Below are 114,324 nucleotides of genomic sequence, written 5' to 3'. Positions count from 1 at the left end.
AAAGAAAGAGCCTCTGGAAGACGAACTGACAGACATCATGACCCGTAAGATTGAAAAGGAAGTCCCTGCCAACGAACCGCAGATTGAAACTTTGCAAAAAACAATCTCGGAAATCGATGCGCAGATCAGTCAGCTGATCAAAAAGCAACAGGCCATGTACAACGGCAACTGGGGCCAGTTGATGAGAGCCGGAAACGAAGAAAGTTACTTCGCCTACCAACTGGATCGCTATGCCTGCGTTTACATGCAGAAACTAAGCGACCTGCTGGATCTTTCCCCGCGCACTTACTTCAGGGCTCCGCGCCGTCCACTGGCGCACGAGATCTTCTAAACAAGCCTTCCAAGGCCATCCCGAAAGGATGGCCTTTTTTATTTCCTTTTTTCCAGAGTGCTCTTACCATCTGGTTATGAATACAAAATGGATTCTTGCCGTCATCACGCTGGCCATCGTGGCCCTGGGGTCTTATAAGGCCGGTCAAAGCTCTGTCGCACACTCTTCAAACAGCGAAGAAATCAAAAATCAAATTCGCGACGATCTGGTGACACTGACTCAAAAGGACTTTGAGGAATATCAAAATCTGAAGTCTCTGGAAGAACGCTACCAAAAGGCTGATGAAATTCTGGGAAAAATCGTCACGGTTTTTCTGGCTGATCTTGGCGTCAAGCTGGCTTTCAAATCCACCAGCCCCGCGCTGTTGGATGCCTCTTGCGCCATCCCGGCCGCTGCGACCTCTGTCGCGACAACGCCGCCAGCTCCCGCCACTCCACCTCTGTCACAGGGGACTCCCACCCCCACAGCGGCTCCGGCCACTGTCCCTGCCGGGAATGAATGGAAGGGTATGGAAAAAGCTCTTCTTGAAGTGCGCGATGAACATCAGGCATTCGAGGACCTGAAGAAAATGGAAATCAAGGATCTGTTTTCTTCTTTGCGCGAAAGCACTGCCGTTTCCACCAAAAATTCAGAATTTATTCTGGGTCTTTATGCTGGCGAGATCACATTCTTTGATCGCAAGAAGCATAAGTCCGACTGGCTTATTTCCTGGGACGTGCGACTGCGAAATCCCAATAAAGAAGACGCCTTCGCTCTGGTTATTCTGACCAGAAAAGACACTGGCAAAGTTATCAGTCGTTCACAGACGTCCAGCGGTCCGCTGCGCGACTATGTCACAGTTCCCGGCAGCAAGGCCCTGATCGTCAATATCCGCGCGGATGCGGCCTACATTCAGATCTATCCCTTGAATGGAAACAATCAGATCTGGGTGGGCAACGTCTATGAACAAGTCAAACTCGGCGAATACGCCATGGTCGGTCAGGTTCGCCTGACGAAGCAATAGCAATGAAAGCACTATCCTGCTTCCTTGCTTTAAGTTTTATTTCTTCTGCGGCTTTTGCACAAAGTCTGCCTGTCGGGCTTTACGAAGGCATGATGGCCAACACGGGCGTCGCCACCACCCGGTCCAAAGCGGCCTCTTATTATAATCCCAGCCTGCTAAGGCAGCGACAGGACAACGCCTTCAGCCTGAATGGAAACTCCATTGGTTCGATCAATTCCAAAAGTGACGGTTCAACGTTTTCATCTTCAATGGGTCTTGCGCCTTCTTACCTGAGCAACCTGGTGGTGGGAGACAGCCTTATTCATGAATTCTTTGTCGCTAACACTCTGCAAGGGCTGTTTGCGTGGCAATCAAACCAAGGCGAGAATTCCTTTGATGCCGAAGCTAACATCAACCGCATGGTCTCCGGCTATTCCATGGCGTTTAAATCCATCCCCTTTGCCATTCAGTTTTTGGCGCGCTATTCAGAGGTCAAAACCTTCGGCGTCAACGAAAGTGCTTACCCCTCTCAGGATATTTATGTCGTTTCCAGAACAAAATCAGAATATAAAAACCTAAATGTGGCTTTGGGGCTTTCGACTCATTTTCAGTTTGATCACTACACGTTGGGTGTGAACTTCAATTCGCGGGGCTGGTCTTTATATAACCACAATAAGGGATCTGCCAAAGTGTTCACCCATGGCTCCCCGAATCCCGGGGATTTCACCGTCACTGAAGATGATTCAGCACGATCCACAGTGACGAATGAAGAGGGAAAACTGCTGGTTGGACACGGGTTTAAAGTGGGACATCATGAGTTTCTAACCGACTCTGTTTTTGTCGAGGAATCCGGGAGCCTGAACAGTTACACCTTCTCGCAAAGTTTCGGTTATCGCTATGGCGCTTCAGACGGCCATCAGCTTCTTTGTGGCTTGTCTCACCGCTTCGGTGCTGACGTGGATTACTTTGGTCAGAATTTCAACACGTCCGTGGGATATTCCTGGAAAACGCGCGCCCTGCGCTCAGCCATTGGCTTTTATTATGGCCGGGAAAACACGACAATAGAAAGCTCCACCGTCGGCGTGGTCTTCGGCAGCGAATACGAATATTGATCACCAGCCAAGGGGTTCGCCATCACGGAAGAACCCTCCATTCGGGCCTCCTTTCGGCAAAGTTGCCGCCCACAGAATCCCCTTGATTCCCTGCTCAACAGAACGATCGGCGTTCGGTCCGCCCATATCCGTGCGCACCCAGCCCGGTGATACGGAATTGACACAAATGTCTTCACCCTGCACTTCAGAGGCAAACAAAGTCGTCACCATATTCAAGGCGGTTTTGGAAATACGATAAGCAGCCGAAGCATTCTGTTTTTCTGAAAGCTGTGCCATACTGCTGGAAACATTCACAATGCGTCCATAGCCTTCCTGCTTCATCAGCGGAAAGATCTTCTGCGTCAGCAGGAACGGTCCCATTGTGTTCGTCGCAAAAGACTTCTGCAAAGTGGCGGCTTTGGTTTTGAAAACAGAGGCATTGCCACCATCTTCGCTGTCGATCAGGATTCCGGCGTTATTCACCAGTACATCGACAAAGCCGTACTCGCGCTTGATCGTTTCAACAAAGTCGTTGATGCTTTTTTCCTGAGAAACATCCAGCTTCATAGGAACCACATCAAATCCCTTCATCATCAGACCATTCAAGGTCTTTTGAGCCTTATCAGGATTTCTCATCGCCATCAGAACTTTATAACCTCGTTGAGCCAGAGCTTCCGTTAAAGCCAGACCCAAGCCTCGATTTGCACCGGTAATGACAGCGATCTTTTTCACGCATGCTCCTATTGTGGACGTGGCACCGGCATTTCGGCCGCCGGGAACAATTCGTTCGTCACCCAGTTTCTTTGAACAATCACACACTCAGATGAAATCACACGCCATTTTTCCACCGGGAAACGGTACACGCTTTCCACCCAGCCCCAGCCATTCCAGTCAATAGTGCGACGATAGTGATAACCTCCGCTGCCATCACGCACAGAACGGGTTTCACGATGGAAAGTCAAAAGTGGATAATGAAGTTTCAACGTGCCTTCCGTAGTCAGCTTGGCCTGCGCCGGTTCGTCGAACACGCAGCCATAGTATCCATCAATGCTGCGCAAACGCCCCTGCAAGGTTTCTCCCGGCTGAACATCCCCGCGCACAGGCATGTAAAATTCAAAGAAATAATCTGACGGAGCGCCGTTCGGATAGTAACTGCGTGTATTCAGGGTCAACTTACCATTGAACTCAACAAAGCGAACGATCTGGCTGCCATCGGCAGTTTGCCAAGGCTGCTCCATCACGCTGCGAGCCTCAGCCGAGATGCCAGCGAAGAATCCCAATATAACCAACAAAGCTTTCATATCATTTCCCTTCGCTAACGCACGTTAGCCAGATAAAACAACCAGGCACCTTTAGCGGGGGCTGGCGTTGCGGTTTAGCAGGATGATGTAGTCTTTGCCGCCGGATTGCTCCATCATTCCTGAGTATTTATTTTCTTCAAACTTTTTGCGATAGGTCTTGCGCGCGATCTCGCGAACCATACAGCCCAAGTGCCCAGTGCCTGCCAAATCACGACCGGCATCCAGCTCACACAGCGGCAGGAAGCCTTCTTCCTGTTCGCGCGTCACCGGGAATTTCATCACTGAAAAACTGGTAACGTCGATGCCATGCTCTTCTTTCAAACGAAGAGCCGGACCCTTCTTCACAAGTTGCGAAGAATAAATATAAGGAACGATAGCGGCAACTCTCAAACCCTGAGCTTGCGCATTTTTAATGCCTTCAACAAAACGATCCATTTCATTTTGGACATCCAGACGCATATTAGAGGCAAAAAGCTCCACAAACGGAAGCTGGGGGTCCACAACAATCACGTCATACTTGGAACCCTGCTCCTGATTGGCTTCCATAAAACCTCTCCACAGTTCAAGATCCTCAATCTGATTTGGTGTCACACCCAGCATGACCACTGGAGCATTTTTGATCTCCATGCGCAGACGCTCATAAACGCCCTTACCCAGCTTTTCAGGAATATCGACCTGAGAAAATTTGATTTTCGGAATAGATTTTTCCTGAATCTGAAAGTTCATGGAAAAGAACACACCCAATGCAATAACAGCGACAGCGCCGACCCAGTATAAGTACTTCATGCCAGCGACCATCCTGCATTTCATAGGCCGAGTCCAGCGCCGCGCAACGCAGCAACCCCGGAGTTTTCCGGGAGAGCTTTTAAGAGCGAACGAACTCCAAAAGTTCCTTATAGTTCCGACTGTCTGCCAGACGCAGACTGCGAATATAGCGGGCTCGGGCCTCGCCATGTTCCCCCAAAGTTCCCATGTTCAGATTGCTGCCCCAAGTGAAACGTTCATGGCCCAAAGAAAACAGCAACACATCCGCCATCACCCGCGCCCAACGACCATTGCCGTTTGGAAACGGATGAATCCAAACCAGGCGATGATGAAAGCGGGCGGCGATTTCATCCATAGGATAAGTTTCATGCGTGATCTGATACTGAATATCACTGAGAAGCTTATTGATCTCTGCAGGAATCTGAAACCATTCAATACCGATGGACTTGTTGGAGGTACGATACGTGCCCGCCCATTTCCACACCAGACCAAACATCTCGCGATGCAATTCGCGCAGGAATTTTTCTGTCAGAACATTCTTTCTTTTACGACTGAAGGCCCATTGCTCTCCCCGTAAGATATTATCCTGCTCGACCGCGTTGAGTTCCTTCTGCGTCGAAATATAGGTCGGCACCAATCCCGCCAGTTCATTCGGATTCAGCGGCGTCGCCCCTGGTGGGTATTCAAGTTGAAAACTCATGGTTTCTTCCTCCACAGGCGGTTGTCGAGTTTGTTTTTCAGCTCTGTCGCAAGCTCGATAAAGTGCAGATCGGTTTCCGCCTTGCCCGCGCGCTGCTGTTCAAGTTCCATCGTATGCAGTGTCTTACCCAGAATTTTTTCCGCCGCCACTTTGGATTGCTCATCCACTAATTTTTCAAGGCTGTCTTTGGGAACCAGCGCATACACCAGTTCACACCCCATCGCATGAGCCGCTCGTTGCAAAGTCTCAAGCGTGACTTTTTTTTCAACTTCACGCTGTTCCAGCAAACTGACCCCGGACTGTTGAATGCCCATACGCTCTGCAAGCTGTTGCGAGGTCATTCCCAAAGATTCACGAATAGCCTTCACCCACCCTGATTTGGGGTTGATGACTGTGCGTGCAGATCGAAAAGACTTCAGCTTTTCATCCAAACTTCGTCGCTGTGTTTTGATCAGAGCTTTGTTTGTTCTCATGGTTTTTATTATATCTTATAATAGATTAAAAAGACATATATAGATCTACTATAGAATATCAAAAACATATTTAATCATCTATTATAAGATATATTAAATACTCAAAATCACCAAAAAGCCTTTTAATTTAAAGTATTTACTCGAAGAATATCTTATGTATGAACCAATAACCTTCAAAAATCATAGACTTACGTCAGTGCCCGGTTCGGGCTCCGAGGCTTTGTTTGGTTGATATCTGTTAGAATTATGCTAGGTTGCGACTATTACATAGGACTTGATCCCTTAAAAGACAGGTACCCAACTATATGAATGCGACTACGACGTTATCTTATTCTTATCTTATTATTGGTGCAGGCCGTGTCGCCCGACATTTCGCACACTATTTCCAACTTCTTAATTTAAACTTCACCACCTGGGACCGCAACCAGAGTGCTTCTGAATTTCAAGCCAAGGCCGCTGGCGCCACCCACATTCTGGTGGCCATCAGTGATTCCGCTTTAGAGGTTTTTTACAGCGAACACCTTAAAAACTTCGACGACAAGGTGCTGGTGCATTTTTCAGGGGCCCTTTACTTCAACGGGATGATTGCTGCTCATCCACTGATGACTTTCGGAACGGATCTTTATGATCTGAAAGTCTATCAACATATTCATTTCGCACTGACCGGATGTGATGAGCTGAGAGAAGCCCTGCCCGGACTGCCAAATTCTTTTTCCTCTGTCTTTGCTTTTGAAAAAGCCCGCTACCACGCCCTCTGTGTTCTTGGTGGAAACTTCACCACGCTGTTGATTGCCAAGATGCTCGAAGGCTTTGCCGAAATGAAAATACCTGTGAGTGCCGCCAGACCTTATGTCGAAAAAGTCATCGAAAATACTTTGGCAAATCCTGACGAGGCCTTCACCGGCCCGCTGGCAAGAAAAGATGCTGTGACAGTTGAAAAGAATCTGAATGCTTTGAACAACGATCCCTATCAGGCAATTTACAAAGCCTTTCTAGAAACACTCTGGCCCGAGTATCCGCGAAAGTGAGGCCAATATGAAAACCATCCTTGATTTCCACGATAAGAAAACTAAAAAACAAAAGATCTCCATGATCACCTGTTACGACTACTCTTTCGCGCGCATTCTGGCGGAAAGCGATGTGGACTGTCTGCTGGTCGGCGACTCTTTGGCGATGGTCATGCACGGGCACAAAACAACTCTGAATGCCTCGGTGGATATGATGGCACTGCATACAGAAGCCGTGGTTCGTGGCGCCGGAGAAAAGTTCGTTGTTGGCGATCTGCCCTTCCTAAGCTATCGCAAGGGACTGACTGCGAATATGAACTACGTTGAAAAAATCATGAAAGCCGGGGCGCACGCGGTCAAACTTGAAGGTGGCGCTGGCAATATCGAACTGGTTCGTCACCTTGTCGATTCCGGCGTGCCAGTGATGGCTCATCTGGGACTGACTCCGCAATCCGTAAATCAACTGGGCGGATTTAAAGTTCAGGGTCGCGATGAAAAGGCTCAAAAAGTCATCAAAGAACATGCTTTGCAATTGCAGGATGCCGGGGCTTTCTCTGTCGTGCTGGAATGCGTGCCTTCCAAGCTGGCGAAAGACATCACGGCTTCCCTTGAAATTCCCACCATTGGTATTGGCGCAGGACCTGACTGTGACGGACAAGTCCTTGTACTACAAGACATGCTGGGCATGAATCAGGGATTCAAACCGAAATTTGTAAAGACCTTCTTTAACGGATTCGATGCAATGAAGAATGCCTTTAACCAGTACCACAGGGAAGTCACTGATGGCTCCTTCCCAACTGAGAAAGAGAGCTACTCATGACCGTAGTTCTTAGATCTCCGCAGGAGTTTCACGCCTGGCGAAAGCAGCAAAAAGGCTCTGTGGGCTTTGTGCCCACGATGGGCGCTTTACATTCCGGGCATGAGGAACTGCTAAAGCAAGCCCGCAAGAACAATGATGTGGTGGTACTGTCCATCTTTGTGAACCCCACTCAGTTCAACGATACAAATGATCTGGATAAATATCCAAAAACATGGGAACAGGATCTGGCCATGGCAGAGGCCAACAACGTCGATGCCATTTTCTGCCCCCGCTACGATGACATGTACCCGGACAACTATCGCTATAAAGTTTCCGAAAACAGTTATTCCAATCTGCTCGATGGGGCGCACCGTCCGGGACATTTCGACGGGGTTTTGTCTGTCGTCATGAAACTATTTAATATCGTGGCCCCGACGCATGCCTATTTTGGAGAAAAGGACTTCCAGCAAATGACTCTGATTCAGGGTATGGTGGAAAGTTTCTTTATGGATCTGCAAATCGTGCCGGTTGCCACCGTTCGTGAAGAGGACGGCCTGGCAAAAAGTTCCCGCAATGTGCGCCTGACTTCGGCGGAACGTCTGAAGGCCCCGGCAATTTACAAGGCCATCAGTGAAAGCAAGACCGCTGAAGAGGCGGCTGAAAAACTCAATGCTCAAGGTTTTATCGTCGATTACGTAACGGATGTGGGAACCCGCCGCTTCGTTGCCGCCAGACTCGGGGATGTGAGGTTGATCGACAATGTCCAAATCTAAAGTTCTTTTTATGATGACGGGCTCTATCGCCTGTTACAAAGCCTGCCATGTGATTTCACGTCTTGTGCAAAACAACTGTGAAGTGCAGGTGGTGGCGTCGCCGTCAGCCTTGAAATTTGTTGGCAATGCCACTTTGGAAGGCCTGACCGGACGCCCTGTCGTTAGCGACATGTATGCCGCAGGCAACGTCATGGATCATATTCATCTGATGAGATGGGCAGATCTGATTCTGGTCGCACCGGCCACAGCCAATTTTCTGAATAAGGCTGCTCAGGGTGTGGGCGATGATCTGATTCAAACGCTGTTTCTGGCTCACGACTTTAAAAAGCCTTTCCTGATTGCTCCGGCCATGAACACCAGCATGTACCTGCACCCTGTGACACAGAAGTCCCTGACGGCTTTAAAAGAGATGGGGTTGCAAATTCTGGACACCGCTTCGGGTATTCTTGCTTGCGGGGAAGAAGGCTGGGGAAAACTGCTGGAGCCGGATTTGATTCTGAAGCTCACACTGGAAGCTCTTCATCAAAAGCCTGCAGCCGATGAACCCAAAGCTTCTGCGGCACCGAAGTCCTCTGCTCTTTCCAAGGTCAAAGTTCTGGTCACAGCCGGAGGCACTCAGGAACCTATCGACACCGTGCGCGTGATCAGCAATCTCAGCTCTGGCCGTACTGGCATTGCTTTGGCTGAATACATGACAGAGATGGGTTTTGACGTGACGCTGTTGCAGGCGCACGGCTCGCCGAAATCTGAACACGTTGGCCGCCGAGACCTTTTTGTCAGCTTCGCCACTTTGGATGAAAAGATAAAGCACTATCTTTCCACTGAAAGTTTCACACATGTGATTCATGCCGCCGCTGTCAGTGATTATTCCGTGGACACGATCGAGGTCAACGGACAGCAGTACAAGCCGTTTGAGGTGAAAAAAGTCAGCTCTGACGCGGACTCAATGCAGATCCATCTGAAGCGCAATCACAAGATCGTGGATCGCCTGAAGGATTATTCATTGAATAAGGACCTGAAGGTGATCGCCTTCAAACTGACCAGTCATGCCAGTCCCGAACAAAGAACGGCTGCTGTGGAAAAGCTTTTTGCCAATTCCAAGGCGGACTTTGTGGTTCACAATGACCTTAGTGAAATTGATATTGTTAAACGCACTCACAAGTTCACCCTGTACAATCATCAGGGATATGTCGCCTGCGACAATCTGGATCAACTGACCAGCGAACTGATTCGTGTTCTTATGCCAAAGGATAGTTTATGATTTTGTGTCTTGATGTGGGTAACACCCAAATCTATGCCGGACTTTTTGAACAGGACAAAATGGTCCTTTCGTTCCGCAAGAACTCCAAAAGCGGAGCTTCTTCAGATGAAACCGGCATCTTCCTGCGCACAGCCATTCGTGAAAACGGCTTTGATCCGGCTAAAATCAAGCAGATCGCGATCTGTAGTGTGGTTCCCGAAGTGATCTATTCTCTTCGCGGTGCCTGCATGAAGTATTTCAATATCAATCCGTTCATCCTGCAAGCCGGGGTTAAAACCGGTTTAAAGATTAAGTACCGTAACCCTCTGGAGGTCGGTGCAGACCGCATTGCCAACTCCATCGCAGCCACTCATCTGTACCCTGGAAAAAATCTGATTCTGGTGGATCTGGGCACCGCCACCACCTTCTGTGCCGTCACCAAGGAAAAGGACTATCTGGGTGGTTCCATTGTCGCCGGTCTGCGCCTTTGTATGGAGGCCCTGGAAAGCAAAACCGCCAAGCTGCCTTCTGTGGAAATTGTTTCCATGCACGAGGCACTGGGCCGATCCACGATCGAAAGCATTCAATCCGGTCTGTACTATGGCCACTTAGGGACCATCAAGGAACTGACGGAAAGAATCACCAAAGAATGTTTCCAGGGTGAAAAACCGATGGTCGTCGGTACTGGCGGCTTCTCGTATTTATTTGAAAAAGAAAAAGTTTTTGATGAAATTGTCCCTGACCTTGTGCTCAAGGGCATGCTGATCGCGCTTCAACATAACGCTTAAGGAATACTTATGAACATCTCAATGCTTAGAACCAAAATCCACCGTGCTACTGTGACTGGCGCTGATCTGAACTACGAAGGCTCTGTGAGTATCTGTCCGGATCTGATCAAAGCTTCAGGTTTACTGATTAACGAACGCGTGGATATCTACAATTGCAACAACGGTGCGCGCTTTTCAACCTACGTGATCAAAGGCAAAAAAGGCGAAATCTGCCTGAACGGAGCCGCCGCCCGCCATGTGCAAAAAGGCGATCTGGTGATCATCTGCTCTTACTGTGGAATGAGCCTTGAAGAAGGCAAGAAACACGAGCCCACTGTGGTTTTCGTCAACGGCAAAAACAAAGCTGTCGAAAAACGCAAAGAAGACCGCAAGAACAACAAATAGTATGGGTATCACGCTTTTACAATTGCAATCCGGCCACAAGGCCTTTGGTTCCAAAGTTCTTTTTGACGACGCCACGTTTGCCATCAACGAGGGTGAACATGTCGGCGTGATTGGTCCAAACGGCGCCGGCAAGTCCACACTTTTTAAAATTCTGGTCGATCAGGAACATCTTGATGAAGGACTGGTCACCAAGTCCCAACAACTGCGTCTGGGCTATCTGGAGCAGGAATCCGACTGGAACGTGGATCAAAAGGTGGAAGAATATCTGGAAAAGAACTGCCTTAAGCCCCTGTGGGAACTGAAGCAGTTCGGCCTGAAACTGGGACTGACCGAGGCGCACTTTCAATCCCACCTGAAACAGCTTAGTGGCGGCTATCGCATGCGCGTGAAGCTTTTATTCCTGATCGGACAGGAACCCAATCTGTTGTTGCTGGATGAACCGACGAACTTTTTGGATCTGGAAACCCTGCTGGTTCTGGAAAATTTTCTTCAGGAATTTAAGGGCGCATTTTTGTTAATCTCGCACGACCGCGAATTCCTTCGCCGTGTGACGGACCATATTTTGGAAGTGGAATCCGGCGATATTGTGAAATTCCCGGGCAGTCTGGATGACTACTTTGAACAAAAACAAATGCTGAATGAGATTTTGCAGAAACAAATCCTCAGCCAGCAGGCCAAACGTAAATCCATCATGGACTTTGTCACCCGCTTTGGCGCCAAGGCCACCAAAGCCCGTCAGGCACAAAGCCGACTAAAAGCTCTGGAAAAAATGGAAGTCATCGAAATGAAGGCGGCCCCAACCCACTCCCACATCCATATTCCTCCGGCCGTGCCGACAGGAAAGATGATTCTGGAAGTGGAACACGTCGATTGCGGTTACGGTGAAAAAGTAATCTTGAAGGATGTCTCTGTCCGCCTAGAGCGTGGAAATCACTTAGGTATTGTTGGACTCAATGGCGCCGGCAAGTCCACCTTGTTGAAGTCACTGGGGGAACAAATCCCCTTGGTCAATGGCTCTATCAAATGGGGGCATCAGGTCAGCTTTTCGTACTTTGCCCAGCACACGCCTGAGGCTTTGAATCCGGAACATTCTGTGTTGGAGGCCATGGCCTCTGCCGCACATAAGGAAGTCACGCAGCAGGATGTTCTGAACATCGCCGGAAGTTTATTGTTCTCTGGTGATAATGTTCACAAGAAAGTCAAAGTTCTTTCCGGTGGAGAAAAATCCCGCGTGGCCTTAGGACAGATTCTTTTGCAAAAATCCCCGCTGCTGTTGCTGGATGAACCAACGAATCATCTGGATTTTGACACTGTGGAGGCTTTGACCACGGCACTTGAAAGATATGAAGGCACCATCATCACAGTCAGTCACGACCGCGGCTTTATTGGACGTGTGGCCAACAAGATTCTGGAAGTAAATAACGGTAAACTGACTTTATATCCCGGCACTTACGACGAATATGTTTGGAGCTTGCAGAAAGGCTTCCTGGCCGAGCGTCAGGAAGAGGCTTTTAACCCGTCTCAAAGGGTTATTTCCGCAAAAGAGACAGAAAGTCCGAAATTCAACTACAAAGAAGAGCGTAAACGCATCGAAACGCAGATCAAGAGGGCCCAGAAGCTGATTGAGGACTGCGACAAGAAGATTGCCGATCTGACCAAAAAAAGAGATTCTTTAAATGAAACTTTGATGACGGCAGCCGGAGATAAAGCTGCAGGTCTGTCGAAAGAACTGCACGAGATCAGCGGCGCCATTGACGATCTGGAATCAACAATGTTGCAGGCCATGGAAGATCAGCAGAATTTTGAAGTCGAGCTGAAGGGCTTGATCGGTTAATTAAGGAGTTTGTTTTGAAACCAGTTTCCAAAATCATTTTTGTTGTTTTGATGCTGCAACTAGCAGGCTGTGCCAGCTACTTTAAGAAAAAAAGCTGCGAAGAGATCAACTGGTTTGAACACGGACAAAAAGTGGCCATGCGCGGTCAATGGCTGAATGCGGACACCACTTTAAACGAATGCCGCAAGGTCGAAGCAGACATTCAGGAATCCCAATTGGACCGTGGCTTTAAAAGCGGTGTGGAAAAATACTGCGTCGGTACCAACACTTATATACTGGGAAAAGGTGGTGATCTGTTTTCCCGTGATCTTTGTGAGGGGCCACAAATCAACGTGTTGATTTCCGAGCATCAAAAAGGCATCCGTGACTATTGCGCCAAATCCAACGGTTTTACGGCCGGGACTTCCGGAAAGCGCTATCAGAATGTCTGCCCGAAAGATCTTGAATCCGGTTTCCTGCCAGAATATCGCAAAGGCCGCCGCAAGTATGTGCAGTCTTTGATCGACAGCAAAGACAAACAGGTTCGCAGCATTGATATGGACATTGCAGCCAAAAGAAATTCTTTATCTTTTGCCAAGGGATCTTTGCACATGCTGGAATCCCAGAAAAACAATCTGGAATCTCAAAAGAATGCCGCTGTAAGTGCGAAACAACCTTATCTGGTGACACATTTCAGTGCCCAAATTCAGTCCGTGGACACAGATCTGTCCATGAAACGTTCGGAAGTGTCCAATCTGGAGGGCGATCTTAGAAATCTGGAATCCAGTCGCGATAAATTAAATCAGGAAATTAACAGTTATCGTGAAGAACTTCCCAGTCTGGAACATCCCTAGTTTGGAACACGGAACCATTCAATCGCGTCAACGTAGGCCTTCGGTTGATAGGCGTTGGCCTGCTCGCTCCAATGAACCTCACGCCAGCCAAGGCTTTTAAAGGATGTGCTTTCCACATCGCGTTTTTGAATGAATTCAAAAACGTTGGAAACCTGTTCCAGCTCGGTCTTTTTCATTAGCAATGATGGCAGATGGAACTGAACAAAAGCTGTTCCTTTGTTTTCCGCACCAAAACCTTCTGCGCCTTCTTTCAGATAGCGGCTGTAATGAATTTCTTTATCCAGATCGCAGTGATCCACAACCAGCAGCTTTTCAGTTTCGTCGGCATAATCCATCACATAGCTGAAGTTATAACCACCGCACTTTTCAACAATAGTGCGCGTGGATCTGATTTCACCAAAGGATTTTACCGGAATCGGATATTTGGACGGAAGCATCCAAAGATTTTCATCATCGCGCAGGGCAATTTGAACTTTTGGCTGAGCTTTGGCGATCTTCATAAAATGTTTTAAGACCGCCGATTTTTCCGTCAGATCACCATGTGCGATAAAAAGAATATCAAATGAGGCCTCGGCAAAAGCATCCTGAAAACCATTGCTGTGCAATTCATTGGTGAAGTTGGCAACAAAGACACGATGACTTTCCGAATCCTTGATCGCTTTCGTCTTGGAAACAAACATGTTCACATTTTTAATGGCTTCGGCCGCCTTCAGCAAGGTCGTGGTTCTTTCACCCACGAAAGCACCACCCACAATCGGCAGGGGCTCAGAATGCTCCGAACGCAACAAGGTTGGAATCATGCGATAGAAGTCAAAGCGTTCTTTCATGGAAAGACCACGGTAAGCATTCACCCAACTGGTCACCAATAACGGGCGCAGACTCATCTCCACCACTTGATCAGCCAAAATCTCGGTGGCTTCCTCTTTATCCTGACACAAACCAAAGTGTTCGGACTGCTTCCATGAAGAATCGCAATAGGCAGGAACGGACTTCAACACATAGGGCCACTTTACTTTGCGCAAAGCTGTCTTCAGATGAGTGTTTGGATCTCCAATATCCAGATCCCCCAAATCCAAATAGACCAGGAAGTCGGTAAAGACCTCTTCCATCAAAGCCTGCTGGGCAAAGAAGCCGTCGTTGCGCTCTCGATACCAGACTTTTGCCAGTGCTTTTTCCAAATGCCCCGGAGCAGCCAAAAGCTTTTCACCAATAAAGATATGATGACCGCGAACCTTAAACAGATAAGGACGGTCCTCCATAATGGTCAGCTGCACTTTTCTTTCAAAGGACTCGATGCTTTCCAACAGACGTTCAGTTTTCTGAATTCGATAGGTCAGATCCCGGCTTTGTTCGCTAAAGTATGTACTAAACGGAGTTTCCTTGTTCACGGCACAGCGATAGACTGTGTCCGTGCCCTTCACTCCCAGTCTGTCGATTCTTTCGACAACCTTGGATTCAATACAGAGCGGCCTTCTTGTCATCTGCACGACAAAAAGGCTAAGTAGGCCAAAACACAGGAAACTAAGGGTGGTCAACCAACGAGCAAGCATAGCAATCCGTACAGATTGCAAAGGCTGGGCCTCCGCTTTAGATCAACGACTGACATTCCTACCGTTCAATTCTATACGTGAACTGACCTCCACCGCCTGTAGAAATCTTTCATCATGCGAGACCACCAAAAGGGCTCCCCGATAATCCAACAAAGCGGTTTCCAAAACCTGCAAACTGTCCAGATCCAGATTGTTTGTGGGCTCGTCCAGAATCAGAAACTGTGCTGCCGGGTCTGACAGAAAGATCTTCGCCAAGGCCGCTTTCAATTTTTCGCCACCGCTAAGATCACGTACCTGCCGGTGCACCATCTCGCGCATAAACTGAAAACGCGCCAGTTGGTTGCGCACCTGAACCGGATCACGCTGTCCTTGTTCCAGAATATTTTCCAGCACAGACAATTCAGGATTTAACAGTGAATACTGCTGATCTAATAAACGCACCTGCACTTCGCCCAACCGACAAGTCCCTTCGCTGAAGCACACGGGCATCTGTCCCAACAAAGCTTTTATCAGGGAGCTCTTACCAGCACCATTTCGCCCAGACAAAGCCCAGCGCTGAGGCCCACGCATCGTCACAGTCAAAGGTTCCGACCAAAGGAAATTTTGATTTTCATAGCGCAGATTGAAATCCTGTAACTCGAAAATCAGTTTTCCCTCTGGAACGGCCGATGCCGTCAAGTCCAGCCCCAGACGGGTTTCAGATTTTTGACTCTGAATCAGACCCCCCAGTTCCTCTTTGGATTTTTCCACACGCTTTTCCTCACGCGCCTGAATCTTTCCGTGAGTTTCCTGAGCCCGTCGCTTCAGGCCTCCGACGATAATGCGCGGCAATCCACCTTTATCCGCCAGCGCCTGTCCAACGCGCATGCGCTTTTCCTGCGTGCGAAGCTTTTCCTGATGTTCTCTTTCCACCTTCTTTTTTTCGCGGCGGACGCGGTCTATTCTGTCCGCCAGCAGCTCACGCTCTGCGGATTTTTGTTCTTCATATTCCGAATAGGGTCCACCATAACTTTGCAACCCCTGGCTGGAAAGCTCCCAAATTCCGTCCACTTCCTCCAACAGCTCGCGGTCATGGCTGATCACCAACAAGGCGCCGGAATACCGACGGACAAAATCGCGAATCAACACCCGTGCTTCACGATCCAGATTGTTTGTTGGTTCATCCAAAATCAGAAGCCCCGCACCTTGAGATAACGTTTCAGCAATCCGCACACGTGTCCATTCGCCGCCACTGAGCTCTGTCACAGGTCGCTCCAACGGCACATCCTGCAGCAATGGCCCCCACAAAGCGGAATCCGCCAGCGGACTTTCCCACAAAGCCATCAGATACTCTGCCACCGTGCCTGATGGGCGGTCCTGTAATTGCGCCAGATACAGAACCTTGTGGTCCACCAGCAGATCCCCACTGGCAGGCCTTAAAATACCGGCGATAATTTTTGCCAGCGTGCTTTTACCCACCCCATTGGGGCCGACCAAAGCACAGCGACGGAAATTCCACGTAAATGAAATATCTGAAAAAAGCATTTCCCCACGAGGAAGCTCGTAGCTCAGGGACTTTGCAGTCACCTGAAATAATTGATTTTGCATATTAAAATATCCGTCCGTAGCCCTGAATGGGCCTAAGAATGTTCTTAGAAAAGGAGTAAAACGACGGATTAATTTCTCATAGACGTCGGGTTTAGCGCCCGACTTTCATAGACTACTACAAGTTTGTTGAAGTCACAAGCCCCCGAACCAAAGCCCCGAATATTGACTTAAGAAAGATTTATGAGAAGTTCATAGTGCTTGAAGATATTGATTTTCTGCCTCTTTTTATCATTTGTTTTGCACTTGCTGGCCCTGGGGACCTTAAGTCTTTCTACACCTTCTTCTCAGACTGAGATTGGCGAAGTGGTGGATCTGACCGTTGTCAGTCCAGCAGCGGCTCTTGCACCTGCAAGCAAAAGTCCGCCAACAAAAATCATTTCTGCGCAAGCCCCCGCGGCACCTTCAGCATCGGCCCCATCTGCCGACAGCCAGACAGAACAAACTTCCACAGCAGATTCTGCCGCTGCTGGATCAGAAAACTTCGGTGATGATTCCACCCCGGTTGTGGGCTGGAGCGAAATCACCCACCTTCCCAAAGTAAAACACGAAGTAAAAGCGCAGTATCCCGCCGAGGCAAAAAAAGCCGGGATCGATGGCCCGGTTCTGCTTGAAATCCTGATAGACCGCGAAGGCCAAGTGCGACAAGTCACGGTGATCAGCGGTCCCGGCCATGGTTTGAATGAATCCGCCGTGGCAGCACTAAAGAGCTTTGAATTTCAACCAGCTTTCAAAGGCAAGGAATCAGTTGCCGTTAAGATCCGTTACACCTATAGATTTAAGTTGGAAGTCAATTAAGTCTGTACGTCTAAAGGATACAACGTGAAATACTCTGTTCTTCTTGCCAGCCTGCTTATGACGGCTGTGGCCTCTGCCCAGGAATCCATTCCCAGTTTTGAAACCGTGGTTGAGGATGTTGTTTTTAACACCTCCGACAAAGTCATTATCGACGAAAAGACCATTAAAGAATCCCGTGCGCCAAATATCACCAGCTTGCTGTCCAGTCAGGCCAACGTCACTGTTGTCAGTACGGCTTTCCAACCCAACTCCATTTTTATCCGCGGCGGGGATTCCAGCCATGTGATGATCATCGTTGATGGTGTGCCTTTTTATGACGCCTCCACCATCCAGAGGACCTTCAATCTGAACTCTCTGGATATTAAATCCGTTCGTCGTATTGAAATCATCAAAGGCGGCCAAACAGTTCTTTACGGAGGACAGGCTCTAAGTGGCGTGATCAAGATCGACACCATTCCCCAGGAATTTAAAACCAAAACCGGCCTGCAGGTTCAGGCCGGAACTCAAAACTTCCGTGATGTGACTGCCGTCCACACAGAAGCGCTGGATGAAACCCATGCCTTCCTGATGCGCGGGCATGGTTCATGGAAAGACTCCAGATCACCCGTCGAGGATTCTGACAAAAGCTATGCGCAAAATAACTGGAACGGGGATGCCGCTTACGCATGGAAAGGATCTGTTGAAGGCCACGTGAAAGGCAGCTTCCTTCAGGATCTGAATAATTCCCCGGGCTCAGACCGCGCCTCCAACAGAATTTATGATACGGAAGGTTTTGAAACCTACACCCGTCAGTCTGCCGCATCCACTCATCTGAAGTTTAATGACATTGCGTGGGAACCACGCCTGGCCTTGAGCATGCAGAACAGCTTGCGCAAATACGACTGGCCTGCAACGACTCCGCCGGACGTGAATAATCCCACCGGCACAGAACAACGCTATGGCGCCAACCTGAAAACAGCGCGCGTGGACTTCACTCCACACAAAAGTGAACAGCTGTCCGTCAACGGGGGCTTAAGCTATATCTATGAAGACTTCGTTTACAGAAACAAAGGGACCGAAACCGTCAACAAGTTCAGCGAACAAAGAGGTCTGTTCCTAAAAACTGACTATACTTGGACACCGGGCTTTTCTTTGGCCGTCGGAGGCCGTCTGGAAAACTGGGACGACCAGGATCCGGTTTCCACTTATCAACTGGGTTTGACTCTGTTTGAAAAAACCAAATTGGAAGTCGCTTCCGGATATAAGATTCCATCTTTGTTCCAGCTCTTCTCATCTTATGGAAATCCGGATTTGAAAACAGAAAAGGCCATCCAGTACAGCCTGATGCAGGAATGGGCTATCTCCGAACAACAGAATCTGTCTGTGACCTTGTTCTATGCAGAGTTCACCGACTTGTTGCAGATCACAGGCACCTTCCCGACAATGAAATACAATAACGTTTCCAAATCCAAAACTCGTGGTGTGGACGTGACTTACACTCTACGCCCGGTTGAAAATGGAACCTTGATTGCCACCTATGGCTATCAGGAACCTCGCGACGTGGACAACGATCGTTGGCTGTTGCGTCGTCCATTGGTGAACGGAAGTTTGAAGTACCTTCACGCTCTGGACAAACACACAGGCTCCATCGAATTTATCGGTGCTGGCACTCGCACGGACACGGGCTTCCAATCTGCACCTACTGTAAATCCGGGTTATGTGATCACCAACGCGGCTTACTCCTACGCGTGGACTCCGGATCGCACGGTGTTCACACGCCTGAATAATTTGACCAACAATCGTTATCAAGAGACCTACAGTTACCTTGCAGACGGCTTCAACGCCTCTGTCGGTGCAGAGTTCTGGTTCTAGACCTAAGAACAGCGCAAGGGGTTCCCACATCCCTTGCGAACTTCCCGGAACAGGACCAAAACGTCAATTGACACAAACTGGTCTTACTTATCAGAGTGTTTTTCATTTACATTGAATCAATGAGATCCATTTTACTTGGGGCATTGGTATTCTCTCTCCACTCGGTTTGTGGTGCCGCTTCTGATACAGAAGCCGTTATGCCTATTGGCGCTCTTCCAAAAAATTCTTCCGTCACATTGAAGCCCGTGAATGAAAATACCCGCTACGTCAGCCCTCAATACGAAGGTGGCAGTGGTTTTTTGAAGAAAGTGGAAAACAACAGCCTTTATCAGGTCACTGAAATCAAAGGCACCGATGATTCCTCGGACAGCGCCGATCTTCAGGCTCTGGCGAAAAATTCAAGTTTAGTGGTTCAACAGGCAGACCTTACCACCGAATCCGCAACCTGTTCCGGTTCAGGCTCAACCACCAATTGCACCCTGAACACGGACGTTCCCGCTTACAAGACCGGCAGCTTCAATCTGATTGAATGGTTCCTGGGGCTGTTCGGTCTTGGCTCGCAAAAGTCCACGCCTCCTGTCAGCAAAGGAGTCGAGGTCAACGAGTCCGTCGCCATGGCCGATGCCATGACTGAAAAGATTGAGAAAACAAATAAAATGCTCAATCCAAAAAATGCAGAAAACTGTGATGAGAAAAACTTCCCCACAGCTCTGCAAAACGACAAGACTTTAAACTGCGGTCTGAAGCAAGCGTTGGAGGCTTTAAAGAAGAACAAAGACAAAGTTAAAAACGACGTCTTTATCTTCAACGACTTCTCCAACGGTGGCGTCATGGGAAAGATGTGGATTCTGAATGCCGACGGCTCTGTGGCTTCAGTACTGGATAAAAATCCTCTATGGGTTTCCCGTGGTGAAGGCGGCTTCGGTAACGGCAAAGGATCCTTGAAAACTCCCAATGGAGCCATCATGACAAAGGCCTACAATCCTCCGCGGGGTGGCAACATCCGCGATGGCATCGAGCTTGTGGGGCTGGAACCTGAAAATCAGGACATTCACAGTCGCGGCGTTTTGCTGCATGGCTGGGACCCTTATACACCGACACAAGGCTGTCTGGGAGTTGCTGGAACTCTGGACACCAGATCTCGTGGCAGAACCACACTGGGTGCTGCGCCCCCGTATCTGGATCAGCTGAAAAAAGGCGTCCTGAAGGATGGCGGCACCATGATCTATAATTTCACACCATCCAAAGTGAAGTCCTGTCAGGGCTCGTAAGCTGAGTCTCATACTGAGACATTTCCTCCACACTTAAACAAACGTTCATTTTCTTTTGCTTAGGCCTCAAAGGGTACGCTTAGTGCAATTACCCCTTGGCAAGAGATATGAAAAAAAACCGGTTCTCAACTTTATTAGTGATTTCAAGCTTCCTTGCCCTGATCGGGGCGGTGGCGGGCTGCTATTTCGATGCCGGTTTTGGTCACATGCTACAAAATGTACAGGCCAGCCCTTCCCCGGTTTCTCTGGAGCATAAAGAGGCCGCCGAGTTGTTTATTCAACTCAGTGAAAAGCATAATTTCTTTGCTGCCCGCTATAAAGGCTGCCATATCGAACGCAATGAAGTGCTGTGCAAGAGCTTCTATAAAGACAAAAGTGCTTCTGCGAAGAATAAAGACCTGCGCCTGAAGGCCGCGGATATTTCAAAGCTGGTTCGCCAGAAAAAATGGAATAAAATCACCAACACCAGCGCCACAGAAGGCATCAGAGCCATCGCGCGCCTTAGCCCGAAAGAACGCCAGCAGCTTTCCGAACAAATCACCAAAAAATCTGTCTGCGTGTCACCCCATGTGATTGCCGCTCTGGCCTTCAAGCTGGAGGAAAAGCTTCCAAACCAGAAAGTCCTGAATGAAACCCGCGCACTTTATTCCCGAGCGATGGACTGCGGTTCCGATCAGGAAATCAGCGAGCTTGGCCTGTATCGTGGAGGATTGCTGGAAGTCTGGCAAAATCAACCGGAAGCCGCGACCCGTTTCCTAAGAAAACTTTCTGATGTTTCCAAGGATGTCTCGCTGACTTCGCGCGCTCAGTTCTGGATCAATCACAGTGAGCGCGAACAGGGGAATGATGTTTCTGAAGGCGCAATGGAAGACCACTTTACCAATTTCCCGCTGAGCTATCATATTCTGACCGACTATGCGACGATGGAGGACGGACCTTATCAGAAGGTTTCCGAGCTTCGCGATCAACGCATACAAACACGAAGTTCTTTTGAAGATTTAAATGGCGCCATTCAACTGGTTGAACACTTCCTTGAACAACAAAAGGATGTGCTGGCGAAAAGAACACTGGAATTTATCGACTATGCAGAGCTGGCAGATGCTGAACCAGGGTTTCAGCTTTATGTGGCAACCCTTCTGGCGAAGTTTGAAGACATGAATCATCAGCGCTTCATGGTGCTAAGTCGTCTGTTCCAAAGACATCCAGAATATAAAACCCTGAAGAATCTTTCTTATTATTACCCGCTGGCATTTTCAGATCTGGTGATGAAACATCACCGCGATCAGGACCCATTCCTGCTGATTTCCCTGATGAGACAGGAAAGTTCTTTCAATCCCAATACCAAGAGCCCCGTGGGGGCTGCAGGACTGATGCAGTTAATGCCAGGCACAGCAAGCGATCTGCGCCGTCGTCCGGTTTCAGATAAAGAGCTTTTGGACCCGGCCACAAACATCCAACTGGGGGCACGTTATTTTGCTGCCTTGGTGAAAGAGTATAAGAATGATCACATGAAGGCACTGGCGTCCTACAATGCCGGTTCTGGAAATGTCAGAAAGTGGATGAAACGCTATCCGGTGGATAATCCCCTTTTATTTGTGGATCTGATTCCGTTTGATGAAACCCGTGAATATGTCGCCGGGATTTTAAGAAATCAGTACTGGTACTCGAAGCTTTATCCAGAGCTGGTTCTGCCAACTGAAATCGCCGGTCAGGTCTCTGCCCGAAGAGACAAATAAAAAAGGCACCCGATGGGTGCCTTTTCATTCAAGAAAAAATTCAGAACTTAACGGGCTTCAACAGAAGTGACTGTCAAACCATCCTGTCCCATTTCCAGATGCAGATACAAACGGAATGCACCTGTTGTACGATAACCCATGCTGGTGGATTCTCCACCCTCAGTGGAATACATAACATGACTTCTTAAAGACACATCCAGTTGCAGAACCAAACGGCCATCGCGCTTCAGTTGCTCCTGTTGTTGTGAGGTCATGAAATCCACAGAACGTACGTCAATAGCCACGTTCTTATCCAGTGGCATCAAACGATATGTTTGCCAGTTGGTATCCACCAGCAGAACTTCCGGAGCAGTCCCTTGAACAGAATAAACTTTGTCATCCAAACCAACCACCGTGTAGTTCAGGAATTGTTCGGAAGAAATGCTCTGCCAACCTTGATTCGTGCATTTCACAAAGTTAGGGCTCATGAAAATACGAGTCATGCCGTCGCCAAGATCCTGAGCCTGAACACCATCAAGGAAGAAACCTTTATTGTTCAAATCTTGATTGGCTTGGCAGTGTACAGACATGCCATCGAAAACTTTGCGTGTTTCAACTGCGTCAGCAAAAGCCCAACCTGCAGACAAAACAAGAGACAGGAATAAACTCGCAGAAACTTTAAACATAAACCCTCCGAAATTTTGATTGGCTTCTTCTACACCAAATCAGGGCAGATCGGGCAAGAAAAATCCAAAATTTTTACTCCCCCGTTTCGAGGGAAACACCGCGCCCTGTCCAGTTTTCCTGTGGCTCGCCACTAAAGACTTCAAAGATCCCTTTTCCCACCTTAAAGTTGTTGCTATATGGAACTTTTGGAAGCCAACCAGTACGTCCTATCTCTGATTAAAAGCCATCTGGCCGATATTCAAACCCGCAATCCGCAATTTTCGTTAAGATCCTTCGCCAAGAAGGTCGGCGTCAGCGCGTCCACCCTGTCCCAGGCGCTGCACGGCAAAAGGGTTATGAATAAATCCACCGTAAAAAAAGTTCTTACAGAGATTGCCCCTCAGGATGCCAAAGCCTGGGATTGTCTTGAGGCGTTCAAGGACTTCTACCCGGCCACAAAGACCCTACCGCAGGAAATCCTTTCTCAGCGTATTCCTGAAGATGAACTAATGTTCTTTAAAAAGTGGTACCATCTGGCCATGGTCACCTTCTTTGATTCAGCTCACTATGATGGAAGCGTGCAAAGCATTGCAGATTACTTTGGAATCTCTTTCACCGAAGCTCAGGAAGCTGTGGATCGCCTGAAAAGGTTAGGCATCGTTCAGGAACATCAGGAACGCCTGCGCAACACCGCTCAGTTCTATTTCACAGATCGCTCCCGTCTGGCAGAAAGTATTCACACCAGTAAAACGGAAGCATTAAAAAACGCTGTGCAAGTTCTGGAAAGCAACAAAGCCAAGGACACTTCTGATTTCAGCATGATGTTCACCGTGTTTGATCCAAGCCTGGTGCCGGAAGCCATTGAGTATATCGACAAAATGAAAAAAGGCTTCGCAAAAAGGTTCAAAGGCAAAGGCGATAAAAGCGCCGTTTATCAGCTCTCCATTCAACTGATGCCGTGCGGGGGCACACCCGCAAAGCTCAATACCTTGGAATAGATAAATAGTTTATAGTTTACAAAAATCCCCCGACGTCCTTATTCTTTCCCAAGGAGGACGATGGTGAGATTTATTGCTTTTATTCTGCTGGCGATGGCATGCGCTTCACCTGTGATGGCTGACTGGCGCGTGGGACTGCAAATTGGGTACAGCCCAAACTATCTGGTTAAGCTTTCCGGAACAGGTGTCAGCGGCGGAATGCCTTATTCTGCAAATTATGATCTGGAATACCAAAGCGCTGTCGAACTCGGTATTAATCTCTGGGATACCAGCCCACACGCCTGGGGTGTGATCTCCGGATTCCACTATGGCGCCGAACGTTCTGTCAGCAAAGCCACTATCAACGGAACCTCTGTTCCGGTTTCTTCAGATGCCTCCAAATATCAAACGCATTTCCTGTACGTGGGGGCTCACTATCGCTGGGAATCCTTCTATATTCCTATTGCAATAACCTATGGAATAACCAAGTTCACCACCGCCATGGGGGCCCAGTCTTTAGAGGTCAAAAATGGCATCGGCGCACTTCTGGGGCTGGGTTGGTTCTTTACAGATAATTTTGCCATTGAATACATCGGCAGATCCGCTGGCACGGAACTCAATGTCAGTACGGCTTCCTCCAAAGAAACCAGCAAGGGGATGATCAGCTCGGCACTGCTAAATCTGAAACTGTTCTTCTAGACCTTGGGCTGTCAACTCCGGGAATACGTTGTCCGATAAGGATACAATAGGAGTTTCTATGCGCAGCTCAATCTTTATCTCTCTGACAATTCTGTTGGCATCCAGCATAGCCACAGCCCGTTCTTTCACGCTGGCAAAGGGGTCAGGATATTCCGTAGAGCCTCTATACGGCTATGAGACAGTTTATCGCTCTTATCCTAAAGGCCATCTTGCCACCCGCACCATGTACGGTCTGCGCCTGACAGCGGGACAGGATATTCTTTCTGCCGAAGCAGAATACACACGCGCCTCGGACACTGAAACCTATTCCACTGCGCCGGAAAAAATCTATCATCAGGACGACAAATACAAACTGGGCATTCGTTCCACTTATCGCTTTAACAATTACTTCTTTTCAACCGGTCGCTTAGGCGCCCAGGCCACCCAGGGAAAAGAGGAAACAACTTCCGGTGGCGTGGTCACCACCAAGGATAAAGATCTGAAGTATGATCCCTATGCAGGTATCAATCTGGGTATTCGTTTGGGGGTGTTTTCTTTGAATGCCGGAACGACCATGGTGTTTAAGGACTACTCTGACATGTCCAAGAATGAATTCCAGCACACTCTGTCTTTCGGAGTGGGCTACTAAGAAAAAAGCCAGGGTTTTAAACCTTGGCTTGAACTTTTCCCAGCGGCTTTAACTTGCCAACTTTCCCCACCTTCGAAGGAAGCGGATGCTGAATTTTTTCGGCCATCCACGGATTGATCTCTATCAGCTTATCCAGATTCAAACCCGTCTTCACGCCCATACCATGGAACATGTACACGACATCTTCTGTCGCCACATTACCCGTGGCGCCCGGAGCATAGGGGCATCCGCCCAAACCGCCCAGACTGGTGTCAAAAACTGTGATGCCCACCTTGAACGCGGCAAGAATATTCGCCAAAGCCTGCCCGCGAGTGTCATGGAAATGACCTGCCAGTTTTTTCGCCGGGACGACTTTTTTCAACTTGCGGAAAAGTGATTCCACCTGCCCCACATCAGCCACACCAATGGTGTCGCCAATGGAAAGCTCATAAACGCCCAGCTTGTGCATACGTTGCGCAAGCTTTACCACTTTGGCCTCAGAAACCTTGCCCTCAAACGGACAGCCAAAGCATGTGGACAGATAACCGCGAACTTTGATTTTGTGCTTTTTCGCCAAAGCCATCACCGGCTCAAAACGTTTGAAGCTTTCATCAATCGAACAGTTGATATTTTTTAAAGAGAAAGATTCTGAACAAGCCGCGAAGATGGCGACTTCTTTCACTCCACTGGCGATGGCATCCATCATGCCACGCTCGTTGGGAACCAAAACAGAGAATTCTGTTTTCTTGGGAACTGCCCCGGACTTCACCAGCGCAAAGGCCTTTTGCACAACTTCCGCTGTCCCCGCCATCTGCGGAACCCAGGTCGGGGAAACAAACGCGCCGATTTCAACACGCTTTGTTCCCGCCACAATCAATCGTCTTGCGAATTCCGCCCGAGTATCGGCATCCAGAACAGTTTTTTCGTTCTGCAAACCATCTCTTAATCCCATTTCCACAATAACAACTGACTTTTTCATAGAGCTTACTTATCGGATACTGGTTTAATTTTCACAAGAGCTTTACCCAAAGCCACCTGTTCACCCACAGCACAGTTGATGCTGTCGATGGTGCCGGCAATCTCTGCCTTTAAAGTGTACTCCATTTTCATGGCTTCCATCACCAGAACCGGCTGCCCTGGCTCAATGGCCGCGCCCACGGCCACAAGAAGCTTGGTCACTTTCCCCGGCATAGGTGCCATCACCTGATCCGAGGATCCTCCCGCACCACCTTTTTTACGGGACTTTCGTCCGGTGGAGGTCTCTTGAGTGAAAACCCGGCCATTATAGTGAACCCACAAAGTGCCCTGAATCAGTTGGGCTTGCGCCTTGTGATCAACGCCGTCGATACGCACTTTCACTTCCATTAGATACCTCTCCAGTAAGATGCCCAAGGGGATGAGGATGTTGTGGCAACAGCATTCACCCCGCCACGCAACTGCAAAAGGGCCCCGGCAGCCACTGTTTTTTCGATGTCTGTCAATGCCGGCTCTTTCAAGGATTCACTGAAATAAGTTTCAATAAATCGGGTCGTCATTGTGCCCATGACAAATTCTTTGTGTGAAAGAATTTCGATCAAATACGGAATGTTCGTATGAACACCAAACACCACAGAATCCTTCAACACGCGGATCATTTTTTGAATTGCACGCGAACGGTTTTCGTCCCAGACAATCACTTTTGCGATCATCGGATCATAGAAAGGTGTGATCGTGTCGTTCGCATCAAAACCGTATTCATAACGACGGCCCGGGCCCTCCGGCCACTGCACATGGCCCAGAAGACCTGTGGACGGGACGCCCCCCAGGTATGGGTTTTCAGCATAGATACGACATTCGATAGAATGACCACGAGGAACTCGAATCTGTTTTGCATCGTGAACGTAATCCCCTTGCGCTGTCAGGATCTGCATTTTAACCAGATCCACACCCAGAACTTCTTCTGTCACCGGGTGTTCAACCTGCAAACGGGTGTTCACTTCCAGAAGATAAAATTCCCCGTCCTGCAAAAGGAACTCAACAGTTCCCGCCCCTTTGTATTTACCCAAGGTGGCAATCGCACATGCAGCTTCGCCCATGCGACGGCGCAATTCATCCGTCAAAGATGGGGACGTGGCTTCTTCGATGATCTTTTGGTGACGGCGCTGAACCGAACATTCACGGTCAAAGAAATGCTGAACATTTCCCGTGCTATCGCCAAAGACCTGGAATTCGATGTGTTTGGCACGATCCAGATATTTTTCCAAAAACACTTTCGGCGAACCAAAAGCCGACTGCGCCTCGCGCTGTGCGGATTCAATCAGTTCGTGTGCCTCGGCAGAGGACTTCAAAAGCTTCATCCCACGGCCACCACCACCAGCGGCGGCTTTTACGATCACCGGATAGCCGATCTTTTCAGCTTGGACGATCAAATGAGCCACGTCCTGGTTTTCGCCCTGATATCCCGGCACCAGCGGAAGACCCGCCTGCTTTGCCAGTTCCTTGCAATGAACCTTGTCACCCAAAGAACGAATCGCTTCTGGCGACGGACCGATAAAGGTCAAACCAGCCTTACCAACGGCCTCTGCAAAATCCGCGTTTTCAGACAGGAAACCAAAACCCGGATGAATCGCCTGTGCGCCGCCAGCCAAAGCTCCATTAATGTTGGCTTCGATATTCAGATAACTTTCGGCAGTGGGTGCCGGACCAATGCAGATGGTCTTTGTCGCCATTCTGTAAGCACGGGAATTGATGTCGGCTTCAGAGTGCAAAAGAACGGTTTCAATCCCCATTTCTTCGCAGGCCTTGATAATACGAACAGCCACTTCACCACGGTTGGCAATGGCAATACGAGTGAATTTTTTCATTAGGAAAGTCTCCATGCAGGTTCGCGTTTTTCAAGGAAGGATTTCAATCCCTCCTGCCCCTCGGGGCTTGCGCGACGTTCAGCGATCACAGTCGTCGTACGACTGCGCTGATCAGCCCAGCTTAAAGTGTCCAGATCATTTAAAAGTTTTTTGGTCTCACGAACAGCTTCCGGTCCGCACTGCATATAGTTATGCAAAACTTTCTGCAAAACAGTATGACCTTCACCCGCCACCACCACTTCAGTCACAAGACCGGCCTGGTGAGCCACATGAGCGTTAAACACCACCCCGGAAAGCATCAAAGGACGAACCTTTCCGGCCACAGCTTTTTTATTAACAAAAGCACTGATCACCGCGGGGGCAATCCCCAGCTTCACCTCACTAAAGCAGAACTGCGTATTGTCTTCAGCAATCACCTCATCACAAACCGCGACAAGCCCCAAAGCGCCGCCAAAGGCCGCACCGTGAATCATACCAATCACCGGCAGACTGCACTGGGCGATGGCTTCAAACATGCCGTAAAGTTTCAAAGAATCCTCACGGTTCTGGTCGAAAGAAAAATTCACCATCTCTTTCATCCAGTTCAAGTCCGCCCCGGCACAGAAGACTTTGCCTTCGCCTTGCAGAACCACTGCACGCAGATCCTTGCGAACCTCCAAATCCGTAAAGATCTGAGTCAGCTCCGCAATCATCTCGGGGTTGAAAGAGTTCCGAACTTCAGGCCTATGAAGCTTTACGTAGGCCACCTGATTCATTTCTGTGACAACAACAAAAGACATAATTACATCCTGAAGACGCCTTGGGACTTTTCACCCCAGGACTTGTTAAGACTTGCAGAAATCCCCAGCGCCAGAACCCGACGGGTGTCGGCCGGATCAATGATCCCGTCGTCCCACAAGCGTGCGGAGGAATAATAACAAGCACTTTCTTTTTCGTATTTTTCCAAAGTCGGGCGTTTGAATTCAGCCTGTTCTTCAACAGACATCGTTTGCTTTTTCGCCGCCATCTGATCCATTTTCACAGTCAGAAGCACGTTCGCCGCCTGTTCGCCACCCATCACGCTGATCTTGGCATTCGGCCACATCCACAACTGACGAGGCTGGAACGCACGACCGCACATCCCGTAATTTCCGGCACCGTAAGACCCACCGATCACCACTGTGAACTTAGGCACATGTGCATTGGAAACCGCCATCACCATTTTGGCTCCGTGCTTGGCGATCCCTTCGTTTTCGTATTTCTTACCGACCATGAAACCCGTGATATTTTGCAGGAAGATCAAAGGCACTTCGCGCTGTTCGCACAGCTCAATGAAATGAGCCGCCTTCAGGGAGCTTTCACTGAATAGCACCCCGTTGTTGGCGATAATACCCACAGGCATACCCCAGATATGGGCAAAGCCCGTCACCAAAGTTTTTCCGTACAAGGGCTTGAATTCATGGAATCTGGAGCCATCCACGATACGCGCAATCACCTCGCGCACATCAAACGGCACACGGCTGTCTTTCGGGATAATTCCGTAAAGTTCTTTTTGATCAAACAAAGGCTCTTCCACCGGAAGAGTTTTCAACTGCACAGCGCGCTTGTGATTCAAGTGCGCCACGATGGAACGTGTGATCTCAATCGCATGTTCATCGTCTTCCGCGAAGTGATCTGTCACACCGGATGTTTCACAGTGAACTTGTGCGCCACCCAGCTCTTGAGCGTCCACAACTTCTCCCGTTGCGGCTTTCACCAGCGGAGGTCCGCCCAGGAAAATCGTTCCGTTTTCTTTAACGATGACTGTTTCATCACTCATCGCCGGAACGTAAGCACCACCCGCCGTACAAGATCCCATCACCACCGCAATTTGCGGGATGTTGGCTGCTGACATGCGTGCTTGATTATAAAAAATTCTGCCAAAGTGATCGCGATCCGGGAATACATCCGCCTGCATGGGCAGGAAGGCGCCCCCGGAATCAACCAGGTAAATACATGGCAGACCGTTTTCAAAAGCAATTTCCTGCGCACGAAGATGCTTCTTCACGGTCATCGGGAAGTAAGTCCCACCCTTCACCGTCGCATCGTTGGCCACGATCACACATTCTGTTCCGTGGATCACACCGATCCCCGTCACCACGCCAGCACCCGGCGCCTGGCCTTCGTACATGTCCCAGGCCGCCAAAGTCGAGAACTCCAGGAAAGCAGTACCGCCATCGACCAGCGCTTCGATACGTTCGCGTGCTGTCATCTTGCCACGGGATTTGTGTTTCTTCGTGGCATCCTCGCCACCACCTTGTTTCACCAGGTTCACACGCTCACGCCACTCGTTGACGAAACCAAGCATCGCCTCGCGGTTGAGTTTGAAATCAGGGGAACTGGAATCAATTTGTGTCTCTAAAATTTCCATAGAACCTTGTGCTTATTCTTCCACGCCAGCACTGAGGGCCGGTGTGTGTTTAAAACTCATTTGCAAACGGAACTCTGCCACAGCCTGATCGTTGCTATCAAAGACCTTCAGCTCTGCATCGGCTTTGGATTCACGACGATCGCGAATTTCCGCCAGCACCACTTCGCGCGTGGTTTCAGGCAGCTCCATACGGATACGGCATTCATCACTGGTAACTTTGAAAAACTCAGATTCCAAACGGGAGATATGAATATCAAAAGTCCCCATCGGCGCATGACGAGCCCACAGAAGTTTCGCCGCCTCAATCGCCGCTGTCGTCAAAGCCCCTTCGTGCAAGGTTTTAACTTCATTCAAATTGCGAGTGCGCGCCGGAACTGCCATCTCCACTTGCGTGTCTGACAGCCGAGAGATTCTCAAACCCATCCCGGCAGAAAAAGGGCGAACAATATCAAGCGCATAACTCAAGGCAGCATGCGAGGCTTTAGGTGACACCTCTTCCAAAAGTGCTGCCAGGTCTGCGGCACTCAAACGAATGCCTCGATCTTCCAATTGGGACTTCAGTCCGTCCTTGGCATTTTGTAACTGCTGACGCAGGTTTTGCTCCAGCTCAATCCCCTTCGACATTAAGATTGTCAGCCATTGTTGGTTCATGAGATACCCTCTCTGTACGAGTGTTGAAAAAAACGGAATATCATGGTCGGATAAGGATGTCAGTTTTATCACACTGAGTAAACCGAGAGAGGACCCCTGAGATGAAGAAAATTGTAAGCCTGGTTATTTTCATTGCTGCCCTTGTTTGGACGTGGAATGTGATTCACACTTCCCAGGCTGTAGGATTCGAGACGCACTCCGGCATTCAGACTAAACTAGCAGACCTTATCACTCAGACCCTGACGACCAAAAGACCTCAAGCCAAAGACCTGGCGATCACTCGTTTATGGACCGAAACTTTGAGCGACAACAAGGTGCGTGCGGTTTTTGCCTACAAATTCACAGACATTGCTGAAGATGGCGAAGCCATGGAACAAATCATCGAGGGCGAAGCTGTTCTTTACCGTGATGTTTCCGATCAGGAAAACGTGGACAAATGGGTTCTTCAATCTGTGAAAACCACAAATGATATCATTGTTTTCACTGAAGGCTCCACTATTACTCCGGGCGAGGAAACTCCAGCAGAGGCGACTCCGGCTGCGACACCTGCACCGACTGCAACTCCGGCGAAATAATGCCTATCCCAACTCAGTTCCTTCAGATTGATGAAGAGGGTCATCCCCTGAGCCGCGAAGTTCGCATTCAGGACCCTCTGGCTGGGCAGGAAATCCTGCAAAATCTGAAGGTTCATGAAGGTGGCACACTGCTGTCCACCTTCGGCGGAACTCCTGTCATCGTTGAAGCCTTCGACGAACCTTATGTAGCTCTGCAAGTTGAATTAAAAAGTGACCACACCTGGGAAATCCAACTTCCGTTCGGTGTGCATTATTCCTTTGAACTGGAATCCCTGTCTTTGGACGAGTGGGATCGTTTTCACGGCTACTCTGCCAACAAAGTCCCGTTCGTCATGTCTCGCAAAGCCCAAGCCAGTTTCTTTAACCTGCTGGAAGGATTCGGTGACGACTTTATCGAGTTTAATGGCAAGACCTACGACATCCCAATGTACTGGCCTGCCGACAAAGCCGTGGAAAAAGAAACTTACTGGAGTCAGATCTACGAACAGGAAGCCAACCCCGGCTGGAATCTGGGTGAGCCTGCAGAAGCCCTGAAAGACATGCTTCCCCGACTGAAGATCGCCCGTTCTCGTGTGCTGGTTTTGGGTTGCGGTGAAGGCCACGATGCCGCCTTGTTTGCAGCCGCTGGCCACTTTGTGACGGCGGTGGATATTTCCCCGTTGGCACTGGAGCGTGCACGCAAGTTGTACGGTCACATGCCTAATTTGACTTTTGTGGAAGCCGACCTTTTCAAGCTGCCCGCAGACTTCGATCAGTCCTTCGACGTTGTCTTTGAACACACCTGCTATTGCGCGATCAATCCTGAGCGCCGCAAAGAACTGGTCAAAATCTGGAACCGCGTTCTGGCGCCAGGCGGCCATTTGATGGGCGTCTTCTTCGCCTTTGAAAAACGCAAGGGTCCGCCATACGGAGGAACCGAGTGGGAACTGCGCCAACGTCTGCGCAACTCCTACCACCCAATTTTCTGGGGCCGCTGGCAAAAATCAATCCCCCGCCGCCAAGGCAAAGAACTTTTCATCTACACAAAAAAAACCTAAAAGGTACCTGCTTACTTTTTCCGAAGCGCAACGTTAGATGCGATGCTTCGGAAAAAGTAAGCAGGTACCTTTTGGAGTGGTTATGCATATTGAGTTTACGCAGGCTGATGACAGTCATGTTGAGGATTTGGTGGAGTTGGTTAATTCCGCTTACCGTGGGGATAGTTCCAAGGTGGGGTGGACGACGGAGGCTGACTTATTGGATGGTCAGCGTGTTGATGCTCAAGGCATTCAAGCGCTGATCGACAAAGAAGAGTCCGTGATTTTGGTCGCTGAAGATGATGACACCGGAGATCTGCTTGGTTGTGTTCACGTCGAAAAGCAAGGTGCAAAAATGTATCTGGGCATGCTGACTGTGGCCCCCGAGTTGCAATCAAAAGGCCTCGGCAAGATGCTCCTGAGCGAAGCAGAAGCCCTTGCAGAATTCTGGGATTGTAATAACATTTTCATGACAGTGATTTCAATCCGCACAGAGCTGATCGCCTGGTACGCAAAGCACGGTTTCAAGGACACTAAAGAAACCAAACCTTTCCCGTACGGTGACGAACGCTTTGGCATTCCGAAAGTGGAAGGGTTGCAGTTCACTGTTCTGGAGAAAAAACTTTAAAAAGAATGCAAAGCCTCTCACTGACGAGAGGCTTCCTTAAGGAGCCACTATGATCAAGGGATTGATCCTCGTTCTGTCTCTGTTCGTCTCTTCCGTTGCCTTTTCCACTGAAGAAAAAAATGAGATCCCGGATGACAAAGATGTCCACACGCAGTTTGGAACCTGCCACCAGGAATTCCTGCCTGCGAACTTCAATCTTTTTGTCTGGAATATCAAAAAAGCCGAAGCCCGCGATTCCTGGGCCCGGGACTTTGAATTCTTCGTCCCGAAATCCGATATTGTTCTGATTCAGGAGGGCATGATTGATTCCTATATGCCGAAGGTTCTGGAACGCCAGAAAAACTTCTGCTGGGATTTCGTCACCAGTTTCATTGAAAAAGACGGCGATCAAACCGGCGTGGTCAGCGGTTCTTACGCAGGTCCGATGATGGTTCACTTCCTGCGCAGCCCGGGCCGTGAGCCGGTGATCAAAACCCCAAAAATGGTGCTGGTCAGCGAATACGCGCTAGCCAATAGCACCGAAACCCTGTGGGTGGCCAATATCCACGGTCTGAACTTTGTAACCGACCGCCTGAACCGCGAACAGATCGAACAAGTCGCCCAGTTCCTGAAAAAGCATCAGGGCCCGCTGATCTTTGCCGGGGACTTTAATTCCTGGAACAAGAACCGCCTAACCTACCTGAACGAAATTTTAGGCCGCCTGCAAATGCATAAACTGGCATTTGCCAATGATAACCGCAGGTTCAAGCTGGATCACATCTACGTCCGTGGCTTGGAACCGGTTTCCACCAAGCTCCACAACGACATCGACAGCTCTGATCACAAGCCACTTTCCGCGGTTTTCCGACTGAAATAGTTCCCGCCAATTCCACCGAACAGAGGTGCTAAATCCCCTGTTCGGTGATGATTCATTTTCTGTATAATAAGTTCTTTTCTATGTATTAAAAATTCTCTCGGTTTCAGCGCATATTCTTCCTCATCAGGGGAGGTATAAATGTCTTTGAAAACTGCATTCACAGCGCTTTTGGGGCTTATGGTTTCCTCTGCGGCTTTGGCAGATCAGATGGGGCCGAACGGCGACAAGTTCTACGAAGAAGCCGCTCACTACGAACATGCCTGCCAGGTCACACCTTGTAAATCCGGCTATTCCAACCAAGTAGTGTACAGCCAAAAACAAAGATTGAACAAATTGTCCGAAGACACTCGCGCGGCTTTGAAAGCTGTCGCCGTGGATCAGGCGCAAGTTTGGGGCGACACTATTTTGGAAGGTGACTACCACGCTGCGGGCCGCACTCGTTTGGACGAGGTTCTGGCGTTCTATAAAAACTCCCGCCTGATCGGTTACAAAATTAAGTACTCCGAAAAAGCCTGGTATGTTGGCGATTGCAGCTTCAACGGCAAACGCGAGTCTTTAAAGGGTTGTAAAGAAGGCCGTATTATCGAAGGCAGCTATGTTTCCGCTGACTATCAGACCTACTTCAGTGATGAGGAACGTTACGCAGAGTTTTCTTTTATCAACGAATAAGTTCTAAGCTATAGTCGCCCCCATGGCGATAGTAATTGAAACTACAGAACTTTCCCGGGTCTATCAGACCTATCAAAAGCCCGAAGGATTTATCAACTCCCTAAAGGGCTTCGTCAACCGCAAGCACATCTCTAAGGTGGCGCTGGATAAAACCACCCTGCAAATCGAGTCCGGCCAGATTGTCGGGCTTGTCGGAGCCAACGGCGCAGGCAAAACCACCTTACTGAAAATGCTTTCCGGCCTGGTCACTCCGACCAGCGGTGATGCACGCGTTCTGGGATACAGACCCTGGGAAAGAAAAAACGAATTCCTTCGCCAGATCAGCATTCTGCTGGGGCAGAAAAATCAGCTCTGGTGGGATATTTCCCCGGCGGACTCTTATTCCTTGCTGGCGCGTATCTATGATCTGGATCCCCAACAAGCCCGCAAGCGCGTGGACCATCTGGCGGAAATGCTTCAATGCACGCACGTGCTGCACACGCAACTGCGTCGCTTAAGTTTGGGAGAGCGCATGAAGATGGAAATCATCGGCGCTCTTTTACATGAACCTAAAGTTCTGTTTCTGGATGAGCCGACCATCGGCTTGGACATTGTGGCTCAGGAAACCATTCGTGAGTTTCTGGATCAGTATGTGAAAGAAAAAGAACCCACCGTGATCCTGACCAGCCACTATATGGACGACATCGCCAAACTTGCTGACAAATTACTTTTAATCAGCAAAGGCAACATCGTCTATCAGGGCACCGTCCCGGAATTCGTCGCTAAATCAAACACTGAACTGGCTGAAAATGAAGAGGTCGATTTTGAAGATGTCATTCGCCGCTTTTTGGAAACGGAATCTCGCGTTCGCTAAGCTCGCGATCCAGTCCAATCTTGAATATCGTCTGAATTATTTTGTCGATGCCGTTGTTCAGCCCTCGCTGACCACGGGTATTGAGATGCTACTGTGGTTTGCCGTATTCAAAGGCGCCGGGGCGACAGAAATCGCCGGATTCGGGCGAGAGTATTATCTGGCCTATGCTTTGTGGGCCGCCTTCTTTGCGCGCATTTGCACAAGCTGGATGTACGAGTATCGTATGATTCAGGAGATTGACTCCGGCTCAGTCAATAGTCTGCTGGTCCGCCCGATGACCTTCTATGAATACTATTTCTCGCAGTTGATGGGCTACAAGCTGGTCACTACAGGGGTGTCCATGCTGATTCCTTTTGCCGCGATTCTGGTTTTCGATCTGCCGACCAAATTTGAACGTCTGCCATTGGCTTTTGCACTGGAATTCTATTATCTGGTGCTGGTGCATTCGATCAGCTTTGTGATCGCCGCCGGGGCCTTTTATCTGAACAAGGTTTACGCCATCACCGGAGCCAAAAATCTGGCTTTGTGGCTGATGACAGGTGAGCTGTTCCCGCTGGATCTGATGCCAGAGCCTTTGAAATCCATCATGGTTGCTCTGCCATTTAGTGCCGGTGTTTATGTGCCTGTCGGCTATCTGACAGGGCGACTGGAGGTGGCTTCGATCTGGCAGGCTTTTGCCTCTGTCACCATGGGAATCGTTGTTGTGAATATGCTGGGTGTCTGGTTGTGGCGCAAAGGTGTCAATGTTTATACCGGAACAGGGGCTTAACATGAAGACGCTGAAAAAGTATCTTTCTTTGTACGGCGCTCTTTTCCGTACCAGCTTCATCGCAGATCTTGAATACCGTGTGAACTTTGTCACTCGCATTGCCACGGATATTTTCTGGTATCTGGCTCAGATTATGACTTTTGAAGTCCTGTTCCGCCACACACCCAAGATCGGGGACTGGAATCTGGAACAAATGCGCGTCTTTCTGGGCGTCGTGTTTGTGGTCGATGGACTTTACATGATCATTCTGTCAGAGAATCTGGATCAGTTTTCAGAAAAAGTCCGCAAGGGTGACCTGGATCTGCTTTTGGCAAAACCTATCAACTCGCAATTTATGATTTCGCTGCAAAAGGCCTCTACGGCAATGATTGGAAATCTTTTGATCGCCAGCAGTTGGTTCATTTACAGCATTGTCCAGCTTTCAAACTTTGAATGGCTGCGTCTATTGTGGTTGATTGTCCTGATTCCGTGCGGACTTGTGGCTCTGTACGCGATGCGATTCTTTATGGCCTCCACGGCTGTGATATTTGCCCGGTCAGAAAACTTGCAGTTTATCTGGTATCAGATTTATCGTCTGGGGATGCGCCCGGATTCCATTTACGTTCCTTGGTTTAAATGGATGCTGCTGACCGCCCTGCCTGTTGGGGTGATTGCCAGCGTTCCTGCCCGCGCCCTGCTGGAACCACCGGATCTGGCCCTGTTTGCATGGGTTGTGGCGCTGTCGGGTATTTTGATTTATTTAACAAACAAGTTCTGGAAATTTGCCCTGCGCTTTTATTCCAGTGCAAGTTCCTAAAGAAAGGCTTTCGATATGATTAAAATTTACGGATCTCCACTTTCAAGTGCTGGTCGCTGTTACTGGATGATGGAAGAATTAGGACTTCCCTATGAACAAGTTCCATTGAACATGCGCGAAAAGCAGCACAAGTCCGAGGAATATCTAAAGATCAATCCTAACGGAAAAGTGCCTGCAATCGTGGATGGTGAATATGTGCTGTGGGAATCCATGGCGATCACCAACTATCTGGCGAAAAAACACAACAGCCCGATGGCCGCACAAAATGCGGAAGAAGAAGGGCAAATACTGCAATGGAGCTTCTGGTCTTTGGTGGACCTGCAAAAACCAGCTGTGGACTGGTTGATTCAAGCCATGTTCGTTCCGGCAGAACATAGAAATCCCAATATCATTGCTGACGCCCAGAATGTCCTGCCTCGTTATCTGCAAGTTCTGGAAAAGGGACTGACCGGAAAAAATTATCTGGTTGGAAATCGCTTTACCGTGGCTGATATCAATGTCGCTTCTGTTATCGGCATTTTGCATGCTTTGCAGTTTGATCTGTCAAACTATCCAAACATCACAAAATGGAGCCAAACCTGCCACAGTCGTCCGGCAGGCCAAAAAGTCCAGGCGATGAGATCCAGCACTCACTAAGCCGGATCTCGCACCGGGCTCGCCCTATCCCAGGGCGAGCTTTTCAAAATCGGTGATTTTCCTGTTAATAACTGAAATTGATTTCTTCCAGAACTCGGGACGACGGATATCTTCACCCAGATGTTTCTGTACCAAGTCTTCCGCACTCATACGTCCTGTGTCGCGCAGAATATTAATATAAGTCTTCATAAAGTCCTTACCCAGTTCCTGACGGCGGGCATAGACACTCATACTGAACAGATAACCAAAGGTATAAGGATAGTTATAGAAGCTAATACCTGACATCGCAAAATGCAGTTTCGTCGCCCAGAACATTTTATCATTGGCACTTAAAGTTGGTCCGTACCACTTCGTCCAGGCTTCATCTGTCAGTTGGGTCAGCTCGTCAGAACTTAGCGTGCGCTTTGCCCGCTTGTCATAGAAACTTTTCTCAAAATCAAATCGCGCCGGGATATTCAAAAGGAAGCTTGCCGCCCCTTCAATTTCACCCCAGGCAAATTCAATCTTTTCCTCTCGCGTCTGCGCTTTTTCCAAAAGCACATCGTGCAACAAAGTCTCAGAGAAGATGCTGGCTGTTTCAGCCAAAGTCATCGGATACCGTGTCTGCGCACGAGGCATATCGCGCATCACCCAGGAATGATACGCATGGCCCAATTCGTGCGCCAAAGTGGAGATGTCACTGTTTGAGCCCATGTAAGTCATAAACACACGCGGTTCACGGCGTTTCTGGAAACCTGTGCAGTAAGCACCGTTGCGCTTGTTCGGCAGAATACGCGCCTCGATCCAGTTCTTATCCGCCATCATGCCGACGAAATCCGACATCGAACCATCCGCCTGCGCAAAAGCTTCCTTAATCATCGTCAGGCCATCTTCGTAACTGCGTTCTTTTTTAGAGGCGGAAATCGGGCTTTGCGCCAAAAGATCCCACGGGTCCAAAACTTTCTTGCCCATCAGTTTTGCCATCGCCAAGGGCGCCTTGCGGGACAGTTCCACATTGTCATGGCAGGCTGAAAGCATGGCCTCCAGAGTCTCACGAGTGATACGGCTGTGGAACAAAGACTGATCCAAATAGTGCGCCGTCACTGCGTGAGAGCGCTTCTTATTTTCTTCATGGCGCCAGCCCGCCAAAGCATTCAAAATTGCTGCTGCGGATTCCTTATGAACTGTCCAGGCCTCCTGAATAGAGGTCCACGCCACGCGGCGGGTGCCTTCATCCTGGCTGCGAGTCAAAGCCGCTGCCTGTGCTAGCCCCACTGTTTCGGTGCGATCCGCATACTTCAGCTCACAACGCATGGAACCGCTCAGTTTTCCATAGAGTTCTCCCCATGCATGCAGACCCGGTGTGGATATGGCCTGAAGCAGGGTCTCTTCACCATCAGAAAGCATGAAAGGTTTCAAACTTCTTTTTTCCGCCCAAAGGAAATCACTGGCTGCCAGCTCCGGATGAGCCAGAATCTTTTGCAAAATTTCTTCGGAACAAGATTTTACAAAGCTATTCACCGGCACCAGAGACTGATACATACGCGACATCAGATCGTTGACTTCAGATCTTTTTGCCTGCGCTTCATTCAGGGAGCTGTCCACCGAAAGATGGCACATCAGGTAGGTGCTCATGTTCGCCAGCAACACCTGTGTCTGATCCGCATTCACCAGAATTTTCTGAATGGATTCCACTTGCGCATCCCAAGGTTCACGCAAAGCTTTGACGTCTTTTTCAATCTGATCGACCTGAGATTTCGTCAGATCAAATTCATTCTGAAATTCAACGGAGTTATAAGACGGGTATTCTGATTCGATATTCCAAGCCATTTTTTCCATGGCTGAAGCATACCCCAAAAAACCAAAAAGCCGAAGTTCTGCTTCGGCTTTTCGCGGGACATCTTATCTTTTTTCCAGGTCATCTTTGGCTCTGAGCAATGTCGCACCCAGATCATTGATAATTTTACTCACTTCCGGTGACAGCGTCTTGCCGGAAAGCTGCAATTGCAGACGGTCCGTTTCATAGAACGGTCCCACCTGCTTGTCATCATTCCAAGCCGCAACAAATTCACTTTCAAAGCCGCCAATCACCTTCTGATCAAACAGTTGTGCCCCGAATTCCCGGAAGCTTCCCTGCAAGGTGTCCGGATTCAGATTAGAAGACCCCACCAGCATCACCTTACCATCAACAGACATGATCTTACGGTGATTTTCCTGATGATACCCTTGTGTTTTACCATTCGGGAAACGAGCTTCGATACCCAGGGTGCGACGGGCCTTCACCTCCACTCCATGACGCATCATTTGATCCAGGAACAGCGTATTCGGCAACCCACCCATCGCAAAGTTTCCGTTGTGATCAGCAAGGATATGGATTTTCAAAGCCGGAATCTGTGCCTTACGCTTCATCAACGCATCGTTGATGTATTTGTCATAGATAAACAGATGTTCCATGTAAATGTGGCTTTCCGCTTTGGAAATCATATCCACCAGCAGATTGCGGGTGTCTTTGATCTTTGCATCCACATTGGCCTCGGCCAGACGCACGGACTGATCACCCACTGCCGGGAAGCTCATGCGTTTTAGCTTAAACCAGGACAGAATTTGTTCACGATTCTTCAGGTAAGCTTCATTGGAATAGCCCTGTTCCTTGTAATAGAACCATTTTCTTTCATTTACATCTGTCGTCAAAGCCGCATCCACATCATCATAGTACGCCGCCTGCACCAGTGCGGCCGCCGGGCCTTTGATGTAAAGGGCATTGTCATAGTAGTAGCCACCACTGTGATCAGACCAGTTTTTGGAACCAAAATACGCCTGCGGAGCATCCGATTCCGCATCCACAACAATCACCTTACTGTGGTCAATCTTGGATTCATAGTACGTGTTACGCTTTTCCAAGGATTTGAAGGTCTCTTCCGTTTTTGGAACCAGATTCGTGATACCAAAAGGAATACCTGGTGGATGGCGCTGGATACGACTGTTTCATTTTGAATTTTATGAACCGAACCTGCGGTTGATTTCGTCCATCCCGGTCCTCTCGTACTAAGGACAGGTCTACTCAAATCTCATACGCCCACGAAGTCAGAAAAGGCACTGTCAATCAAACGAGGTGTGGAGGTGTTTCCTCCCGCACTTCCCAAACGACCGTCATCATTGTTTCCCCAGCAATAGACTTGCCCGCTTTTGACAGCGCAGGAGAATCCATAACCCACGGCCACACTGGTTACTCCCGAGTTCATATTTGTCACAGCCTGAGGTTCCGTATTGCAATCGCCAATACAACTCGCAACTCCCAGAGCCTGGCTGTCAAACCAGCCCCAGCAATAAGCCGCACCATCGTCAATACCGCAATAGTGATATTCGCCTGTCACCCGGCTTAAATTGGTAAAGCTTCCCACGGGAACATAGGACGAACCGAAGTTGTCACCCGCACAATAACCTTTGCCATTGCGAGCGATGCAGGAGTTATAGCCATTAGTGGCCACCGAAGTGACACCGTTGTGGAATATTTTGCGAGGCAAAGCCACACCCTTGATGTCGCCGGTTCCGCAGGCACCAGACTGATTAAACCCCCAACACCACAAAGCGCCGGAAGATTCCACTGCCAGGCCCTCATTGTTCATGGCCATCTCAGTCACGCTGCTTAAACCCGGAACCGTCTGAGGCACAAGATCCGAGTACTGCGTTGCTGCGCCACCAATTCCCAATGCTCCATCTAAGTTGGCTCCCCAGCAATACACACGTCCCTCAGAAACAGCACATTGCGTGTTAATAAAGATACCTTTTTCAACCATGCTGATCTTAGGCAAGCCAAAGTTTTCCACCCCGGCCGCAGTTTCACCACTGTTCCAACAGTACAAAGTGGACTCATCTTCGGCTGCCACGCACCACTCTGAAGAATTAATATGATGATCAAGATGCGACACTCGCCCTGACAATCCCGTGATTTTCACCGGAGTTGTCCCATAATCTCTTCCCCAACAATGCACTTCACGAGCAGACGTCGGGTCCGCCTCAGACAACACACAATACTGATTCGAGTGGGATGCGGTTTCGATATTAACAATACCCGTTGGCATTCCGGCCACCTGAGCCGCCGTAGGATACTTGTCATTATTTACCGGACGAAGGATTCCATTGTCCGCGTTCGAACCCCAGCAGTACACCTCTCCCGTCGAAGTGAGCGCACAGGCAGACGCACTGCCCACCGCCACATCAACAGCCGTTCCCATAAAGCCCATCACCAGTGTCGGGCTTGTTACAACTCCTGTTGTCTGATTGTTTCCAACAATGCCATTGTCATTAAAACCCCAGCAACGAATCTGCCCCGTGCTCATCACCGCACATCCTGCCGTGGCACTGCCGACTGAAACCTGAACTGCGTCTGAACCAATAAGCAGCACCGGAGAATTCAAAACTCCCCAAGCTCCCGGAACGTTGTAACCCCAACACCAAACCTCACCGCCCGTTTTCACTGCACAGCTGTAGCTACCGGTCATATCAAAACTTAAAACTCCAGCATCCATTTGCAGAGGCGTAACAGGAAGAGTGACACCCTCACTCATGGAATAACTCACACCATCGCCCAATTGACGACCTTGTCCTCCATTACCCCAACACTTCAAACTTTGATTGGAAAGACGCGCACAAAAAGAACGCGTTCCCGCTTTGACTTCAAGAGCTGTGATGCCAGAATCCGCCGAGGCAACCATCTGCACAGACTTGGACTGATCCGCCCCCTCATATTCATAACGAACTTCAAAATCATCCTGAAAACTTGCAGGCGCGCTGGCTGCAAATGATAAAACGACAGTGCAAGAAGCCTGACTTGCCAGGGCTTCCGAACAAGTTCCTCCCGTTCCCGGGAAAACATCCCCGACAAAGCGGAATGGGAAATTCAGTCGCCAGCTACGCAAACCTTCAACGGCTTTGGATCCATAATTTTTAACGGTCACGGTTCGGGAGTTCGTGGTTCCCACGGTCACATGACCGAACTCCACTTTATTGGTCGTAAACTGCAAAGGATCTGTCTCGGAACCAATGTGTCCACCGCCGCCATCACCGCCACCGTTTCCACCGTCGTTGTTCCCGATAGTGGACGTCAGATCGCTCAACAAAGAAGCGTCCAACGAACAAGCCGTCGTTAAAAGTAATGATAAAGCTACAGGTGCAAACCAAAACGAAACCAATCGCACGCAAACCTCCGAGAAGCACTGTATGCTTTATCGGAGACCCAGGCAGGAAAACGCATAACCACTTCAGGTTATTTCGACCCAAATACAGGGAAAACTGAACTATCTGGAGACCCAGTTGTGAGCCACGCTCAAGAATGAAACGAACTGCCTTCAGTGCTACGGCACCAAAGGAAAAATAAGAAGGCGGGATCTCGGTTTTGCTATAAGCCGGATTCTGTCCCAATCACCAGGTCCCATAATTTGCCCCGATAATCGTGGATGATCATTCCTCTGGGAGTGGCATTACTGACACCCTCAAGCGATCTTACCCGGTGACTACGGGCTGGCCGCCCTACTAATGTCACCCTATTTGATCTTGCTCCGCGCAGAGTTTGGCTGTTTTCACTCCAGCGGCTCCCCAGACCCTCCCGTTCCCGGTGTCTGGCTCAATGCCCTGGACATTCTCTCTGTTCCACTGTTCCTAGTATTACTACCGAGGGGCGTTACCCCTTGCGCTGCCATATGGAGTCCGGACTTTCCTCTCTAATTTCAGGAATTTAGAGGGAGTCCGGACTTTCCTCTCTAATTTCAGGAATTTAGAGTCTTATTAGAGCAATCATCCGCAAAACCGTGGGGATTTCTAACACTATCCAGCATTTCGTGCAAGAAGGTTTTCTTAATCCCGGTTTTATTTTACTTTCTAAGCATCGTTTACAAAAGGATTAAATCATGAAGATCTTGGTATCTCTATTTGCGTTCGCTATGACTTTGACTCTTGCTTCTGCTTCTTTGGCTGAAGAGGCTCATGGTGGTGGCGGTCACGGCGGTGGTCATGGTGGTTTGACCGAAAAAATGAACGCTTTGTTCCCTCAACCAAAAGCAGACCCTGCAAAGAACGAAGTTCCGGCAAAACCAGAACTGGAAAGCCCAGGCTACTATCAGGCGATCAAAGCAGATAAAACCACTCTGACTTGGAAAGCAGTTACTGGCGCTGATGAATACCACGTGCAAGTGGCAACAGACCCTAACTTCAAATGGTTGGTGGCAAACGAGTACTCCGTAAAGAACAACTCTTTTGAAGTGACTGGCCTGGAAGCTGGTAAGCACTATTTCTGGAGAGTCGCAGCTGTTAAATCACACAACTGGAGCACATTCCGCAAAAGTTTCTTTGCAATGTCTATGTTCGAAACTCCCGCTGCAAAGTAAGTTGTTGCGAAAATTTGATTGCACGCACCAAGAGCCCTTATCCAAGGGCTCTTTTTTTTGCGCTTCAACAGTTGATACGCGCAATTACAAAGTTTTAATCCCCAGCCCGTTTTGTAATTTTATATCTTTGTAAGAGTGTAGATACACTTATGTCATGACTCATTCGGTGTATGAGGCGCTTCTCAATTCAAACGCAGTGATAGAGTTCGACATCCAGGGAAATATTCTCTGGGCCAACTCCAATTTCCTGAATCTGCTCGGATACGAGCTGGCTGAACTTCATGGAAAACATCATTCTTTGTTCCTGCCGGAGTTTCACCAACATGAACTTGAATATCAAGAAATGTGGAATCAACTTGCTGAAGGACATGCCCAAGCCGGGGAATTCAAACGCCTGAGCAAACATCAAGAGGTCATCTGGATTCAGGGATCTTACACACCCGTAAGAAATGCAGAAGGGGCCGTCATTAAGATCGTCAAAATGGCGGTCGATATCACCGAAAAGAAAAGCCTGTCGGACAATCTGGAAAAGAAAAATCGGGAGCTGATCGGTGCGGCCACCAAGGCCCGTGCAGCCACTCACGCCAAGTCTGTTTTTCTGGCGAACATGAGCCATGAAATCCGCACGCCATTAAATTCCATTATTGGTATCACGGACACTCTGGCTGAAACCATGCTGGATGATCAGCAGTCGTCTTTCGTGGAAATCCTTCAGCGCGCCAACCATCAGCTTATGACGATCATCAACGACATTCTGGATTTATCAAAAGTCGAAGCCGGGGAAATTGAGCTGCGTCCCTTGCCGTTCAGGCTTCAGGGGATGCTGGATGATCTGGTCGCGGTTCTGGGGTTCCGGGCCAAGGAAAAAGGTCTGCAACTGAAAATAGAAATTGAACCCGATGTGGAGGAATACTTCGTCGGGGATGCGGATCGTCTGCGTCAGATTTTAATGAACCTTTTAAATAACGCCATCAAATTCACCCAGGTCGGCAGCATTGCCTTGCGAGTCGCCGTGAACCGCACCTCTCATTCCGGCAATCTGCTATTCTGTGTTTCTGACACCGGGATTGGTATTTCCAAACAGAAGTTCAAAGACATCTTCCAGCCCTTCACACAGGCGGATTCCACAACAACGCGCAAGTACGGTGGCACAGGCCTGGGGCTTTCCATCACCAAAAACATCGTACAACTGATGAACGGAAATATTTGGTTTGAAAGTGAACTGAACGTCGGAAGTGCGTTCTATTTCACAATTTCCGTTCCCACCACCACGGAAAGGAAAACCTCCATGCACAATCCTTGGCAGGGTCGTTATCAATTGACCGATATCAGACACAATATTTCCCACAGCCGTTTGCGTATTCTGGTGGTGGATGACGTGGACGACAACCGCAATCTTTTTGGGATTTACCTGCAAAAAACCATTCATGCTGTCAGCTATGCCAGCAGCGGATCTGAGGCCGTGGAAATGGTTAAAAACGAGCACTTTGACATCATCTTTATGGATGTGCAGATGCCGGGAATGGACGGCTATGAAGCCACTCAGTGCATTCGCACGCTGGAAAAAGATCTGGGCAGAACCCCGGCGCGAATTTTTGCCTGCACCGCCAATGCCTTCCAAGAGGACGTTCGCAAGAGCCTGTCAGCAGGATGTGATTTGCATCTGTCCAAGCCCGTGCGCAAGGACACCATGCTAAAAGCCATTCATTCTTTCTTCAGCGCTCCAGAAGCTCTTTACTAGGGCTTGCCAGAAGAGCGCTGCTCATTCAAATTCAGACGATCCAGCACAGTCTGACGGGACAATCCGCCGTTTTCCTGCACGGAATAGTAAACCTTCAGAGCATGGGGATCTTCCGCACTCTGATAGATCATCCCCGCGCACATTTTGCAGGGCTTATGAGTTGAATATAACACCGCCCCGGCCGGGATTCCCCGCTGCTGTTCACGGTAAAAACGCTGCAACAGATTCACTTCCGCATGCAGGGTTTTATTCTTGGAATTGGAATTTAATCCGTAACTTAAAACGTCTCCGTTTTTATCAACCAGAACAGCCGCGATATCACGGTCATGGTCGTGCAAAACCTTTCCCCGTGGGACTTTCCGGGCCAGTTTCGCCACAGCTTGCAGAAAAGCCAGTTCTGAGTTTGGCTTTAGTTCTGCAACCCACTGGCGCACCTCGGACAGGGGCCTTTGATTTTCTGCGCTCAAGTGCTGGCTGATCGGCAAAATGTCGGCCCCAGCGGCCACTTCAAAGATCTTTTCAGGTCCGGGAAGCTGGTGATCCCGGGGAATCACTGAAGCCGTCACTCTTTTAGCTGTCACCTTCACCATACCCCGGCACATTTCAGTCAATTCTGCGGTGGTGTGGATTCTTTGGCGCAGGATAAAGAAACTGTGATCGACGAATTGTTCAAAAAGGCCCTGTAGCAGCTTCACCACGGCAGAGGATGGCAGGTGTTTTTTCCCTTGGGAACAACGGGCATAATAAAGAACCCCTTCGTGCTCTACGAAAGCGACGTCTGTTCCGTCTTGAGCAAGTAAAAATGCTATATGTTCTGCCCTTTTTTCTGCCAACATCCAGGAATTGGTACCATATCCCGTCTAAATTGTCTAAAAAGCCCCTATGGACATGATCAAAAACCGCTTGGAAAAGAACTTCAAAAAACTGAAAAGCTGGGCCGAACGCCATCAAATCGAGGCTTTCCGCCTGTATGATCGTGATATTCCCGAATATCCCTACATTGTTGATATCTACAAAGATCACTTCCTGATCTACGACAAAAGTGACTTGCGCGACAAGGATAAGAATCATCTGCCCCATGTACGGGAGGCGTTAAAGGCTTTGTTTAAATGTGATGATTCCAAGGTCGTCATCAAAAAGCGTGAACGTCAGGAAGGCCTGAAACAATACGAAAAGCTCGACGCCAAAGAAGACACCTTCGTTGTGCGTGAATCGCAGGCTTTGTTGAAAGTAAATTTGTACGACTATCTGGATACGGGGTTGTTTTTAGATCACCGGCCCATGCGCCAAAAGGTCTTTAAGACCGCAAAAGATCAGCGTTTCCTGAATCTATTCTGCTATACAGGGTCCGTCAGCGTGTTTGCCGCTCTGGGTGGGGCGCGCACGACCAGCGTGGATATGTCGCAAACCTATCTGCGCTGGGCTCAGGACAACTTCCAGCTAAATGAAATTGAGCTTGGTAGCCACAGTTTCGTCAATGCCGATGTGCTGGATTGGCTGCGCTCGCAAAAAAATTCGAACAGTTTTGACATGATTTTTCTGGACCCGCCGACATTCTCGAACTCCAAGAAAATGGAGGACACTTTCGAGGTCGAACGCGATCAGGATTTCCTGGTCGATAGCTGCATGAAAATGCTGGCCCCCGAGGGAGTTCTGTATTTCTCGAACAACAAGAGGAAGTTTAAGATTTCCGACAGCATTCTGTCCAAATACAGAGTGAAAGAAATCACCACAGAAAGCATCCCGCAGGATTTCCATGATAAAAAAATTCACAACTGCTTCGAGATCAGAACCAAATAAGGGCCCCTAGGGCCCTTTTCCATTTTGGGGACAAAAATACCTTGCCCCAGCCACCAAAAAGCCCTAGAACCCCCGCTTTAAGACAACTTCTAAAACCACAAGATCTCTAAGAAGATCACAGATATTTAAGGCTGTTCAAAATGCCACCAGCGCAAGGCGGAGGGGCTTTTCTGAAACGGAGGCGTGCTCCAAGCACGTCGGAGAGAAAGAAAAGACCCGACAACGCAGTCGATGGGGGTATTTTCAACAGCCGTCGGAGGAATGGGAATTGAAAGCACTTGGTCGTCATATTTTGGTTGAATTCAGTGGATGCAACGCTGAGGTTTTGAACGACGTTTCCATCATCGAAAGAAGCATGGTTGAAGCGGCACAAATCGCAGGCGCGACAGTTATCAACTCCACGTTCCACCACTTCTCCCCGTGGGGTGTAAGCGGTGTTGTTGTGATCCAAGAAAGTCACTTGGCGATTCACACCTGGCCGGAATACCGTTATGCCGCTGTGGATCTGTTCACTTGCGGTGATTCCGTGGACCCTTGGGTTTCCTTTGAACACCTGAAAAAAGCTTTCCAGGCCAATTACTCTGCTTTAGAAATGAACCGTGGTTCTTTGCATGTGATCCAAAAATCCGATTTCAAACCGAAGATCATGCGCGAAAAACCTTCCTTCGATCTTTCCAAAGGTTATCAGATCGACCGTAATGTGTGGTTCACAGACAAGGACGAAAACCAGGCGCTTTCTTTGCGCTACACTGGCGAAGTTTTGTTTGATGAAACGAATCCGTTCCAGCGCGTGCGGGTTTTGGATTCCTATTCTCACGGTAAATTCCTGGCGATCAACAACATGGTGATGTGCACAGAGCGTGATGAATTCCATTATCACGAGATGATCACTCACCCGGTGATGCAAGCTCACGGTAACGCGAAAAACATTTTGGTTATCGGTGGCGGTGACGGTGGCACGATCCGTGAATTGTTCAAATACGATCAGGTTGAAAAAGTCACGATGGTGGAAATCGACGAAGCGGTTGTTCGCGCTTCCAAAGAACATCTGCCAAAGATCGCTTCTGAATTCAACAATCCGAAATTGAATCTTATTATCGGTGACGGCATTCAGTTCGTAAAAGATGCGGCAGCAAATTCATACGATGTGATTATCGTGGATGGCTCTGACCCCGTTGGCCCGGCGCAAGGCCTTTTCACTGCGGAATTCTACAACAACTGTAAAAACGCATTGAAAGAAGGCGGCTTGGTAATCACTCAGGGTGAATCCCCGATGTTCCACGAAGGCACTTTCGTTGAATTGAATCAGTGCTTGAAAGGTATCTTCGGCAAGAAGAGTGTTCACACCATGCTATTCCATGCGACCACTTATCCTTCTGGAATGTGGAGCTTGCAGGTGGGCGTGAAAGGGACAAATCATCCGGCGAAAGACTTCAACAAAGACAATGCGCGCCAATTCTCTCTGGCCAAAGGTCTGAAATACTACAATGAAGATCTTCACGCGGCGGCCTTCTGCCTGCCTACATTCGTTAAAACGATGCTTGGCGATAACGCCTAGTTTATCTAATTGATATAGACCGCCTCCTGTTTTCATTATAGTTTCATCTAGAACTAAACAAACAGGAGGCTTAAATGTTCAAACTTCCACAACTTCCCTACGCGAAAACAGGTTTGGCTCCTTTGTTCAACGAAGAACAAATGACTTACCACTACGATAAGCACCACAAAGCTTATATCGACAATCTGAATAAATTCATGGAAACAGATGCATCTTTGAAAGGTAAATCCCTTGAAGAGATCACTTTGACTTCCTCTGGCGGCGTGTTCAACAACGCAGCTCAAGCCTGGAATCACACCTTCTTCTGGTTTGGTATGACTCCTGCAGGTCAAGGCGGCCAGCCTTCTGCGGAATTGTCTGCAGCGATCACTCGCGATTTCGGCTCCATGGACGAGCTTAAAGCAAAGTTCGTTGATGGCGGCGTAAAAACATTCGGTTCCGGCTGGATCTGGTTGTGTGCGGATGCTTCCGGCAAACTTTCTTTGGTTTCCACTTCCAATGCGGCAGTTCCATTCACAAACAACGGTCCAACTCCATTGCTGGTTGCTGACGTTTGGGAACACGCTTACTACGTGGACTACAGAAATCTTCGCGCAAAATACCTTGAAACTTTCTGGAGCCAGGTAAACTGGAACTTCGTTTCCGAAAACTTCGCCTCCAAAAAAGTCCGCGACCTAACCAAGTCCATGACTTAACGGCAAAAGGTACCTGCTTACTTTTGCAGAAGCATCGCAACAAAAATTGGAAATCACAAAGGGACTGCTGGAATAAGCAGTCCCTTTGTTTTTTGGAGCAGCGCTTCTGCAAAAGTAAGCAGGTACCTTTTAGAGTTCGAAGAAGGTTGTGGAAAGCAGGAAGAGGGTGTTTCCCGTGTCGGGGGTGTAATACACACCGACAGAGGGGCGGGAGAACATTTCTTTTGGGCGGAACTGGGACCAGGCTATACCAGCGCCGGTGTTCATGTCTTCGTAAGGGGAAATCCCCGCTTCACGCAGATGCCCCCAAGCAACAGTCAGCCATTCGCGATCCTTGATCTGGTACTGAACATCCAGACCCCATTCGGATTCACACTTCAAAGAGTACACAAAAGTCATCGTGTTCTTGGAATCAATATGCCCGCAGACATTATTCAGGAATGGTGACAATGTGATATCTTCGAGTTCCGACGGACGATAGTTGAAACCGACATGGAAAGAGCGCAGAACCAAGTCTGGCGTTTCCATCACCTTGCCGTCCTGTTTTACTTCGGATTTAAAGCGGTTTTCGGTGAAGGCCGCAGCCCAGTCGAATTTTTCACCGCGATAGAAGTTCAATTTTGCCGTGTAGTTGCGGCTGCCCGGAACGGTCGCATAAAAGATAGGAACCGTGCCCAGCTCCACCCGATCATGCACTCCCACACTGAGGGCATTGGCCAGCATATGTGAATTGATATTCGCCCCGCTGGTTCTTTGAAAGCCAAACTGCCACTGCGCCAGTGTACGAGCCGACGTGCTGACTACGGGATTAAAGATCACGCGCTTCTGAGGAACGACGTCGTCAAAGCCTGCAAAGGCCTGAAGTCCTGATAGAAAAATGAAAGCCAAAATAAACGCGCGCATGCTCGCGAGCATTACAAATAAGATGCCAAAAAAATCGGCCTGAAAGCGGGCCTGTTTCCAGCTCGAGGCTCCACAGTCCTTCAACACCAGTACTTTTTTCACTATGACAAATGTTTAGACAGTTTCCCCTAAGAACGAAGCCATTTTCGACGAGGGTCTTTCTTGTCCACCGGCCATAAAGCCCATTGCACATTCAAATCAGTGGCCTTCAGCAGATTTTCCACAATCAGTTCGGCGTCCTCTTTTTGCCAGAAGTCCTTGGCGTGAGAACTGGGGCTTTGCAAAGCGATATCAGACACCAGCGAATAGACCATCCCGCACATCGGAGGAATCAGGAATCCCATCGTGGAAAGCACACCTTGCAAACGCGACAAAATCCCCTTGCCCCCCACCGAGTGCATCAGCACGAAGACTGCGGCAGGTTTTCCCATCACAGATGATGTGCCCTCCAGTTCCGTCGCCTGCTCCAAGAACTTCTGCAAAGGACTGCCCCAGGAATCCCAGTAGGTTCCGGTCACAAAAACCATGGCATCCGCATCAGAAATTCTTTTCTTTAATGATGAACTGTACCCGGACTTTGCCAGCGTCACCACATCCAGGGAAACACCCTTCGGAAAAAACTTCTTCATGCCTTTAATCCAAAACGCACAGTTGCCTGTATCACCGGAAGGGCTGCCATTTAAAATCAAAATCTTTTTCATCGGGAATCACTCCATACCGAAAAGGCTGAAGTATTATGACCTGTCTGAAAGACACAATCCAAGAACAAAAATAAGACAGGCGCCTGGGATCAGACGCCTGCACATGGAGGGATGGGAAAAGGACCGCACCTTAATTTGTGACAACTTTCATCAAGACACCTCCTTTAGGTTGTCTTCCAGGATCACTGTCCCCTTACTTAAGGGGAACAGCACTTCATAAGCAAAATCAACCGAGATGGGAACTCTGCGTGGCGGGTCCTTAATTTCAATGAAATTCAGGACATCCAGAACACCGGACAGTTCCCAGGCCGCGGCAACAGCCAGGGCTTTCAAACGAGGTCGAAATACCTCCCCTTGAAGTCTGACAACACCATCCACGACCTCGACTTCGACGTGTTCACCGCCGATCTTGATCATGTCTGCCATTTGTGTTTCAAGAATGCGAAGTATCTCTTCGTCTGATCTATAGTAATCCGTGGGCACGACAATGCGGTCTTCAACAGCCCAGACCCCTTCGGTGTCTGAGATGACTTCCAAGGCCGCATTCTTTTTGTAAGAAGTATCCACGAATCCACTTACAATGACCAGGTTGCCCCGGACAACAACGTCAAGATCAGCTGCGCTCACTCTTTTATCCCATTTGATTCGGTCACGGATTTTGCGACCGAGCTCACTGTCAATCTGGTTTTTAAGAAGATGCGTATTCATTATGCTGCTCCTTGCTTGTTCTCGGGTTTTCGTTCAAATCACGCCACCCCTTCAAGGGTCGGTGGCTGATAACCCAACATCGGATCATTTCGACGATGCTGGGATTTACGTGAGGATCGTTTGCTCAGCACCACTTTCAAAGCGGCTACTGTCTTCGCTACACATCGCTTGAAGTTCTCGTCAGTTTTGACGATTTTAATCACACCTTTGGAGCGTGACGGCTTCAGGATGACCTCACAGAGATAACTCGGTTTGCGAGTCTGCGAGCGATGTCGATCTGTCTCAACACGCACGGTGAGGTGAGCACCACTGTCATACTTGAAGAAATCCCCGACAGCGTTTTCCACTGTCTCCATTAGGTAAGCTTCGAGATTTTCAGTCTTAGTGATGTCTCTGTAGTAGATGTCTGTTTGCATATCTACCTCCTTGTCTTGGTTTCATTATCGTAGAAATCGACAATTTCGTTAAATATATAATTTAGAAGACATTATTAGGTTAAAGTTATATATTTAGCTGGTCTAGGAAGAGAATCCCCAGAGGAACTCGCCACTTACAGTAATGCATCAAGAGGCCAGTTCCAAAAAGGCTCCAAAAAAACCATGTTATTCGGAGGTTTTCACCCATGTTTAACTACAACCATTTGTATTACTTTTATGTAACCGCCCGCCTGGGTGGGGTCAGTAATGCCGCAAAATATCTGCATATCAGTCAGCCGTCTCTTAGTTCGCAGATAAAAGTTTTGGAAAGTTCTCTGGATCAAAAACTTTTTGAAAAGCGCGGTCGCAATCTGCATCTGACCCCAGAGGGAGAACGCACTTTCGCCTATTGCAAAAAGATGTTTGATGTGGCTGCGGACTTTGCTGAATCACTGAAAAGCCCCTCTGAAAAACAAAGCCAACGTTTCCGCATCGGGGTCAGCGATCAGGTGGAGCGTCCCTTTATTGCCGACCTGCTGGCACCTTTGATTCGCGAACAAAAGCGTGGCATCGAAAAGCATTTCTTCGTCAGCTCCGCCCCGTCAGAAACCCTGGTCAATCAGCTGCGCAGTCAGGAGATTGACCTGCTGCTGACGAACAAGCCCATCTACGCCGATGATGTGAAAGAAATTGCCGCTGCGGAAATGCCGGTGAATCTGATGGTGTCCACAAAAAATCTAAAAGACCTGAAGATTCGCATTTCCCGCCACACATCCGCTTTGGAATTTCTTAATGCCGTCCCGTGGGGACTGATCATTCCCTCTTACAAAATGAAGCTGCGCCATGAAACAGATCTGTTCTTTCAGGAAATTCACGCACGCAAGAAAGTGATCTTTGAAAGTGACATCATGTCCGTGGTGGGACGAGCTGTGATCGACGGGGCTGGCGTGGGCTTTCTGCCGGTGCCCTATGTGCTGGATGAAGTTCAATCCGGCAAGATCACTCTGATCGGTCCCAAGACCGGATATTGGAAACACACCCTGTATCTGCTGGCCCGCAAAGACCAGAAGGAAGATGACACTTTGATGGATCTGAAAAAGACCATCAAACGACTGGAAAAGTTCTAATAAAAAAGCCCGCTTTTTACTGCGGGCTTTTTTGTTTTTTTATTTGAATTGTGCTCTTAGTAAGGCTGACGAGCGTCCGAATTTGCCAGATCCATTCCCATCACCACTGCAATTTTTGTGTATGCAGCAGAATGTTTAAAGTTGGATTCCGGAGTGATCACATCACGAGTGGAATGGATATTTTTGTTACTTTTGCTGAACGTCGCCTCAAATGGCATCAAGGCCGGATAACCCTGACGGTTCCAGGACGCATGATCGCTGCAACCATAACCGCATTTATCGTCCACGATACGGGCATGGATGTAGGTTTCATTGGCCGCTTTCAGATAGTCACGCAGCCACGAGCTTGTGAAATCCGTCATGCTGCCAATAACCAATTCACCCGAACCCGGGAACAAGGTCATGTCCAACTGAAGAACGGCCACCACATCTTTCTTTTCAGCCTTGTATTGTTTTGCAATTTCCGCTGAACCCAAAAGACCGGATTCCTCACCTGCGTACCAGAAAATTTCAATTGTGCGTTTCGGCTGGGCTTTGCTCATCAGAATGCGCAAAGCTTCGATCAGATTTGCAGAACCTGAAGCATTGTCATCCGCACCCGGCGCGGTTTTTCCACCACCCCAGCTTTGGTTGATGGAATCCAAGTGACCGCCCAAAACCACGATTTCATTCGGACGCTCACTGCCGACCAAACGCACCTTCAGCGATCTTTGTTTTGTGGACGTATGGCTGATCTGGGAAATCTCGTACGGAATTTTGGATTCAGCCAGCATGGCTTCCAAACGTGTCTTCATTTCGTCAACGTGACGATTAGGTTCTGCATCACGGTTGCTACGGCTTGGGAAGGAAGACAACCAAGTCACATAAGAGCGCAGATTATCCTCACTGACTTCAGTCAAAGCCGACTCAATCGCTGTATTTCTTTCCAATGCCAACGGGGCAAACGGAGCACGATCATAAAGAGCATTTTGTTCCTGAACCTTTGCCAGACTGTCCAAAATGCCGTTAAAACCAGCCCCTTGAACATGCATATCCAAACTCAGGTCCTCGAAGCCACCGCATTTTCCAACTTGGTGAGAACGTTCCTGAATTCTTTGCTGCATCAAAGGCGTCACAATCGCGTAACCCACTTCAATGCGTTCATCTTTAGCTAAAACCGGGATATTAAGAGCGCGCAAATCCTTCAAGTCCGCCAGAATCGGCTTTGTCTCGAAGTTTTCCATATCAGGAACATGCGCCATTGCACTCGTTGCAACGAACATAAACAGAGCCATCGTGGCAGTTTTCATATTTTCAATCCTTTGAAAAGCATTACCGCAACTTAATGCTAACGAATTTGTCCTCATGTTGGCAAAGACAATTCGCTTATTTTTTAAACATGCATTAGGATAAGTCCCTATGACGACAGACATTTTATTGGTTACCCTGAACTCCACTTACCAACACAGCTCCTTTGGTTTGCGCTACCTCTATGCCAATTTGGAAGACCTGCAATCCCGTGCCCAGATCCTGGAGTTCACCATCGCCCGTGACCCTCGTGATATCGCCGAGAACTTACTGCGTCACAAACCAAAGATCATCGGAATCGGCGTATATATTTGGAATGCCCAAGAATCTTTGGAACTGGTGTCCTTGCTTAAACGCATCAGTCCGGAAACTTTGGTGGTCTTAGGAGGCCCCGAGGTCAGTCACGAATCAGAAACCAATCCGCTTTGTCAGACCGCAGATTTTGTCATCAAAGGTGAAGCTGATTTTCTGTTTAGAGACTTCTGCCGCAACTATCTGGCCAGCAGTTCTCTGCCGGAACAAAAAATCATTGCCGGAATTCTGCCGGATATCAAAACCATCAGATCCCCTTATGAATTCTATAGTGACGAAGATATTAAAAACCGAGTTTTATACGTGGAGGTCTCCCGGGGCTGCCCGTATCGTTGCGAATACTGCCTGTCCTCGCTGGATAAATCCGTTCGTAATTTCGACGTTCCTCAATTTCTGGCAGAAATGCAAAAGCTGATGGACCGGGGCGCACGTCAATTCAAGTTTATTGATCGCACGTTCAATTTAAGTCCCACCACCTGCACCCAGATTCTAGAGTTTTTCCTGGAGCGCATTCATCTGGGGCTGTTCCTGCACTTTGAAATGGTTCCTGACCGTTTGCCAGCGGAAATTCGCGAGCTGATCAAAAAGTTCCCGGCGGGTTCCTTGCAGTTTGAAATCGGCATCCAAACCTGGAATCCCGAAGTGGCCCGACTGGTCAGCCGCCGTAATGATCTGGAAAAAGTAAAAGACAACTTCCGTTTTCTGGCGGCGGAAACCGGCGTGCACACTCATGCCGATCTGATTGCCGGACTTCCCGGCGAAGACATTCACAGCTTTGCCAAAGGCTTTGATATTCTGGCTGAACTACGCCCGGATGAAATTCAAGTGGGCATTCTGAAGCGATTGAAAGGAGCCCCGATTTCCCGTCACGACAAGGAATGGGAAATGGTTTATTCCGCACATCCTCCTTTCCAGATTCTGCGGACCAAATCCATGGACTTTGCCACGTTGCAAACCATGAATCGCTTTTCAAAATATTGGGATCTTTATGCCAACAGCGGAACCTTCAAAAGTTTCGTTGAAAGCCTTAAGAAAGCTTCCCGAGAAAAAGAACACCAGTCCTTCTTCTGGGAATTCTATGACTTCAACACCTTCCTGTCGCAGCGACATGCGCAGTCCCACGGCATTTCACAGCTCAGTTTATTTGAGTCCGCTTTGACCTATCTGACCGAATATAAGGGCTGGCCCGAACAGGACGCCAAGACACTTTTAGGTGAGGACTATATGGCCACGGGCAAAAAGGAATTGCCTCGCTTCCTCAAGGCCGGAGAAGCCTCCAGCCCTTCAGGCAATCAAGGCAGTGGTGATGGCAAAGGCAATCTGCCTAAGCGGCAGCAAAGGCATCTGGCTGCGAAGACCGAACAGGCTTCATCATAAAGATCGAAGCCAGTAACAGCGAAAACCCCGCCACCAACAAAGCACAGCGGATGTACATAAACCACAGCCACTGCGAACGGATGTCCATCCAATCCGGTGGCGGAGACAACAAGTCCCAGCTTGTGATCAACTGATTTAAAGGCAGATTTCCCATGTAGGTCATCAACAGTTCATTCAACACACAGATCACTGCAAATAACATCAAAAGAAATTCCATGGACTTCCAGCGATGCCGCGATAAATACATGTTGGCTGACAAGGTCAACAGCGCCAGCGCATAAACCACCGGGCTCATCATCGAAAAGGACTGATGCCAGTTTCGATGAAATTCCAGGTATGCCAATATCGACAGATTTTCAAGCGTAGGCCCCACCCCGACAACCAGAGCAAAAGAGCTTCCTGCCATCAAACCCAGCAGCAGCAAACCAAGATATTTCAGACCCAGAGTTAAATTCATAGATGCATCATATATTCTTTTGTTTATAGCACCTCAAGTTTCATTTTTTTAATTCAGAATTACCGGTTATTGATCCCGCGCCTTTCTGGCAAAGCCTGTATAGGCAATCAAAGGCAGCTTACTAAAGGTGAATTTGAAATCTTTTGGAACCTCGCCCGAGCGCATAAGTTGCCATAACTGCTTCTGTAAAAATACAGGGCGAATTCCACGAATATCCGGGTTTTCAAGGCCGAAATCCTCCATCCACAGCTTCAATTTGTGCGGTTCAATAAATAATGAATAGACGTGGTAATCAGGAGGCGTGTTTTTCACAAACCATTCCATGCCTTTGATGACCACCAGCCATGCCAGCGGATTCTTGTTAAAGGTATTAAAAAAGAATAATCCCCCCGGACGCAGCACACGGGATGCTTCCGCAATCACCTTCTGCGGGTCGGAAACATGTTCCAACAAATCCATGGCAGCCACCACATCGAAGCTTTCACTTTCATAAGGAACCTGATAGACGTCGCCCTGATGATAGTGCACAGAATGCGTGTGATCGCGTGATTCCGCGACCTTCAAACTGGAGGTGGATAAATCTATCCCGGTCACCTTGTGGCCTGCCTCTGCCAGATCATTGGCAAGAAAACCGGCTCCACAGCCCATGTCCAGAACTTCCGCGTGATAGCCAATATTGCGGCGGATGGAATCCAGAATCCATGGCATCTCCACCTTGTGTTGATTGCGCAGAAGAGCGATGGGATCATCCTGAGCCTCGTACCACCGGTCCGCCAGATGATCATAAACTTCATTGTTAATGATTTCCCTGTCCACTTTCGCCAGTTCCAAATCCATGGAAACACCTCCCTGCTCTGAAACACGCTAACAGCCCCACGTTCCGGGGAGGAGCTTTGGCGAAGTCCAGTGGTAAGAATCAAGTGTCATATTGATCTGCCCAAACCATTCCGCTACACTTAAACTCATGATGGATTATATTGAAATTGCGTGCCGATGGATTCTGGGTCTGCAAATGTTCTTCTGGGGGCTGAATGGCTTCTTTCACTGGGTGAAAGTTCCATCCTCTGATCCCGCCATCGATCGCTTTGTTCAGGCCTGCATTGACACGCGCTTTATCATGCCGACAGTAAAAATATTTGAAATTCTTGGCGGAGCCCTTCTGGTTTTACACATAGGAGTTCCTCTGACGCTGGCTCTCCTTTCGCCAATCCTGTTTGTTGTGACCGGGCTGCACGTTTTGCACAATCCCAAACCATGGGGTGTTCTGGTCACCACCACACTGCCGTATGCGGTGCTGCTATTCTATCATAGCGCCACATTATTACGACTTGTTCACTAAAGACCCCACTGACGTATAAACTGTCCATGAAGCTTTCGTAACTTGAGGAAAAACAAGATCTCTCAGTAGAACTTCTCAAGCTTATGAAAAGACACGTCGCTATTTCCTCTTCTTTCTGCCTTATTGTTGGCCTTGTCGGCATGGCGCTGGCTTTTTCCTGGCTTTTTGCCCTGACTCCCCGACCCCGGAACATTGAAATCATTCGTCCCAACCTGACGGTCAACACCCGGGCGTTGTCCTCGTTCAACTATCTGAACTACAACACCGACAATGAAGGGCTGTACTGGCTGAAGTTTGACACCGCCCCCATGATCTATCCTTTAAGCCGCCTGAAAATGCGCACGATGAACTGCGTGCATGAAATGAACACCAATCACGGCGACTGGAAACTGCCTTCGGGCTTACAAAATGTCTGCGACAATCGTGAAGGACTTTTACTGATAAACACCGCGCCTTTTCTCGCAACAAAAACACAGTGGCGTTTCGCAGGCAGCACCCGAGGCGATAGCTACGGTGTTCTGCTGGAAAAGGACTGGACAGATCTACCGGTGGCAGCGGGCCTGATGCTTTTAACTCTTTCCCTGGCTTTGATTCTGTATGCACGCCTGCCGGCACATCATTTTGCAGAACGTCTTGTTGTCGTAAGTTTTCTGATTCTGGCATTTCTGTTTCGTTTTTGGCTGGTGTTCATCGAAGCCCCACCGCAGTTCAGTCTTTTTTCTGATATGGGAGCTTATTTCTCGCGCTCAGAGGAAATCCTGCGCGGTCATTTCAGACTGGACCAGCTCTTTCAACCCATTGGCTTCACCCTTTGGAGTCTGTGGCTGCGAGAACTGGGCGATTTTGAACTTTTCAACTGGGCTCAAGTGTTTTTCTCCTGGGGCACGGTTGTTTTGATTTACCTTATGGTGCGCGAACGTTTCGGTTCCTTAGCCGGGGCAATAAGTGTTCTGATCAGCGCCGCTTATGTTCCTCTGGCGGGATTTGCCACGTTTCATATGGCGGAAAATGCCTATGCTTTCTTTATCTCTTTGATTCTGTGGTTGATACTAAGAACTTTAAAGAACCAGAAGTTGCGCGGATTCTTTTTGATCGGGCTGTTCATGGCAACAGCCTTTTACTTCAAAGGAAATCATGCTTTCTTTATCCCGTTTTTTGCTCTTTGGCTGCTGTACCGGGACCGGCACCATTTCACCAAAGGAATCGCCAAAGTCACCCTGCTGGGACTGGGATGCACACTGGTCGTAGCACCACACATGGCCTGGACCTGGAAGCACTATGGAAAACCCCAGCTTGGTCCCACCGCAGGGGCGTTGAATTTTGTCGAAGGTAAATGTCCTTCCAAAGACAATGAAGATTCCACCGGCGCCCGCTGGATGTCCCCGATGTTTGGTTTCACCAATGAAAGAATCTATAAAAAATGGGATCGCCCTTTCACTGATCAGACGTATTTCTGGAACGCCGGATTTAACTGCGTGAAACAAGATCCGATGGTTTTGGTTTCAAGTCTTCGTTATATCTATTATTTGGCTTTTGGAAATCCCCTGTGGCCGCACATTTCTACAGATGTACAAAAGCTTTACTACCCTTGGGAAAACTTCTTCTATTATGGAATGTTGCCCCTGACATTGCTGGGGCTGTTAATTCTGCGCAAAGATAAAGAGGCCTTTAATCAGGCCTCGGCATTGCTGATGCTGTCACTATTTCTGACGGTGTGGTTCTTTAAATCAGAAAATCGTTTCCGTGTTCCCTTTGATGCCCTTTTGATTGCGTGGTCTTCTGTCGGGGCATCATGGGCTTTACTGAAAGTTCTGTCTATATCAGGACGCCTGACTGTTCACCTGCGAAACCTGTTCATTAAGGCTCCAGTAATCGTACAAATAACCCATCAGGAAAAGCCCTCCAGTGCAGAGCCAAATCAATCCTGAGATCCATTTCCCCATATAAAAGCGATGCACTCCGAACATCCCCAGAAAGGTCAGAAAAATCCAGGCCAGGGTATAATCCACACGTCCACTGCGATAGTTTCTCTGGGCATCCCTCTCCATTCCCGGAATCAGGAATAGATCAATCAGCCAGCCCACTCCCAACAATCCGAAGGTGAAAAACCAGATGGTGCCGGAAACAGATTTTCCGAAATAGAAACGGTGAGCCCCCATGAATCCAAAGATCCAAAGAACGTAGCCGATGAAAGTGGAATGTGTTGCCTGTGCCATTGCTGTCCTCCTGTAGTGACTAACGGGCCCCGTGAGGTCGCTTTAAGTATAAACCAAATTTGTACATAACCCATACATGAAATAATGCCTGCGTCCATCGATACAAAAACCACGGCATGCGGGGTTTGAATTCGTGGATGGCGGCAATAACCGCCTTCCCGCCCAGTATTTCGCGAAACTCCAGACGACCCCGAACAGTCTTTTGTGCCAGCAGTCCGCCACGAACATAAAAAAGCTGCCGATGGGACCAACTGCGTTCCGGCGAATATTCCAGAATCAGCAGTCGCAGATAAGGAAAGCTCCAGCTAAAACTCACCCAACGCCCACTGACTTCAACCTTCATAAAGCCCGGACGCATCGTTGGCAAAAAATCCATGTAAGCTCTGGCCACCTGAGCCGCCGTGACTCCCTCGGGAATTAACAGGCGCTGCACCGAGCGCACTTCATAAGAGCCTATTGGATTCTTCTGAAACGCCAATGGAGCCTGATGTTTCTGGTAGTGATTCAGGGCGATCTGCAAAGCTTCTTTGAGCGGAGTGAATTTATATCCCGGCACAGCAAGTTCATGCCCAGGACGCACGATCAAAGGAACTTTTAACCCTTCGATCAACGGACGCACCAAAGCCCGTGGTGCTTTCGTCACCAAACACACCCATAACGTGGAAAGCTCGGGACTGAGCAAAGGAACCGGCAAAAAAATCCGTTTTCTCCCTAGAATGTGGGCCGTCATCTTCATCATATCCAGATAACTGACAATATCAGGACCGCCAAGATCGTAAATGTGATTAGCGGTTTGTGCCGTCTCGATACAGTGATGCAGACTCTTTACAACATCTTTTAAGGCAATGGGCTGACTTATGGTGCGGCTCCACTGCGGACACACCATGACCGGAAGACGCTGAACCAGGCGGACCATCATATGAAAAGACGACCCCTCCGGCCCCAGAATCATTGCTGCACGCAAAATCGTTGCAGGAATTTTACTGGCAATAAAAAGGCCTTCGACTTCATGGCGACTTTTTAAATGCCGGGACAGGGTGGATGCGTTTTCCGAATACATCCCGCCAAGATAAAGGATTCTTTTGACCCCGCATTTTTCTGCGGCCCGGATAAAGTTATCGGCCACGATAAGATCAAAATCCTCGAAGCTTCCTTGTGTCAGTTGGGCAGAAGGGCGCATGGAGTGCACCAGATACACAGCTACATCGCAGCCTTCCAGTGCTTTTTCTGCATCCAGCAGACTGAACAAGTCGCAAGACCGCCATTCAATACCGGAAGCCGATTCCGGCTTAACAGAGCGACTTAGAGCTACCACATCGTGCTGTCCTTGAAGTTCCTTTATCAAGGCCTTGCCGACAAATCCGCTGGCACCTGCTATCGCCACCTTCACAAAAACCCCCAACCTTTTGAAAAACTATATTCTATCACATTCACATCAAACCCAAGTTGGTAATTAACAAAATAAAATAGCCATCTTGACAAAGAAAAATACGCACACAGCTTTAGAATGTGAGAACGAAACCAACGAAGGAGGTTTTTAATGAGACTATTAACACCTTATTGGCCAACTCGCCGAGCTACGACCAGTCTTTTCGACGAGATGGATCGCCTGTTTGAAAATTTTGCGGTGCCCGCTTCTTATGAAGCCTACGAACGGACGTTAAATCCGGCGTGCGAAGTTTCAGAAACCCAGGATCATTATCTGTTAAGCATGGATATACCTGGATTTAAAAAAGAAAATGTAAATATTGAAGTGAATGGAAATCTTCTGACCATTTCAGGAGAAAGAAAACGCGAAGAGAAAGTCATGGGCACCTTCACTCGCAGATTCACTGTCCCCAACAGTGTGGACGGCGGAAAAATTGAGGCACACCATGAAGATGGTGTCTTAAGTATTTACCTGCCAAAAACACCTGTAGCCCAAGCTAAAAAAATCGAAATCCAATCTCAAGGGGGTTTCTTCGAGCGTTTGGGATTAAAGCCCGCCGCCGAAGACAACAAATCTGAACCTTCCCATTGATCCTCCTCCCTCCTAAGAGGGCTTGATCCCCCGTCAGGCCCTCCTCTTTTTTAGTTTCCGGTTGCCACCTATTCAGTGAAAGCAGATACTGAAAACTGCAATTCATTGAGGTGACACGTGGATAAAAAGAAACTGGTCGAAGCCATTCGCACACAATTGGAAAATGACATCACGGCTTTAAAAGAATCCGTCAAAGCCACTATTGATGCAGCCACCAATGAAGAAAGCAAAGCAGAAAACGAATACGATACCCGGGGCCTTGAGGCATCTTATCTGGCACGCGGTCAGGCCAAACGCATTGCTGATATGGAAGAGGCGCTTTTGCATCTGAAACACTTGAATGTAAAATCCTTCGGACCGAATGATCCGATTTCATCGTCAGCGGTGATCGAAGTTGGCCAGCAAGGGACAGCATCAAAATGAACCAGATGTTTGTTAGGTACGTACGAGCGTTCGACATCTTATTTTACTTGTCGGCTCTTTGATGGAAATGTTGAGAAAAATTAACAGAAGATAATTCAGTAAAATGAGAGGTTTAGCTCCCAATGGGAGCGGGGTGGGAGCAGTTGGGGGAGTACTTCATATTGAGACGCATCCCTTTGGGAAAGCAATTTAAAAGGATGCTCTTGTCATACTAGATCCAAGTCGGTTTCGTAAATTCCTCGTGCGGCGGGAACTTGTACAGAGCAGTTTAGGGGACGTATGTTTTCCAGTTCCCATGAGTAGTAGCCCGGTTCCCATCTGGATGCGCAAGCTGCGGGGATGTCGGATTCTTCATAGGGTCTGACGTTTTTGATTCTGACGATGGCAACAGGAGTTCCTTCGGGATCGATTTCGCCTTCGTTGTAGAGGAATTTTTTATTTTCGACGATGAGGAGGTCTTCGTTGAAATCCTTGGGTGGCTGCCATGAGCGAACTTCGATGGTTTTTTCACCGCGTGCGATGCGGGAGCCGTTGGGGTGGACGATGGAGAGGGTTTTATGCTTCATTAATTCTCCTCCGTCGCCGGAGAGTCAGCACTTTCCGCAACCATATATTTTAGCACTATATTTCCGAGGGTTGTTAACTTGATATGCTGTTGGGTGCCCAAATATGTTGTTTGAATTAATCCTTGTGTTTTTAGCTTAACAATCAGTTCAGATTTATACTTATTTATCGGCTTAGGCTCAATGGTGAGAGCTTCAGCAATTCTCATAAAGGATTTTGTTAGGTCGGCCTTTTTGAGAAACGCCATTGCATTTTCTATTTCGGGATCGATGTTCTGAAGATTTCTTGCATGCTGTGATGCTTGTATTTGATCGAGAGTTTCCTTCATAGACCTATTTTCAGCAAGAAGGGTAGATAACTGATTATGTTTATTTGCTTGCTCTGATGTTAGCAATTTGATGGTTTTTTCCTGCTCCTTACGCAGAGAGGTGATATCGTTGAGCTTTGACTTTAGGCCACCAATTTCTTGATCCTTTGCTGTGATTGTATTTTGTAGAGATATTACTTTGTTGTTCAACTCTGTTTGTTGATTCCATAAGTAGGCAATTTGGTCGGCGGTGGGTTTAAGTTTTTCCTCTGCTTTAAACTGAATATTTTTGAGGTCTGTTCTATTGTTTTCATAAAGCTCATGAGCCTTTAAGAGTGCCTTTGGCAATATCAAAAGGACAAATATGGTAAGGAACGCTGGTGCAACGAAGGACTCAACCGTAAGGGAATGTTTGATCAGGCTATGTTTATTAGTCGCTTCGTAGTCCGACAAAAGGTAGAGAATAATCTGATAGTTCCATGCCAAAAATGAAAGTGTGTAGGTCGCAACGAAAGGGTCGCCATATCGAGCTTTCAAGCCCTGATTGGCTGCATTGGTAATTTTCGAAAATGGATTTTCCATATAATCGCCTCTTATTCTTGTTGGCGATGTTAGATGTTTGTGTGGTTTCTATAAAGTGTAATTTGTTTTATTATCTTTTCTTCAAAAGATGGACTTAGTACTCGTTGAATTGCCGAGGGGTTGGAAATTGATCTTGAGGACTTATTGAAGGGGCTTTAGCGGAGCTGGCTTGCTTCTCGCTTTGCTCGAAGCTCGCATTTTTTAGCTCTCGGTTTGCGTGATTGGGGCTCGTCGCATCACGCTCCTCGGGGCGTTGCCCTGCGCTTTGCGCACCCTCGCGCTAGCATCCTGCTAGGGCGATGCTAAAAATAGCAGGATGCTATTTTTACGCGTAAGCCCCGAAGGGGTTGAGGGCAGGAGCCCGAAACAACCCCTGTTGTCGGCGCACGCCGCGTACCGCGAGCTTTGTTGGATTTTGTTTTGCGCCGACCTTCTAAGTTCAGATCCGTTGAAGACAGTAAATGAAAATAAAAAAGCCCGATCTTGCGATCGGGCTTTGTTATTTTCACAAATTGGCGTTCCCAAGGGGATTTGAACCCCTGTATCCTCCGTGAAAGGGAGGTGTCCTAGGCCCCTAGACGATGGGAACGCAAGGAACCGCAACAAGAAAATGGTGGCTCGCGATGGATTCGAACCATCGACCCCTTCATTAAAAGTGAAGTGCTCTACCAGCTGAGCTAGCGAACCACTGTCCGTTGAGGAAGTGCTAATTTGTAGTAAGAGGGGTCCAAAGTCAATACACTTTCTTGCAGTTTTTTAAAAATTTTTGCGATTTTTTGATAAAAAAAAGGCCTTTGCTTGAAGCTTAAGCAAAGGCCCCGTAAAAACTGCTAACTCTGCTTAATTATTGAACAAAGGTTTGACCCAAAGTGTCTGCTCACGGCCCGGTCCGACAGAAATAACATCAATCGGAGTGCCCAACTGTGAACCCAAGTAGTCAATGTAGTTCGTTGTTGGACGCGGAAGATCCGAGAGTGTTTTTACTTTCGATAAATCCTGTGTCCAACCCGGAATCCATTCGATCACAGGCTCTACTTTTTCCAACTCGTAAGGGGAGGTTGGAAGATCTGTGATCACTTCACCATTTAATTTGTACGCTGTGCAGACACCGATACGATCATGGCCCGTCAACACGTCCAACTTCATCATCGCCAGGTTCGTAATGCCATTCACGCGGATCGCGTATTTCAACGCCACCAGATCCAACCAGCCACAACGACGTGCACGGCCTGTGGTTGATCCAAATTCATGACCATCCATTTGCAATTTCTTGCCAACTTCATCGGTCAGCTCTGTTGGGAACGGACCACTACCCACACGCGTGGTGTAGGCCTTAAACACACCGATCACTTTTTGCACGCTCGCCGGGCCAATACCCGCACTTGCACATGCATTCGATGCCAGGGTGGAAGAGCTTGTCACAAACGGATACGTTCCATGCAGAATATCCAGCATTGTGCCTTGCGCGCCTTCAAACAAAACGCGTTTTCCGGATTTCAAGTTTTTGCTAATGAACAGCGAGGTGTCCTTCGTGCGGTACGGAGCTAGATCTTCAGCCACGGCGAAAAGATCCTTCATCAAATCTTCCGACTTGAAAGTGGAGCCTTTATAATAATTCTCCAGCATGAAGTTCTTTTCAGTCAGTGCCAGTTCCAGTTTCTTTTTCAGATTCTCTTTGTCGAAAAGATCGCCAAACAGAATAGCGCGGCGGGAAGCGCGGTCCTCATAAGCCGGGCCGATACCTTTGCCAGTGGTGCCGATCTTACCATCACTCAATGCGGCCTCGCGAGCGGCATCCAGCGCTTTGTGATACGGAAGAATCAACGTCGCGGTGTCAGAGATCAAAAGTTGTTTTGGATTTTGCAGAAAGCCCGTGTCTTTTAGTTTTCTGATTTCATCGCGAATAGAGAAAACATCAATTACCACACCAGAGGCGATCACGCAGGTTGTTTCCGGGCGCAGGATTCCACTGGGAACCAAGTGCAGAACCGTTTTTTGACCGTTAACCACCAGTGTGTGGCCCGCGTTAGCGCCACCTTGATAGCGTACAACCATGTCCGCTTTTTCTGCGAACACATCGATCAGTTTACCTTTACCTTCATCGCCCCATTGAGCTCCGACAACTACCACGCCTGACATATAACGTACCCCTTAAAACAGACCCTAAAAATGTCTCTCAAACAGGGGGATTCAGGCAAGTTTATTCGCCTTTAAACGGAGCCGCTCCATACCATGGTGTTCTTGGGGGGAGGGTGTCAGAGGTCGAACCGTCCACAAAAAACGCCATAAGCTTATTAGCTGCGATCTGGGACGCTTTAAAGAACGCATCCTCTGTATTGGCTCCAATGTGCGGAGTCAAAACCACGTTCGGGTATTTCAACAAATTTGAGTTTCTGTGCAGGGGTTCTTTTTCAAAAACATCCAGCCCCACAGAACGCAGCCAGCCTTTTTCCAAAGCCTCGCACAGATCGTTTTCGTTAATCACAGAACCGCGCGAAGTATTGATCAGAACAATACCGCGGTGGATGTACTCAAACTGCGAGCGGTTGAGCATATGCTCTGTTTCCAGTGTTTTTGGCACATGGAAGCTCAGAACATCGGCAGTCTTAAGAACTTCTTCATAACTTAAGCGGGGAATGTGCAGGCGCTCAAAGACTTCATCTTCCTGGTACGGATCATAGGCTACCACATTCATGCCAAAAGCTTGCGCCAGCTCGGCCACGCGGGAACCGATGCGGCCCAATCCGACAATGCCATAGGTACGCCCGGTTAGTTCCATGCCTGTGATCAGATCGCGGTTCCAGTCACCGGCTTTGACCATTTTGCTGGCTTGCGGAATGTTATTCACGCAGCTTAACACCAGGCCCCAGGTCAGTTGAGCGGCAGATTCGATATTTCCCGACGGAGTGTGCATCACAGTGACGCCCCATTTTTGGGTGGCCTCCAGATCAATGTGATCAAACCCGCTGGTGCAGGTGACGATCAGTTGCAACTGTCGTGCTTTTTTTAAAAGCTCTTCGTTGATTTTTGTGCGGCTGCGAATGATCAATGCGTTGGCGCTGACCAAGTGTTCAAGCGGCAGGTGTTGAGGACTGTCACTGCGGACCACTTCAAAGTGGCTGTGCTGCTGCAAGTACAGATAGCTGTCGTGAGCAAAGCGATCCGTGATCAGAATTTTTTTCTTCATGGATTTTGCTCCAACCAGTTCTGCGCTTCTGTTGCGATGTTGGAAATATGCTCCAACGACATAAAGTCCGGATCAAAGTGGCGCAACGTGTGCCCCAGGCATTCAATCAGGCGCACCATTTCATGGTCCTGGATGTAACCCATATGACCCACACGGATGATTTTACCTTTGGCCTGATCCTGGCCACCCATGATGGTGATGTTGTGGACTTCCTCCAAATGCAGACGGATTTTCTGGCCATCCATTTGTGGTGGCACAGTCAACGCCGTGACCGAATCACTTGGGGACTTGGCATAAAGAACAAAACCCAGCTTCTGCGCAAAGTTGCGCGTGAATTCCGCACGACGGTGAATATCATGGAAAAGTTTATCCAGGCCTTGCGTGGTAATCAGCGATAGCACCACATCCAGCGCACGGATGATCGCGACATTGGAAGAAAAGAAAGTTTCTCCGCCCGCGTTGGCTTTTTTCTCTTTGCGGATATCAAAGTAATATCTGGGACACTTGGCGTCGGGGATAAATCTCCAGGCTTTTTTCGAGAAGGAAACAAAGGCCATTCCCGTCGGCAGCATAAAGGCTTTTTGTGAACCCGCCACAATGCCATCAATGCCCCAGGCATCCATCGGTAAAGGATATGCTCCTAAGGCGGTGATCGCGTCCACCAACAACAAAGTGTCAGGATAATTCTTTGTCAACGTTGCCAGAGCTTCAATCGGATGGGCCACACCCGTGCTGGTTTCGCAGGCTTGGCAAAGAACGGCGCGGGTGTCGGGATTTTGTTTTAGCAGGTCCTCGACGTCAGAAACTTTGACGGCCTCGCCCCAGGCCACGTTGTGAACGATGACTTTGGCGCCAAAATATTGAGCCATATCGGCCCAGCGCTCACCGAATTTGCCTGAAACAATGGCAATGACCTTATCGCCCGGGGAAAGCGTGTTCACCAATAAAGTTTCCATTCCGCCAGAGCCGGTGGAGGTCAGAAGAAAGACATCCTGTTCCGTCTGAAAGACAACCTTGATGTCGGCTAAAACTTTTTTCAGGATCTTATCAAATTCCGGCGTGCGGTGGTGAATCATGGGAAGCGCCAGAGCTTTGCGCACCTCAGGATGAATATTCACAGGCCCCGGAGCTAACAAACTGTAATCGTCTTGAAAAGTTGTCATTTTTCTTCCTTGATTCCTTGCTAATTTTATACTCAACTGGGCCCGTGGACGCAATATTTAAAGCTTTTCGCATCACTCTGGTTTTGTCGCTGTTTCTCTCGGGATGTGCCTATCGTTTAGGCTCGGGCACGCGCAGTATTCCGGGGGGCTACAAGCAGATTTCGGTGCCGATCTTTAAAAATAAAACTCAAGAAACAGGGATCGAGGTGGCATTTACCAATTCCCTGATTCAGGAGTTTCAGCGTTCCCGCATTGCCCGAATTGTGGACAATTCCCTTTCTGAAGTGGCAGTGATCGGGCAGATCGACAATGTTCAGTATTTGCCGGGGGCAAAGCGTGTGGCCGGGGACTCTTCGGCGCCTTATCTTCCCAATGGAACCGTTATTGCCTCAGAATACCGCATTTTGCTGACTGTCACTGTTAAAGTTGTGCGTCAGGCAGATGGAACCGAACTGTGGAGTGGGTCCTTTAGTGGAGAGAGAACTTACGCAGCTCCGCAAGTAACGCTGGCCGGTGTTAACTCTGTGAATCCTCTTTACAATCTTTCTGCGCGGAGGCAAAACATTGACCTCATGGCGTTCGACATCATGGCTGAAGCCCATGATCGTATCACCGAGAATTTTTAAATCGGTATAGCAAAAGGAACAGACAACAGTGGCACTCATCGATGCGCAGAAATTCTATCGTGATCTTGAAAAAGGTCAGACTGCGCCTTTGTATTTTCTGTTCGGTGAAGAGCCCTATCTGCTGAATCAATCCGTTGAACGTTTCAAATACGCTGTCTTGACCGAAGGCGCTGTCGATTTCAACTACAGCTTGTTCTATGCCAGTGATGCTGATGTGGTGTCTGTGCGTGATGCGGTTGAAACTCTGCCGATGATGGCCGCCCGTCGTTTGGTGATTTTAAAAGAAGCGCAAGAACTGACGGACAAAGAATGGGCCGAGCTGGAGCCTTTGTTTGAATCTCCGGTCGATAGCACTGTGTTTGTGATTCTGGCGTCGCGCGTGGATAAGCGTAAAAAGCAGATCCGTCTGCTTTTGGATAAAGCCGACTGTGTCGAGTTTAAAAAGCCCTACGAAAATCAAATTCCGTCCTGGATCAACTATATCGCACAGTCTTTGGGTCTGACGATCAGTAACGACGCCATTTTGCTTTTGCATAAGCTGGTGGGTCATCATCTGACAGAGATCGAAGGGGAGCTGAAGAAGCTCGGCGAATACGTCGGGGAACGTCGTATTGAAATGGCGGACGTGGCCCAAGCCGTGTCCCGTTCCAAGGAAGAAAACGTTTTTGATTTTACCAAGGCTATTGGTGAAAACGACCGTGTAAAGGCTTTGGAGCTTTTGGTTCACCTGCTGGATCAGGGGCAGAACGAGATCGGGATCGTGTCTTTGGTGGCCCGTCACGTGCGTATTCTGCTGACCTTGAAGCGCGGGATGGAAGAAGGTCTGCACGGGGCGAAGCTTGCCCATTTTGCGCAGGTGCCGCCGTACTTCCTGGAAAGCTATCTGGATCAAGCCCGACTTTGGACCGCCAAGAAGTTGGAACAGACGCTGGTGGTTTTATCTGACACCGACAAGGCGCTAAAATCCTCACCATTGTCCAGTCACATCTGGCTGGAAAATCTGGTGCTTAAAACCTGCGGCACGCAATACGCCGCCATCTAGTTGGTCTGCTTAAGAAGTCCCTGAAAAAAGCCGATAAGTGCCTTGATGAACAAGGCTGTCACGAATTCTCCATTTGAAGATAAAGGCTATTTCCGCCGCCAGTATCCGCGCCGTGCGATGAAACGCAAGGTGGGTATTCTGTGCGATGGGACGTACTTTGTCTGTGATTCGGGGGAAATCGGTGAAGGGGGCATGTCCATCGTATCCGATTATGTGCTGACCGAGGGCCATGAACTGGTCGTCAGCTTCCAAGTGCCGGGTGGGGACTTCGTTTTCCTGCGCGGAACGGTTCGATCAACGCAAAAAAAAGAGGGTGACCCAAGAGTCACCCACGGATTGAGCTTTAATCAAATTGCGTTTTCCACAAAAAGACAAATTCGCGCCTTTGTGTCAGCGCGAACTCAATACGAATCTTTTAATAACTAAGGACTACTTAGTTGCAGACGCGCGTGTAGAAAGACGGCTGATCTTGCGGGATGCAGTTTCTTTCTTAAGAACGCCAGTTTTAGCAGCTTTCATTACTTGAGAAGAGAAGTTCTTCAACAATTCAGGAAGAGCTTTCAGATCTTTAGCTTCGATAGCTTTAACAAGTTTTTTCTCAGCTGTTTTTACAGTGCTTTTACGAGCGTTGTTAACAGCAGTTTTACGGATAGACTGACGAGCTCTTTTTGCTGCAGACTTATGATTTGCCAAGGGATAACCTCCACAGTAACTTTTATAGACGAACCAAAGGGATTAACATAGGGTGTCTCACGAAGCAAGTGGATTAAAAGAAGATCGCAAAAAGGTCCTTAAAAGGGCTTTTTCTATGGCGTCTGGGACCTTAACGAGCCGCATCTTGGGGCTTTTTAGGGATATCGCGCTGGGGGCCCTCTTTGATCGGGCGGTCACCGATGCGTGGACCGCAGCCTTCCGTCTTCCCAACCTGTTCCGCCGACTTTTGGGGGAAGGCTCCCTGTCTGTGAGCTTTATTCCCGTTTTTATGCAGGCTCAAACCGAAGACCCTAGCGGAGTCCGTGGCCGCAATCTGGTCAATTCGATTTATTCCTTACTTTTGATCGTTCTGGGCGCGCTGACTTTGCTGGGGATTATCTATATCGAGCCCTTGTTCCGTCTGCTTTTGGCCGATGACTATATTTTGTCTGCCGAAAAGTGGGAACTCACCCTGCGCATGGGGCGGATCATGTTTGGGTTTGTTTTCTTTGTCTGCTCTTACGCGTTTTACATGGGAATTCTGAATGCCTTTGGCAGCTTTGGTTTACCTGCGGCGGCTCCGGCCTTGTTGAATGTCTCTATGTTGGTGTTTACGTTTATGCCGCCGGAATGGTTCCCAGTGCATGGGGACGGGCTGGCGTGGGGCGTATTGGTCGGAGGTTTCTTGCAGGCGGCCTTGTTGTGGGCAGCCCTGAAGGCTCGCAACTATTTGCCACGCATCAGCTGGCAGTGGGGCAGTCAGGATGTCAAAGAGGTACTGGGGAAGTTGCTGCCGGGTCTGTTGGGCATGGGACTTTTGCAGTTTTCCACTTTGGTGAATCTGTATTTTGCAAGCTCGCTGCAAGAAGGATCTATTTCCTATATCTACTGGGCCGATCGCTTGCTGGAGCTGCCACTGTCTTTGATTTCCGTCAGTCTGGGGGCGGCGTTGCTGCCGACGCTCAGCGAATACGCTGCCCAGGGTTTGAAAGAAAAATTCCGCGAAACTGCCGAGGAAAGTTTTTTGATGAATCTGTTCTTGGCGTGGCCCGCAGCCTTGGGATTGTTCTTTCTGGCAGAACCTATCATCGAGGTTCTTTTCCTGCGCGGTAAATTCACCAGTGCAGATGTTCAAGCCACTGCCGGGGTCTTAAAGATCTATGCCGTCAGTTTGTTGCTGGTCTCGTGCAGTCGGGTGCTGATGCCCTTGTACTATGCAGTGAAAAACACCTGGGCCCCGATGTGCATGGCTTTGGCGGCATTGTTAATTCATATCCTGCTGGCCCCTTATTTTATGGCGCGCTGGCAGTTGTCGGGACTGATGTATTCCGGCGTGATTTCCGCCTTTGTGAATGCGGCACTGTTGTTTGTTCTTTTGCCGAAGTTCAGTGTGGGGATGGCGCGCCGACGGATGCTAAAGACCTGTGTAAAGTTCTTTGTGGCCGGGGTCGGATTGGTGGGATCAACGCAAGTGTATGACCTGCTTGTGGGCACAATAGGAAAAGGGCTGCAAATGCCAGCCCTTTTCGTTGCCATTATTTTGGCGGTGACTGTTTACTTCGGTATTGCCCGCTTACTGGGTTGCACCGAAGTTTCTAAAATCCGTCGGTCGTCCCCACTTTAGCACGATCATCTTCGTCAAACGGGATGATGTCCTGGGATTCTTTTTTAGCCACTTTTTCCGCGACCACTTTTTTCTTTAACGGCACGACATTACTTTTGGTTTTGGCGTGAACCGGGGCCGGAGTGGGCTTTTTCTTTTTTGTGACTTCGCTGTGATCCTGTGATGTGGCCGTGATCTCTGTTTTACCAATCACAGCCTCGTTCAGTTCCACGGTCAGATTCTGGGCTGTTATGGCCAGATTACTGATTTCACCACTGGTAGCGGCAATTTCTTCAGCCGAAGCGGCGTTACTTTGGGAAGCCTGATCCAACTGGTTCATGGCTTTGCCGATTTGTTGGATGCCGGTTGTTTGTTCGGCACTGGCGGCAGCGATTTCATTATTCAGATCCGCCACTTTTTTGATGGAATTCACAATGTTTGCCAAAGCCGTTCCGCTCTTATCCGCTGTGGCACTGCCTTCTTCAATCTGTGCCACAGAGTCTTTGATCAACGAGGAAATGTCTTTTGCCGAGGCCGCACTTCTTTGTGCCAGAGTGCGAACCGCTTCTGCCACCACGGCAAAGCCTTTACCTTGTTCGCCCGCGCGGGCAGCTTCAACAGCAGCATTAAGTGCCAGCAAGTTGGTTTGGAAGGCGATATCGTCAATAACATGAATGATCTCTTCGATTTTTTTCGAGGATTCAGAAATCTGAGTCATGGAAGTGATCAGGCTGTGAATCTCCTTTTCACCCTGTTCTGCGGATTCGCGCGAAGACGCCGACAGGGTGGCGGCTTGCTTGGCGTTGTCCGAATTCATTTGCACCATGGAGGTCATTTCCTCCAGCGCAGCGACAGTTTCCTCCAGGGACGCGGCAGCTTCGGTAGATGATTGGGAAAGACTGTTACCGGCTTCATTCAGTTGTTCCACGGAAGAAGCCACTTGGCTGCCAGCTGTTGTCAGGCGCTCTGCAATAGATCCCACGGTGGTGGTGATGCGCACAGCAATCCAGATCAAAGCGGCAAACACGAACAGGGCCGTGGTCGCAGAAACGATATACAACAAGTTAGTGACATAGGCTTCCGTGGCATCGGCTTCTTTGTTACCGGCTTTAGCCATGGCAGAATAGATTTCTGTCACAGCGGTATTCCACTTGCGCACGTGATTACCCAGAACCACCAGTTCGCCATCAACGATTTCTTCGGCTTGTTTGATTTTATGAGTATCGCCACTGCGGATCAGATTTTTAAAACAAATTTCTTTCTCGCATGCCCATTCCCACTTTTCAGGCATCGCCACATACTTACCACCACTGCGATCCCACTTGGACAAGCGCAGGCGGTATTTTTTGATACCCAAAATTTCATAAGCTCTTTGATACATTTGCAGGACCTTCAGAATCTCGTCCTTCACCCCGGATTCACGCACATACAAGTGAGCATCATTCTGGCAAAGCCCCCGCACGCGCATCAAACCTGACAGGGCTCCGGAACCTTCATAGCGATACACCTGACCGTATTCAGCCAGACGCAAAGGCAAGTCACGATAGCTGCGCAGTTTGGCCGAAAATATTTTGTGATGATGAGGACAGCACATCGGGCGCAGACGATAGCGGACACTTTCCAAATCCATCGCCGGATACATCGAATCTTCGTAATACGGCAGAGGACCGGATTGCCGATACAGATCCTCTTTGGCTATATGGGGACTGACAACACGCTCGTAGCCCGCCAGAAACTCCAGTTCCCGCATAAGCTTTTCCAGTTCGTCGCGAATGATCACCCCCGCAGGCAGCCACAAGGGCAATCCCGCGCCGATGTTTTCATCAATGTGATAGTAATGAAGGTCACGGTTTAGCTCTCGATGATCTTTTTGGACATGGCTCACCCCGGCCTGTCCGTTTTTAAGGGAAGACATAATAAAACTCCTCTGCCGTGATTTTGGGCAGACATAAAAATGAAAGAAATGGCTTTGATTTGAAAACGCGTCCCCGCAAGGGTCGCAAAAAAGAACTATGACCCCTATGGGGTGGTGATGGTCAGAGCTAGAATAAGGTTGGCCGAGTGGCTAAAATTCATGAAATCAGACTAACACAAAGCATCCATAACCTACCAATTCGAAATTTTTAGGGATTCCATAAGTTTTTGACCACCCCGACCTTGCCAAAACCCTTTTCAGATACAAACTTAAAGCGTTGTATAAGCCTATCGAAGGAGTTTTCATGGCCAAGCAGGTCCAAAATTTTAACGCTGAAATCAAACAACTTCTGGATATCGTCATCCACTCTTTGTACTCCCACAAAGAAATTTTCTTGCGCGAACTTCTGTCCAACGCTTCAGACGCGATCGACAAACTGAAATTCAATTCTTTGACCCATCCGTCCCTGCTTCCGGACAGCTGGCAGCCGCAAATTCGTCTGGAACCGAACAGCGAAACGAAAACTTTGAAAATCATTGATAACGGCATCGGCATGACTCAAGAGGAAGTGACCGAATTTATCGGCACAATTGCCCGCTCTGGAGCCAAAGCCTTTATGCAAATGAATGCCGAGATGAAAACCAAGCCGGAACTGATCGGTCAGTTCGGTGTGGGTTTCTATTCTGCTTTCATGGTCGCAGACCGCGTGACCCTGCACACCCAAAAAGCGGGTTCTAATGACGGCACCGTCTGGGAATCCCACGGGGACGGTACCTATACGCTGGACAATGTTCCACGCCCTGAAGGCACAGGCACCACCATCACATTGCACATGAAAGCCTTCAAGGAAGAGGACGAAATACAAAACTTCACTGACAAGTGGGTTCTGAAATCCCTGGTGAAAAAGTATTCTGACTTTATCGCCCATCCAATAAAGATGCAGGGTGAAAAAGAAGACGAGACGTTGAACTCGCAAAAAGCCATCTGGTTGAAATCCCCTTCCGAAGTTTCCAAAGAGGAATACAAAGAGTTCTATCAGCATCTGACCCAGGACTGGAACGAGCCTCTGCGCACCGTTCACTACAAAGCCGAAGGCACAATGGAATTCAATGCCTTGCTTTATGTTCCGGGCAAAAAACCATGGAACTACAACATGCGCGACATGGAATACGGCTTAAGCCTTTACATCAAACGCGTGTTCATCATGGCTGATTGCAAGGACCTTCTGCCGCCTTACCTGCGTTTCGTAAAAGGTCTGGTGGACAGCAGTGACCTATCCCTGAACGTGTCCCGCGAGCTTTTGCAGCAGGATCGCCAAGTGACGCAGATTCGCAAGAATGTCACAAACAAGGCCTTGGCCACCTTGAAGGATCTTTTAACCAAAGAACGCAGTGCCTATGAAGACTTCTGGACAGAGTTTGGCGCGACCTTGAAAGAAGGTATCCCTTCTGATGCCGCCAACAAAGAAAAGCTTCAGGATCTGCTGTTGTTCCATTCCACATCTTCTGACAAGATGACAACACTGGATGAATACGTTGCGCGCATGAAGGAAAACCAAAAGGACATTTATTATATCACGGGTGATTCCCTGTCTCAGGTCAGCAACAGTCCTTACCTTGAAAAGCTGAAAGAAAAAGGCTTTGAGGTTCTGCTGCTGGTCGATCCAGTGGATGAATGGGTTGTCGATGCCATGAACGAATTCAAAGGCAAAAAGTTGCAGTCCATCATGCGTGAAGGTCTGGATCTGGACACTGCTGAAGAAAAACAAAAAAAAGAAGAGGAAAAGAAACAGGCCGAAGTCACTTTGAAACCGGTTTTGGATTCCATGAAAAAGACTTTGGAAAATAATGTTAAAGACGTGGTTCTGTCCGAGCGTCTGACAAACACCCCGGCGTGTTTGGTGGCGTCCTCTTCTGACCCTTCTGCACACATGCAAAAACTGATGTCTCAGATGGGTAAAGAGTACGCGGGCCAAAGCATTAAACGCATCATGGAAATCAATCCAAATCACCCGGTCTTTGAGAAAATGCTCAAAGCGTCCCCGGACCAGCAAACCAAGTGGGCCGAGATTCTGTATGCGCAAGCGCTGCTGACAGAGGGTTCAAACCTTCCTGATCCAGTGAAGTTCTCGCAACAAATTGCAGAACTGATGGTACAGGCCGCGGACAGCACAAAGCACTAATCTTTAAGAATCAAAAAACAAAAAGCTCTTCGCAACAAACGAAGAGCTTTTTTAATATTTTGATATGGCCTTACTTTTTAAAGGTCTTTCACGAATTTCAGTATTTCTGCGGCATGCCCTTGCGCTTTGATTTTACGGAACTCTCCGACCAGCTTTTGGTCTTCATCAATCACAAAAGTACTGCGCTCAATACCCATGACTTTTTTACCGTACATGTTCTTTTCTTTGATCACATCGAACAACTGGCAAAGTTCCTCTTCCTCGTCGGACAAAAGTTCAAACTTAAAGTCGTACTTGCAGATAAACTTATCGTGTGATTTCAGACTGTCGCGGGAAACACCGAAGATCACGGCATTCTGTTTTTTAAATTGCGGCAGCAGTTCGTTGAACTCAATCCCCTCGGTGGTGCAACCCGGAGTGCTGTCTTTCGGATAGAAGTACAATACAACCTTCTTGCCCTTTAAACCGGACAGACTCAGTGTTTCTCCGCTGGAAGACGGAATTTTAAAATTCGGAACTTTCTTACCCATTTCAACTTTAGCGGCCATGCGGGGCTCCTTCTACTGGTTCAATTTGCTGAGGTATCGGTTGCGGGATAGGCTCTGGAACAATCATGGATGGGTCCATTTCGCCCTCTTGATGTTCTTGAGGCATTCCTTCATCTTGTGGTGGGGCTTCTCCCTCCGGCCAACCATCGGCCCCAGGTTCTACTGGCACAGACTCGACACCTTGTCCCTGTTGTTGTCCTCGCTGCATCATCACATCCGGATCAACCCCATCAGGCAGGTCCCGTGGCGGCGGCATGGTTGGCATGGTCGGACTTGCTATACCCGGCTTCACTGGCGCCACAGAAGGCGTCGGCGTCACCACCACCGGTGGCGCTTCCGGCGCATACAGCTCTGTTTCCAAAACCGTGATTTTTCCTTCCATCGGCACATCGGCTTCGATCTTGCGAATGTCCGTAAGGTTTTCATACACTTTTCCGCGCAGCTTGATTAAATTCTTTCCAGACTTTTGATAGTCGTACACATCCAGACGAATCATTTGTTCTTTGCTGCGATCCTGCGCCCAGTCTTTGCAATTCAGACTTTCCAGTTTTTCTTTACCACGCAGTGAACACTGAATCTGCTTATTCAAAATCCCGGCACCCAGCCCCAGAACCTCCTGAAGATTGTCGGGATAAAAAACGATGTTCAGTTCGCCTTCTTTGGGAACATCAAAACTGGCAAGACGTTTGGCCTCGGTTTTCTCGCTGCATTTTTCAAAAATTTCGCCCTTTTGCGGATACCCCACCAGCCCCAGCACATCGCGCTTCACCAGATAGCGATCACACCGGAACAAAGACTTGTTCGTCAGCTTGATATTTTGGGAAGCCAACAAAGCTCTCTGAGCTTTTCCAAAAGGTGATTTTCCAATCGGAGGACGTGCTGCGGTCAAAACCCACCATGCTTCGCGATGAATTCCGTCCGCTTCAGCAAGATAGCGCACCATCCATTCCAGACTTTTATCTTTATTTGCCACTTCATCTGCCTTCGGAGTAAGCACTTTGACCATTTTTTGTGGCGCAGGCACAGGCTCCTCCTCTTTCTTTCCGAAACAGGAAACCAGAGGAAGCGCAGCAATTCCCAAGATGATGAGGCGGCAAAGTTTCATATCATCAGTTTTGCAAATAGGCCCTGTGAAAACAAGAATTTACTTTACCTCATTCGAATCTTTACTCTAAACTTTCAGAGAATCAAATTGATGCAACTTTAGCAGGAGGTCTCCATGGAAAGAATTTGGCTCAAGAACTACCCAAAAGGCGTTGCCCACGAGGTGGATCTGACACGTTACAACTCCTTGGTGGATGTTTATGAAGAGGCCATCCGCAAGTTCAATTCCAAAAAAGCCTTCACCAGCATGGGAGTCACTCTCACCTTCTCAGATCTGGACAAAAAGGTGGAACAATTCTCCTCTTTCCTGCAAAACGAACTGAAGCTGAAAAAAGGCGACCGCATCGCCATTCAGATGCCCAATCTTCTGCAATTCCCGGTCGTCGCTTTTGCAGCTTTGCGCTCGGGCCTGACCATCGTGAACACCAATCCGCTTTACACCGCCAAAGAAATGCGTCACCAGTTCAAGGACTCTGGTGCCAAGGCCATTGTGATTCTGGCCAACTACGCCCACCTTCTGCAGGAAATCATCAAAGACACTGAAATTGAAAGTGTCGTGGTCACAGAAATCGCAGACATGTTCCCGACACCGAAAAGAATTCTGGTGAACTCTGTTGTTCGCTATATCAAAAAAATGGTGCCGTCTTACCATATTCCACAAGCCTACTCTTTCCGTCAGGCGATGGAACTGGGTGCGATGAAGCCATCTTCCAAAATCCCAACCACTTTGGAAGATATCGCTTTCCTGCAATACACAGGTGGGACCACCGGTGTTGCCAAGGGCGCCATGCTGACTCACAAAAACGTGGTCGCCAACATGTTGCAGATCTGCGACTGGATGACACCGAAGCTGCGTGAGGGTGAAGAAGTCGCTATCGCAGCCCTACCGATGTATCACATCTTCGCACTGACTTTGAACTGTCTGGGGCTTTTGCGCTATGGAAGCGAAAACGTTCTGATCACCAATCCGCGCGACATCCCAGGATTCATCAAAGAACTTAAAAAGACGCCGTTTACAGTCATGGCCGGTGTGAACACTTTGTTCAACGCCTTGATGAACAATCCGGAATTCACAACCATTGATTTCAGCCGCGTAAAAGTCAGCGTGGCCGGTGCCATGACACTACAAAAGCCCGTGGCAGAAAAATGGATGGAGCTGACGAAATCCGTGATCGTGGAAGGTTACGGTCTGACCGAGGCTTCTCCGGTGGTGTGCTGCAACCCTATCGACGGCACAGACCGCGTGGGCAGCATTGGTTTGCCATTCCCAAGCACGGACATCATGTTGATCGACGATGACGGCAAGGAAGTCGCATTGGGCGAACCGGGCGAGCTTGTATGCCGTGGGCCTCAGGTGATGGCTGGTTACTGGAACCGCCCCGATGAAACTGCACAGGTGCTGAATGACGGCTGGTTAAAGACTGGCGACGTGGCTGTGGCGGATGCTGATGGTTTCTTCAAGATTGTGGATCGCAAAAAAGACATGATCCTGGTTTCCGGATTCAATGTTTATCCCAACGAAGTGGAAGAAGCGATTGCCTCTCACCCGGGTGTTCTGGAAGTGGCGGCTATTGGTGTTCCTGATGAACACTCTGGAGAAATCGTCAAAGCCGTTGTGGTAAAGAAAGACCAGAACCTGACTGCAGAGGACGTGATTGCTCATGCCCGTAAGAGTCTGACCAATTATAAGGTGCCTCGCCTGGTGGAATTCCGTACCGAGCTTCCGAAAACCAATGTCGGAAAAATCCTGCGCCGTGCTTTGCGCGACAATCCCAAGTAGTCAGATAAAATGATTTAAAATAAAAAACCCTGATAAGAATGCTTATCAGGGTTTTTTATTTTCTTAGAACTTAAAAAGCTTAGGCTTTTTTATTCCAGGAAGCACACCATGCCTGGCCATAAACCAATTTGCCTGCGAAGATTGTGCAAGTACCAACTTCTTTACCACCACGAACTTCTTTTTTAGCGTAGAAGCCGCAACCCATACAGTCGTTACCTTTGGAATCCGCGGATTTCTTAAAGTCCTCGACGTATTTTACTGCTTTTGCCACAGAGTCGTTTGGATCAACCATCGGCATACCGCCAGCAGCTGCGCCACCCGCTGCAGGAGCACTGCCACCACGCTTTTTCTGAGCTTCAGCCGTGGAAGAGAAAACAGCAGACAAAGCCGCTGGAGCAACCACAGCAACGCCTGTGATCTTTGCAAGAGTAGTAAAGAAACCGCGACGGTTCATTTTAGTTTCGATCATAGATGCCTCCATCATTTAGTTTTCAACTAAACACTACTACTTTTCACTTGGTTTTCAATTGGAAAACACGAAAAAGCATGCGATGGCGCATAATAATTTACGCTAACATGTTAAAATCGCAGCAGAATGATGCGTTTCCTGCCACAAAAAGCTGCATTGACTGTTGTTCGATATATTACTTTGGGCGAGCTGACTCATGCTTATGACATAGGCAGGCACGACGATTCAGAACATGGGCTGTGATCAACAGAATACTGCCGATGATAGTGACCACATCATGCTCCATAACCTCCACCCACTCGTGCGGCAGAACGGAAGCCAGCGCCACCATGAAAAGCCCCACCACCCCAAGCGTAAAGACACGCGTTTGTTTGTGATGCTTATACCCTGACCAAAAGGCAAAAAGCCCGACAGGCAAGATCACCACTGCCATGGTCAGATGCACCCATTCAGAATGAAAGAATTCACCAAGAACCGGCAGCAACAGAACCAACAGCGGTGTCGCCAGACAGTGAATCGCACACAAAGACGAAAGGAAAATGCCGACGCGATCCCAGTTTTCAGTTTTTTCCGCGAACTCTTCGTGTTGAGTGTGATCCACTTCGCAGCAGGAATGTTGGTGAGCCGGGTTTTGAGTTAAAATCTGTTCGTCCACGAAGACCGCCTTTGGTGAGCTTGTTTTCCCCTAAATGCAAGTCACTGTCAACTAGAATAGACCCCCTTGCGTTTGCACCGGGAAAAGAAGATAAGGGGGCATGACATCCTTTGTACCTCCAATTTATGAGCTTGGCCCTGATTTTTACGATGAAGTGCCACCTGCCCAATTCCCGCAGGCAATTTTGCGTTATCGCAATCAAAGCGCCGCCGCATCCGTGGGGTTGGGCGCTCTGACGCCGGAACAGTGGCAGGCTCATTTCTGGAAGTTTGAAAGCCTGCCTCAGAACATCAAGGCCCCACTGGCATTACGCTACCACGGTCATCAATTCCGCAGCTACAACCCGGATCTGGGGGATGGACGCGGATTTCTTTTTGCACAACTTCAGGCAGGCTCCCGACTTTTGGATCTGGGCACCAAAGGCAGTGGGCGCACTCCGTATTCCCGAGGTGGCGACGGACGACTTACTTTAAAAGGCGCCTTCAGGGAAATTCTGGCAACAGAACTTTTGGAATCTTATGGTGTGAACACCAGCAAAACCTTTTCGGTGTTTGAAACCGGCGAACAACTGCAAAGACATGACGAACCCTCCCCAACCCGTGCTGCCGTTTTGGTTCGTCTTGGCCACAGTCATATTCGCTTTGGAACTTTCCAGCGTCTGGCATTTTTGAATCAGCCGGAAAACATCAAAAAGTTACTGAATTATTCTGTGAAGCATTTCTATCCGGCCCTGACTCCGTTAACTGAAACAGAACTGGCCGCCGCCTTCCTGCGTGAGGTCTCCTATGCCATGGCAAAAACCGTGGCTGCGTGGATGATGGCGGGCTTTGTTCATGGAGTTCTTAATACTGATAACATGAACATAACAGGCGAAAGTTTTGACTATGGCCCTTACCGTTTCCTGCCGACCTATGACCCGGCGTTTACGGCGGCTTACTTTGACCAAACCGGGCTGTATTGTTATGGGCGCCAACCTTCGGCGGTCTTATGGAATTTGCATCAACTCGGAAATGCTCTTCAGGTCGCCTTCCCCGATCTGCCGGTGGCCGAGGTGCTAGACGACTACGGCGATGCCTTTAACTTTGAAACACAACGCCGGCTTTTGCTGCGCTTGAATCTGCGCAATCCTCTGGAAGAGGGCGCTGCAATCTATGATCTGAATTCAGAACTGGTGGCACATCTGTTCCAGTTCCTGGATCAGGAAAAAGGATTGTTTGAACAAACTCTGTATGATCTGCATTCCGGTGCGATCCCCGAGCGTCTGGAGCGCTCACCCCAGAAAGAGCTTTATCAAAAAGAGTCCTTCAAAAAGCTGAAGGAAACATTGTCGTATTTTGAAGCCGCCGAGACTGAAAAAAAACAACATCCTTACCTGCACACAGGCAAAGCGTGTTCCTTGATTATTGATGAATTGGAATCTCTGTGGAAGCCCATCGCCGAAAACGACGACTGGGCCCCCTTTGAACAGAAGCTTGAACAAATCCGCAGCTTCCGCGGACTTTACGGCTGATACCCCGTAATTCGGGCCAGCTTCGCACGGAACCAGGCCTTGAAATCCTCTACAAAACCAAAGGCTGCTGGCACGATCAAAAGCGTCAGCAATGTCGAACTAATCAAACCACCGATGATGGCAACCCCCATGGAAGTTCTCATCGCCGAGGCCTCATTCAGTCCAATGGCAATCGGGATCATACCGGAAATCAACGCCAGTGACGTCATCAGAATAGGACGCAAACGCGTGCGGCAGGCCTTGATGATAGCCTCATTACGAGCCATGCCCTCGTGGATCAAGTGATTAGTATAGTCCACCAGCAGGATCGAGTTCTTCGGCTTGTTTGATTTTATGAGTATCGCCACTGCGGATCAGTGTGATGGTGTCTTCCATTAGTTTGTAATACTGGGCAAAGTGCGGTCTTACTTCCTGATAGACCTTGTCTTCATCAGGGGTGCGAGGAATAGGATCGTAGATCAACTGGGCATCGCGCAGTTCTTTCATCCCGTCTTCTGCGGTCTTCAGATAGCTGTTCATTTTTTCCGGTTCATCCGGATGATTGATGGCAGCCCAGACGCCGTAGAAGTATTTATTACGGGCCTGGCGCATTTCACCCACGATTTCAAAAGTGGGGATGACTTGAGAGTTCGCCAAGTGCAGCAGGTTCACCACTTTGCTAAGGCCATTGATGGACAGGCTGCCCAAAACAGTGAAACCGATCAGTGGCAGAATAGCGGCTATAAGCAGGCGTCCTTTGATTCCTCGAAACCAACTGGATAGAAATGTCATAAAGAGTTCCTTCAACCCGAACGGGTGTTATATTTTTTTGACAGAATTTTATTCGGAATCTTTAATATGTCGTCAAAGTCCAGAAGTAGAAATGTGAATACAGTTAATGTTTCAAAGTAAAAGCCCCTCGAAGGTCGAGGGGCTTGTTAAATATTAAGTAACTATTGAGTTTTAAAAACTAGAAACCGTCAGTGGTCCCGACCTTGGCCCGGTCGTCTTCATCAAACGGAATCACGTCCTGAGAAGAGGATTTTTTAGCCGTCGGTGTCGGAGCAGGGGCGGCAGTCTTCATCGGAATGACATTGCTCTTTGCCGGAGCTTTCGCGGTCGCTTTCGGGGCGGGCTTGATTTTTCTGCTGGTCGTTGCCTCTGGAGCAAGTGTGCTTGTGGCAGAGCCCAGGATCACCGCATTCAATTCCACCGTCAGGCTTTGATTGGTCGCGGCCAGACTGTTGATTTCACCACTGGTGGCGGCGATTTCCTCCGCTGAAGCAGCGTTGCTTTGTGCGGCCTGATCCAGTTGGTTCATGGCTTTGCTGATCTGCTGGATACCTGTGGTTTGTTCAGAACTTGCCGCTGCGATTTCATTGTTCAGATCAGATACTTTTTTGATCGAATTCACAATGTTCGTCAGAACGGCACCGCTTTTGTCTGCGATGTCGCTGCCGGTGTCGATCTGGGAAACGGAATCCTTAATCAAAGAGGAAATGTCCTTTGCGGAAGCTGCGCTTCTTTGTGCCAACGCACGAACGGCTTCGGCCACGACAGCAAACCCCTTTCCTTGTTCACCAGCACGTGCCGCTTCCACCGCAGCATTCAGAGCCAGCAAATTGGTCTGGAAGGCAATATCGTCAATCACAGAAATAATTTCCTCGATTTTTTTGGAGGACTGGGAAATTTCAGTCATGGATTGGATCAGGGATTGAATTTCTTTTTCGCCCTGTTCGGCAGAGTCACGGGAGGATGCTGACAACGCTGCCGCCTGTTTGGCGTTGTCGGAATTCATCTGCACCATGGAACTCATTTCTTCCAGGGCGGCCACAGTCTCTTCCAAAGAAGCTGCAGCTTCCGTTGAAGACTGGGACAGGGCATTGCCGGCTTCGTTTAACTGTTCAACCGCGGCGGCCACCTGACCACCGGCCTGGGACAGACGGGAAGCGATAGAGCTGACAGAAGAGGAAATTCGTGCGGCAATCCACAGCAGGATGCCCAGAATGGCGAAAGTGGAAACCAAAGTCACCAGCATCGTCAAAGTACTGATACGGGTGGAGGCTGATTTGCCGTCCTTTGCGTCAGTAGCTGCGGCCTCATTGTAATAGGTCATGGAGGCAGAACTCATTTTGTGCATGATGGTTCCGATTTCCCACAGACGGCCGTCCATTTGGGCCTGGGCCTTTTCAAAGGCCTCAGGGGTGCCCTGGCTGACCAGCTCAATGTTGGCGTTAAGAAGTTTTAGGTATTCATCGCGCACAGCCTTGGCCGGTTCAAAAGTCTTTTCCATTTCCGGGGTGAACGGGATGGCTGCATAGTCATCAAATGCCTTTGTATATTGCGCGACAGCTTCACGGGCAATTTTCAGGCGTTCTTCACGTTTTTCCGGGGTCTTCATGTTCATTGCCGCAAAAAGTTGATAGCCATAGGCATTGCGGGCCTGGCGTTGTTCTGCCAAGGCTTGCAGGTTGGGGATGATGTTGCTGTGGGCATTTTCAAGATAATCTTCAAACTCATTCATTCCTGAATGGGAGATGGCGAAAACAATACCAAATCCAATAACTGGTAATACCGCTGCGACTAACAGTTTACCTTTGATTCCTGTGAACCAGGAACCGATCCCCGTGTGATTCATTTGTGGCCTCTATAATTGATGGTTAGGTTGCTTACTAAATTACAGAGGATATTTCGGAGTACGTACCCGCAGGGTGGAGTCTAGATTTATATGCCCCTATGCAATGTTTAGGGATGTAGGTCTGGAAAAGAAAATGGGACCCTTCCGTGAGGAAGAAGTCCCTGGGTGGAATCAATATTTCGTGTCAGTTCTTTACTTCACTTCTGCCAAAGAGTTGTAGCTGTCGCTGATCTTCTGCTGTCTTTCAACCTCTTTGCCCCAGCGTTTGACTTCGCCCTGATAGCCGCGCTGTTTGGCCTTCCATTCGTTTTCCTCGCTGGCAAGGCTGCGCAGTTTCTGGTTCACCTGATCGTTCTGCTCTTTCAAAGTGTTTTGGCGACTGCTCCAGATTTTTTTCTCTTCGCTGAGCTGATTCAGTTGCAGTTGATAATCGCTGATGTTCAGCTCGCGCTTTTTCTGGTTTTCCCTGATCTTGGCAATCATGGCTTCCAGCTCCTGAATCTTCGCGTTTTCCTGATTCATTTTGCCTTGTTCGTCGGCGATCAGGCCCTGAATTTCTTTTTCCTGACCACTTACACGGCCCATGGCCTGATTGTTTTCTTCAGCCTGCTGTAAAACCTGCTTCTGCTGGCTTTCCACCTGGGACTTGGCTTTACCCACCTCTGTCAGGTTGGAATCCACAGTCTTCAGGTTCTTTTCATACTCCTGAAGATTGGCTTTGGAGTTGTTCAAATTGCCTTTGATTTTATCCAAACCGTCTTTGGCGGAATTTTGTGCCAAAGATGTTGTTGCCAGGCCCATCATAATTGTCAAAGTCGTCATTGCTTTTGTGAATTTCATCTTGAAAATCCTTTCCTATTGTTCAGACAAACCGGCTACATTGCCATCTTGAGCACACACATTTTTCAGGGAAGAGCGGTAGTGACCCACTTCGTCCTCCCAGATTTCACCTTTAAATTTCCAGTTCAGACTCTTTTCCTTTTGAACCTTCAGTTCAGGACGGTCCTTTTCATTGATCTCACCACCGGCCATCTGATAGCGGATGTGTTCACCCGCGCCGGAATAAAGTTCGTACTGAAGAACATCGTTCTGATCCAGAACCTTGTCCAAACCCGCCAGCATTTCGCCGAAGCGACCCTGCAAAGCCTGGGATGCCTGGGCACGCAGAACGGTTTTTTCCTTTTCAATACGAGCCAGACCTGTGGCACGCAGATTTTTAATCGACGTGCGGGCTTTCTTCGCGATGTGATACTGGATGCGGTAGCTCAGAAGTTTTTGTTCCGCCTTCTGGATTCTTGCCACATCACTTTCTGAAGGGCTTTGGCCTTTCAGGGATTTCTTTGCGTCCGCCAGTTCTTTGTTGGCTTCGTTTTGTTTGGCAATCAGCTCGCGCTCTTTTTTGATCAGCGTCAAGGCGATGCGGTTGAATTTTACGATCTCGTCCTCATAGGCATTAATCTGCTTTTGCACAGTCATGTAAGCCGGGTGGCGGGCCAGTTCCACGATGAAGGAACGTGGCAGACCGTCAACCTCTTTCAGGTCCGAGTTCTTGATCCAGCTTTTCACTGTTTCATAGTACGCGGAAGAGTCCTTGTGGGAAGTCTTGTAGTCCTCAAGCTTCTTTTTCCACGGGGAGTATTTCTTCTTCATTTCATTAAGCACCTGCACACCGTCACCGTATTGGCACAGATTCAGGTAACCCACCGTGCGAACCACATAAGATTCCGGAGAGAATGCATTTTTAAAGAAGTCCGTATGCAGAGAGAACATGTTCCCTGCGGCCCCCTCATAGTCTTCACCCAAAATCTGAGTCCAGGCGCTTTCCACCATGGCTTGCAACCACAGCGGGTTGGACTTATCGACTTTCAGATAAGACTGGAAAGCCTCTTTGTACTGACTTTTTTGGAATTGCATGCGCGCCAGAGTCAGCGCACCCACAGAACGCAGTTGAGATGTTTTATCGGTTTCAGTGGCTGCCATCAGTTTTTCCAGATAAATCGTGGCTTCTTCCACTTTACCCTGACGATAGTTGAACAGCGCGTTCAGCAGCAAAGCCTCCGGGTAGCGCGGGGACTTTTCACCGATAAAGATCAGTGCGTCCTCCATCAGGCCCAGTTGACCTTTGTCGGAATAATATTTTGCCCGGGCGATTTGGTAATCGTCGTTCTTGGTAATGTCCATTTCGTACTTGATCACCAAAGGGTCAATCAAGGAAATGTCAGACGTTTCCAGGACGTTGATGTGCTGAACCAGCGCTTCGGTGGCTTTTTGCTGCCATGCTTTGGCTTTGGTTTCCTGAGCCACCTGAATCATGTATTGGCGGAACTCAGAATTAAGCCCCAGGCCTTTTGCTGTCATCGCGTAGTGGTACAAAGCCTCAATGCGATGTTCCGGGTCCTCGATCAGTTCCGAGAACAGACCCATTGCCAGTTCATAGTTCTTTTGGATTTCCAGGAAGATCAACGCCTGCAAAAGTTTGTAATCGTTCGGCTGCAAATCCTCAAGCTTGGTCAGTTGCACCAAAGGCTCCTGAATCACCGGGTCCATGACAGGATTCAGAATTTTTACATCCGGAATCTTGTTGAAGGCATCGGCGCTGGTCAGGCTCTTGGCTGGCGCCACCACATCAGTGTAAGGCTTCAGAACAAAGTTGATAACCGCAGGCGATTCGCGGCGGTTGATTTCTTTGACTGCAACCTCGCGAGAGGCGGGGAGACGGAGCGGACTTAAATCCGCAGCTTCCACTTCACGCTCTTCACCGACGTTAAGCAAAGGAATGTTTTTAACTTTAAAGACTTCCGTTTTTCCCTTAACCACGCGTTTTTGATAAACGTCGAAGGTCGGAACCAGACTGGATTTAACTTTCAGGCTGGCGTCCGCGGAACGGGCGCTTTTTTTGACTTTAAGGGCCGGCTCAGCGAACGCCGAGCTGCCCAGAAAGGAAAGTGCTAATAGAATGCTAATTGACTTACTCATAAATCCCCCCACCCTGGAGAAAATTAGTGCCAGTACGTGATACCAATCATCAGTGATGTATCGTTGATTGTTTCTGATCCCAGATCGCGCTGGCCGGTAACGGCTGGACCGCCTGGAATTGGTGTCGTACCCGGAGCATAGAATTTCATTTTATCCTGAGTGGACCAGGTGTTTACAAGGTCCGCACGGATCGCAAAGTGCTCAGAGAAGAAGATCTGCTGGAACACACCCAGTTTATAGGCAAAAGTGTTCTTGCTGACATTTCCTTCCTTCTGTGTAATTTCATAGTCCAATGTACCTGCTCCGACGGAAATCCCCATGTCGAAGTAGATGATGGCCTTGTCCACGACGCTCATCTTTGCATAGAAAGGCACCCAGATTCCGGAAAGGAAATAGGATGACTTGAAGATGTTGTGATCGGGGATAACACCGTAAGTATCAACGAACTGACCCACGGCATCGTTATCCTTCATGCTGGCGGAATTGTAGCTTGCCTCCAGACCCCAGCGCTCATTGAAGAAATACCCCAGACTTCCGCTGGCGATAGTTCCTGTGCTGTAAGGATCGTTGAACGGAATACCAGCGGCTCCCGTCAGATAGAAGCGCTCGGCTTTGACGTAGCGGCGATTTTGCACGACGCTAAAGTCATCGTCTTTGGCTGCCCAGTATTTCTGCTCCAGTTTTTTGATGTCCAGCTTGTCGCTACCGCGTTGATCAGCTTTGCTGTCGGCCGCTTGTTGTGCGAATGCCTGCGATGCCGTCAAGATGAACATTAGAATTGTCTTCTTCAACATGATAAATTACCCCCGCCTTAGTTTGTACTCTTGAATAAGAATGGATATGTCACAAGCACGCGTGTTCCCCCCTGTGGAGCTGGAAACTTCCACGCGGCAACCCTGTTCAATATACATCCCTCAACGGTTGCGTTTTTAAGTGTTGTGTCACCAATCAGTTGTTGTTCCACTTTACCTGATGGCCCAATGGTGAATTTAACTGCGACCTTACCGAACAGATCCGGCTTGGCACTTAGTTGTCTTTCATAGCAATAAAGAATCTGACCCAATTGGGATTTGATGTACTGAGCGATGATCTCACGATCCAAACCGCCGGTAATTTCACCTTCCTCCTCGATCAGACCCACACCGCCGGAACCTGTTCCGCCGGCAGCCAGACCGCCCATGCCAGAGGCACTGCCGCCACCGCCACGACCGACAGTGGAAACACCACCACCGGAACCGGAGCCTTCACGACCCCAGTCACGACCGGAGCGTTCCATGTTGCCCACGGCAGCCAGAGCACGACCGGAAGAGCCCGAGCCTGCTTTCACCCCAGTGGCGATAACCACATTGCCACTTTTCGCAGCCTGAGCGGAAACTTTTCCGATCAACTGGGAAATACGGCCACCTGTGATGGACTTCATCATTTTGGAAACTTTGCTGCCACCACTTGTAGGCATGGCCGCCGCCGGAGTTTCCTTCACCACCACTTTTTGTGGAGCAGGGGCGACTTCGGCTTTTTTACGTTTAGGTTTAACTTCGGTTTTTACAATGATCTTCTGAGCGGTTTTTGGCGGCGTTGCCACAACTTCAAGTTCCTGAGTTTTCGGAGAGAAGATGCCGACAGTCACCAGCAACAAAGCCGCGCCCAGAACGATGAAGACACCTTTTTTGGAATCTTCATCGACCAGTTGATCCGTGCTCAGACGGGCCATGCGAGCCGCGTCCTCCAAAGACACGGTTCTTTGTTTGACTTCCAGATCACCGATCATCTGTTTGTGCCATTCCTGAGAAGGCACGCAGGTCACAGTGGTCGGAGTCAGGGCCGATAACGGCTTGAACTTTTTATTCATTGGCAGGATCTTGGTTTCAAGAACCTGATCATGTTGCTTCACGATGTAAAGTTGGAACTGCTTTCCAGCTTCACGCTGTTCGCGACCGGCTTGTTCCAGACGCAGATACAAATCTGTTTCTTTTGCCACCGGAGTGAAGTTCAGGGTGCAGTCACCAAGGGTGAGGGATTTTTCCTCATCCAGGCGCAGAGCCGGGGAGTTCTTGTTGGACGCGCTGGAGTTCATGTCCAGATCGACATACCACCAAGCACCATCACGGAACTCAAACATACCCTGAATACCCTTGGAATCCGGAGCGATGGAAATAACATCGGCCAGACGGGAGGACCCGAAGGTGTGAGTTTTATTATTGGATCTTAACTTCCAGGTTTTCGCCGTCCCATTTTTCAGGGATTGACGTACAATCAACGTGAGCATGTGACACCTCATGAAACTTAGTTGTTCAAGTAGAGAGCTGATTCGCGGATGCGGCCATCCATATCTTTTTGCACATCGTAAAGAGGCATAAACTTGATACCTCTTTTTTGCACAAGATAGGCGCCGTCAGGGTTACGAATCGTTCCCTTAAGGTTCATGTCACCGAAATTGACTTCCTGGACTTTACGGACTGTTCTTTGTTTGGCAAAGCCAGTCGATGCTCCCAGAAGAATGAAAGCGACCATCGCTGTGATGATAGTTTTCACTTGTACCCTCCATACTACAAGTCTCCCGAGATAACGTGCTGACCGACTTTGTTTTGATTTTTCAAATACTGTATCTTCTTACCCAACCAGTCGCGCATTTCCAATTGCTGACTGGCTTTAAAAGCTTTTTCGTAGGAGTCCAGCGCAAGCGTTGGACTGCCTTTGTAGGTCTCGAACAAGTGCGCCTGTTGCAGAAGGAAATCGACGTTGTCTTTCTTGCTGCCAAGAAGGTCTTTGACCACACTCAGCGCTTTCTCGACTTCACCCTTCTGAGCATACGCTTCACTCATTACGGTTCCGACATTCAAATTGTACAACTGTTCTTTCGGCATTGCAGAGAAATTTTCAATAGCTTTCGTAAAATCTCCCTCTGAGAAAGCCTTCACTGCTGCGAAAGTTTTCATTTCTGTCGAAGCCATTTGCATGTCTAAAACTTTATCGAAAAACGGCATCGCGGAATTCATGCCGCCTTCCTTGTAAAGCAGACGGGCTTTTTGATAGACGTAAGGCGATGCTTCCGGTTGTGCTTTCAAGGCCGCTTCCACCATCCACAGAGCTTTGTCGTGGAAGCCGCGGGCTTCGGAACCAACGCTGGCATAGAACAGACCCAAGGCGCGCGTGTCTTTGTTTTTCGCAAGCTCCAGACCCAGCTTTTCCACCATTTCGTACTGTCTAGAATAATAACAATTTCCTGCAACTTCGGTGGCGTTCACATTTGCCAGCTGTCCTGTCATGATCGCGCTTTTGTTGCACGCTTTCGGCGTGCGGGTCTCAAAACGAGACACCTTGCCGATGGTCATGTCCGTGCCTGTCGGAAGGAAGGCCGCCATCTTTTCCGGAGCAGGGTACTGCACTTGTGGCGGCACGGTCTGATCCACGCGGATGGAGGCAAAACTTCTTTCGCTGGAAGCTGTCTGACCTTTGGAGGCGGCCAGCACTTTCAGTTTAGCTTCATTTTCATTCTTCTTGTCCTGAATCGGAGAAGTCAGTTTGGCGATCTCTGCGCGCAACGCCTCCTGATCCTGAGGGCTTAAAGTGGCAGGCAAAGGCATCGTCGTCAGACTGTCGATGAAGTTCCCGTAACAGCGGTCAATACCACGCATGGCCTCCAACTGCTGGAATGGGTCTTTGGACATCTTCAGGGTGGTGTAGTAGGCCGTGTGCGCCTTGTCCAGCTTTTCTGTTTTCATTGCCAGCACCATCGCGAATTTGTCTTCGCGGGCTTTCACACTTTGGCCGACCAGTTCTTTTTCCAGAATGCGGGCCTGAATCAAGCGGGCTTCCGCACGGATTTCCGCGGCCACGTCGCGACCATTGGCTTTCATCGCCAGATCGAATGCGGCGGTGCTCTTACCGGATTCCAGCAGGGCCTTCGCGCGATCAATCATGATCTGCGTCGTGAATGGTTCGATACCTTTTGCCAGAATCTGATTTTGCAACTTTTCAAGTTCGCCAGAACGTGGTTCGTTTTTATAGGAATCCATCAGCTTGCTGTAGATTCTTTCCAGAGTTTTGTGATCGGCTCCGGCAAGAATACCATTGTAAGCGGCGCGGGCTTCCTTGTTTTTCTTTTCCAGAATATAAATGTCGGCGGCCAGCTCAAGGTGGGCATTGCGGCCTTTTTTATCCAGATCTGCCACCTTCACCAGCGTTTCGGCTGATTTTGAAATCTGACCGATATCAGCATAGGCTTTTGCCGCTTCTTTCAGGGCATCCAGATTGCGTTTGTCGTCCGGATACTTCTGCACAAACTTCATGGAAAGTTCCGCGGCATCAAAGACCTTGCCTTCGGTGTACTGCAGGCTCAAAGCCTGCCACAAAGCGTCCTGGGAAAGTTTGGAGCCTTCGTGTTCTTTCGCAAAAGAGATCAGCTTTTCTGAAGCCTGATTTTTATCACCTGTTTTTGCAAATTCCTGAATCTCTGTGAAGTGAGCCTCTTCCATGATTTTGTTCATGTTCTTCTTACGGCTTTCATCAGCACTTGAAGTCATGACTTTCTTGGAGAAAGCCTTGATCCCAGCATAGTCCTTGCGGATGTTCAACATATCCAGAATCAGGTCTTCGGACTTGCGCTTAATATCGGCGTTTTCGCTGCCTTTTAAGGAAGCAAGCGGAGTCAGCCACTTTTCTGCCTCTGGATAGTTGGATTCTTCATAGGCGATGTGACCCATTTTGAATTTAACCAAAGTTGCAAATTTTCCATTGGCATGTTTTGCCAGATAGTTGGCAGCCAGCTCTTTGCGCTCAGCTTCCTTAAGTGGATCTTTTTTCTTGTCGATGCTTTTTTCTTTGGAATAAAGAGCCGCATAGTTGGCGTCGTGGCGCAGAGGTTCCTCTGTGGATTTGTCGCCCACCATTTTGTACTGCGTACTGGCTTCATCAAACTTTTCCAGCTGGAACAGCAGTTCGGCGTAAGCAAAACGGGTTTTCAGGTCCGGCTTGGCCGGATCGTCGTTTTCCAGAATCAATTTGAACAGGCGTTGGGTCAGGTCAGAGAACGCCACATTTTGTTTGTTCTTCAGCCAGATTTCCCACCATTTCTTAGCCATGTCCAGACTGGTGTGACGGAAACCTTCCACACAGGATGCTTCCACAACCTCCACTTTTTGCAGACCTCTCCATGCAGAATCCTTTTTACATAGGTCGCTGGCATATTGAAGGTGGTCGATGACTTTATCACGTTTTTTCAAAGTTTCGTTGGCCTCTACCAGGAACAGGTGAGAGCGCACTACATCCGGACCGGAAGAGCGTTTGTCGATGTACTCTTCCAGGAAGATGTTCATTTCTTTCTGGCGGCTGTGAGATTCGTACAATTTTGCCAGGTCGATCATGGACTGGCCCAGCTCATCTTCCGTAGCGATATCTTCAAAGAAAGAATAAAGTTTGTTGGCAGGGTAGGAGTCACCAATGAAGATCGTCAAATCACGCAGAGCTTCCCGGCGTAGGTTGTGACGATTGGTTGGGACTTCACCATCGGCCAAAGCAGGGTTGCTTTTCACAACCTGAACCAGCTTTTTGATGCCGTTTTCACTGTCGCGCATGTTGTAGTAAGCCCAGGCAGCTTTATACATGCCGTAAGAATAAACACGGCTGTTCGGGAATTTTTCCACGCGCAGGAAGTGTTCCAGGGCCTGTTCAAATTTGCCCTGATCGTAAAGCAATTCACCCACGGCCAGTGTACCGTCGGCAATCAGTGGGGATTTTGGGAACTGAGTCAGAAGTTTATTATATAAAAGTTCGGAAACTTTAAACTGGCCAATCTGCTGATTGGCGAAGGCGTTATTGAAAAACACCGCATCCATCTGCTTGAACTTCGGGAAGTCCATTTCAATTTTAGTATAGATCTTGATGGCGCGTTTGATGGCTTCAGAACCACGCTCATTGGGAACCGGGAACGGCGAAAGCTTCATCAGAGGTGTGTTCTGATGAAGGTCAAAGAAACGGCCGGATTTGGAGCGACGCATGTAAAGCTCCGCCAAACGGTACCACAAATCGGCTTCGTTAGGTGCGCCTTTATTCTTTTTGATGATGGTTTGCAGGGATTCAATAGCTCTGTTTTCAGAACGAGTGATCATGATCTCGCTGCTGAAAGCCTTTTTTTCGTTGTCGCTTTCGCTGCTGTTATCCATGCGAACTTCCGGAAGAAGTCCCTTGGCATTTTTATCGGCGGCGAAGCAGTACATTGAAAACAGATGAAATGCTAGAAGCAGAACTATTGTGCGAATCATAAACTTATTCTCCGACCATGGTAACAAGTTTCAACTGAGGAAAGCCTGCCATGGATGCCGTGTACATGACTTTTCTCAGAGTGGCGTAAGGAAGGTCCTTGTCCGCCTGAAGAAGAATTCTTCCTTCTTTCACGTGAGCTTTGTCCTTAAGGTCCTCAGACTTGGCAATCTTATCGAGCTCCTGGAACAGGGGTTTGATAAAGTTGGTGTCTTTATCCTCTAAATCCTGAGGCAGGAAATCGGCGTTTTTGACGTCTGCGATTTTGGTTTCATCCATTTTCAGGGCGTTACCACTTAAAGACAATTTAATGGCTTCCGTTGCATTGGTCATGGATGCCGATGACGGAAGGCGGATGTCTTTTTCGGGATTTATCTGCACATCGGATGTTGAATAGCTTTGCAACAGGAAGACCAGCATGATGGTAAACATGTCCGTCATGGAGGTGATGTTCAGCCCGAAGGTGGAGTTTTTCTTAACCTGAGGTTCATATCTGCGACGACGTGACATATGTTAGCCCTCCATGGTGTTCGCAAAGACGATCTCTGGGAACATATAGTTTGTTTCCACATTCTTACCCTGTTTGGTGTCGAAGACGGGAAACTTGATTTTGGCATCGCGGGCCTGACGGGCTTCATCCATGATTTTTACGATGATATCGTAAGGAACTTTGCCGTCCGGGTTCAGTTCAAGTTTGAAAACCTCAGGGTGGGCCTTCTTGATATCGACAAGTTTGCTGTGCAGACCTTGAAGATCATAGGCACCATCCTTCATTGCGATGGTTTCCACTTTCTCCTGGCCTTTCTCTGTAATCACGATGCGGATGGACTGCGGGTCCACTTCAAGGGCCACGTTCGTTGGGGTCTTTTGATCTTCCTGACGTTGAATGGCTTCGTTGACAACTTGAGGCAGTTCAGTTTCTATCACCATCATCTGTACGAAGGCAGAGGAAACCAAAAGCACCGGTACCAGCTTCACCATCACGGCCAGCAGGGGAGCCAAGTCCAGCTCGAACTCACTGTTATGATCTACTTTAATCTTGCGTGCGCGTCTCATGTTTTATCCCATCCTTAGTTAAATAAGGTCCACCACTTCGGGAAAGGCCTCCGTTAGGAGACCTTTTGACCTGGAGACGGAGGAGTCACTGTCGGAGCCGCCATGTGATCCGGGAACACATTCTGGCGAGTCAGGTTAGGGATATGAGCGCTGGTCAAAAGCTCTGTCAGCTTGGATGTCTTCTCAGAGATCTCTTCGATCAACTGATTCTGACGGGCAGTCAGGAAGGAGAAGAACACCATCGCTGGAATCGCCACGGCCAGACCCAAAGCTGTGGTGTACATGGATACGGAGATACCATGTGCCAGCAAGGCTTGTTTCTGGGCTGGATCGGCTGTCGCAACCGCTTGGAACGACAGGATCAGACCGTGGATCGTACCCAACAGACCCAACAATGTTGCCACGTTGGCAAGCATGGAAAGGTAGTGCAGGCGTTTGGTGTACAAAGGCACGTTTTCACTCAGGGCGATATCGTGAGCCTGGAAGATCGTGTCGTCATCGCGGTCCGCTTTTTCCAAAATGGTTTTGAAAGCAGATGCAAGTGGCTTCTTTTCAAGCTGAGCGCAAAGCAGCAGTGCCTCATCCAGTTTTTTTGCCAAAACCAGATTTTGAACTTTACCCATGAACTCATCGACGTTCATGCCGTAGTCTTTGTAAAGCGCTTTGGCACGCTCTGCCACCAGTACCAATGAACCGATCCCCACGAGCAGGATGCACCAACCGACGAAGCCGGAATCATTCATGAAGTTTAAGAATGCCATTTGTTTCCTCCTTGGAAACGCCACCGCGTGTCCATTTTGTTAATTGAGTCATACCGATTTCTTGCACCGAGAGGAAACGAACAGCGTAATGCAAACCGGATTTTACGTTGAGTCTTTGCTTTGAGTAATTCTTGCGAATAACCTCACAAAGCGCGTTGAATGTCTGAGGATTTTCCTCAGAAGTTCTAAAGTTGAGTAATATCTTTTGACCGGGTAGAAGCAGGGGATCGTTCAAAAGAACCAGCGCCCCGTTTTCACTCACACTTAAAGTGTGGCCGTCAAAAAAGTTGTGATCATTGTGAGCATAGACCGGGATCACAAGGTCCACGCGGGGACATTTGCGATCCTTGAAGGAACCAGCCAAATGGTCTTTGGTTTCGATCAATCTGCACAGGCGGTCTTTGGAAAACTCCTGAAGGTCGCCAAGCAGTGTCCAGTTTTCCAAATGCGCTGCCCAGACATAGTTGTAGTCATAGAGCTCGCCATTCTGGATCATGGTGATCAGTGATTTATACTCATAGGGACCGTATTTCATTTCCCCGCGCAGAATATACCACTGCTGCTGATTAGTTGCTGTCTGTACCCCACCCATACAACATCCTTTTACAGTTTGATCGACTTAGGATAGAAGTCGATTTTGATGTTAGCATCCGCTGCCGGCACCGCACTTCCGTGGAAGGTGATGGTCAGGTTGGATGCGTCGTAAGTCCATCCGTTGACAGAATCTTGTTCCACAGTAACTCCGTTAACTGTGATGACGATCGTGTCTTCCTGTGGTTCACGACTCAGTTTAAAGACGCTGGAAAGCTGGATGATGGAATCAGAGATGAGCTCCAGGGATTGACCGAAGTTGGAACACAGGGACGCTTTCACACCGCCAGTCAGGTTGGCCATTTCAATAAGGCGGTTGGCGATTTTGCGTTCTGTGAAGGTGTTGTTCAGGGATGTTTTGCAGGCATCATCCAGAATCGCGATGGTGTTCACAGAGTAGTTACGGCTGCCAACATAGTCATCCATGAAGTCCACATAGCTTTGCACAGTGTGCAGATTTGGATTGGCGTAATTTTCACTGAACTGAGCGGAGGAAGATGAGAAGTCCTCTTCGTCAGTCACGATGATCACCGCCAAAAACGCCTCGGGACGACGGAAGCCCAGGGTGTTGTTGTGCGCATCCAGCAATGTTTCCTTGATGCTGGAAAGCGCACGCTCGTCACCGTTGCCGTTGATGCCCTGTTTGGCATTGATGGCGAAGACGTCAGAAAGATTCTGCGTCTGATCGTTCATCACAAACACGCCGGAATGATTGGAGCCTGCGCCATCCTTGATGCGGGCAAGAGTTGAATTGGAATCAAATTGCTTTCTCCAGGCCTCTGTCGTTGTTACTGCCATGTGGAAGTCATAGTTGTAAGTCTGGAAGCGGCTGATGAAAGAAGCGAAGTTCTGAGTCAGGTTGGTCTGAGATGTTTCCATGGAGCCGGAGTTGTCGATAACCCAAAGGATGTCGATTTGTTTTGGAATGAAGACAGCCTGCTGTTTGTAGTCAGCGCCGTCATCCAACAGAGAGTAAGAACCAGAGCCCTTACTGCATCCTGCGATTAGTGCCACAGCTGAAGCCATCATTGCTGCTTTGCTTGCCACTGTTTTTCTCATACGGTTATGCCCTCCTGAGCCCCACCACGCTACTTGATGGATTCAGTTTCGTTTAAAACATGGCAAAACTGAAATTTAGGATAACTGCATGATTTTGTTTTTTAATTTTTAAGTGGTCTCAGTATGAGACAGCCTAAGTGTTTGAAAGAACAGGAAGTTATATAATCAATCATTTTCAAAAAAAAATTCTTGTGTCGAACCTCTCAACACTTTGCGAAGCTTTCAGCCCCACTTAAGGTCCTAACTACGCGTCGAAATTAGAAGATCCTCGGAACTGCCAAACTTCTATCCACCGCCATCACCCCCCTTTTCTTTTCCTTTTCGGGACCCTCGCCCCAGAGGGCATCAATTCCACGACCACAGCACTCCAGTCAACCCCGCATGTCGCCATCGCGGATCGCGCTTCATGATCGTTTCCACCACCATCAACCCTTGCTCCGCATTCCTATCCACATACTTCCTCACTATCTGGAACCCTCGCCCCCAAGTGGCCACACGAGTAAAAGGCAGCAGGTCCCACATACCCGCCGTTTTGAAAATCATCTTTGAAATAGTGCCGGTCAGCGCGCTGATAAAACTGACATAAGCTTTGCGATCCGGAACACGGATCAGGATGTGGATATGATTTCCCACATTGGCGAAGCTATAAAGGCGAACATGAAACCTGAAAACAAAACGCCGCGTATATTTAAGCAACATTTTCCTGTTAGCCGGATGCAACAGGGACCTTCGCCCGAAAGCTTTGTTACTCTTTAAAACCAGATGAATGGGGGCGTTGGTACAGAGCGGTCTTTGTGATTTTCGTTTTCCGCGAGACAGCTCACCTCCGTGAGAGGTTCCGTCGAAATCGTGATAACTTTGGCGGTAATATCTTTTGGCCATGGATGCTCCTTGGTGTTGGAGCAAGCCAGAAGCAAAGAAAGTACAAAGGCCCCCAGCCTAGAAAAGGGGCCTGTGGAGTGGCCTGGCTTCCGAAGGCCGGAGAGATTACCTCTTTTTCAGAAGAGCTTTGGCTTTTTGCCAGTAAGCTTCTTTTTCATCGAGGGCGAGGGTGCCGAAGTCTTTGTTGTCGAGGTTAGTGAGTTCGACCATTTTGTTGAAGCGTTCTTCAAAACGTAGATTGGCTTTGCGAAGGACTTGCTCGGGCTCCATTTCCAGATGGCGGCCTAGTTGAGCCAGTGAAAACAATGCATCACCCAGTTCGTGTTCGATTTCGGCGTCAGAGCCTTCATCCAAAGCTTCGTGCAACTCGTTGTATTCTTCATCCACTTTGGTCATCACTTCATCGACGGAGCTCCAGTCGAATTGCAGCTTTTCAGTGCGTTTGCCGATTTTGTAGGCTCTTTGCAGGGCGGGCAAGGGTGGGACATTCAGGGAGTAGGGCGCAGGTGCGGCAGACGAGGCTTTCTCCTGTTTTTTGATTTCCTCCCAGTTACGAATGACCTCCTGAGTGTCGGCAACCTTGGTGTCCGAGAACACATGCGGGTGGCGGCGGACAAGTTTTTGCGATATTTCTGCGATCACATCTTCCAGAGTAAAAGCTCCACGTTCGGCGGCAAGTTGAGAGTGGAGAACCACTTGGAAGAGGACATCTCCGAGTTCTTCTTTGATTTTGTGGTCTTTGTCGGTGCCGGGGCGAGGGTCCTCAAGGGCTTCGACGAGTTCGTGGGTCTCTTCGATTGCGTATTGAGTCAATGTTTCGTGAGTTTGTTCTTTGTCCCAGGGACACCCTTCGGGGCCACGCAAGTGAGCTACGATCTCGACTAAGGACTCAATATGACGTAAGTTGGATGGTGCTTGTGGCATGGGGACCCCTCGACTTTCTGATGGAATCTCTTTATTGCTAGCACAAATGCATAGTGATTTCGACAATTTTCGCATTATGGGGTAACGTAGAAAAACTAGATATGCAACGAGGTAAGAATCAAAAAAAGGGCGAAAGCCCAGCCACGCGTGTGAACTATGAGGATCACAGTCTTAAGTTTTTGGACTGGGTGGATTCCATCGGATTGGAGAAAACTTTCTTCGGCCGCATCGTGCAGTTGATGGAAGAAAAATTCTTCATTCGCCGGGCTGCTTTGATCTTCCTGTACTGCGTTCTGCTTTCCTACACGATCTTCTATCAGTTTGATATCCCTTATAACTTTACGGTCGGCGATGTGGCGAAATTCGATGTAGTTTCGCCGATGGGCTTTGAAATGACCGACGAGGTCACGACTGAGGAAAAACGCCTGAAGGCCGAATACTCCGTGCCTATAGTCTATGACTATGACACCAGCGTGTTTGAGCGTGTCTCTGTCAACCTGATTCATTCGTTCCGCACCATGCGCGCCTACTATCGCGAAACCAAATGGTCGGCAGTGCCATCACAGTACCGTGTGGCAGTGAAGGACTTCTTCCAGTACAAAAAGCAGTTTGAAAAAGAGCTGGGTGTGGGGGTTTCAGACTTCATGTTTGAATGGCTGGTGGATCTGAAGTTCAGTCCGCGTATTGAGGCCATCGTCATCCGCAATCTGGAAAATTGGTATGACCGCAAGGTGGCAGAGGCTCCGGATCGTTTTATTCCGGCCAGCCAGTCAGCCGTTTTGGGGCGGGTGGTGCACAAGAACAATCTGGGGAAGGAGTTTTCCATCCCGCGTGAAGAGATTCTGGATCTGCAGTCGCCGGAAAACTTTGAATTGGATCTGAAAAAGGATCTGAATCGGTTCTCAGAAAGTGATCAGGCCAATATTCTGTACTTCGCAAGATCCCTGGTTGTGCCAAACATGACTCTGAACAAACAGGAAACGGCCAGCCGCCGCCAGTCCGCCCGCGATGCGGTGATTCCTGTGACCATCACCATTAAAAAGAATCAGAACATCATTGCGCAAGGCTCTGTGGTGCAGCCCTTCCAGATGGCAGTGATCAAGCAGATTGAAAATATCAGAGCGGATAAACGCAAAGACATTATGTCTTTGTCCATGGCGCTGATGCTGTCGGTGGCGATTCTGGTGTTCTTCTCTTACCTGAAACGTTTCACGATCAATAAAGTAAAAATCGAATTTAAAGACGTTTCGGTGATGATGTTGATCGCTTTCGGGATCATCTTCTTCACCAAGATTTATCTATTTATCACGGACGCAGCTTTTGCCTCGAAGCTGGGCCACTTTCTGCCTCCATCGATCTTCCTGTTCGCCGCTCCGGTGGCGGCGGGGCCAATGCTGGTAGGCTTGCTGATCACATACGGCGAGATTGTTTGGCTGTTCACGGCCTTCCTGTCTGTGTGTCTGGGTATCATGGTGGACTACAACTACAGCTTTATGTTTGTCAGTTTGGTCGGCGGTATTGCCGCGGCTCGTGGGGTTTACAACTGTAAAACCCGTAACGACGTTTATTTTGCAGGTGTGCGCACGGGGCTGGTCAATGCAGCCATGATCGCCTTTATCCTGACTATGACCAAATTCGATCAAGAGGGCGGTGTGAAAGAAATTCTACTTTCCATCCCGGCGGGTTTTATCGGCGGTATCTTCTCGGCATTGGTGGCCATGATGTTTGTGCCGTTGCTGGAATCGGTCTTTAGCTACACTACGGATGTTAAGCTGCTGGAACTAAGCAACCTGAATCATCCGTTGTTGAAGGAAATGATCGTCAAAGCTCCGGGCACTTACCATCACTCGATGATGGTGGGTTCGATGGTGGAAGCCGCCGCCGAGGAAATTGGAGCCAATCCGCTGCTGGGTAAGGTGATGTGCTACTATCACGATATTGGCAAGATGGAGCACGCCAATTACTTCATCGAAAATCAAAAGCCGGGACAGAATCCGCACGATCATATTTCGCCGTTTATGAGCAAAACCCTGCTGATCGCCCACGTCAAAGACGGTGTGGAGATGGGGATGGCCTACAAACTGGGTAAGCCGATCATCGACGGGGTTTTGCAGCATCACGGAACCACTTTGATTTCATACTTCTATAACAAGGCTTTGGATTTGAAAAAGGAAGACGATCCTGAGATTAGTGATCAGGACTTCCGTTATCCGGGGCCGAAACCACAGTTCCGTGAAGCGGCCCTTTGTATGCTGGCGGACAGTATTGAAGCCGCAGCTCGCTCTTTGGACGAACCCACACCGACACGCTTGCAAAATATTGTTAAAAATATCACCCAAAGAAAGTTCTCTGACGGGCAGCTTGATGAGTGTAATCTGACACTGAAGGATATTTCCAAAGTTGAAGCGGCATTCATCCGCATTCTTCTGGGGATTTATCACCAGCGTATTGATTACCCGCGCAGTGCCGGGGGCGGGCTGGGTGATGTGACCCAAACCACGCCATCTCAAGGTTAGTTCATGGAAGTTTTGATTGTTAATGAGTCCAAACACGCGGCTCCAAGAAAGTTCATTCAAAACTGGATGGAACTGCTGACCGCGGAGCTAAAGAGACGTAAAGTTATCAGTTCAGATCAGGCACATCGCGAATTGACCCTGGTGTTCTTGGATAAAAAACCAGCACAGAAAATCAATAAAGAATTCCGTGGTAAGGATTACGCCACGGATGTTTTAAGTTTTGATTCGATGGACTCTTCGTCACTGGGGGAACTGGTGCTGTGCCCTGAGGTGCTAAAGCGTCAGGCCGCCGAACACGGTCTGACTTATCAGCAGGAACTGGGTTATATGCTGTTGCATGGAGTCCTTCATTTATTGGGTTACGACCATGAAACCAATGAAAAGGATGCACGTGAAATGTTTGGCATTCAGGATGCGGCCTTTGAAGTCCTTTTGAAAAAAATCTCTGCCCGATAGGGGCTCTTTTTCCTTTTAAATTGATCTGAATTTGGAAAGCGCCTCGGAAGGACGGAAAAGGTCCTTTTGCGGCAGTGCTTTTGTTGAAACCTTGGTCAAATGGGGCGAGGGTCCCGTTAGAGTGGGGTTGGACAGGAGTATATTGCGAATGGTCGAAGTTTGAGGGGTTGGCACTGCGTTTGTATTAGGCATTTGTGTCGTCCCTGACTTCCGCCTTCGAGAGATATCCCCTCCCTTCTCTCGAAGGCGTTTTTCTTTTGACAGCCGGGGCTTGGTGATTACACTGGGCCTATGTCTATCGTTACTGAAGCCTCTGAAATTAAAAGTAAAATTGTGTCTCTCGAAGCCTTTTCCAAGGAGCTTCGGGGGTATCTTTGACTTAGATCGCAAGAAAAAGCGTCTGGAAGAAATCTCCATTCAGGCCGAAAACCCCGCACTGTGGGAAAAACCGGCCGAAATGCAAAAGCTCAATAAAGAAAAAACGCTGCTGGAAAGAGCCGTAGGAGAATTCGACACCTTTGCCAGTCGTCTCAGTGACGCCAAAGTCCTTTTGGAAATGGCCGAAGAAGCTCACGATGAAGGCAGCTTTGGTGAAGCTAAAACAGAAGTTCTGGCACTGGAAAAACTGGGCCAGGATTTGGAACTGAAGCGGGTTCTGAATGGAGAGCTGGACAGCAACAGTTCCTACCTATCTATCAACTCCGGCGCGGGTGGAACAGAGTCCTGCGACTGGGCGTCGATGTTGCTGCGTATGTACACGCGCTATGCGGATAAGCATGATTTCAAAGTGCAGGTGATTGAAATGACCGAGGGCGAGGGTGCGGGGATCAAGTCTTGCACGCTATTGATCGAAGGCCCTTATGCTTATGGATACTTGAAGGCGGAATCCGGAGTGCATCGTCTGGTGCGTATTTCCCCGTTTGATTCCAATGCCCGCCGCCACACTTCTTTTGCGTCAGTCTTTGCTTGGGCAGAGGTCGATGACGACATCAATATCGAGGTGCGTCCGGAGGATTTAAAAGTCGATACCTTCCGTGCCAGCGGGGCCGGTGGTCAGCACGTCAACAGAACAGATTCTGCGGTTCGTATGACGCACATTCCGACGGGTGTGATCGTGACCTGTCAGGTGGAACGTTCGCAAATTCAGAACCGTGAAAAAGCGCTGAAAATGTTGAAGGCCCGTCTTTATGAAATGGAAATTGAAAAGCGCAACGCCGAAAAAGACGCGATGAACTCCCAGAAAAAAGCCAATGAATGGGGTTCGCAGATTCGCTCTTACGTCATGCATCCGTATCAGATGGTGAAAGACCATCGCACAGATTATGAAACCAATCAGGTGGATGACGTGATGGACGGGGATTTGGATGGTTTTATCATGGAATATCTGAAATCCACGCTTCAGGCAGAAGGTCAGCCTTCGTGAAGTCATCACTTCCGTGGATTGCCGCAAGATTGCTTTTTTCCCGCCAGACATTGTTTGGTGGATCGGCGCCGTTGGCCTTGTTGGGTCTGGTGCTGGGAGTGGCAGCCTTGGTCGCATCCATGGCGGTGATGAGCGGTTTTGAAAACACCCTGAAAACCGCCATGGCCGAAGTTTCCGGCCACGTGCAGGTTGTGAAACGTTCGCGTTTTCCCGATGACTGGAAAGAACTGGAAGAGCGCATTCGCAAAGCGGAACCCACTTTGGTTAGTTCCACGCGATTTGTGTTTATCGAGGCGGTGCTGGCTCACAAGGGTCAGATTTCCGGGGTTTTGATTCAGGGTGTGGATACAGACCGGGTCAATCAGGTTCTGAATTTCAAACGTCGCACCTTAAGCGGTTCTGATAATCTTTCCGAGCCCAGTGACATTCCTTTGGCGCTATTGGGTAAAAATCTGGCGCAGAAAATGGATTTGAAAGTCGGCGACACCTTCCGCGTTGTTGTTCCGGTGGCAGATTCAGTGGATCCGTCCAAATTCCAGCGCCGGGTGGGGGCTTTTAAGATTCAGGGAATTTTGGATCTGGGAAAACACGACTGGAACGAACGGTTTATTCTGGCGGATCTGAAGGCCACGCAAACCCTGGCGGATATTGGCGATCGTTATTCGGGTTTGATTCTGCGTCTGGAGGATGTGGATCATGCGCGTGAGGCGGCGTTTAATTTAAGTGCCACACTGGGGTCTCCGTACTGGGTGCGCGACTGGCGGGATTCCAATGAAAATCTTTTTGAAGCCATCAATGTGGAACGTCCGGGAATTTTCTTTGTGGTTCTGGTGATCACGATTGTGGCGGCTTTCAATGTGTCAGCAACTTTGTCCATGAATGTGCTTCGTCGTTACAAGGATATTGCGATTTTAAAAACAGTCGGTCTTTCACGCAAAGACATCCAGAAGATTTTTATTTTCCAGGGGCTTTTCATGGGCACGGTGGGACTGGTGCTGGGGTTCCTGGTGGGGATTGGCATTGCCTATTTGTTTGAATGGCTGCAAAGCAGTCTGAACCTGATTTCCGGCGAAGTGTATCGTCTGGAAAATATTAAACTGCAAATTCGTTTTGTCGATAGCATCGCAATTTGTGTTGCGACACTGCTTGTTTGTTTGATCGCAACGATAGCTCCGGCTCGCCGTGGTGCGAAGCTGGACCCGGTGGAGGGCCTGCGAAGTGAGTGATGAGAATATTCTTCTGCGCGCCATTGATATTCACAAATCCTATGCTCAGGGTGTGGGAGAGTTGGAAATTCTTAGGGGCGTCAGTTTGGACATCCGCCAAGGGGAAGCCTTTGCCATTCTGGGGGCCTCGGGGGCCGGGAAAAGCACATTGCTGCAAATCATGGGAACTTTGGATCGTCCCAACAAGGGTGAGCTTTACTGCGAAGGCCGTGACCTGCTGGCGATGAACGACGAAGAGCTGTCCCGTTTCCGCAACGCAGAGATGGGTTTCGTTTTTCAGTCTCACCATCTTTTGACCGAATTCACGGCCGTCGAAAATGTCATGATTCCGTGTCGGGTGGGCGGGGAGTCCATTAAAGCTGCGCGCGAAAAAGCACTGCAACTTTTGGATTTTATGGGTCTTGCAGATCGCCGCGATCATCACCCCAATCAGCTTTCTGGCGGGGAATTGCAGCGTGTGGCCATTGCTCGTGCCTTGGTGCGGCATCCGAAGATTCTGTTCGCCGATGAGCCCACCGGGAATTTGGATTCCCATACCAGCGGCAAGATTCAGGAGCTGTTTTTCCGCCTGAAGGAAGAAATGAAGCTCGCGCTGGTGATTGTGACCCATGATCTGACGTTTGCGACGCGATTTCCGAAGGTTTATCGAATGAAAGACGGCCAATGGCAATCCTGAGCCTGAGGGCCGATAAGGCCCCATCCGACTGCGTTGTCGGGGGACCACCTTCGCTCCGACGTGCATGAGCACGCCTCCGCTTCGGCGGGACCCCTCCGCCTTGCGGCTGAAGCCTTCTCTGTCCTCAGGTGTTCTGGTCTTTTTTGTGGGGGTTGTGCTTTGCGGCTTTGACAGGACCTTGGTCTTAAGTTACGATTCTTCATCGAAATTGTAAGTACTTAGAAATCTTATAGATTTTTAAAAATCCGGGCGGGGCCCGATGATGGGGAATGGGAACTTTGAGTAAGCTTCTTTGTGCACTGTTAATCACATTCTTAACTTCCACCGTTGTGGCGGCACCGGCGAAAAAGAAAACCACGAAGTCGAAGGCTCCTGTGCAAACAGCAGCGGCTGAGGTTTCTTCCGGGCTGATTATTAAAACAATTGAAGTATCCGGCAACCGCAAGATTGAAAAAGACGCTATCCTTGCCAAAATCACCACCAAAGTGGGCGAGCAATATTCTGCCGATCATATTCGTGCGGATGTTCTTTCTTTGTTCAATCTAGGCTTCTTCAACGACATCGAAGTCAGCCGTCAAGTGACCGGTAAAGAAGTCACTTTGACTTACAAGGTTTTGGAAAAGCCTTCCATCGTGGAAATCGCTTACGAAGGCAACAGCGAAGTCAAAGCTGAAGACATGGCGGATGCTTCCGGTATCAAGGCGTATCAGCTTTTGAATATGGCCAAAGTCAAAGAGGCCGTGGAGAAAATCCAAAAGCTATACGAGGACAAGGGTTTCTTCCTGGCAAAAGTGGATTACGAAGTCCAGGAAGTGACCAAGGACGAAACGGTTCGTTTGGTTTTCAAGGTTCGTGAAAATGACAAAGTGAAAGTGAAAAAGATCACTTTCCTGGGTAATAAACATCTGGGTGACAGCGCTCTGAAATCCAAAATGCTAACCTCTGAAGGTGGCTTCTTCTCGGGCTTAAGTGGTTCCGGCCAATACAAGCAGGAAATGTTTGAACGTGACGTGCAGATTCTGCGCTTCCTTTACTGGAATCAGGGTTATGTTCAGGCCAAGGTGGACCGACCTCAGGTCACTGTGACTCCGGATAAGAAAAACATCTACATCACCATCCGTATCGAGGAAGGTGAGCAATACAATGTCGGCGACGTGGATTTTGCGGGCGACCTGCTGTTTCCAAAATCTGAACTGCGTGAAGTGATCAGTATCGATGACAACGGTGTATTTGCTTACGATGTATTGCAAAAAGACATCAGTGAGCTGACGGCGAAGTACGGAGATCTTGGTTACGCTTATGCCAACGTGATTCCGCGTACGCGCTTCAACGACAAAGAACGTCGTGTGGATCTGGTCTTTGAATTCGACAAAGGCAACAAAGTTTACTTCGGTAAGATCAATATGGTTGGCAACACCAAAACTCGCGATAAAGTGATTCGTCGGGAGCTGAAAGTGCACGAGGGCGAGTTGTACAACGAAACCCGCCGTCGTCAGTCTTTGGAGAACATCCAGCGTCTGGGCTTCTTTGAGGAGGTGAACTTCAAGACCTCCATTGATCCTGAGCGTACAGAAGTGATGAATGTTGATATCGCCGTGAAAGAGCGTAACACCGGACAGATCCAGGTGGGGGCCGGTTACGGTACGTCTCAGGGGTTCACATTGCAGGGGTCTGTGAATCAGGCCAACTTCCTGGGTAAAGGTCAGAATCTGGGCGCGTCTCTGAACTTGAGCAACACGGGCAGTTACTACAGTTTGTCCTTCACCGAGCCATACTTCCGCGACACTTTGTGGTCCTTGGGTGCGGACATTTATCAGAGTGCGAACTCCGGTCGTGTGGACTATGACGAAAATCACCGTGGGGGCGCGATCCGTTTGGGTCATCCTATTGCCGAATACACGCGCGGTTTCCTGAAGTACAAATACGACGATACTGAGCTTGAGGAAAAATACGAAAACGGCAAGCTGATCACCGATCCGGATTTGTTCCCGTTGAAGACCGCTTCCGGCGTTACCAGTTCTTTGACTGCCAGTATCGAGTATGACACGCGTAATGACCGCCAGATGCCAAGCAAGGGTATTTATACGAGCGGTTCTTACGAATACGCCGGTCTGGGTGGAGATCTGAAATACACTCGCGGAACGGCGAACTTCCGTTACTACAAGAATTTGTTCTGGGATGTGGTGTGGCGAAATAACATCCAATATGCCCGCATCGACTCTTTGGAAGGCCAGGAAGTGCCCTTCAGTGAATTGTATTTGCTGGGAGGCCCGTACTCATTGCGTGGTTACCGTTCCTACCGTGTGGGAAAAATGAAACAGTCCAAGATGATCTATGATGAGCTTCTGCCGACTTTGGGACCTGAAAAGGCCAAAGCTGAATCCATGCGTTTCTATGGTGGTGTTCAGCAGGCGATGTACCAGACGGAATTACAGTTCCCTTTGGTGAAGGAAGCTGGCATCATGGGAGCTGGATTCTTCGATGTCGGTGCGGCGGATGATCTTCTTACAGATGATAAATTCTTCGCTGACGTTGGTTTCGGTATCCGTTGGTACTCTCCAATCGGGGTCTTGCGCTTCGAATGGGGCTTCCCACTGAACCGCAACTCAATCTATCACGACGCGACCGTCTTCGAATTCTCCATCGGCCCGTCGTTCTAGGCGGCTCCGCCGAGGATGTCGGAGCGTCGGCAGACGCGCAGACTGGACTCGCGCTCCGGCGCAGGATGCTGAGGCGCCTTCAGGCGCATAAGCTGGACTTAACAAATTTTAGAAAACCTTTAAGGAGGATTTGGGAATGAAAAAAATGTTGATCGTGCTAAGCATGCTATTGACGGCATCTTTGGCGCAAGCAGAGACAAAAGTTGGATTCGTTGATATGCAAAAAGCTATTCAGTCCACTTCTGCTGGTAAGAAAGCAAAAACTGAACTTGAAACTGAGTTCAACAAAAAGAAAAAAGAGCTTGAGAAAAAAGAAGCTGACTTGAAAAAGATGGGTGAAGACCTTGAAAAGAAAAAGTCTGTTCTTTCCGAAGAAGCTCTTGGTAAAAAACAAGCTGAGTTTCAGGAAGAAATGCTGAAGTATCGTGATGTGGTTGGCAAAAGCCAGCTGGAAATCCAAAAGAAAGAGCGCGAATTGACGGCTCCGATTCTGGAAAAAATGAAAAAAGTCATCACCAAGCTGGCTAAAGACAAAGGCTACACTTTGGTGATCGAAAACTCTCAAATGGTTCTTTACGCAACTCCAGATGCAGATATGACTGAAGATGTGATTAAGGCCTTTGAAAAAGAAAAGTAGTTGATAAGAAAACGAAAAGGGCCTGCAAAGGCCCTTTTTTGATAGGAATAAAGTTCATGGCAAATTATAAAATTCATCCAAGCAGTGTTATTTCTCCTGACGTCCAAATCGCAGATGATGTTGAGATCGGTCCTTACTGTTTGATCCAGGGTAAAGGTTTTATTGGAAAAGGCACGTTCGTTGAAGGTCATGTGACTCTGGGTTCACGTCACGGGATCATTGAAATCGGCGAAAACAATCATTTCTGTCCAGGTGCTGTTATCGGGGGGGCTCCTCAGGATCTTTCCTACAAAGGTGAACCAACCAAATTGATTATTGGCAACAACAACACCTTCCGTGAATTTTCCACTGCCAATCTGGCGACCAGCAAAGGCGACGGAAAAACTGAAATCGGCAATAACGGCTACTTCATGGCCTACACGCACATTGGGCACGACTGTAAAGTTGGAAACAATGTGGTGATCGCCAACAACTCGCACTTGGGCGGTCACTGTGAAATTGAAGACGGTGTGACCATCGGCGGAGTATGCGCATTCAATCAGTTCACCAAAGTGGGTAAGGGCGCATTCGTTGCGGGTTCTTCCATTGTGAACAAGGATATTCTGCCGTTCTGCCGTGCTCAGGGAACTTATGCGACGATCCGTGCAACCAACAAGATTGGTCTTAGCCGTAAAGGTTACACGCGCGAGGAAGTGGCGAACGTTCACAAGGCGATTCGTATCATCATCATGGGGTCTCACACTGTGGAAGAGGGTATCGAACGTATCCTGCAAGAATGCACAATGAGCCCGAACATTGAATACTTCATCAACTTCATCAGAAGCTCCAAACGCGGTATCGCGGTGGACAGAAGCCCTAAAGGATGGCAGGACGATGAGTAATAAAAAGCTTCGTGCGGCCGTTGTCGGGGTTGGTTATCTTGGCAACTTCCATGCGCAGAAATACAAAAACAATCCCAATGTGGAGCTGGTCGGGGTGTGTGATCATTTCCCGGCTCAAGCTGACAAAATTGCCGCGCAGTTGGGGGTTAAAAGCTTCCACAAGCCGCAGGATCTTATTGGTGAAGTGGATCTGGTGACGATTGCTGCCAGCACCATGAGCCACTTTGAACTGGCAAAAATGTTTCTGGAAAACGGCGTTCATGTGAACGTTGAAAAGCCGATCACGGCGACGCTGGCTCAGGCTGAAGAGCTTTTGGCATTGGCTGCGAAAAATAATCTGAAAGTGGCAGTAGGTCATATCGAAAGATTCAACCCGGCCGTCAATGATCTGCAAAAGCATCTGAAAAATCCGAAATTCATCGAATTAAACCGCATGGCTCCTTACAACAAACGTGGTTCGGATGTCAGTGTTCTGCATGACCTGATGATCCATGATATGGATTTGTTGTTCTGGCTGACGGGTTCGGAAATCGAATCCATGGTGGCTTCGGGCACCAAGCTTATTTCCAAGCATCTGGATACGGCGTCCGCGTCCTTTAAAATGAAAAATGGTGTGCATGCGGTGATCAATGTCAGCCGGGTTTCCCCGGTGGCACAAAGATCCATTCGTGTGTTGCAGGACGATTGCACGTTGTTTGCTCAGACCGGCGTTTTGGAAATCGAAAAAGTGGTTCCGGGGGCAGGTGGTGACGAGTTCATCGCTGTCAGCAAGTGGAGTGTGGAAAAAGCCGATGCTCTGCAAAGAGAAACAGATGCTTTTATTGACTGTGTTTTGAATAACAAAACTCCGGTCGTGACCGGTCTTGATGGTTTGAAAGCATTGAAAGCCATCGAAGACATTCAAAAAATGATTGAGGGATAATGGATCAGGTTCTGATGGTGGCGGCGGAAGCCTCCAGCGTAACGTATGCTCAAAGAATTCTGGAAGCCTGGAAGAAGCAGGGACGTAAAGTTCATGCGTTCGGAGTGGGCAGTCAGGATATGGAGGATATCGGATTTGAGCGTTTGGGCAAGTCCGAGGAGATGGCTGTCGTTGGTGCCGCGGAAATCATCAGTGCCTATAGTCACCTGAAAGGTGTTTTTGACAGTCTGGTGGCAGAAGCCGAAAAACGCCGCCCGAAAGTGGCGATCGTCATGGACTATCCGGAATTCAACCTGATGCTGGCAAAAAAGCTGCACGCGTTGGGTATCCCGGTGGTTTATTACATTTCCCCGCAAGTCTGGGCATGGCGCAAAGGTCGTGTGAAGACGATTAAAAAATACTGTAAAAAAGTTTTCGTTCTGTTCCCGTTTGAAGTTCCCTTCTATGAAGAACACGGGGTCCCGTGTGAATTCGTCGGCCATCCTCTTTTGGATGAGCTGGATGAACGCCTGATGGATGATGCGGACTACTTGAAGACTCATCGCAATCAATGTGGCATTCGCGATGACGAGATTGTTCTGGGTCTGATGCCGGGCAGCCGTCGTCTGGAGGTGAAACAGCACTTCCAGATTCAATTGGATACAGCCCGTATTCTGGCGAAAAAGTTCCCGAACCTGAAAATTTTGATTTTAACGGCACCGACTTTCACCAAAGAATATATGCAGGACCTACTGGAAGACTTCCGTCTGCCGTACATGCTGTTGAAGGATGAACCATTCCGTATGATTCATCTGGTGGATATGATGCTGGTGGCTTCCGGAACGGCCACTTTGCAGGTGGGCTTGCTAAAAAAGCCGATGGTCATCATGTACAAGATGAAATGGCTGACGGGTGTGTTTGCCAAGCTCTTTGTGCGTGGGACCAAGTATTTTGGTCTGGTGAATTTGATTCTGAACAAAGAGGCTGTGCCTGAAAGATTCCAGTCCGAAGTGAATCCGCAACATTTGGCGGCTTTGTTGGAACGTTATATTCTGGATAAAAAGTACCACGATCAAGTGGTGTCGGATTTGGGACAGCTTCGTCAATATCTTGGCGACAAGGGGGCCACTCAACGTGTGGTCAAGGCCCTTGATGAGTATTTCACATAATGAAATTTTACCTGCGTCCGCTTTCTTTTCTGTACGATCAGGTCGTGGGGGTTAAGAACAACCTCTACGACAAAGGTGTGTTCGGAGTTTACAAAGCTCCGGTGCCGGTGGTGAGTATCGGAAATCTGACAGTGGGTGGGACCGGAAAAACACCGATCACGGATTTTTGTCTGAAGGCGCTGGTCGCTCAAGGGAAAAAAGTGGCGGTGATCAGCCGGTCTTATCGTGCGGATGCCTCTTCACCTTGTTTGGTGGATGTGGGACATCCTTTTGCCGCCCGTTACTTTGGGGATGAACCGGTTCTTCTGGCGCAATCCAATCCTGGGGTGGCGGTTTATGTCGGCCCCAGCAAGTGGCGAACGGCCCGTTATGCGGTCGAGCATGGCAGCTACGATTTGTTGATCGTGGATGATGGTTTTCAGCACCGCCGTTTGGCGCGGGATCTGAATATCGTGATTTTGGATGCTACAGAAAGTCTGGCCAACTACGAAGTTCTGCCAGAGGGCCGTGCTCGCGAATCCTGGCAGGGAATCGGGCGAGCGGATGTTTTAATTCTTTCCAAATGCAATTTGGCTCCGGAAGAACAATTGAAACAGCTGGAAGCGCGCCTGCCGAAAGACAAAGAGATTTTATATTTCGGCTATGAAATTCAAAAATGCCGTAATCTGAAAACGCAACAGATCCTTTCGCAGGATGATCTTCAGGGGAAAAGTCTGTTTCTGGTTTCTGCGATTGCCAGACCGGATGTGTTTGAAAAAATGATGGGGGAACTGGGTAAGGTTTCCCCGCACAGCCGTCATTTCCGTGATCACCATCAGTATTCTGCTGACGATGTAAAAGACATCGAAAGCCAGTTTAAAAAATCCCAGGCCGACTATCTGATCACCACGGAAAAAGACGCGGTGAAGTTGCGCCAGTTGTTCAATGATGCTTCTTTGCTGTGGAGCGCCTCTTTGGAGGTGGCCGAAGCGGGCAGGAAGGGACGTCTTCATGAAATTATTAATCAAGTTCTTCGTTAGTGTGATGGTCTTTTTCAGTTCCCTGATCCCGCGCCAGTGGCTGCGTAAGTCCGGTTCTTGGGTGGGATTCCTGTGGTTCGATGTTTTCGGCTTCCGTAAAAAGATTGTTCTGGATAATCTCGACATTGCCTTTCCGGAAAAAACGGCGGGTGAAAAGAAAAAAATCGGTCGTGAATCGGTTTATCAGCTGGGCTACAACTTTGCCGAATTCTTTTTTATTCCCTCGGTCACTTCGGAATGGATTCAGAAGAACGTGGTTTTTCATGGCTGGGAAAATATTGAAAAAGCCCGGACCAGTGGCAAGGGCATGTTCTTTCTGACTTTGCATTTGGGAAATGGCGATCTGGCTTCCAATGCCATCGTGATGAACGGGCAGGACGTCAGCATTATCACCAAAAGATTTAAGACTCAATGGTTTGATGACTTGTGGTTTTCCGTTCGGGGTGCCAAAGGCGTGAAGTACATAGATGCTCATGCGCCGAACAACGCTTTTGAGATTCTTAAAGCGCTTAAGCGAAACGAAGCTTTGGTGTTTGTTCTGGATCAGTTTATGGGCCGTCCTTA

The 114,324-nt window shown here is 48.8% G+C and carries 110 protein-coding genes, 2 tRNA genes, 1 other RNA gene and 1 pseudogene (2 of these 114 running past the window's edge); 57 read left to right on the top strand and 57 right to left on the bottom strand.

The genetic code is table 11. The annotated features are described in order from the left end of the window. The 3 genes from EZJ49_RS13800 to EZJ49_RS13790 all read left to right on the top strand — a co-directional run. Positions 1 to 331: the end of an HAD-IG family 5'-nucleotidase gene (locus EZJ49_RS13800; RefSeq protein ID WP_262552778.1), read on the top strand. It extends 1,043 nt beyond the left edge of the window; 331 of the gene's 1,374 nt are visible here — the last part of the coding sequence; the start codon falls outside the window, past its left edge; the stop codon is at positions 329 to 331. Between the two features lie 76 nt (positions 332 to 407). Next, positions 408 to 1,334 carry a hypothetical protein gene (locus EZJ49_RS13795; protein ID WP_262552777.1) on the top strand — a complete coding sequence of 309 codons (927 nt, stop codon included), beginning with the start codon at positions 408 to 410 and terminating at the stop codon, positions 1,332 to 1,334. Between the two features lie 2 nt (positions 1,335 to 1,336). Continuing rightward, positions 1,337 to 2,425, top strand: coding sequence for a hypothetical protein (locus EZJ49_RS13790; protein ID WP_262552776.1), 1,089 nt, complete (start codon positions 1,337 to 1,339; stop codon positions 2,423 to 2,425). Here EZJ49_RS13790 and EZJ49_RS13785 read toward each other — a convergent pair whose 3' ends face one another. From EZJ49_RS13785 to EZJ49_RS13765, 5 genes are all read right to left on the bottom strand, one after another. Next, a complete protein-coding gene (locus tag EZJ49_RS13785) occupies positions 2,426 to 3,136 on the bottom strand; it encodes an SDR family NAD(P)-dependent oxidoreductase (protein WP_262552775.1) in 711 nt (236 codons plus the stop codon). It abuts the gene before it with no gap. 8 nt (positions 3,137 to 3,144) lie between these two features. After that, complete coding sequence (locus tag EZJ49_RS13780; protein ID WP_262552774.1) at positions 3,145 to 3,705, bottom strand: hypothetical protein; 561 nt, start codon at positions 3,703 to 3,705, stop codon at positions 3,145 to 3,147. A gap of 51 nt (positions 3,706 to 3,756) precedes the next feature. Beyond that, on the bottom strand, positions 3,757 to 4,491 hold the full coding sequence (locus tag EZJ49_RS13775; RefSeq protein ID WP_262552773.1) for a hypothetical protein: 735 nt from the start codon (positions 4,489 to 4,491) through the stop codon (positions 3,757 to 3,759). 79 nt (positions 4,492 to 4,570) lie between these two features. Continuing rightward, positions 4,571 to 5,170, bottom strand: a complete 600-nt coding sequence (locus EZJ49_RS13770) for a mobile mystery protein B (protein WP_262552772.1) — start codon at positions 5,168 to 5,170, stop codon at positions 4,571 to 4,573. Then, positions 5,167 to 5,643 carry a mobile mystery protein A gene (locus EZJ49_RS13765; protein WP_262552771.1) on the bottom strand — a complete coding sequence of 159 codons (477 nt, stop codon included), beginning with the start codon at positions 5,641 to 5,643 and terminating at the stop codon, positions 5,167 to 5,169. Before EZJ49_RS13765 ends, EZJ49_RS13770 begins: the two co-directional genes overlap by 4 nt. A 305-nt stretch (positions 5,644 to 5,948) precedes the next feature. Between EZJ49_RS13765 and EZJ49_RS13760 the strand changes: the two genes are divergently transcribed. From EZJ49_RS13760 to EZJ49_RS13725, 8 genes are read left to right on the top strand one after another with little or no spacing between them, the layout of a single operon-like run. Continuing rightward, on the top strand, positions 5,949 to 6,671 hold the full coding sequence (locus tag EZJ49_RS13760) for a DUF2520 domain-containing protein (protein ID WP_262552770.1): 723 nt from the start codon (positions 5,949 to 5,951) through the stop codon (positions 6,669 to 6,671). A 7-nt stretch (positions 6,672 to 6,678) separates the two neighbouring features. Next, a complete protein-coding gene (panB, locus tag EZJ49_RS13755) occupies positions 6,679 to 7,470 on the top strand; it encodes a 3-methyl-2-oxobutanoate hydroxymethyltransferase (RefSeq protein ID WP_262552769.1) in 792 nt (263 codons plus the stop codon). After that, the gene (gene panC / locus EZJ49_RS13750; protein ID WP_262552768.1) at positions 7,467 to 8,222 is read left to right on the top strand and encodes a pantoate--beta-alanine ligase; all 756 of its coding nucleotides are present in this window, start codon (positions 7,467 to 7,469) and stop codon (positions 8,220 to 8,222) included. Before panB ends, panC begins: the two co-directional genes overlap by 4 nt. Beyond that, on the top strand, positions 8,209 to 9,483 hold the full coding sequence (gene coaBC, locus EZJ49_RS13745; RefSeq protein ID WP_262552767.1) for a bifunctional phosphopantothenoylcysteine decarboxylase/phosphopantothenate--cysteine ligase CoaBC: 1,275 nt from the start codon (positions 8,209 to 8,211) through the stop codon (positions 9,481 to 9,483). The genes panC and coaBC overlap by 14 nt, the downstream gene beginning before the upstream one ends. Further along, complete coding sequence (locus EZJ49_RS13740; protein WP_262552766.1) at positions 9,480 to 10,250, top strand: type III pantothenate kinase; 771 nt, start codon at positions 9,480 to 9,482, stop codon at positions 10,248 to 10,250. Before coaBC ends, EZJ49_RS13740 begins: the two co-directional genes overlap by 4 nt. Before the next feature lie 9 nt (positions 10,251 to 10,259). Continuing rightward, positions 10,260 to 10,634, top strand: coding sequence for an aspartate 1-decarboxylase (gene panD / locus EZJ49_RS13735; RefSeq protein ID WP_262552765.1), 375 nt, complete (start codon positions 10,260 to 10,262; stop codon positions 10,632 to 10,634). Between the two features lies 1 nt (position 10,635). Then, entirely contained in the window at positions 10,636 to 12,468 is a 1,833-nt protein-coding gene (locus EZJ49_RS13730) for an ATP-binding cassette domain-containing protein (protein ID WP_262552764.1), read from the top strand. 14 nt (positions 12,469 to 12,482) lie between these two features. Next, entirely contained in the window at positions 12,483 to 13,301 is an 819-nt protein-coding gene (locus EZJ49_RS13725) for a DUF2799 domain-containing protein (RefSeq protein WP_262552763.1), read from the top strand. Here the strand turns inward: EZJ49_RS13725 and EZJ49_RS13720 are convergent. After that, positions 13,298 to 14,782, bottom strand: coding sequence for a hypothetical protein (locus EZJ49_RS13720; protein ID WP_262552762.1), 1,485 nt, complete (start codon positions 14,780 to 14,782; stop codon positions 13,298 to 13,300). The genes EZJ49_RS13725 and EZJ49_RS13720 overlap by 4 nt on opposite strands. Before the next feature lie 111 nt (positions 14,783 to 14,893). After that, positions 14,894 to 16,438: an ABC-F family ATP-binding cassette domain-containing protein gene (locus EZJ49_RS13715; RefSeq protein ID WP_262552761.1), complete on the bottom strand. Its 1,545-nt coding sequence runs from the start codon at positions 16,436 to 16,438 to the stop codon at positions 14,894 to 14,896. Between the two features lie 198 nt (positions 16,439 to 16,636). Between EZJ49_RS13715 and EZJ49_RS13710 the strand changes: the two genes are divergently transcribed. From EZJ49_RS13710 to EZJ49_RS13695, 4 genes are all read left to right on the top strand, one after another. Then, positions 16,637 to 17,233 (top strand): energy transducer TonB, encoded by a 597-nt coding sequence (locus EZJ49_RS13710; RefSeq protein ID WP_262552760.1) that lies wholly within the window; start codon positions 16,637 to 16,639, stop codon positions 17,231 to 17,233. Between the two features lie 24 nt (positions 17,234 to 17,257). Further along, a complete protein-coding gene (locus tag EZJ49_RS13705) occupies positions 17,258 to 19,084 on the top strand; it encodes a TonB-dependent receptor plug domain-containing protein (RefSeq protein WP_262552759.1) in 1,827 nt (608 codons plus the stop codon). Positions 19,085 to 19,281: 197 nt separating this feature from the next. Beyond that, positions 19,282 to 20,355, top strand: coding sequence for a hypothetical protein (locus EZJ49_RS13700; RefSeq protein WP_262552758.1), 1,074 nt, complete (start codon positions 19,282 to 19,284; stop codon positions 20,353 to 20,355). A 107-nt stretch (positions 20,356 to 20,462) separates the two neighbouring features. Next, entirely contained in the window at positions 20,463 to 22,091 is a 1,629-nt protein-coding gene (locus tag EZJ49_RS13695) for a lytic transglycosylase domain-containing protein (protein ID WP_262552757.1), read from the top strand. 47 nt (positions 22,092 to 22,138) lie between these two features. Here the strand turns inward: EZJ49_RS13695 and EZJ49_RS13690 are convergent, their stop codons facing one another. Then, positions 22,139 to 22,756, bottom strand: a complete 618-nt coding sequence (locus EZJ49_RS13690) for a hypothetical protein (RefSeq protein WP_262552756.1) — start codon at positions 22,754 to 22,756, stop codon at positions 22,139 to 22,141. 177 nt (positions 22,757 to 22,933) lie between these two features. Between EZJ49_RS13690 and EZJ49_RS13685 the strand changes: the two genes are divergently transcribed. The 3 genes from EZJ49_RS13685 to EZJ49_RS13675 all read left to right on the top strand — a co-directional run bounded on the left by EZJ49_RS13685 (position 22,934) and on the right by EZJ49_RS13675 (position 25,040). Then, positions 22,934 to 23,734 (top strand): TIGR02147 family protein, encoded by an 801-nt coding sequence (locus tag EZJ49_RS13685; RefSeq protein ID WP_262552755.1) that lies wholly within the window; start codon positions 22,934 to 22,936, stop codon positions 23,732 to 23,734. A 63-nt stretch (positions 23,735 to 23,797) separates the two neighbouring features. Further along, complete coding sequence (locus EZJ49_RS13680; RefSeq protein WP_410468739.1) at positions 23,798 to 24,412, top strand: hypothetical protein; 615 nt, start codon at positions 23,798 to 23,800, stop codon at positions 24,410 to 24,412. A 58-nt stretch (positions 24,413 to 24,470) separates the two neighbouring features. Beyond that, positions 24,471 to 25,040, top strand: coding sequence for a porin family protein (locus EZJ49_RS13675; RefSeq protein WP_262552753.1), 570 nt, complete (start codon positions 24,471 to 24,473; stop codon positions 25,038 to 25,040). Positions 25,041 to 25,056: 16 nt separating this feature from the next. Here EZJ49_RS13675 and EZJ49_RS13670 read toward each other — a convergent pair whose 3' ends face one another. Genes EZJ49_RS13670 through EZJ49_RS13645 form a run of 6 tightly spaced genes read right to left on the bottom strand, consistent with a single transcriptional unit; the run spans position 25,057 to position 30,902 of the window. After that, on the bottom strand, positions 25,057 to 25,998 hold the full coding sequence (locus EZJ49_RS13670) for a hydroxymethylglutaryl-CoA lyase (RefSeq protein WP_262552752.1): 942 nt from the start codon (positions 25,996 to 25,998) through the stop codon (positions 25,057 to 25,059). Between the two features lie 5 nt (positions 25,999 to 26,003). After that, positions 26,004 to 26,384: an acetyl-CoA carboxylase biotin carboxyl carrier protein subunit gene (locus tag EZJ49_RS13665; RefSeq protein ID WP_262552751.1), complete on the bottom strand. Its 381-nt coding sequence runs from the start codon at positions 26,382 to 26,384 to the stop codon at positions 26,004 to 26,006. After that, on the bottom strand, positions 26,384 to 27,862 hold the full coding sequence (locus tag EZJ49_RS13660) for an acetyl/propionyl/methylcrotonyl-CoA carboxylase subunit alpha (RefSeq protein ID WP_262552750.1): 1,479 nt from the start codon (positions 27,860 to 27,862) through the stop codon (positions 26,384 to 26,386). The genes EZJ49_RS13665 and EZJ49_RS13660 overlap by 1 nt, the downstream gene beginning before the upstream one ends. Continuing rightward, positions 27,862 to 28,641, bottom strand: coding sequence for an enoyl-CoA hydratase-related protein (locus tag EZJ49_RS13655; RefSeq protein WP_262552749.1), 780 nt, complete (start codon positions 28,639 to 28,641; stop codon positions 27,862 to 27,864). The genes EZJ49_RS13660 and EZJ49_RS13655 overlap by 1 nt, the downstream gene beginning before the upstream one ends. Positions 28,642 to 28,643: 2 nt before the next feature. Beyond that, positions 28,644 to 30,251, bottom strand: coding sequence for a carboxyl transferase domain-containing protein (locus EZJ49_RS13650; protein WP_262552748.1), 1,608 nt, complete (start codon positions 30,249 to 30,251; stop codon positions 28,644 to 28,646). A gap of 12 nt (positions 30,252 to 30,263) precedes the next feature. Next, positions 30,264 to 30,902 (bottom strand): PaaI family thioesterase, encoded by a 639-nt coding sequence (locus EZJ49_RS13645; RefSeq protein WP_262552747.1) that lies wholly within the window; start codon positions 30,900 to 30,902, stop codon positions 30,264 to 30,266. A gap of 101 nt (positions 30,903 to 31,003) precedes the next feature. On the opposite strand from EZJ49_RS13645, the gene EZJ49_RS13640 reads away from it, so the two are divergent. The 9 genes from EZJ49_RS13640 to EZJ49_RS13600 all read left to right on the top strand — a co-directional run bounded on the left by EZJ49_RS13640 (position 31,004) and on the right by EZJ49_RS13600 (position 37,700). After that, positions 31,004 to 31,477 (top strand): hypothetical protein, encoded by a 474-nt coding sequence (locus EZJ49_RS13640; RefSeq protein WP_262552746.1) that lies wholly within the window; start codon positions 31,004 to 31,006, stop codon positions 31,475 to 31,477. Next, complete coding sequence (locus tag EZJ49_RS13635; RefSeq protein WP_262552745.1) at positions 31,477 to 32,514, top strand: class I SAM-dependent methyltransferase; 1,038 nt, start codon at positions 31,477 to 31,479, stop codon at positions 32,512 to 32,514. Before EZJ49_RS13640 ends, EZJ49_RS13635 begins: the two co-directional genes overlap by 1 nt. Before the next feature lie 82 nt (positions 32,515 to 32,596). Then, the gene (locus EZJ49_RS13630) at positions 32,597 to 33,121 is read left to right on the top strand and encodes a GNAT family N-acetyltransferase (protein WP_262552744.1); all 525 of its coding nucleotides are present in this window, start codon (positions 32,597 to 32,599) and stop codon (positions 33,119 to 33,121) included. A 49-nt stretch (positions 33,122 to 33,170) separates the two neighbouring features. Continuing rightward, positions 33,171 to 33,977 (top strand): endonuclease/exonuclease/phosphatase family protein, encoded by an 807-nt coding sequence (locus tag EZJ49_RS13625; protein WP_262552743.1) that lies wholly within the window; start codon positions 33,171 to 33,173, stop codon positions 33,975 to 33,977. 138 nt (positions 33,978 to 34,115) lie between these two features. Then, positions 34,116 to 34,646, top strand: a complete 531-nt coding sequence (locus EZJ49_RS13620; RefSeq protein ID WP_262552742.1) for a hypothetical protein — start codon at positions 34,116 to 34,118, stop codon at positions 34,644 to 34,646. 22 nt (positions 34,647 to 34,668) lie between these two features. Beyond that, positions 34,669 to 35,499, top strand: coding sequence for an ABC transporter ATP-binding protein (locus EZJ49_RS13615; protein WP_262552741.1), 831 nt, complete (start codon positions 34,669 to 34,671; stop codon positions 35,497 to 35,499). Continuing rightward, on the top strand, positions 35,456 to 36,268 hold the full coding sequence (locus EZJ49_RS13610; RefSeq protein WP_262555960.1) for an ABC transporter permease: 813 nt from the start codon (positions 35,456 to 35,458) through the stop codon (positions 36,266 to 36,268). Before EZJ49_RS13615 ends, EZJ49_RS13610 begins: the two co-directional genes overlap by 44 nt. A 1-nt stretch (position 36,269) precedes the next feature. Then, positions 36,270 to 37,064 (top strand): ABC transporter permease, encoded by a 795-nt coding sequence (locus EZJ49_RS13605; protein WP_262552740.1) that lies wholly within the window; start codon positions 36,270 to 36,272, stop codon positions 37,062 to 37,064. 15 nt (positions 37,065 to 37,079) lie between these two features. Continuing rightward, positions 37,080 to 37,700: a glutathione S-transferase family protein gene (locus EZJ49_RS13600; RefSeq protein ID WP_262552739.1), complete on the top strand. Its 621-nt coding sequence runs from the start codon at positions 37,080 to 37,082 to the stop codon at positions 37,698 to 37,700. Positions 37,701 to 37,724: 24 nt separating this feature from the next. Here the strand turns inward: EZJ49_RS13600 and EZJ49_RS13595 are convergent, their stop codons facing one another. From EZJ49_RS13595 to rnpB, 4 genes are all read right to left on the bottom strand, one after another. Next, on the bottom strand, positions 37,725 to 39,518 hold the full coding sequence (locus EZJ49_RS13595; protein ID WP_262552738.1) for a M3 family oligoendopeptidase: 1,794 nt from the start codon (positions 39,516 to 39,518) through the stop codon (positions 37,725 to 37,727). 63 nt (positions 39,519 to 39,581) lie between these two features. Beyond that, positions 39,582 to 40,580, bottom strand: coding sequence for a phospholipase D-like domain-containing protein (locus tag EZJ49_RS13590; RefSeq protein ID WP_262552737.1), 999 nt, complete (start codon positions 40,578 to 40,580; stop codon positions 39,582 to 39,584). Between the two features lie 167 nt (positions 40,581 to 40,747). After that, positions 40,748 to 42,877: a hypothetical protein gene (locus EZJ49_RS13585; RefSeq protein WP_262552736.1), complete on the bottom strand. Its 2,130-nt coding sequence runs from the start codon at positions 42,875 to 42,877 to the stop codon at positions 40,748 to 40,750. Positions 42,878 to 43,064: 187 nt separating this feature from the next. Beyond that, positions 43,065 to 43,429: RNase P RNA component class A (gene rnpB, locus EZJ49_RS13580), an RNA gene on the bottom strand. 156 nt (positions 43,430 to 43,585) lie between these two features. Here rnpB and EZJ49_RS13575 point away from each other — a divergent pair. Together EZJ49_RS13575 and EZJ49_RS13570 are read left to right on the top strand one after the other, a co-directional pair. Further along, on the top strand, positions 43,586 to 44,062 hold the full coding sequence (locus EZJ49_RS13575) for a fibronectin type III domain-containing protein (RefSeq protein WP_262552735.1): 477 nt from the start codon (positions 43,586 to 43,588) through the stop codon (positions 44,060 to 44,062). Between the two features lie 154 nt (positions 44,063 to 44,216). Continuing rightward, positions 44,217 to 45,803: a PAS domain-containing hybrid sensor histidine kinase/response regulator gene (locus EZJ49_RS13570; RefSeq protein WP_262552734.1), complete on the top strand. Its 1,587-nt coding sequence runs from the start codon at positions 44,217 to 44,219 to the stop codon at positions 45,801 to 45,803. Here EZJ49_RS13570 and EZJ49_RS13565 read toward each other — a convergent pair. Beyond that, a complete protein-coding gene (locus tag EZJ49_RS13565) occupies positions 45,800 to 46,639 on the bottom strand; it encodes a Bd3614 family nucleic acid deaminase (protein ID WP_262552733.1) in 840 nt (279 codons plus the stop codon). The two genes, EZJ49_RS13570 and EZJ49_RS13565, sit on opposite strands and share 4 nt — an antisense overlap. Before the next feature lie 46 nt (positions 46,640 to 46,685). Between EZJ49_RS13565 and EZJ49_RS13560 the strand changes: the two genes are divergently transcribed. From EZJ49_RS13560 to EZJ49_RS13550, 3 genes are all read left to right on the top strand, one after another. After that, positions 46,686 to 47,603, top strand: coding sequence for a class I SAM-dependent methyltransferase (locus tag EZJ49_RS13560; RefSeq protein WP_262552732.1), 918 nt, complete (start codon positions 46,686 to 46,688; stop codon positions 47,601 to 47,603). Positions 47,604 to 47,871: 268 nt separating this feature from the next. After that, positions 47,872 to 49,161: a polyamine aminopropyltransferase gene (speE, locus tag EZJ49_RS13555; RefSeq protein ID WP_262552731.1), complete on the top strand. Its 1,290-nt coding sequence runs from the start codon at positions 47,872 to 47,874 to the stop codon at positions 49,159 to 49,161. 74 nt (positions 49,162 to 49,235) lie between these two features. Further along, positions 49,236 to 49,856, top strand: coding sequence for a superoxide dismutase (locus EZJ49_RS13550; protein WP_262552730.1), 621 nt, complete (start codon positions 49,236 to 49,238; stop codon positions 49,854 to 49,856). A gap of 129 nt (positions 49,857 to 49,985) precedes the next feature. On the opposite strand, the gene EZJ49_RS13545 is transcribed toward EZJ49_RS13550, so the two are convergent. The 4 genes from EZJ49_RS13545 to EZJ49_RS13530 form a co-directional block, all read right to left on the bottom strand. Next, on the bottom strand, positions 49,986 to 50,759 hold the full coding sequence (locus tag EZJ49_RS13545; RefSeq protein WP_262552729.1) for a hypothetical protein: 774 nt from the start codon (positions 50,757 to 50,759) through the stop codon (positions 49,986 to 49,988). Positions 50,760 to 50,887: 128 nt separating this feature from the next. Beyond that, positions 50,888 to 51,460, bottom strand: a complete 573-nt coding sequence (locus EZJ49_RS13540; RefSeq protein WP_262552728.1) for a flavodoxin family protein — start codon at positions 51,458 to 51,460, stop codon at positions 50,888 to 50,890. Between the two features lie 150 nt (positions 51,461 to 51,610). Continuing rightward, entirely contained in the window at positions 51,611 to 52,168 is a 558-nt protein-coding gene (locus EZJ49_RS13535; RefSeq protein ID WP_262552726.1) for a BON domain-containing protein, read from the bottom strand. Positions 52,169 to 52,206: 38 nt separating this feature from the next. Next, entirely contained in the window at positions 52,207 to 52,584 is a 378-nt protein-coding gene (locus tag EZJ49_RS13530; RefSeq protein ID WP_262552725.1) for an HPF/RaiA family ribosome-associated protein, read from the bottom strand. Positions 52,585 to 52,790: 206 nt separating this feature from the next. On the opposite strand from EZJ49_RS13530, the gene EZJ49_RS13525 reads away from it, so the two are divergent. Then, positions 52,791 to 53,711 (top strand): LysR family transcriptional regulator, encoded by a 921-nt coding sequence (locus EZJ49_RS13525; protein WP_262552724.1) that lies wholly within the window; start codon positions 52,791 to 52,793, stop codon positions 53,709 to 53,711. 56 nt (positions 53,712 to 53,767) lie between these two features. Here EZJ49_RS13525 and EZJ49_RS13520 read toward each other — a convergent pair whose 3' ends face one another. Next, on the bottom strand, positions 53,768 to 55,000 hold the full coding sequence (locus EZJ49_RS13520) for a M20/M25/M40 family metallo-hydrolase (RefSeq protein WP_262552722.1): 1,233 nt from the start codon (positions 54,998 to 55,000) through the stop codon (positions 53,768 to 53,770). 109 nt (positions 55,001 to 55,109) lie between these two features. On the opposite strand from EZJ49_RS13520, the gene EZJ49_RS13515 reads away from it, so the two are divergent. Then, a complete protein-coding gene (locus EZJ49_RS13515; protein WP_262552721.1) occupies positions 55,110 to 56,687 on the top strand; it encodes a B12-binding domain-containing radical SAM protein in 1,578 nt (525 codons plus the stop codon). On the opposite strand, the gene EZJ49_RS13510 is transcribed toward EZJ49_RS13515, so the two are convergent. Beyond that, a complete protein-coding gene (locus EZJ49_RS13510) occupies positions 56,635 to 57,144 on the bottom strand; it encodes a DUF1772 domain-containing protein (RefSeq protein WP_262552720.1) in 510 nt (169 codons plus the stop codon). The genes EZJ49_RS13515 and EZJ49_RS13510 overlap by 53 nt on opposite strands. A gap of 66 nt (positions 57,145 to 57,210) precedes the next feature. Then, on the bottom strand, positions 57,211 to 57,981 hold the full coding sequence (gene ubiG / locus EZJ49_RS13505) for a bifunctional 2-polyprenyl-6-hydroxyphenol methylase/3-demethylubiquinol 3-O-methyltransferase UbiG (protein WP_262552719.1): 771 nt from the start codon (positions 57,979 to 57,981) through the stop codon (positions 57,211 to 57,213). A gap of 127 nt (positions 57,982 to 58,108) precedes the next feature. Between ubiG and EZJ49_RS13500 the strand changes: the two genes are divergently transcribed. Both EZJ49_RS13500 and EZJ49_RS13495 read left to right on the top strand, forming a co-directional pair. Further along, a complete protein-coding gene (locus EZJ49_RS13500; RefSeq protein WP_262552718.1) occupies positions 58,109 to 58,483 on the top strand; it encodes a hypothetical protein in 375 nt (124 codons plus the stop codon). A gap of 83 nt (positions 58,484 to 58,566) precedes the next feature. Then, the gene (locus EZJ49_RS13495) at positions 58,567 to 60,411 is read left to right on the top strand and encodes an ArnT family glycosyltransferase (protein WP_262552717.1); all 1,845 of its coding nucleotides are present in this window, start codon (positions 58,567 to 58,569) and stop codon (positions 60,409 to 60,411) included. Here EZJ49_RS13495 and EZJ49_RS13490 read toward each other — a convergent pair. Together EZJ49_RS13490 and EZJ49_RS13485 are read right to left on the bottom strand one after the other, a co-directional pair. Next, positions 60,304 to 60,699 (bottom strand): NINE protein, encoded by a 396-nt coding sequence (locus EZJ49_RS13490; protein WP_262552716.1) that lies wholly within the window; start codon positions 60,697 to 60,699, stop codon positions 60,304 to 60,306. The genes EZJ49_RS13495 and EZJ49_RS13490 overlap by 108 nt on opposite strands. Before the next feature lie 19 nt (positions 60,700 to 60,718). Beyond that, positions 60,719 to 62,089 carry an NAD(P)H-binding protein gene (locus tag EZJ49_RS13485; RefSeq protein WP_262552715.1) on the bottom strand — a complete coding sequence of 457 codons (1,371 nt, stop codon included), beginning with the start codon at positions 62,087 to 62,089 and terminating at the stop codon, positions 60,719 to 60,721. 150 nt (positions 62,090 to 62,239) lie between these two features. On the opposite strand from EZJ49_RS13485, the gene EZJ49_RS13480 reads away from it, so the two are divergent. Together EZJ49_RS13480 and EZJ49_RS13475 are read left to right on the top strand one after the other, a co-directional pair. Next, entirely contained in the window at positions 62,240 to 62,719 is a 480-nt protein-coding gene (locus EZJ49_RS13480) for an Hsp20/alpha crystallin family protein (protein ID WP_262552714.1), read from the top strand. Positions 62,720 to 62,836: 117 nt separating this feature from the next. Next, positions 62,837 to 63,142 (top strand): hypothetical protein, encoded by a 306-nt coding sequence (locus tag EZJ49_RS13475; protein ID WP_262552712.1) that lies wholly within the window; start codon positions 62,837 to 62,839, stop codon positions 63,140 to 63,142. 206 nt (positions 63,143 to 63,348) lie between these two features. Here EZJ49_RS13475 and EZJ49_RS13470 read toward each other — a convergent pair whose 3' ends face one another. The 7 genes from EZJ49_RS13470 to EZJ49_RS13440 form a co-directional block, all read right to left on the bottom strand. Continuing rightward, positions 63,349 to 63,708 carry an ASCH domain-containing protein gene (locus EZJ49_RS13470; protein ID WP_262552711.1) on the bottom strand — a complete coding sequence of 120 codons (360 nt, stop codon included), beginning with the start codon at positions 63,706 to 63,708 and terminating at the stop codon, positions 63,349 to 63,351. Beyond that, positions 63,708 to 64,595 carry a hypothetical protein gene (locus tag EZJ49_RS13465; RefSeq protein WP_262552710.1) on the bottom strand — a complete coding sequence of 296 codons (888 nt, stop codon included), beginning with the start codon at positions 64,593 to 64,595 and terminating at the stop codon, positions 63,708 to 63,710. Before EZJ49_RS13465 ends, EZJ49_RS13470 begins: the two co-directional genes overlap by 1 nt. A 513-nt stretch (positions 64,596 to 65,108) precedes the next feature. Further along, positions 65,109 to 65,184: transfer RNA gene (locus tag EZJ49_RS13460), tRNA-Glu, on the bottom strand. Positions 65,185 to 65,206: 22 nt separating this feature from the next. Beyond that, positions 65,207 to 65,282 (bottom strand) — tRNA-Lys (locus EZJ49_RS13455). A 153-nt stretch (positions 65,283 to 65,435) separates the two neighbouring features. Further along, the gene (locus EZJ49_RS13450; protein WP_262552709.1) at positions 65,436 to 66,734 is read right to left on the bottom strand and encodes an adenylosuccinate synthase; all 1,299 of its coding nucleotides are present in this window, start codon (positions 66,732 to 66,734) and stop codon (positions 65,436 to 65,438) included. Between the two features lie 61 nt (positions 66,735 to 66,795). Then, positions 66,796 to 67,782 (bottom strand): D-2-hydroxyacid dehydrogenase, encoded by a 987-nt coding sequence (locus EZJ49_RS13445; RefSeq protein WP_262552708.1) that lies wholly within the window; start codon positions 67,780 to 67,782, stop codon positions 66,796 to 66,798. Then, positions 67,779 to 68,945: a pyridoxal-phosphate-dependent aminotransferase family protein gene (locus EZJ49_RS13440; protein WP_262552707.1), complete on the bottom strand. Its 1,167-nt coding sequence runs from the start codon at positions 68,943 to 68,945 to the stop codon at positions 67,779 to 67,781. The genes EZJ49_RS13445 and EZJ49_RS13440 overlap by 4 nt, the downstream gene beginning before the upstream one ends. A gap of 44 nt (positions 68,946 to 68,989) precedes the next feature. Here EZJ49_RS13440 and lptE point away from each other — a divergent pair, with 44 nt between their 5' ends. Genes lptE through EZJ49_RS13425 form a run of 3 tightly spaced genes read left to right on the top strand, consistent with a single transcriptional unit; the run spans position 68,990 to position 71,039 of the window. Continuing rightward, the gene (gene lptE, locus EZJ49_RS13435) at positions 68,990 to 69,571 is read left to right on the top strand and encodes an LptE family protein (protein ID WP_262552706.1); all 582 of its coding nucleotides are present in this window, start codon (positions 68,990 to 68,992) and stop codon (positions 69,569 to 69,571) included. Positions 69,572 to 69,599: 28 nt separating this feature from the next. Further along, the gene (gene holA, locus EZJ49_RS13430; RefSeq protein WP_262552705.1) at positions 69,600 to 70,613 is read left to right on the top strand and encodes a DNA polymerase III subunit delta; all 1,014 of its coding nucleotides are present in this window, start codon (positions 69,600 to 69,602) and stop codon (positions 70,611 to 70,613) included. A 45-nt stretch (positions 70,614 to 70,658) separates the two neighbouring features. Next, complete coding sequence (locus EZJ49_RS13425) at positions 70,659 to 71,039, top strand: PilZ domain-containing protein (RefSeq protein WP_262552704.1); 381 nt, start codon at positions 70,659 to 70,661, stop codon at positions 71,037 to 71,039. Between the two features lie 3 nt (positions 71,040 to 71,042). Here EZJ49_RS13425 and rpsT read toward each other — a convergent pair whose 3' ends face one another. Then, on the bottom strand, positions 71,043 to 71,306 hold the full coding sequence (gene rpsT / locus EZJ49_RS13420; protein ID WP_262552703.1) for a 30S ribosomal protein S20: 264 nt from the start codon (positions 71,304 to 71,306) through the stop codon (positions 71,043 to 71,045). A gap of 145 nt (positions 71,307 to 71,451) precedes the next feature. Between rpsT and murJ the strand changes: the two genes are divergently transcribed. Next, positions 71,452 to 72,930 carry a murein biosynthesis integral membrane protein MurJ gene (gene murJ, locus EZJ49_RS13415; RefSeq protein WP_262552702.1) on the top strand — a complete coding sequence of 493 codons (1,479 nt, stop codon included), beginning with the start codon at positions 71,452 to 71,454 and terminating at the stop codon, positions 72,928 to 72,930. On the opposite strand, the gene EZJ49_RS13410 is transcribed toward murJ, so the two are convergent. Further along, positions 72,902 to 74,824, bottom strand: a complete 1,923-nt coding sequence (locus EZJ49_RS13410; RefSeq protein WP_262552701.1) for a methyl-accepting chemotaxis protein — start codon at positions 74,822 to 74,824, stop codon at positions 72,902 to 72,904. The two genes, murJ and EZJ49_RS13410, sit on opposite strands and share 29 nt — an antisense overlap. A gap of 304 nt (positions 74,825 to 75,128) precedes the next feature. Between EZJ49_RS13410 and htpG the strand changes: the two genes are divergently transcribed. Continuing rightward, positions 75,129 to 77,006: a molecular chaperone HtpG gene (gene htpG, locus EZJ49_RS13405; protein WP_262552700.1), complete on the top strand. Its 1,878-nt coding sequence runs from the start codon at positions 75,129 to 75,131 to the stop codon at positions 77,004 to 77,006. 77 nt (positions 77,007 to 77,083) lie between these two features. Here the strand turns inward: htpG and EZJ49_RS13400 are convergent, their stop codons facing one another. Further along, on the bottom strand, positions 77,084 to 77,554 hold the full coding sequence (locus EZJ49_RS13400; protein WP_262552698.1) for a peroxiredoxin: 471 nt from the start codon (positions 77,552 to 77,554) through the stop codon (positions 77,084 to 77,086). Continuing rightward, positions 77,544 to 78,578, bottom strand: coding sequence for a hypothetical protein (locus EZJ49_RS13395; protein ID WP_262552697.1), 1,035 nt, complete (start codon positions 78,576 to 78,578; stop codon positions 77,544 to 77,546). The genes EZJ49_RS13400 and EZJ49_RS13395 overlap by 11 nt, the downstream gene beginning before the upstream one ends. Positions 78,579 to 78,773: 195 nt before the next feature. Between EZJ49_RS13395 and EZJ49_RS13390 the strand changes: the two genes are divergently transcribed. Continuing rightward, the gene (locus EZJ49_RS13390; protein ID WP_262552695.1) at positions 78,774 to 80,438 is read left to right on the top strand and encodes an AMP-binding protein; all 1,665 of its coding nucleotides are present in this window, start codon (positions 78,774 to 78,776) and stop codon (positions 80,436 to 80,438) included. Between the two features lie 79 nt (positions 80,439 to 80,517). On the opposite strand, the gene EZJ49_RS13385 is transcribed toward EZJ49_RS13390, so the two are convergent. Both EZJ49_RS13385 and EZJ49_RS13380 read right to left on the bottom strand, forming a co-directional pair. After that, a complete protein-coding gene (locus EZJ49_RS13385) occupies positions 80,518 to 80,907 on the bottom strand; it encodes a high-potential iron-sulfur protein (protein WP_262552693.1) in 390 nt (129 codons plus the stop codon). A gap of 175 nt (positions 80,908 to 81,082) precedes the next feature. Beyond that, positions 81,083 to 81,562 carry a MerC domain-containing protein gene (locus EZJ49_RS13380; RefSeq protein ID WP_262552692.1) on the bottom strand — a complete coding sequence of 160 codons (480 nt, stop codon included), beginning with the start codon at positions 81,560 to 81,562 and terminating at the stop codon, positions 81,083 to 81,085. 100 nt (positions 81,563 to 81,662) lie between these two features. Here EZJ49_RS13380 and EZJ49_RS13375 point away from each other — a divergent pair, with 100 nt between their 5' ends. Continuing rightward, positions 81,663 to 83,072, top strand: a complete 1,410-nt coding sequence (locus EZJ49_RS13375) for a protein adenylyltransferase SelO family protein (RefSeq protein WP_262552690.1) — start codon at positions 81,663 to 81,665, stop codon at positions 83,070 to 83,072. On the opposite strand, the pseudogene EZJ49_RS13370 reads toward EZJ49_RS13375, so the two are convergent. From EZJ49_RS13370 to mazG, 16 genes and pseudogenes are all read right to left on the bottom strand, one after another. Next, positions 83,063 to 83,389, bottom strand: a pseudogene (locus EZJ49_RS13370) (efflux RND transporter permease subunit); the annotation flags it as partial. The gene EZJ49_RS13375 and the pseudogene EZJ49_RS13370 sit on opposite strands and share 10 nt — an antisense overlap. Next, entirely contained in the window at positions 83,358 to 83,843 is a 486-nt protein-coding gene (locus tag EZJ49_RS13365; protein WP_262552688.1) for an MCP four helix bundle domain-containing protein, read from the bottom strand. The gene EZJ49_RS13365 and the pseudogene EZJ49_RS13370, both read right to left, overlap by 32 nt. A 178-nt stretch (positions 83,844 to 84,021) precedes the next feature. Further along, entirely contained in the window at positions 84,022 to 85,689 is a 1,668-nt protein-coding gene (locus tag EZJ49_RS13360) for a methyl-accepting chemotaxis protein (protein ID WP_262552686.1), read from the bottom strand. Between the two features lie 192 nt (positions 85,690 to 85,881). Further along, entirely contained in the window at positions 85,882 to 86,529 is a 648-nt protein-coding gene (locus EZJ49_RS13355) for a hypothetical protein (RefSeq protein WP_262552685.1), read from the bottom strand. A 15-nt stretch (positions 86,530 to 86,544) separates the two neighbouring features. Then, positions 86,545 to 88,665, bottom strand: a complete 2,121-nt coding sequence (locus EZJ49_RS13350) for a tetratricopeptide repeat protein (RefSeq protein WP_262552684.1) — start codon at positions 88,663 to 88,665, stop codon at positions 86,545 to 86,547. Between the two features lie 23 nt (positions 88,666 to 88,688). Continuing rightward, entirely contained in the window at positions 88,689 to 89,459 is a 771-nt protein-coding gene (locus EZJ49_RS13345; RefSeq protein WP_262552683.1) for an outer membrane beta-barrel domain-containing protein, read from the bottom strand. A 17-nt stretch (positions 89,460 to 89,476) separates the two neighbouring features. Continuing rightward, positions 89,477 to 90,931: an AgmX/PglI C-terminal domain-containing protein gene (locus EZJ49_RS13340; protein ID WP_262552682.1), complete on the bottom strand. Its 1,455-nt coding sequence runs from the start codon at positions 90,929 to 90,931 to the stop codon at positions 89,477 to 89,479. 17 nt (positions 90,932 to 90,948) lie between these two features. Then, entirely contained in the window at positions 90,949 to 91,197 is a 249-nt protein-coding gene (locus EZJ49_RS13335) for a hypothetical protein (RefSeq protein WP_262552680.1), read from the bottom strand. A gap of 14 nt (positions 91,198 to 91,211) precedes the next feature. Further along, the gene (locus EZJ49_RS13330; protein ID WP_262552678.1) at positions 91,212 to 94,925 is read right to left on the bottom strand and encodes a tetratricopeptide repeat protein; all 3,714 of its coding nucleotides are present in this window, start codon (positions 94,923 to 94,925) and stop codon (positions 91,212 to 91,214) included. A gap of 4 nt (positions 94,926 to 94,929) precedes the next feature. Then, the gene (locus EZJ49_RS13325) at positions 94,930 to 95,433 is read right to left on the bottom strand and encodes an ExbD/TolR family protein (RefSeq protein ID WP_262552677.1); all 504 of its coding nucleotides are present in this window, start codon (positions 95,431 to 95,433) and stop codon (positions 94,930 to 94,932) included. Positions 95,434 to 95,436: 3 nt separating this feature from the next. Next, positions 95,437 to 95,979, bottom strand: coding sequence for an ExbD/TolR family protein (locus tag EZJ49_RS13320; RefSeq protein WP_262552676.1), 543 nt, complete (start codon positions 95,977 to 95,979; stop codon positions 95,437 to 95,439). A gap of 53 nt (positions 95,980 to 96,032) precedes the next feature. Next, on the bottom strand, positions 96,033 to 96,740 hold the full coding sequence (locus EZJ49_RS13315) for a MotA/TolQ/ExbB proton channel family protein (protein ID WP_262552675.1): 708 nt from the start codon (positions 96,738 to 96,740) through the stop codon (positions 96,033 to 96,035). Beyond that, a complete protein-coding gene (locus tag EZJ49_RS13310; RefSeq protein ID WP_262552674.1) occupies positions 96,715 to 97,332 on the bottom strand; it encodes a PilZ domain-containing protein in 618 nt (205 codons plus the stop codon). The genes EZJ49_RS13315 and EZJ49_RS13310 overlap by 26 nt, the downstream gene beginning before the upstream one ends. 11 nt (positions 97,333 to 97,343) lie before the next feature. Beyond that, the gene (locus EZJ49_RS13305) at positions 97,344 to 98,390 is read right to left on the bottom strand and encodes a hypothetical protein (RefSeq protein ID WP_262552673.1); all 1,047 of its coding nucleotides are present in this window, start codon (positions 98,388 to 98,390) and stop codon (positions 97,344 to 97,346) included. A 345-nt stretch (positions 98,391 to 98,735) separates the two neighbouring features. After that, positions 98,736 to 99,272: a transposase gene (locus EZJ49_RS13300; protein ID WP_262552672.1), complete on the bottom strand. Its 537-nt coding sequence runs from the start codon at positions 99,270 to 99,272 to the stop codon at positions 98,736 to 98,738. Positions 99,273 to 99,377: 105 nt separating this feature from the next. Continuing rightward, complete coding sequence (mazG, locus tag EZJ49_RS13295; RefSeq protein WP_262552671.1) at positions 99,378 to 100,196, bottom strand: nucleoside triphosphate pyrophosphohydrolase; 819 nt, start codon at positions 100,194 to 100,196, stop codon at positions 99,378 to 99,380. 101 nt (positions 100,197 to 100,297) lie between these two features. Between mazG and EZJ49_RS13290 the strand changes: the two genes are divergently transcribed. The 12 genes from EZJ49_RS13290 to EZJ49_RS13235 all read left to right on the top strand — a co-directional run. Continuing rightward, the gene (locus EZJ49_RS13290; protein ID WP_262552669.1) at positions 100,298 to 102,712 is read left to right on the top strand and encodes an HD family phosphohydrolase; all 2,415 of its coding nucleotides are present in this window, start codon (positions 100,298 to 100,300) and stop codon (positions 102,710 to 102,712) included. 3 nt (positions 102,713 to 102,715) lie between these two features. Continuing rightward, positions 102,716 to 103,168 (top strand): rRNA maturation RNase YbeY, encoded by a 453-nt coding sequence (gene ybeY / locus EZJ49_RS13285; RefSeq protein ID WP_262552668.1) that lies wholly within the window; start codon positions 102,716 to 102,718, stop codon positions 103,166 to 103,168. A 291-nt stretch (positions 103,169 to 103,459) separates the two neighbouring features. Continuing rightward, positions 103,460 to 104,591 (top strand): peptide chain release factor 2 gene (gene prfB / locus EZJ49_RS13280; protein WP_262552667.1). Its coding sequence is split into 2 segments (ribosomal slippage): positions 103,460 to 103,540 and positions 103,542 to 104,591, totalling 1,131 coding nucleotides; the frame shifts between segments, so codons are not numbered across the junction. Continuing rightward, positions 104,588 to 105,817: an ABC transporter permease gene (locus EZJ49_RS13275; RefSeq protein ID WP_262552665.1), complete on the top strand. Its 1,230-nt coding sequence runs from the start codon at positions 104,588 to 104,590 to the stop codon at positions 105,815 to 105,817. Before prfB ends, EZJ49_RS13275 begins: the two co-directional genes overlap by 4 nt. After that, entirely contained in the window at positions 105,810 to 106,493 is a 684-nt protein-coding gene (locus tag EZJ49_RS13270) for an ABC transporter ATP-binding protein (protein WP_262552664.1), read from the top strand. Before EZJ49_RS13275 ends, EZJ49_RS13270 begins: the two co-directional genes overlap by 8 nt. Before the next feature lie 269 nt (positions 106,494 to 106,762). Beyond that, complete coding sequence (gene bamA, locus EZJ49_RS13265; RefSeq protein ID WP_262552663.1) at positions 106,763 to 109,153, top strand: outer membrane protein assembly factor BamA; 2,391 nt, start codon at positions 106,763 to 106,765, stop codon at positions 109,151 to 109,153. Between the two features lie 136 nt (positions 109,154 to 109,289). Next, a complete protein-coding gene (locus tag EZJ49_RS13260) occupies positions 109,290 to 109,790 on the top strand; it encodes an OmpH family outer membrane protein (protein ID WP_262552661.1) in 501 nt (166 codons plus the stop codon). 56 nt (positions 109,791 to 109,846) lie between these two features. Further along, a complete protein-coding gene (lpxA, locus tag EZJ49_RS13255) occupies positions 109,847 to 110,671 on the top strand; it encodes an acyl-ACP--UDP-N-acetylglucosamine O-acyltransferase (RefSeq protein WP_262552660.1) in 825 nt (274 codons plus the stop codon). Next, the gene (locus tag EZJ49_RS13250; RefSeq protein WP_262552658.1) at positions 110,664 to 111,593 is read left to right on the top strand and encodes a Gfo/Idh/MocA family protein; all 930 of its coding nucleotides are present in this window, start codon (positions 110,664 to 110,666) and stop codon (positions 111,591 to 111,593) included. The genes lpxA and EZJ49_RS13250 overlap by 8 nt, the downstream gene beginning before the upstream one ends. Continuing rightward, a complete protein-coding gene (gene lpxB, locus EZJ49_RS13245) occupies positions 111,593 to 112,741 on the top strand; it encodes a lipid-A-disaccharide synthase (protein WP_262552657.1) in 1,149 nt (382 codons plus the stop codon). Before EZJ49_RS13250 ends, lpxB begins: the two co-directional genes overlap by 1 nt. Further along, complete coding sequence (gene lpxK, locus EZJ49_RS13240; protein ID WP_262552655.1) at positions 112,741 to 113,760, top strand: tetraacyldisaccharide 4'-kinase; 1,020 nt, start codon at positions 112,741 to 112,743, stop codon at positions 113,758 to 113,760. The genes lpxB and lpxK overlap by 1 nt, the downstream gene beginning before the upstream one ends. After that, positions 113,732 to 114,324: the 5' portion of a lysophospholipid acyltransferase family protein gene (locus tag EZJ49_RS13235; RefSeq protein WP_262552654.1), read on the top strand. It continues 292 nt past the right edge of the window; 593 of the gene's 885 nt are visible here — the first part of the coding sequence; it begins with the start codon at positions 113,732 to 113,734; its stop codon lies beyond the right edge, outside the window. Before lpxK ends, EZJ49_RS13235 begins: the two co-directional genes overlap by 29 nt.

The organism is Bdellovibrio bacteriovorus (genome assembly GCF_025558485.1).
Taxonomy (GTDB): domain Bacteria; phylum Bdellovibrionota; class Bdellovibrionia; order Bdellovibrionales; family Bdellovibrionaceae; genus Bdellovibrio; species Bdellovibrio bacteriovorus_G.
Note: the sequence above shows the minus strand (reverse complement) of the source record. Positions and strands in the feature narration are given on the sequence as shown.

What these genes read in the sequence shown, in the direction of transcription:
- htpG (WP_262552700.1), top strand. Translation starts at nt 75,129, where the DNA reads ATGGCCAAGCAGGTCCAAAATTTTAACGCTGAAATCAAACAACTTCTG.
- EZJ49_RS13560 (WP_262552732.1), top strand. Translation starts at nt 46,686, where the DNA reads ATGGACATGATCAAAAACCGCTTGGAAAAGAACTTCAAAAAACTGAAA.
- EZJ49_RS13645 (WP_262552747.1), bottom strand. Translation starts at nt 30,902, where the DNA reads ATGAACCAACAATGGCTGACAATCTTAATGTCGAAGGGGATTGAGCTG.
- EZJ49_RS13330 (WP_262552678.1), bottom strand. Translation starts at nt 94,925, where the DNA reads ATGATTCGCACAATAGTTCTGCTTCTAGCATTTCATCTGTTTTCAATG.
- EZJ49_RS13655 (WP_262552749.1), bottom strand. Translation starts at nt 28,641, where the DNA reads ATGTCTTTTGTTGTTGTCACAGAAATGAATCAGGTGGCCTACGTAAAG.
- EZJ49_RS13365 (WP_262552688.1), bottom strand. Translation starts at nt 83,843, where the DNA reads ATGACATTTCTATCCAGTTGGTTTCGAGGAATCAAAGGACGCCTGCTT.
- EZJ49_RS13525 (WP_262552724.1), top strand. Translation starts at nt 52,791, where the DNA reads ATGTTTAACTACAACCATTTGTATTACTTTTATGTAACCGCCCGCCTG.
- EZJ49_RS13575 (WP_262552735.1), top strand. Translation starts at nt 43,586, where the DNA reads ATGAAGATCTTGGTATCTCTATTTGCGTTCGCTATGACTTTGACTCTT.
- EZJ49_RS13530 (WP_262552725.1), bottom strand. Translation starts at nt 52,584, where the DNA reads ATGCAAACAGACATCTACTACAGAGACATCACTAAGACTGAAAATCTC.
- ybeY (WP_262552668.1), top strand. Translation starts at nt 102,716, where the DNA reads ATGGAAGTTTTGATTGTTAATGAGTCCAAACACGCGGCTCCAAGAAAG.
- EZJ49_RS13690 (WP_262552756.1), bottom strand. Translation starts at nt 22,756, where the DNA reads ATGTTTAAAGTTTCTGCGAGTTTATTCCTGTCTCTTGTTTTGTCTGCA.
- EZJ49_RS13425 (WP_262552704.1), top strand. Translation starts at nt 70,659, where the DNA reads ATGAACAAGGCTGTCACGAATTCTCCATTTGAAGATAAAGGCTATTTC.
- EZJ49_RS13320 (WP_262552676.1), bottom strand. Translation starts at nt 95,979, where the DNA reads ATGAGACGCGCACGCAAGATTAAAGTAGATCATAACAGTGAGTTCGAG.
- EZJ49_RS13490 (WP_262552716.1), bottom strand. Translation starts at nt 60,699, where the DNA reads ATGGCACAGGCAACACATTCCACTTTCATCGGCTACGTTCTTTGGATC.
- EZJ49_RS13685 (WP_262552755.1), top strand. Translation starts at nt 22,934, where the DNA reads ATGGAACTTTTGGAAGCCAACCAGTACGTCCTATCTCTGATTAAAAGC.
- EZJ49_RS13310 (WP_262552674.1), bottom strand. Translation starts at nt 97,332, where the DNA reads ATGGGTGGGGTACAGACAGCAACTAATCAGCAGCAGTGGTATATTCTG.
- panC (WP_262552768.1), top strand. Translation starts at nt 7,467, where the DNA reads ATGACCGTAGTTCTTAGATCTCCGCAGGAGTTTCACGCCTGGCGAAAG.
- lpxB (WP_262552657.1), top strand. Translation starts at nt 111,593, where the DNA reads ATGGATCAGGTTCTGATGGTGGCGGCGGAAGCCTCCAGCGTAACGTAT.
- EZJ49_RS13760 (WP_262552770.1), top strand. Translation starts at nt 5,949, where the DNA reads ATGAATGCGACTACGACGTTATCTTATTCTTATCTTATTATTGGTGCA.
- EZJ49_RS13790 (WP_262552776.1), top strand. Translation starts at nt 1,337, where the DNA reads ATGAAAGCACTATCCTGCTTCCTTGCTTTAAGTTTTATTTCTTCTGCG.
- EZJ49_RS13615 (WP_262552741.1), top strand. Translation starts at nt 34,669, where the DNA reads ATGGCGATAGTAATTGAAACTACAGAACTTTCCCGGGTCTATCAGACC.
- EZJ49_RS13630 (WP_262552744.1), top strand. Translation starts at nt 32,597, where the DNA reads ATGCATATTGAGTTTACGCAGGCTGATGACAGTCATGTTGAGGATTTG.
- EZJ49_RS13500 (WP_262552718.1), top strand. Translation starts at nt 58,109, where the DNA reads ATGATGGATTATATTGAAATTGCGTGCCGATGGATTCTGGGTCTGCAA.
- EZJ49_RS13660 (WP_262552750.1), bottom strand. Translation starts at nt 27,862, where the DNA reads ATGAAAAAATTCACTCGTATTGCCATTGCCAACCGTGGTGAAGTGGCT.
- EZJ49_RS13545 (WP_262552729.1), bottom strand. Translation starts at nt 50,759, where the DNA reads ATGCGCGCGTTTATTTTGGCTTTCATTTTTCTATCAGGACTTCAGGCC.
- EZJ49_RS13635 (WP_262552745.1), top strand. Translation starts at nt 31,477, where the DNA reads ATGCCTATCCCAACTCAGTTCCTTCAGATTGATGAAGAGGGTCATCCC.
- EZJ49_RS13605 (WP_262552740.1), top strand. Translation starts at nt 36,270, where the DNA reads ATGAAGACGCTGAAAAAGTATCTTTCTTTGTACGGCGCTCTTTTCCGT.
- bamA (WP_262552663.1), top strand. Translation starts at nt 106,763, where the DNA reads ATGGGAACTTTGAGTAAGCTTCTTTGTGCACTGTTAATCACATTCTTA.
- EZJ49_RS13355 (WP_262552685.1), bottom strand. Translation starts at nt 86,529, where the DNA reads ATGAAATTCACAAAAGCAATGACGACTTTGACAATTATGATGGGCCTG.
- EZJ49_RS13520 (WP_262552722.1), bottom strand. Translation starts at nt 55,000, where the DNA reads ATGAAAACTGCCACGATGGCTCTGTTTATGTTCGTTGCAACGAGTGCA.
- EZJ49_RS13670 (WP_262552752.1), bottom strand. Translation starts at nt 25,998, where the DNA reads ATGAAAAAGTCAGTTGTTATTGTGGAAATGGGATTAAGAGATGGTTTG.
- EZJ49_RS13765 (WP_262552771.1), bottom strand. Translation starts at nt 5,643, where the DNA reads ATGAGAACAAACAAAGCTCTGATCAAAACACAGCGACGAAGTTTGGAT.
- EZJ49_RS13465 (WP_262552710.1), bottom strand. Translation starts at nt 64,595, where the DNA reads ATGGAAAATCCATTTTCGAAAATTACCAATGCAGCCAATCAGGGCTTG.
- EZJ49_RS13535 (WP_262552726.1), bottom strand. Translation starts at nt 52,168, where the DNA reads ATGAATACGCATCTTCTTAAAAACCAGATTGACAGTGAGCTCGGTCGC.
- EZJ49_RS13400 (WP_262552698.1), bottom strand. Translation starts at nt 77,554, where the DNA reads ATGGCCGCTAAAGTTGAAATGGGTAAGAAAGTTCCGAATTTTAAAATT.
- lpxK (WP_262552655.1), top strand. Translation starts at nt 112,741, where the DNA reads ATGAAATTTTACCTGCGTCCGCTTTCTTTTCTGTACGATCAGGTCGTG.
- EZJ49_RS13775 (WP_262552773.1), bottom strand. Translation starts at nt 4,491, where the DNA reads ATGAAGTACTTATACTGGGTCGGCGCTGTCGCTGTTATTGCATTGGGT.
- EZJ49_RS13515 (WP_262552721.1), top strand. Translation starts at nt 55,110, where the DNA reads ATGACGACAGACATTTTATTGGTTACCCTGAACTCCACTTACCAACAC.
- EZJ49_RS13345 (WP_262552683.1), bottom strand. Translation starts at nt 89,459, where the DNA reads ATGTTGAAGAAGACAATTCTAATGTTCATCTTGACGGCATCGCAGGCA.
- EZJ49_RS13665 (WP_262552751.1), bottom strand. Translation starts at nt 26,384, where the DNA reads ATGGAAGTGAAAGTGCGTATCGACGGCGTTGATCACAAGGCGCAAGCC.
- EZJ49_RS13565 (WP_262552733.1), bottom strand. Translation starts at nt 46,639, where the DNA reads ATGTTGGCAGAAAAAAGGGCAGAACATATAGCATTTTTACTTGCTCAA.
- EZJ49_RS13440 (WP_262552707.1), bottom strand. Translation starts at nt 68,945, where the DNA reads ATGACAACTTTTCAAGACGATTACAGTTTGTTAGCTCCGGGGCCTGTG.
- panD (WP_262552765.1), top strand. Translation starts at nt 10,260, where the DNA reads ATGAACATCTCAATGCTTAGAACCAAAATCCACCGTGCTACTGTGACT.
- EZJ49_RS13385 (WP_262552693.1), bottom strand. Translation starts at nt 80,907, where the DNA reads ATGATCGAAACTAAAATGAACCGTCGCGGTTTCTTTACTACTCTTGCA.
- EZJ49_RS13600 (WP_262552739.1), top strand. Translation starts at nt 37,080, where the DNA reads ATGATTAAAATTTACGGATCTCCACTTTCAAGTGCTGGTCGCTGTTAC.
- ubiG (WP_262552719.1), bottom strand. Translation starts at nt 57,981, where the DNA reads ATGGATTTGGAACTGGCGAAAGTGGACAGGGAAATCATTAACAATGAA.
- EZJ49_RS13375 (WP_262552690.1), top strand. Translation starts at nt 81,663, where the DNA reads ATGACATCCTTTGTACCTCCAATTTATGAGCTTGGCCCTGATTTTTAC.
- EZJ49_RS13610 (WP_262555960.1), top strand. Translation starts at nt 35,456, where the DNA reads ATGTCATTCGCCGCTTTTTGGAAACGGAATCTCGCGTTCGCTAAGCTC.
- EZJ49_RS13290 (WP_262552669.1), top strand. Translation starts at nt 100,298, where the DNA reads ATGCAACGAGGTAAGAATCAAAAAAAGGGCGAAAGCCCAGCCACGCGT.
- EZJ49_RS13390 (WP_262552695.1), top strand. Translation starts at nt 78,774, where the DNA reads ATGGAAAGAATTTGGCTCAAGAACTACCCAAAAGGCGTTGCCCACGAG.
- mazG (WP_262552671.1), bottom strand. Translation starts at nt 100,196, where the DNA reads ATGCCACAAGCACCATCCAACTTACGTCATATTGAGTCCTTAGTCGAG.
- EZJ49_RS13250 (WP_262552658.1), top strand. Translation starts at nt 110,664, where the DNA reads ATGAGTAATAAAAAGCTTCGTGCGGCCGTTGTCGGGGTTGGTTATCTT.
- EZJ49_RS13480 (WP_262552714.1), top strand. Translation starts at nt 62,240, where the DNA reads ATGAGACTATTAACACCTTATTGGCCAACTCGCCGAGCTACGACCAGT.
- panB (WP_262552769.1), top strand. Translation starts at nt 6,679, where the DNA reads ATGAAAACCATCCTTGATTTCCACGATAAGAAAACTAAAAAACAAAAG.
- EZJ49_RS13770 (WP_262552772.1), bottom strand. Translation starts at nt 5,170, where the DNA reads ATGAGTTTTCAACTTGAATACCCACCAGGGGCGACGCCGCTGAATCCG.
- EZJ49_RS13445 (WP_262552708.1), bottom strand. Translation starts at nt 67,782, where the DNA reads ATGAAGAAAAAAATTCTGATCACGGATCGCTTTGCTCACGACAGCTAT.
- EZJ49_RS13325 (WP_262552677.1), bottom strand. Translation starts at nt 95,433, where the DNA reads ATGTCACGTCGTCGCAGATATGAACCTCAGGTTAAGAAAAACTCCACC.
- lpxA (WP_262552660.1), top strand. Translation starts at nt 109,847, where the DNA reads ATGGCAAATTATAAAATTCATCCAAGCAGTGTTATTTCTCCTGACGTC.
- coaBC (WP_262552767.1), top strand. Translation starts at nt 8,209, where the DNA reads ATGTCCAAATCTAAAGTTCTTTTTATGATGACGGGCTCTATCGCCTGT.
- EZJ49_RS13305 (WP_262552673.1), bottom strand. Translation starts at nt 98,390, where the DNA reads ATGAGAAAAACAGTGGCAAGCAAAGCAGCAATGATGGCTTCAGCTGTG.
- EZJ49_RS13695 (WP_262552757.1), top strand. Translation starts at nt 20,463, where the DNA reads ATGAAAAAAAACCGGTTCTCAACTTTATTAGTGATTTCAAGCTTCCTT.
- EZJ49_RS13595 (WP_262552738.1), bottom strand. Translation starts at nt 39,518, where the DNA reads ATGGAAAAAATGGCTTGGAATATCGAATCAGAATACCCGTCTTATAAC.
- EZJ49_RS13350 (WP_262552684.1), bottom strand. Translation starts at nt 88,665, where the DNA reads ATGAGTAAGTCAATTAGCATTCTATTAGCACTTTCCTTTCTGGGCAGC.
- EZJ49_RS13640 (WP_262552746.1), top strand. Translation starts at nt 31,004, where the DNA reads ATGAAGAAAATTGTAAGCCTGGTTATTTTCATTGCTGCCCTTGTTTGG.
- EZJ49_RS13260 (WP_262552661.1), top strand. Translation starts at nt 109,290, where the DNA reads ATGAAAAAAATGTTGATCGTGCTAAGCATGCTATTGACGGCATCTTTG.
- EZJ49_RS13510 (WP_262552720.1), bottom strand. Translation starts at nt 57,144, where the DNA reads ATGAATTTAACTCTGGGTCTGAAATATCTTGGTTTGCTGCTGCTGGGT.
- EZJ49_RS13540 (WP_262552728.1), bottom strand. Translation starts at nt 51,460, where the DNA reads ATGAAAAAGATTTTGATTTTAAATGGCAGCCCTTCCGGTGATACAGGC.
- EZJ49_RS13740 (WP_262552766.1), top strand. Translation starts at nt 9,480, where the DNA reads ATGATTTTGTGTCTTGATGTGGGTAACACCCAAATCTATGCCGGACTT.
- EZJ49_RS13700 (WP_262552758.1), top strand. Translation starts at nt 19,282, where the DNA reads ATGCCTATTGGCGCTCTTCCAAAAAATTCTTCCGTCACATTGAAGCCC.
- EZJ49_RS13780 (WP_262552774.1), bottom strand. Translation starts at nt 3,705, where the DNA reads ATGAAAGCTTTGTTGGTTATATTGGGATTCTTCGCTGGCATCTCGGCT.
- EZJ49_RS13715 (WP_262552761.1), bottom strand. Translation starts at nt 16,438, where the DNA reads ATGCAAAATCAATTATTTCAGGTGACTGCAAAGTCCCTGAGCTACGAG.
- EZJ49_RS13360 (WP_262552686.1), bottom strand. Translation starts at nt 85,689, where the DNA reads ATGAATCACACGGGGATCGGTTCCTGGTTCACAGGAATCAAAGGTAAA.
- EZJ49_RS13300 (WP_262552672.1), bottom strand. Translation starts at nt 99,272, where the DNA reads ATGGCCAAAAGATATTACCGCCAAAGTTATCACGATTTCGACGGAACC.
- EZJ49_RS13315 (WP_262552675.1), bottom strand. Translation starts at nt 96,740, where the DNA reads ATGGCATTCTTAAACTTCATGAATGATTCCGGCTTCGTCGGTTGGTGC.
- EZJ49_RS13550 (WP_262552730.1), top strand. Translation starts at nt 49,236, where the DNA reads ATGTTCAAACTTCCACAACTTCCCTACGCGAAAACAGGTTTGGCTCCT.
- EZJ49_RS13410 (WP_262552701.1), bottom strand. Translation starts at nt 74,824, where the DNA reads ATGTCTTCCCTTAAAAACGGACAGGCCGGGGTGAGCCATGTCCAAAAA.
- EZJ49_RS13470 (WP_262552711.1), bottom strand. Translation starts at nt 63,708, where the DNA reads ATGAAGCATAAAACCCTCTCCATCGTCCACCCCAACGGCTCCCGCATC.
- EZJ49_RS13495 (WP_262552717.1), top strand. Translation starts at nt 58,567, where the DNA reads ATGAAAAGACACGTCGCTATTTCCTCTTCTTTCTGCCTTATTGTTGGC.
- EZJ49_RS13620 (WP_262552742.1), top strand. Translation starts at nt 34,116, where the DNA reads ATGTCTTTGAAAACTGCATTCACAGCGCTTTTGGGGCTTATGGTTTCC.
- EZJ49_RS13650 (WP_262552748.1), bottom strand. Translation starts at nt 30,251, where the DNA reads ATGGAAATTTTAGAGACACAAATTGATTCCAGTTCCCCTGATTTCAAA.
- EZJ49_RS13730 (WP_262552764.1), top strand. Translation starts at nt 10,636, where the DNA reads ATGGGTATCACGCTTTTACAATTGCAATCCGGCCACAAGGCCTTTGGT.
- EZJ49_RS13720 (WP_262552762.1), bottom strand. Translation starts at nt 14,782, where the DNA reads ATGACAAGAAGGCCGCTCTGTATTGAATCCAAGGTTGTCGAAAGAATC.
- EZJ49_RS13340 (WP_262552682.1), bottom strand. Translation starts at nt 90,931, where the DNA reads ATGCTCACGTTGATTGTACGTCAATCCCTGAAAAATGGGACGGCGAAA.
- EZJ49_RS13450 (WP_262552709.1), bottom strand. Translation starts at nt 66,734, where the DNA reads ATGTCAGGCGTGGTAGTTGTCGGAGCTCAATGGGGCGATGAAGGTAAA.
- EZJ49_RS13625 (WP_262552743.1), top strand. Translation starts at nt 33,171, where the DNA reads ATGATCAAGGGATTGATCCTCGTTCTGTCTCTGTTCGTCTCTTCCGTT.
- EZJ49_RS13570 (WP_262552734.1), top strand. Translation starts at nt 44,217, where the DNA reads ATGACTCATTCGGTGTATGAGGCGCTTCTCAATTCAAACGCAGTGATA.
- EZJ49_RS13795 (WP_262552777.1), top strand. Translation starts at nt 408, where the DNA reads ATGAATACAAAATGGATTCTTGCCGTCATCACGCTGGCCATCGTGGCC.
- EZJ49_RS13675 (WP_262552753.1), top strand. Translation starts at nt 24,471, where the DNA reads ATGCGCAGCTCAATCTTTATCTCTCTGACAATTCTGTTGGCATCCAGC.